General features: G+C 67.5%; 105 protein-coding genes and 3 tRNA genes (1 of these 108 running past the window's edge). 47 read left to right on the plus strand and 61 right to left on the minus strand.

Annotation, left to right across the window (positions count from 1 at the left end):
- The first annotated feature begins 169 nt into the window (after positions 1-169).
- From WJU27_RS00005 to WJU27_RS00040, 8 genes are all read left to right on the plus strand, one after another.
- Positions 170-454, plus strand: a complete 285-nt coding sequence (locus WJU27_RS00005; protein ID WP_332308862.1) for a ThiF family adenylyltransferase — start codon at positions 170-172, stop codon at positions 452-454.
- Between the two features lie 72 nt (positions 455-526).
- Entirely contained in the window at positions 527-1,828 is a 1,302-nt protein-coding gene (gene tig / locus WJU27_RS00010; RefSeq protein WP_341420747.1) for a trigger factor, read from the plus strand.
- An 81-nt stretch (positions 1,829-1,909) separates the two neighbouring features.
- Positions 1,910-2,527, plus strand: a complete 618-nt coding sequence (clpP, locus tag WJU27_RS00015; RefSeq protein WP_019917133.1) for an ATP-dependent Clp endopeptidase proteolytic subunit ClpP — start codon at positions 1,910-1,912, stop codon at positions 2,525-2,527.
- Between the two features lie 53 nt (positions 2,528-2,580).
- Positions 2,581-3,846 carry an ATP-dependent Clp protease ATP-binding subunit ClpX gene (gene clpX / locus WJU27_RS00020; RefSeq protein WP_019917134.1) on the plus strand — a complete coding sequence of 422 codons (1,266 nt, stop codon included), beginning with the start codon at positions 2,581-2,583 and terminating at the stop codon, positions 3,844-3,846.
- Positions 3,847-3,951: 105 nt separating this feature from the next.
- The gene (gene lon, locus WJU27_RS00025; RefSeq protein WP_020165582.1) at positions 3,952-6,363 is read left to right on the plus strand and encodes an endopeptidase La; all 2,412 of its coding nucleotides are present in this window, start codon (positions 3,952-3,954) and stop codon (positions 6,361-6,363) included.
- 80 nt (positions 6,364-6,443) lie between these two features.
- Positions 6,444-6,519, plus strand: a tRNA-Val gene (locus tag WJU27_RS00030).
- Positions 6,520-6,546: 27 nt separating this feature from the next.
- Positions 6,547-6,623, plus strand: a tRNA-Asp gene (locus WJU27_RS00035).
- Positions 6,624-6,701: 78 nt separating this feature from the next.
- A complete protein-coding gene (locus tag WJU27_RS00040) occupies positions 6,702-8,606 on the plus strand; it encodes a SurA N-terminal domain-containing protein (RefSeq protein WP_296812973.1) in 1,905 nt (634 codons plus the stop codon).
- Positions 8,607-8,678: 72 nt separating this feature from the next.
- On the opposite strand, the gene WJU27_RS00045 is transcribed toward WJU27_RS00040, so the two are convergent.
- Both WJU27_RS00045 and WJU27_RS00050 read right to left on the minus strand, forming a co-directional pair.
- Positions 8,679-9,314 carry a TetR family transcriptional regulator gene (locus WJU27_RS00045; protein WP_020165580.1) on the minus strand — a complete coding sequence of 212 codons (636 nt, stop codon included), beginning with the start codon at positions 9,312-9,314 and terminating at the stop codon, positions 8,679-8,681.
- Positions 9,315-9,532: 218 nt separating this feature from the next.
- Positions 9,533-9,607 (minus strand) — tRNA-Val (locus WJU27_RS00050).
- Between the two features lie 104 nt (positions 9,608-9,711).
- On the opposite strand from WJU27_RS00050, the gene gltX reads away from it, so the two are divergent.
- The 5 genes from gltX to WJU27_RS00075 all read left to right on the plus strand — a co-directional run bounded on the left by gltX (position 9,712) and on the right by WJU27_RS00075 (position 20,495).
- A complete protein-coding gene (gltX, locus tag WJU27_RS00055; RefSeq protein WP_341420750.1) occupies positions 9,712-11,109 on the plus strand; it encodes a glutamate--tRNA ligase in 1,398 nt (465 codons plus the stop codon).
- Between the two features lie 190 nt (positions 11,110-11,299).
- Complete coding sequence (locus WJU27_RS00060) at positions 11,300-12,367, plus strand: toll/interleukin-1 receptor domain-containing protein (protein ID WP_341420751.1); 1,068 nt, start codon at positions 11,300-11,302, stop codon at positions 12,365-12,367.
- A gap of 16 nt (positions 12,368-12,383) precedes the next feature.
- On the plus strand, positions 12,384-17,798 hold the full coding sequence (locus tag WJU27_RS00065; protein ID WP_341420752.1) for a CHAT domain-containing protein: 5,415 nt from the start codon (positions 12,384-12,386) through the stop codon (positions 17,796-17,798).
- A 20-nt stretch (positions 17,799-17,818) separates the two neighbouring features.
- On the plus strand, positions 17,819-18,964 hold the full coding sequence (locus WJU27_RS00070) for a hypothetical protein (RefSeq protein ID WP_341420753.1): 1,146 nt from the start codon (positions 17,819-17,821) through the stop codon (positions 18,962-18,964).
- Positions 18,965-19,061: 97 nt separating this feature from the next.
- Positions 19,062-20,495 carry a mannose-1-phosphate guanylyltransferase/mannose-6-phosphate isomerase gene (locus tag WJU27_RS00075; RefSeq protein ID WP_341420754.1) on the plus strand — a complete coding sequence of 478 codons (1,434 nt, stop codon included), beginning with the start codon at positions 19,062-19,064 and terminating at the stop codon, positions 20,493-20,495.
- A 36-nt stretch (positions 20,496-20,531) separates the two neighbouring features.
- Here the strand turns inward: WJU27_RS00075 and WJU27_RS00080 are convergent, their stop codons facing one another.
- The 3 genes from WJU27_RS00080 to WJU27_RS00090 form a co-directional block, all read right to left on the minus strand.
- Positions 20,532-22,184 (minus strand): methyl-accepting chemotaxis protein, encoded by a 1,653-nt coding sequence (locus tag WJU27_RS00080; protein WP_341420755.1) that lies wholly within the window; start codon positions 22,182-22,184, stop codon positions 20,532-20,534.
- A 74-nt stretch (positions 22,185-22,258) separates the two neighbouring features.
- Entirely contained in the window at positions 22,259-22,414 is a 156-nt protein-coding gene (locus tag WJU27_RS00085; protein WP_019917143.1) for a LiaI-LiaF-like domain-containing protein, read from the minus strand.
- Entirely contained in the window at positions 22,411-24,372 is a 1,962-nt protein-coding gene (locus tag WJU27_RS00090) for a CHASE domain-containing protein (RefSeq protein ID WP_296812961.1), read from the minus strand. Before WJU27_RS00090 ends, WJU27_RS00085 begins: the two co-directional genes overlap by 4 nt.
- Before the next feature lie 457 nt (positions 24,373-24,829).
- On the opposite strand from WJU27_RS00090, the gene ettA reads away from it, so the two are divergent.
- Complete coding sequence (ettA, locus tag WJU27_RS00095) at positions 24,830-26,494, plus strand: energy-dependent translational throttle protein EttA (protein ID WP_020165573.1); 1,665 nt, start codon at positions 24,830-24,832, stop codon at positions 26,492-26,494.
- Here the strand turns inward: ettA and WJU27_RS00100 are convergent.
- Positions 26,484-27,641, minus strand: a complete 1,158-nt coding sequence (locus WJU27_RS00100) for a GGDEF domain-containing protein (protein ID WP_341420756.1) — start codon at positions 27,639-27,641, stop codon at positions 26,484-26,486. The two genes, ettA and WJU27_RS00100, sit on opposite strands and share 11 nt — an antisense overlap.
- A 283-nt stretch (positions 27,642-27,924) precedes the next feature.
- Between WJU27_RS00100 and WJU27_RS00105 the strand changes: the two genes are divergently transcribed.
- The 4 genes from WJU27_RS00105 (at position 27,925) to WJU27_RS00120 (ending at position 33,308) form a co-directional block, all read left to right on the plus strand.
- Positions 27,925-28,872, plus strand: a complete 948-nt coding sequence (locus WJU27_RS00105) for a PEP-CTERM sorting domain-containing protein (protein WP_341420757.1) — start codon at positions 27,925-27,927, stop codon at positions 28,870-28,872.
- 99 nt (positions 28,873-28,971) lie between these two features.
- Positions 28,972-30,498, plus strand: coding sequence for a sensor domain-containing diguanylate cyclase (locus WJU27_RS00110; RefSeq protein ID WP_341420758.1), 1,527 nt, complete (start codon positions 28,972-28,974; stop codon positions 30,496-30,498).
- Positions 30,499-30,544: 46 nt separating this feature from the next.
- Positions 30,545-32,485 (plus strand): peptidase U32 family protein, encoded by a 1,941-nt coding sequence (locus WJU27_RS00115; protein ID WP_341420759.1) that lies wholly within the window; start codon positions 30,545-30,547, stop codon positions 32,483-32,485.
- A 94-nt stretch (positions 32,486-32,579) separates the two neighbouring features.
- Entirely contained in the window at positions 32,580-33,308 is a 729-nt protein-coding gene (locus WJU27_RS00120; protein WP_020165568.1) for a TFIIB-type zinc ribbon-containing protein, read from the plus strand.
- 12 nt (positions 33,309-33,320) lie between these two features.
- Here WJU27_RS00120 and WJU27_RS00125 read toward each other — a convergent pair whose 3' ends face one another.
- From WJU27_RS00125 to WJU27_RS00150, 6 genes are all read right to left on the minus strand, one after another.
- A complete protein-coding gene (locus WJU27_RS00125; protein ID WP_019917152.1) occupies positions 33,321-33,491 on the minus strand; it encodes a DUF3149 domain-containing protein in 171 nt (56 codons plus the stop codon).
- 67 nt (positions 33,492-33,558) lie between these two features.
- A complete protein-coding gene (locus WJU27_RS00130) occupies positions 33,559-34,155 on the minus strand; it encodes a DUF4126 domain-containing protein (protein WP_019917153.1) in 597 nt (198 codons plus the stop codon).
- Between the two features lie 107 nt (positions 34,156-34,262).
- Positions 34,263-34,607, minus strand: coding sequence for a hypothetical protein (locus tag WJU27_RS00135; protein WP_341420760.1), 345 nt, complete (start codon positions 34,605-34,607; stop codon positions 34,263-34,265).
- Positions 34,604-35,326, minus strand: a complete 723-nt coding sequence (locus tag WJU27_RS00140; RefSeq protein WP_341420761.1) for a hypothetical protein — start codon at positions 35,324-35,326, stop codon at positions 34,604-34,606. The genes WJU27_RS00135 and WJU27_RS00140 overlap by 4 nt, the downstream gene beginning before the upstream one ends.
- Positions 35,319-36,440 (minus strand): PepSY-associated TM helix domain-containing protein, encoded by a 1,122-nt coding sequence (locus WJU27_RS00145; protein ID WP_341420762.1) that lies wholly within the window; start codon positions 36,438-36,440, stop codon positions 35,319-35,321. The genes WJU27_RS00140 and WJU27_RS00145 overlap by 8 nt, the downstream gene beginning before the upstream one ends.
- Positions 36,441-36,442: 2 nt before the next feature.
- Positions 36,443-38,554 (minus strand): TonB-dependent siderophore receptor, encoded by a 2,112-nt coding sequence (locus WJU27_RS00150; RefSeq protein ID WP_341420763.1) that lies wholly within the window; start codon positions 38,552-38,554, stop codon positions 36,443-36,445.
- A 155-nt stretch (positions 38,555-38,709) separates the two neighbouring features.
- Here WJU27_RS00150 and WJU27_RS00155 point away from each other — a divergent pair, with 155 nt between their 5' ends.
- From WJU27_RS00155 to WJU27_RS00170, 4 genes are all read left to right on the plus strand, one after another.
- The gene (locus WJU27_RS00155; RefSeq protein WP_296812944.1) at positions 38,710-39,213 is read left to right on the plus strand and encodes a MarR family winged helix-turn-helix transcriptional regulator; all 504 of its coding nucleotides are present in this window, start codon (positions 38,710-38,712) and stop codon (positions 39,211-39,213) included.
- Between the two features lie 67 nt (positions 39,214-39,280).
- The gene (locus tag WJU27_RS00160) at positions 39,281-39,661 is read left to right on the plus strand and encodes a YybH family protein (RefSeq protein ID WP_341420764.1); all 381 of its coding nucleotides are present in this window, start codon (positions 39,281-39,283) and stop codon (positions 39,659-39,661) included.
- 11 nt (positions 39,662-39,672) lie between these two features.
- Entirely contained in the window at positions 39,673-40,608 is a 936-nt protein-coding gene (locus WJU27_RS00165; protein WP_296812940.1) for a DMT family transporter, read from the plus strand.
- A gap of 85 nt (positions 40,609-40,693) precedes the next feature.
- Positions 40,694-41,245 (plus strand): cytochrome P460 family protein, encoded by a 552-nt coding sequence (locus WJU27_RS00170; RefSeq protein ID WP_020165559.1) that lies wholly within the window; start codon positions 40,694-40,696, stop codon positions 41,243-41,245.
- Positions 41,246-41,260: 15 nt separating this feature from the next.
- On the opposite strand, the gene WJU27_RS00175 is transcribed toward WJU27_RS00170, so the two are convergent.
- The gene (locus tag WJU27_RS00175; protein ID WP_341420765.1) at positions 41,261-41,827 is read right to left on the minus strand and encodes a histidine phosphatase family protein; all 567 of its coding nucleotides are present in this window, start codon (positions 41,825-41,827) and stop codon (positions 41,261-41,263) included.
- Positions 41,828-41,947: 120 nt separating this feature from the next.
- Between WJU27_RS00175 and WJU27_RS00180 the strand changes: the two genes are divergently transcribed.
- Positions 41,948-42,514 carry a hypothetical protein gene (locus tag WJU27_RS00180; RefSeq protein WP_304001897.1) on the plus strand — a complete coding sequence of 189 codons (567 nt, stop codon included), beginning with the start codon at positions 41,948-41,950 and terminating at the stop codon, positions 42,512-42,514.
- A gap of 98 nt (positions 42,515-42,612) precedes the next feature.
- Positions 42,613-44,760 (plus strand): putative bifunctional diguanylate cyclase/phosphodiesterase, encoded by a 2,148-nt coding sequence (locus WJU27_RS00185; protein WP_341420767.1) that lies wholly within the window; start codon positions 42,613-42,615, stop codon positions 44,758-44,760.
- 17 nt (positions 44,761-44,777) lie between these two features.
- On the opposite strand, the gene WJU27_RS00190 is transcribed toward WJU27_RS00185, so the two are convergent.
- From WJU27_RS00190 to WJU27_RS00235, 10 genes are all read right to left on the minus strand, one after another.
- A complete protein-coding gene (locus tag WJU27_RS00190) occupies positions 44,778-46,280 on the minus strand; it encodes a CoA-acylating methylmalonate-semialdehyde dehydrogenase (RefSeq protein ID WP_341420768.1) in 1,503 nt (500 codons plus the stop codon).
- 97 nt (positions 46,281-46,377) lie between these two features.
- On the minus strand, positions 46,378-46,695 hold the full coding sequence (locus WJU27_RS00195; RefSeq protein WP_020165552.1) for a PepSY domain-containing protein: 318 nt from the start codon (positions 46,693-46,695) through the stop codon (positions 46,378-46,380).
- Positions 46,692-48,062 carry an ATP-binding protein gene (locus WJU27_RS00200; RefSeq protein WP_341420769.1) on the minus strand — a complete coding sequence of 457 codons (1,371 nt, stop codon included), beginning with the start codon at positions 48,060-48,062 and terminating at the stop codon, positions 46,692-46,694. Before WJU27_RS00200 ends, WJU27_RS00195 begins: the two co-directional genes overlap by 4 nt.
- Positions 48,059-48,733 (minus strand): response regulator transcription factor, encoded by a 675-nt coding sequence (locus tag WJU27_RS00205; RefSeq protein WP_341420770.1) that lies wholly within the window; start codon positions 48,731-48,733, stop codon positions 48,059-48,061. The genes WJU27_RS00200 and WJU27_RS00205 overlap by 4 nt, the downstream gene beginning before the upstream one ends.
- Position 48,734: 1 nt before the next feature.
- A complete protein-coding gene (locus WJU27_RS00210; RefSeq protein ID WP_341420771.1) occupies positions 48,735-49,070 on the minus strand; it encodes a PepSY domain-containing protein in 336 nt (111 codons plus the stop codon).
- Between the two features lie 44 nt (positions 49,071-49,114).
- A complete protein-coding gene (gene clsB, locus WJU27_RS00215; protein WP_020165548.1) occupies positions 49,115-50,290 on the minus strand; it encodes a cardiolipin synthase ClsB in 1,176 nt (391 codons plus the stop codon).
- Positions 50,287-51,039 carry an endonuclease/exonuclease/phosphatase family protein gene (locus WJU27_RS00220; protein WP_020165547.1) on the minus strand — a complete coding sequence of 251 codons (753 nt, stop codon included), beginning with the start codon at positions 51,037-51,039 and terminating at the stop codon, positions 50,287-50,289. The genes clsB and WJU27_RS00220 overlap by 4 nt, the downstream gene beginning before the upstream one ends.
- A complete protein-coding gene (locus tag WJU27_RS00225; RefSeq protein WP_019917177.1) occupies positions 51,036-51,521 on the minus strand; it encodes a hypothetical protein in 486 nt (161 codons plus the stop codon). The genes WJU27_RS00220 and WJU27_RS00225 overlap by 4 nt, the downstream gene beginning before the upstream one ends.
- A 10-nt stretch (positions 51,522-51,531) precedes the next feature.
- Complete coding sequence (gene nadA / locus WJU27_RS00230; RefSeq protein ID WP_020165546.1) at positions 51,532-52,638, minus strand: quinolinate synthase NadA; 1,107 nt, start codon at positions 52,636-52,638, stop codon at positions 51,532-51,534.
- A gap of 20 nt (positions 52,639-52,658) precedes the next feature.
- Complete coding sequence (locus WJU27_RS00235) at positions 52,659-53,108, minus strand: rhodanese-like domain-containing protein (protein ID WP_020165545.1); 450 nt, start codon at positions 53,106-53,108, stop codon at positions 52,659-52,661.
- A 353-nt stretch (positions 53,109-53,461) separates the two neighbouring features.
- Here WJU27_RS00235 and glnA point away from each other — a divergent pair, with 353 nt between their 5' ends.
- The 10 genes from glnA (at position 53,462) to WJU27_RS00285 (ending at position 62,028) form a co-directional block, all read left to right on the plus strand.
- Positions 53,462-54,874 carry a type I glutamate--ammonia ligase gene (gene glnA / locus WJU27_RS00240; protein ID WP_020165543.1) on the plus strand — a complete coding sequence of 471 codons (1,413 nt, stop codon included), beginning with the start codon at positions 53,462-53,464 and terminating at the stop codon, positions 54,872-54,874.
- A 178-nt stretch (positions 54,875-55,052) separates the two neighbouring features.
- A complete protein-coding gene (locus WJU27_RS00245; RefSeq protein WP_020165542.1) occupies positions 55,053-55,532 on the plus strand; it encodes a DUF4124 domain-containing protein in 480 nt (159 codons plus the stop codon).
- A 57-nt stretch (positions 55,533-55,589) separates the two neighbouring features.
- The gene (gene glnL / locus WJU27_RS00250; RefSeq protein WP_020165541.1) at positions 55,590-56,681 is read left to right on the plus strand and encodes a nitrogen regulation protein NR(II); all 1,092 of its coding nucleotides are present in this window, start codon (positions 55,590-55,592) and stop codon (positions 56,679-56,681) included.
- Complete coding sequence (gene ntrC, locus WJU27_RS00255) at positions 56,678-58,093, plus strand: nitrogen regulation protein NR(I) (protein WP_019917186.1); 1,416 nt, start codon at positions 56,678-56,680, stop codon at positions 58,091-58,093. Before glnL ends, ntrC begins: the two co-directional genes overlap by 4 nt.
- Before the next feature lie 46 nt (positions 58,094-58,139).
- Positions 58,140-58,943: a biotin--[acetyl-CoA-carboxylase] ligase gene (locus WJU27_RS00260; RefSeq protein WP_341420772.1), complete on the plus strand. Its 804-nt coding sequence runs from the start codon at positions 58,140-58,142 to the stop codon at positions 58,941-58,943.
- A gap of 4 nt (positions 58,944-58,947) precedes the next feature.
- Positions 58,948-59,661 carry a type III pantothenate kinase gene (locus tag WJU27_RS00265; RefSeq protein ID WP_341420773.1) on the plus strand — a complete coding sequence of 238 codons (714 nt, stop codon included), beginning with the start codon at positions 58,948-58,950 and terminating at the stop codon, positions 59,659-59,661.
- A 43-nt stretch (positions 59,662-59,704) separates the two neighbouring features.
- The gene (locus tag WJU27_RS00270; RefSeq protein WP_020165538.1) at positions 59,705-60,391 is read left to right on the plus strand and encodes an SPOR domain-containing protein; all 687 of its coding nucleotides are present in this window, start codon (positions 59,705-59,707) and stop codon (positions 60,389-60,391) included.
- On the plus strand, positions 60,388-61,011 hold the full coding sequence (gene coaE, locus WJU27_RS00275; protein WP_341420774.1) for a dephospho-CoA kinase: 624 nt from the start codon (positions 60,388-60,390) through the stop codon (positions 61,009-61,011). The genes WJU27_RS00270 and coaE overlap by 4 nt, the downstream gene beginning before the upstream one ends.
- 61 nt (positions 61,012-61,072) lie before the next feature.
- The gene (zapD, locus tag WJU27_RS00280; protein ID WP_020165536.1) at positions 61,073-61,828 is read left to right on the plus strand and encodes a cell division protein ZapD; all 756 of its coding nucleotides are present in this window, start codon (positions 61,073-61,075) and stop codon (positions 61,826-61,828) included.
- Positions 61,829-61,857: 29 nt separating this feature from the next.
- Positions 61,858-62,028, plus strand: coding sequence for a DNA gyrase inhibitor YacG (locus WJU27_RS00285; protein WP_020165535.1), 171 nt, complete (start codon positions 61,858-61,860; stop codon positions 62,026-62,028).
- A 256-nt stretch (positions 62,029-62,284) separates the two neighbouring features.
- On the opposite strand, the gene WJU27_RS00290 is transcribed toward WJU27_RS00285, so the two are convergent.
- The gene (locus WJU27_RS00290) at positions 62,285-62,815 is read right to left on the minus strand and encodes an energy transducer TonB (protein ID WP_341420775.1); all 531 of its coding nucleotides are present in this window, start codon (positions 62,813-62,815) and stop codon (positions 62,285-62,287) included.
- 83 nt (positions 62,816-62,898) lie between these two features.
- Here WJU27_RS00290 and WJU27_RS00295 point away from each other — a divergent pair, with 83 nt between their 5' ends.
- Positions 62,899-63,975, plus strand: a complete 1,077-nt coding sequence (locus WJU27_RS00295; protein WP_341420776.1) for an ankyrin repeat domain-containing protein — start codon at positions 62,899-62,901, stop codon at positions 63,973-63,975.
- Here the strand turns inward: WJU27_RS00295 and WJU27_RS00300 are convergent.
- Positions 63,935-65,734 (minus strand): SulP family inorganic anion transporter, encoded by a 1,800-nt coding sequence (locus tag WJU27_RS00300; RefSeq protein ID WP_341420777.1) that lies wholly within the window; start codon positions 65,732-65,734, stop codon positions 63,935-63,937. The genes WJU27_RS00295 and WJU27_RS00300 overlap by 41 nt on opposite strands.
- A 34-nt stretch (positions 65,735-65,768) precedes the next feature.
- A complete protein-coding gene (locus WJU27_RS00305; protein ID WP_341420778.1) occupies positions 65,769-66,638 on the minus strand; it encodes an MBL fold metallo-hydrolase in 870 nt (289 codons plus the stop codon).
- Between the two features lie 291 nt (positions 66,639-66,929).
- Here WJU27_RS00305 and WJU27_RS00310 point away from each other — a divergent pair, with 291 nt between their 5' ends.
- Positions 66,930-70,952, plus strand: coding sequence for a response regulator (locus WJU27_RS00310; RefSeq protein WP_341420779.1), 4,023 nt, complete (start codon positions 66,930-66,932; stop codon positions 70,950-70,952).
- A gap of 4 nt (positions 70,953-70,956) precedes the next feature.
- On the opposite strand, the gene WJU27_RS00315 is transcribed toward WJU27_RS00310, so the two are convergent.
- From WJU27_RS00315 to WJU27_RS00340, 6 genes are all read right to left on the minus strand, one after another.
- Positions 70,957-72,084 (minus strand): HD-GYP domain-containing protein, encoded by a 1,128-nt coding sequence (locus tag WJU27_RS00315; RefSeq protein WP_341420780.1) that lies wholly within the window; start codon positions 72,082-72,084, stop codon positions 70,957-70,959.
- A gap of 217 nt (positions 72,085-72,301) precedes the next feature.
- A complete protein-coding gene (pqqA, locus tag WJU27_RS00320; protein WP_008060153.1) occupies positions 72,302-72,376 on the minus strand; it encodes a pyrroloquinoline quinone precursor peptide PqqA in 75 nt (24 codons plus the stop codon).
- A gap of 137 nt (positions 72,377-72,513) precedes the next feature.
- Positions 72,514-73,071, minus strand: coding sequence for a lipopolysaccharide transport periplasmic protein LptA (gene lptA / locus WJU27_RS00325; RefSeq protein ID WP_020165527.1), 558 nt, complete (start codon positions 73,069-73,071; stop codon positions 72,514-72,516).
- A complete protein-coding gene (lptC, locus tag WJU27_RS00330) occupies positions 73,068-73,649 on the minus strand; it encodes an LPS export ABC transporter periplasmic protein LptC (protein WP_296812897.1) in 582 nt (193 codons plus the stop codon). The genes lptA and lptC overlap by 4 nt, the downstream gene beginning before the upstream one ends.
- Entirely contained in the window at positions 73,646-74,176 is a 531-nt protein-coding gene (locus WJU27_RS00335) for a KdsC family phosphatase (protein WP_020165525.1), read from the minus strand. Before WJU27_RS00335 ends, lptC begins: the two co-directional genes overlap by 4 nt.
- Positions 74,173-75,162 carry a KpsF/GutQ family sugar-phosphate isomerase gene (locus WJU27_RS00340; protein WP_341420782.1) on the minus strand — a complete coding sequence of 330 codons (990 nt, stop codon included), beginning with the start codon at positions 75,160-75,162 and terminating at the stop codon, positions 74,173-74,175. Before WJU27_RS00340 ends, WJU27_RS00335 begins: the two co-directional genes overlap by 4 nt.
- Positions 75,163-75,305: 143 nt before the next feature.
- Here WJU27_RS00340 and WJU27_RS00345 point away from each other — a divergent pair, with 143 nt between their 5' ends.
- The gene (locus WJU27_RS00345) at positions 75,306-77,276 is read left to right on the plus strand and encodes a cation:proton antiporter domain-containing protein (protein ID WP_341420783.1); all 1,971 of its coding nucleotides are present in this window, start codon (positions 75,306-75,308) and stop codon (positions 77,274-77,276) included.
- Between the two features lie 43 nt (positions 77,277-77,319).
- Here WJU27_RS00345 and WJU27_RS00350 read toward each other — a convergent pair whose 3' ends face one another.
- Entirely contained in the window at positions 77,320-78,036 is a 717-nt protein-coding gene (locus WJU27_RS00350) for a prepilin-type N-terminal cleavage/methylation domain-containing protein (protein ID WP_341420784.1), read from the minus strand.
- Positions 78,037-78,281: 245 nt separating this feature from the next.
- Between WJU27_RS00350 and WJU27_RS00355 the strand changes: the two genes are divergently transcribed.
- Positions 78,282-80,021: a sensor histidine kinase gene (locus tag WJU27_RS00355; RefSeq protein ID WP_341420785.1), complete on the plus strand. Its 1,740-nt coding sequence runs from the start codon at positions 78,282-78,284 to the stop codon at positions 80,019-80,021.
- On the opposite strand, the gene WJU27_RS00360 is transcribed toward WJU27_RS00355, so the two are convergent.
- From WJU27_RS00360 to WJU27_RS00380, 5 genes are all read right to left on the minus strand, one after another.
- The gene (locus WJU27_RS00360) at positions 80,005-80,415 is read right to left on the minus strand and encodes a DUF1499 domain-containing protein (protein ID WP_341420786.1); all 411 of its coding nucleotides are present in this window, start codon (positions 80,413-80,415) and stop codon (positions 80,005-80,007) included. The genes WJU27_RS00355 and WJU27_RS00360 overlap by 17 nt on opposite strands.
- Positions 80,412-80,978, minus strand: a complete 567-nt coding sequence (locus WJU27_RS00365) for a peroxiredoxin (protein WP_341420787.1) — start codon at positions 80,976-80,978, stop codon at positions 80,412-80,414. The genes WJU27_RS00360 and WJU27_RS00365 overlap by 4 nt, the downstream gene beginning before the upstream one ends.
- Complete coding sequence (locus tag WJU27_RS00370) at positions 80,975-81,397, minus strand: VOC family protein (RefSeq protein ID WP_341420788.1); 423 nt, start codon at positions 81,395-81,397, stop codon at positions 80,975-80,977. The genes WJU27_RS00365 and WJU27_RS00370 overlap by 4 nt, the downstream gene beginning before the upstream one ends.
- On the minus strand, positions 81,394-81,753 hold the full coding sequence (locus WJU27_RS00375; protein ID WP_020165517.1) for a GFA family protein: 360 nt from the start codon (positions 81,751-81,753) through the stop codon (positions 81,394-81,396). The genes WJU27_RS00370 and WJU27_RS00375 overlap by 4 nt, the downstream gene beginning before the upstream one ends.
- A gap of 74 nt (positions 81,754-81,827) precedes the next feature.
- Positions 81,828-82,211, minus strand: a complete 384-nt coding sequence (locus tag WJU27_RS00380; RefSeq protein ID WP_341420789.1) for a DUF3597 domain-containing protein — start codon at positions 82,209-82,211, stop codon at positions 81,828-81,830.
- Between the two features lie 358 nt (positions 82,212-82,569).
- Here WJU27_RS00380 and WJU27_RS00385 point away from each other — a divergent pair, with 358 nt between their 5' ends.
- On the plus strand, positions 82,570-83,022 hold the full coding sequence (locus tag WJU27_RS00385) for a hypothetical protein (RefSeq protein ID WP_341420790.1): 453 nt from the start codon (positions 82,570-82,572) through the stop codon (positions 83,020-83,022).
- Positions 83,023-83,421: 399 nt separating this feature from the next.
- Here WJU27_RS00385 and WJU27_RS00390 read toward each other — a convergent pair whose 3' ends face one another.
- From WJU27_RS00390 to dctP, 20 genes are all read right to left on the minus strand, one after another.
- Positions 83,422-84,225 carry an alpha/beta fold hydrolase gene (locus tag WJU27_RS00390; protein ID WP_341420791.1) on the minus strand — a complete coding sequence of 268 codons (804 nt, stop codon included), beginning with the start codon at positions 84,223-84,225 and terminating at the stop codon, positions 83,422-83,424.
- Positions 84,226-84,256: 31 nt separating this feature from the next.
- Positions 84,257-84,892: an FMN-dependent NADH-azoreductase gene (locus WJU27_RS00395; protein ID WP_341420792.1), complete on the minus strand. Its 636-nt coding sequence runs from the start codon at positions 84,890-84,892 to the stop codon at positions 84,257-84,259.
- Between the two features lie 25 nt (positions 84,893-84,917).
- On the minus strand, positions 84,918-85,403 hold the full coding sequence (locus WJU27_RS00400) for a DUF2127 domain-containing protein (RefSeq protein ID WP_341420793.1): 486 nt from the start codon (positions 85,401-85,403) through the stop codon (positions 84,918-84,920).
- A 10-nt stretch (positions 85,404-85,413) separates the two neighbouring features.
- Positions 85,414-85,620, minus strand: a complete 207-nt coding sequence (locus tag WJU27_RS00405) for a hypothetical protein (protein ID WP_341420794.1) — start codon at positions 85,618-85,620, stop codon at positions 85,414-85,416.
- An 8-nt stretch (positions 85,621-85,628) separates the two neighbouring features.
- The gene (locus tag WJU27_RS00410) at positions 85,629-86,378 is read right to left on the minus strand and encodes a hypothetical protein (RefSeq protein ID WP_341420795.1); all 750 of its coding nucleotides are present in this window, start codon (positions 86,376-86,378) and stop codon (positions 85,629-85,631) included.
- 109 nt (positions 86,379-86,487) lie between these two features.
- A complete protein-coding gene (locus WJU27_RS00415) occupies positions 86,488-86,640 on the minus strand; it encodes a hypothetical protein (protein WP_341420796.1) in 153 nt (50 codons plus the stop codon).
- Between the two features lie 460 nt (positions 86,641-87,100).
- The gene (locus tag WJU27_RS00420) at positions 87,101-87,664 is read right to left on the minus strand and encodes a hypothetical protein (RefSeq protein WP_341420797.1); all 564 of its coding nucleotides are present in this window, start codon (positions 87,662-87,664) and stop codon (positions 87,101-87,103) included.
- A gap of 366 nt (positions 87,665-88,030) precedes the next feature.
- A complete protein-coding gene (locus tag WJU27_RS00425; RefSeq protein ID WP_341420798.1) occupies positions 88,031-91,357 on the minus strand; it encodes a DEAD/DEAH box helicase in 3,327 nt (1,108 codons plus the stop codon).
- A 79-nt stretch (positions 91,358-91,436) separates the two neighbouring features.
- Complete coding sequence (locus WJU27_RS00430) at positions 91,437-92,201, minus strand: DUF3379 family protein (protein WP_020165507.1); 765 nt, start codon at positions 92,199-92,201, stop codon at positions 91,437-91,439.
- On the minus strand, positions 92,198-92,707 hold the full coding sequence (locus WJU27_RS00435) for a sigma-70 family RNA polymerase sigma factor (RefSeq protein WP_019917232.1): 510 nt from the start codon (positions 92,705-92,707) through the stop codon (positions 92,198-92,200). The genes WJU27_RS00430 and WJU27_RS00435 overlap by 4 nt, the downstream gene beginning before the upstream one ends.
- 215 nt (positions 92,708-92,922) lie before the next feature.
- Positions 92,923-93,810, minus strand: coding sequence for an acyltransferase domain-containing protein (locus tag WJU27_RS00440; RefSeq protein ID WP_341420799.1), 888 nt, complete (start codon positions 93,808-93,810; stop codon positions 92,923-92,925).
- Positions 93,801-94,682: a triphosphoribosyl-dephospho-CoA synthase MdcB gene (mdcB, locus tag WJU27_RS00445; RefSeq protein ID WP_341420800.1), complete on the minus strand. Its 882-nt coding sequence runs from the start codon at positions 94,680-94,682 to the stop codon at positions 93,801-93,803. The genes WJU27_RS00440 and mdcB overlap by 10 nt, the downstream gene beginning before the upstream one ends.
- The gene (gene mdcG, locus WJU27_RS00450; protein ID WP_341420801.1) at positions 94,679-95,338 is read right to left on the minus strand and encodes a malonate decarboxylase holo-[acyl-carrier-protein] synthase; all 660 of its coding nucleotides are present in this window, start codon (positions 95,336-95,338) and stop codon (positions 94,679-94,681) included. Before mdcG ends, mdcB begins: the two co-directional genes overlap by 4 nt.
- Before the next feature lie 2 nt (positions 95,339-95,340).
- Positions 95,341-96,063, minus strand: coding sequence for a biotin-independent malonate decarboxylase subunit gamma (gene mdcE, locus WJU27_RS00455; RefSeq protein ID WP_341420802.1), 723 nt, complete (start codon positions 96,061-96,063; stop codon positions 95,341-95,343).
- Complete coding sequence (locus WJU27_RS00460; protein ID WP_341420803.1) at positions 96,060-96,965, minus strand: biotin-independent malonate decarboxylase subunit beta; 906 nt, start codon at positions 96,963-96,965, stop codon at positions 96,060-96,062. The genes mdcE and WJU27_RS00460 overlap by 4 nt, the downstream gene beginning before the upstream one ends.
- Positions 96,962-97,276: a malonate decarboxylase acyl carrier protein gene (gene mdcC / locus WJU27_RS00465; protein WP_296812857.1), complete on the minus strand. Its 315-nt coding sequence runs from the start codon at positions 97,274-97,276 to the stop codon at positions 96,962-96,964. Before mdcC ends, WJU27_RS00460 begins: the two co-directional genes overlap by 4 nt.
- 13 nt (positions 97,277-97,289) lie before the next feature.
- Positions 97,290-98,933: a malonate decarboxylase subunit alpha gene (gene mdcA / locus WJU27_RS00470; protein WP_341420804.1), complete on the minus strand. Its 1,644-nt coding sequence runs from the start codon at positions 98,931-98,933 to the stop codon at positions 97,290-97,292.
- Between the two features lie 2 nt (positions 98,934-98,935).
- Positions 98,936-100,285: a TRAP transporter large permease gene (locus WJU27_RS00475; protein ID WP_020165499.1), complete on the minus strand. Its 1,350-nt coding sequence runs from the start codon at positions 100,283-100,285 to the stop codon at positions 98,936-98,938.
- A gap of 1 nt (position 100,286) precedes the next feature.
- A complete protein-coding gene (locus tag WJU27_RS00480) occupies positions 100,287-100,769 on the minus strand; it encodes a TRAP transporter small permease (protein WP_296812853.1) in 483 nt (160 codons plus the stop codon).
- A 27-nt stretch (positions 100,770-100,796) separates the two neighbouring features.
- On the minus strand, positions 100,797-101,837 hold the full coding sequence (dctP, locus tag WJU27_RS00485; protein WP_341420805.1) for a TRAP transporter substrate-binding protein DctP: 1,041 nt from the start codon (positions 101,835-101,837) through the stop codon (positions 100,797-100,799).
- Between the two features lie 197 nt (positions 101,838-102,034).
- On the opposite strand from dctP, the gene WJU27_RS00490 reads away from it, so the two are divergent.
- The 5 genes from WJU27_RS00490 to trpC all read left to right on the plus strand — a co-directional run bounded on the left by WJU27_RS00490 (position 102,035) and on the right by trpC (position 107,017).
- Positions 102,035-102,718 (plus strand): GntR family transcriptional regulator, encoded by a 684-nt coding sequence (locus WJU27_RS00490; protein WP_020165496.1) that lies wholly within the window; start codon positions 102,035-102,037, stop codon positions 102,716-102,718.
- A gap of 119 nt (positions 102,719-102,837) precedes the next feature.
- Positions 102,838-104,301: an ATP-binding protein gene (locus tag WJU27_RS00495; protein WP_341420806.1), complete on the plus strand. Its 1,464-nt coding sequence runs from the start codon at positions 102,838-102,840 to the stop codon at positions 104,299-104,301.
- A 264-nt stretch (positions 104,302-104,565) separates the two neighbouring features.
- Positions 104,566-105,144 (plus strand): aminodeoxychorismate/anthranilate synthase component II, encoded by a 579-nt coding sequence (locus tag WJU27_RS00500; RefSeq protein ID WP_019917246.1) that lies wholly within the window; start codon positions 104,566-104,568, stop codon positions 105,142-105,144.
- Positions 105,141-106,172 carry an anthranilate phosphoribosyltransferase gene (trpD, locus tag WJU27_RS00505; RefSeq protein WP_341420807.1) on the plus strand — a complete coding sequence of 344 codons (1,032 nt, stop codon included), beginning with the start codon at positions 105,141-105,143 and terminating at the stop codon, positions 106,170-106,172. The genes WJU27_RS00500 and trpD overlap by 4 nt, the downstream gene beginning before the upstream one ends.
- Before the next feature lie 8 nt (positions 106,173-106,180).
- A complete protein-coding gene (trpC, locus tag WJU27_RS00510; RefSeq protein ID WP_341420808.1) occupies positions 106,181-107,017 on the plus strand; it encodes an indole-3-glycerol phosphate synthase TrpC in 837 nt (278 codons plus the stop codon).
- A gap of 6 nt (positions 107,018-107,023) precedes the next feature.
- Here trpC and WJU27_RS00515 read toward each other — a convergent pair whose 3' ends face one another.
- Positions 107,024-107,596 (minus strand): Spy/CpxP family protein refolding chaperone, encoded by a 573-nt coding sequence (locus WJU27_RS00515; RefSeq protein ID WP_341420809.1) that lies wholly within the window; start codon positions 107,594-107,596, stop codon positions 107,024-107,026.
- Between the two features lie 324 nt (positions 107,597-107,920).
- Between WJU27_RS00515 and WJU27_RS00520 the strand changes: the two genes are divergently transcribed.
- Complete coding sequence (locus tag WJU27_RS00520; protein WP_341420810.1) at positions 107,921-110,038, plus strand: HDOD domain-containing protein; 2,118 nt, start codon at positions 107,921-107,923, stop codon at positions 110,036-110,038.
- A 3-nt stretch (positions 110,039-110,041) separates the two neighbouring features.
- Here WJU27_RS00520 and WJU27_RS00525 read toward each other — a convergent pair whose 3' ends face one another.
- A complete protein-coding gene (locus tag WJU27_RS00525) occupies positions 110,042-110,623 on the minus strand; it encodes an HNH endonuclease (protein WP_020165490.1) in 582 nt (193 codons plus the stop codon).
- Between the two features lie 202 nt (positions 110,624-110,825).
- On the opposite strand from WJU27_RS00525, the gene WJU27_RS00530 reads away from it, so the two are divergent.
- On the plus strand, positions 110,826-111,407 hold the full coding sequence (locus tag WJU27_RS00530; protein ID WP_341420811.1) for a hypothetical protein: 582 nt from the start codon (positions 110,826-110,828) through the stop codon (positions 111,405-111,407).
- A 13-nt stretch (positions 111,408-111,420) separates the two neighbouring features.
- Here WJU27_RS00530 and WJU27_RS00535 read toward each other — a convergent pair whose 3' ends face one another.
- A complete protein-coding gene (locus WJU27_RS00535; RefSeq protein ID WP_020165488.1) occupies positions 111,421-112,119 on the minus strand; it encodes a hypothetical protein in 699 nt (232 codons plus the stop codon).
- Positions 112,120-112,205: 86 nt separating this feature from the next.
- On the opposite strand from WJU27_RS00535, the gene WJU27_RS00540 reads away from it, so the two are divergent.
- Positions 112,206-113,945, plus strand: partial view of an MASE1 domain-containing protein gene (locus tag WJU27_RS00540; RefSeq protein WP_341420812.1) — the 5' portion only. Its footprint extends 753 nt past the window's final position; 1,740 of the gene's 2,493 nt are visible here — the first part of the coding sequence; it begins with the start codon at positions 112,206-112,208; its stop codon lies beyond the right edge, outside the window.

A 113,945-nucleotide genomic window follows, 5' to 3' on the forward strand; every position in this document is an offset into this window, starting at 1 on the left:
CGCGCCAATGATAGTGAGCACCTCGCTCGCGAAAGTAGGTCAGCGCCAGGCTACCCCACAACACAACGCCCGATCACACCCCTGTGATCGGGCGTTTGTGCGTCCACACCCCGCTCCACCACAGCTCACCAACCCCGCAAACGACCAAAACCGGACCACAATCCGTCCCATGGCCGATCAAAACACCCCACGCGCCTTCTCCGGCATCGATCGCCTCTACGGCAACGGCGCTTACGCAAAACTCCACAACGCATCCGTCACCATCGTCGGCATCGGCGGCGTCGGATCATGGGCCGCCGAAGCAATCTCCAGACACGCTATACAAAATATCAACATCATCGCGGTGGGACAAACGTGGGCGCCGGCTCGCCGGTACAAGCTCGAATTAGCCCCGACCTGGTCGATCGGAGCACCAGCCACGAGGCTCAGAGCGTCGCCTGCTGTGTTATCCTAGAAAGCTATCCGCAACGGCGGAATCTCATACAACCACGCCTAATTTTTCCCTACGATTCAAGGACATTCGCTAATGGCGCAGAACACCTCACCCGTGAACACACTCGAGCGGAAGATCAACATGTCGGTGGTCGCCGCGGATGTCGAAAAGAACGTTGCGGTTCGCCTCGCGCGGATGGCTCGCACGGTCAAGATGCCCGGCTTCCGTCCGGGCAAGGTGCCGATGAAGATCGTCGAGCAGCAATACTCGGCCCAGGCTCGCTCCGAGGCATTCACCGAAGCCGTTCAACAAGCCTTCGGCGCAGCAGTACGTGAGCAGAACCTCCGCGTTGCGGGTTTCCCGAAGATCGAGCCCGCCGAATCCACCGAGCCTGGCAAGGTCTTCTTCAGTGCAACCTTCGAGGTGTACCCGGAGATCGTTGCAGCCGACCTCAGCGGCAAGACGCTCGAGCGCTCGGTACTGACCGTTGGCGATGCAGAGGTCGAGAAGACGCTTGAAGTTCTGCGCAAGCAGCGTGTCAGCTACGTTGCGGCGGATAAGGCTGCTGCCAAGGATGATCGAATTGTCATGGACTTCCGCGGTACGCGAGAAGGAGAAGCTTTCGACGGTGGTACCGCGGAGGACTTTCCTGTCGTTCTTGGCGCAGGCGCACTGCTGCCCGAGTTCGAGAGCAATGTCGAAGGCCTGAAGGCGGGCGATTCCAAGACGTTTTCGCTGACCTTCCCCGAGGACTATCAGGCGAAGGATCTGGCTGGTACGACGGTTCAGTTCGAGGTCAAGATCAAGTCGGTGGAGGCTCCGGTGCTGCCTGAGCTTTCCGCCGATTTCGCGAAGTCACTCGGTGTTCCGTCCGGCGACGTCGAACAGCTCAAGGCGGACGTCAAATCCAACCTCGAACGTGAAGTCAAGAAGCGCCTGCAGGCGCGCGTCAAGAACGAGGTCATGAACCTGCTGCTCGAAACGCATGAGTTTGACGTGCCGAGCGCGCTCGTCGAGCAGGAATCGCAGCGCATGGCGGAAGAAGCGCGTGCAAATCTTGCCTCACGTGGCATGAACGTGAAGGACATCCCAGTCGAGCCGGCATGGTTTGCCGACCAAGCTGTGCGCCGTGTCCGTCTCGGCCTTGTTGTTGCCGAGATCGTCAAGAAGAACGAGCTGTATGCCAAGCCGGAACAAATCCGCGCCGTGGTGGAAGAGCAGGCTCAAAGTTACGAAGATCCGGCCGATGTCGTTCGTTGGTACTACAGCGATACGCAGCGTCTGGCACAAGTCGAAGCGCTCGTTGTCGAAGACAACGTGGTTGACTGGGTGCTGGGCGTCGCAAAAGTGTCGGACAAGGCTGTCGAGTTTGACGAACTGATGGCAACGAACTGATCGATACGACGTGTCGGGTCCGATGCTTGCTTGTATGAATACGAGAGGCCGCACGGGCGGCCTCGTCCGGGAGAGTGTCGAATGATGTCGGAAACTGTCGGTCTGGGCATGGTGCCCATGGTCATCGAGCAAAGTGGTCGGGGCGAGCGCGCTTACGACATTTACTCGCGTCTGCTGCGCGAACGCGTGGTGTTCCTGGTCGGTCCCGTGAATGACACGACGGCCAACCTGATCGTTGCGCAGTTGCTGTTTCTTGAGTCGGAAAACCCGGACAAGGACATCTTCTTCTACATCAACTCGCCGGGTGGCTCGGTCACTGCGGGTTTGTCGATCTACGACACGATGCAGTTCATCAAGCCGGATGTGTCCACGCTGTGCATCGGTCAGGCCGCCAGCATGGGTGCCTTCCTGCTGTCGGCCGGCGCGAAGGGCAAGCGCTTCTGCCTGCCGAATTCGCGTGTGATGATTCATCAACCGATGGGCGGTTTTCAGGGGCAGGCGTCGGACATCGAGATCCACGCCCGGGAAATCCTGACGCTGCGGGCCAAGCTGAACAACATCATGGCGCACCACACCGGTCAGCCGATCGAAACAATCGAACGCGACACGGATCGCGACAATTTCCTTTCGGCGGAACAGGCGCGCGAGTACGGCATTATTGATAAGGTACTGACAACGCGGGCGGAGAGTGCCGCCTGAGTGCGGGTGTCCGCATGCAACGCAGGTGTACCTGTCAAGTTTGGAGTTGAGTCATGACCGACAAGAAATCGGGTTCCGAAAAGCTGCTCTACTGCTCGTTCTGCGGGAAGAGTCAGCATGAAGTGAAGAAGCTCATCGCCGGGCCGTCGGTCTTCATCTGCGACGAATGTATCGACCTTTGCAACGACATCATTCGAGACGAAATCAGCAGCGAGCAGGCGGGAAAGAGTGCGCGCGGTGATCTGCCGTCGCCGAAGGAAATCTGCGAGATTCTCGATCAGTACGTGATCGGGCAGTCTCCGGCCAAGCGCATCCTTGCGGTTGCCGTCTACAACCATTACAAGCGCCTGCGCCACATGTCGCGCAAGGACGAGGTCGAACTGTCGAAGAGCAACATCCTGCTCGTCGGTCCGACCGGGTCGGGCAAGACACTGCTTGCGCAGACGCTCGCGCGCCTGCTCAACGTGCCCTTCGTGATGGCTGACGCCACGACGCTGACCGAAGCGGGTTACGTCGGCGAAGACGTTGAGAACATCATCCAGAAGCTGCTGCAGAAGTGCGACTACGAAGTCGAGCGTGCACAGCAGGGCATCGTCTATATCGACGAAATCGACAAGATTTCGCGCAAATCCGACAACCCGTCGATCACTCGCGACGTATCCGGCGAAGGCGTGCAGCAGGCGCTGCTCAAGCTGATCGAGGGCACGGTCGCCAGCGTGCCGCCGCAAGGCGGGCGCAAGCACCCGAACCAGGACTTCGTACAGGTCGATACGACCAACATCCTGTTCATCTGCGGCGGCGCGTTCGATGGTCTGGAGAAGGTCATTCGCAATCGCACCGAGCAAGTGGGTATCGGCTTCGGTGCCGAGGTGAAAAGCCGCGATAACCGCAGCACCGGCGAGGCGCTGCGCAATGTCGAGCCTGAGGATCTGATCAAGTTCGGCCTGATTCCCGAGTTCGTCGGCCGTCTGCCGGTCGTCGCAACGTTGCAGGAGCTCGACGAGGAAGCGCTGATCCAGATCCTGATCGAACCCAAGAACGCGCTGATCAAGCAGTACCAGAAGCTGTTCCAGATGGAAGGCGTCGAGCTCGAGGTGCGCCCGGGTGCGCTGCAGGCGATCGCACGCAAGGCACTGAAGCGCAAGACCGGGGCACGTGGTCTGCGCAGCATCATCGAGTCTGCACTGCTGGACACGATGTACGAACTGCCGGGCATCGAGAATGTCGCAAAGGTGGTGATCGACGAGGGCGTGATCGATGGCGAGACCAAGCCGATCATGCTGTTCGCCGATCAGCCCAAGGTGTCCGGTTCGAACTGATACCCGCGCGTCGGTTTGCGCGCTGCGCGGGTGCCGGAGCCGGGGCGGCTTGATTCGGGAAGTGCCGCCCCAATCTGTCTGACACTGTCGCGTTAAGGAATAGCAATGTCCAGCCTCCAAACCGTTCCCGAGCAACTCGAACTGCCGCTTCTGCCACTGCGGGACGTCGTCGTCTTCCCGCACATGGTGATCCCGCTGTTCGTCGGTCGCCCGAAATCCATCAAGGCGCTCGAGTCGGCCATGGAAGCCGGCAAGAGCATCCTGCTGGTGGCACAGAAGTCCGCCGCCAAGGATGAGCCGAATCCCGAAGATCTCTACCGTATTGGCTGCGTTGCCAACATCCTGCAGATGCTCAAGCTGCCGGACGGCACCGTGAAGGTGCTTGTCGAAGGCACGCAGCGTGCGACGGTCGAGGACATCGTCGATATCAAGACGCTGTTCATGGCCCAGGTCACCACGGTGCCTGCCGTCGAGCAGACCTCGCACGAGATCGAGGCGATGCGGCGCGCGCTGATCAGCCAGTTCGATCAGTACGTCAAGCTGAACAAGAAGATTCCGCCGGAAATCCTGACCTCGTTGTCCAGCATCGAGGAAGCGGGCCGACTGGCGGACACGGTGGCGGCGCACCTGCCGCTCAAGCTCGAGCAGAAGCAGGACATCCTCGAACTGTTCGGCACCGCCGAGCGCATCGAGCGCCTGCTGTCGCAACTGGAAACCGAACTCGACATCCTGCAGGTCGAGAAGCGCATCCGTGGCCGCGTGAAGCGGCAGATGGAGAAGAGCCAGCGCGAGTACTACCTGAACGAGCAGGTCAAGGCCATCCAGAAGGAACTGGGCGAGGGCGAGGACGGCGCCGATCTCGAGGAAATCGAGAAGAAGATCAAGGCTGCCGGCATGACCAAGGAAGCCATCGCCAAGGCGCAGTCCGAACTGAAAAAGCTCAAGCTGATGTCGCCGATGTCGGCCGAGGCGACCGTCGTGCGCAATTTCATCGAGACGCTGGTCGGTCTGCCGTGGCGCAAGAAGTCGCGTATTTCGAAGGATCTGGCGGAAGCCGAGAAGATTCTCGACAAGGACCACTACGGTCTGGAGAAGGTGAAGGAACGCATTCTCGAGTACTTGGCGGTACAGCAGCGCGTCGACAAGCTGAAGGCACCGATCCTGTGCCTGGTCGGCCCTCCGGGCGTCGGCAAGACTTCGCTCGGCCAGTCGATCGCGAAGGCCACCAACCGCAAGTTCGTGCGCATGGCGCTGGGCGGTGTGCGTGACGAAGCCGAGATCCGCGGCCACCGTCGCACGTATATCGGTTCGATGCCGGGCAAGATCCTGCAGAACATGACCAAGGTCGCGGTGAAGAATCCGCTCTTCCTGCTCGACGAAGTCGACAAGATGGGCCAGGACTTCCGTGGCGATCCGTCGTCGGCGCTGCTCGAAGTGCTCGATCCGGAGCAGAACTCGACTTTCGTCGACCACTACGTCGAGGTCGAGTACGACCTCTCGGACGTGATGTTCGTGGCGACCGCGAACTCGCTGAACATTCCTGCGCCGCTGCTCGACCGGATGGAAGTGATCCGGCTGTCCGGCTACACGGAAGAAGAGAAGGTCAACATCTGCCAGCGCTATCTCGTGCCGAAGCAGATGAAGAACAACGGTCTGAAGAAGGAAGAGCTGTCGGTTACCGAAGACGCGCTGCGCGACATCGTGCGCTACTACACCCGCGAAGCCGGCGTACGTGCGCTTGAACGTGAAGTGTCCAAGATCTGCCGCAAGGTGGTGAAGGGCCTGGTGATGCGCAAGCGTTCGTCCAAGGTGATCGTCAACGCAAAGAACCTCGACAAGTTCCTTGGCGTTCGTCGCTATACCTTCGGCATCGCCGAGAAGGACAACCAGATTGGTCAGGTGACCGGCTTGGCCTGGACCGAAGTCGGTGGCGAACTGCTGACGATCGAAGTCGCGACCATGCCGGGCAAGGGCGCCGTGCAGCGCACGGGTTCGCTCGGCGACGTGATGAAGGAATCGGTCGAGGCCGCGCGCTCCGTGGTGCGTTCGCGCGCACGTCGCCTTGGCATCAAGGACGAAGTGTTCGAGAAGTCCGATCTGCACGTGCACTTCCCGGAGGGCGCGACGCCCAAGGACGGTCCGTCGGCGGGTATCGCGATCACCACGGCTTTGGTGTCTGCGCTGACCGGCATTCCGGTCCGTGCCGACGTCGCGATGACCGGCGAAATCACGCTGCGTGGCGAGGTGCTGGGTATTGGCGGCCTGAAGGAAAAACTGCTTGCAGCAGTGCGTGGCGGTATCCGCACGGCGCTGATTCCGCAGGAGAACGTGAAGGATCTGGCCGACATGCCGGACACGCTGAAGAACTCGATCGAGATCGTGGCGGTGAAGTGGATCGATGAGGTGCTGGAGCGCGCGCTCGAGCGCAAGCCCGACGCACTGCCCGAGGCCGATCCGGCAGCCGTAGTCGCCAAGGTCGAGGAACCCGCAGCGGCCGGCTCGGTCGTTACGCACTGATCGCTGCCTGACAACAGCCCGCGAACCACCTCTTGTGAGGTATCATCGCGGGCTGTTTTTTGCAGCGACCTTCAGGCAGCGGGTGCTTAGCTCAGTTGGTAGAGCGTCGCCCTTACAAGGCGAATGTCGGCGGTTCGAGCCCGTCAGCACCCACCATTCCCTGCCTCGTTGCCCCGCAAAACTGGAGTGGTAGTTCAGTTGGTTAGAATACCGGCCTGTCACGCCGGGGGTCGCGGGTTCGAGTCCCGTCCACTCCGCCAAAACTGACAGCGGGCGAACGGATGTTCGCCTTTTTCATTTCCTGCGCCCGAAAAGCCCGGGCTCCGCGAAAGGTTCCTATGTTCGATGCAGTCCGCAACAACAAGCGCGTGGTCCAGGTCGTCCTGTTGCTGATGGTGTTGCCCTTCGCCTTCTTCGGCGTCGAGTCCTACATGAACAACGACGCGGTGCGCGAGGACGCGGCGGTCGTTGGCAAGCTGAAGATCGCTCCGGAAGAGTTCGAGCAGGCGCTGCGAGATCAGACCGATCGCTTGCGCGACATGGCGGGTGAACAGTTCGACCCGAAGATGATGGAGACGCCGCAGGCGCGTGCGCAGACGCTCGACGGCCTGGTGAGCCAGCGCATCCTGCTGCAGGAGGCACAGCGTCAGCACATGACGGTCTCCGATGCGCGCATGAGCCAGATCATCGCCGGCGTTCCCGGTTTCCAGATCGACGGCAAGTTCTCCGAAGCACGCTTCGACCAGGTTGCCCAGACGCAGGGCTACAGTCGCGACGGCCTGCTGGCCCGCATCCGTCAGGATCTGGTGATCCGCCAGCTGTACACCGGTGTCGCCGGCAGTTCCTTCGTGCCCGCCTCGCTTGCCCGTCGCTGGGCGCAGATGCAGCAGGAAGAGCGCGAGGTGAGCGAAGCCATCATCACCCCCTTCGAGTTCATCGAGCAGTTCAAGATCACGCCGGAGCAGGTGCGCAAGTACTACGACGACAATCAGAAGGAGTTCTCGGTCCCGGAGCAGGTCAAGGTCGAGTATCTGGTGCTCAGCGAAGCCGCGCTTGCCGCGACACAGGAGGTCAGCGAGGAAGAGGTGCGCAAGACCTTCGAAGCCAACCAGTCGCGCTACATGCAGGGCGAGGAGCGCAAGGCTCGTCATATCCTGCTGACCGTCGACGCGGGCGCCAGCGCCGAGGATCGCAAGGCGGTCAAGGCCAAGGCCGAGGCCCTGCAGAAGACGGTCAAGGCCGATCCGTCGAAGTTCGCGGAGCTGGCCAAGGCCAACTCCGAAGATCCGGGCTCGAAGGACAACGGTGGTGATCTGGGCTTCTTTGGCCGCGGCACCATGGTGAAGCCGTTCGAGGAAGCCGCCTTCGCATTGAAGAAGGGCGAAGTCAGCGCTGTCGTCGAAACCGATTTCGGTTACCACATCATCCAGGTCGAGGACGTCCGCGGTGGTCAGGGCAAGACGCTGGAAGAGGCGCGTGCCGAAATCACCGACGATCTGAAGAAGCAGGCGGCCCGTCGGCGCTTTGCCGAACTTGCGGAAACCTTCAGCAATACCGTCTATGAACAGGCCGACAGTCTGGCGCCGGCCGCCGAGAAGCTTGGTCTGCAGGTGAAGATCAGTCCGCTGATCCCCAAGGGGCTGCTGATGCCGGCGCCGTTCGACAACGAGAAGCTGCGTGAGGCGATTTTCTCGGAAGACGCGGTCAAGAACCGTCGCAATACGCAGGCGATCGAGACGGCGTCGAACACCCTCGTGTCGGCACGCGTGATCGAGCAACTGCCGCCGTCCATCAAACCCTTCGAAACCGTGCAGGCCGACATCGAAAAGAAGCTGGGCTTCGAAGCGGGCCGCAAGATGGCGCTGGAGCGGGGCGAAGCGTCGCTCGCCAAGTTGCGTGCCGGCGAAGAGGCGCCGCTGAACTGGTCGCCGCCGCAGGACATCTCGCGCGCCCAGGCGCAGGGTCCGGCCGCCACCATGGTGCGCGCCATCTTCAATGCACCGGCCAACAAGCTGCCGGCCTATCTGGGCTTCCCGATGGATAACGGTGGTTTTGCGATCTTCCGCATCACCGCCGTCAAGCAGCCGAAGGAAGCGCTCGATCCGGCGCGCGTTGAAGCGATCAAGGCGCAACTCGAACAGACCGTGTCGCAGGACGATTTCGCCGCCTATCTTGCTTCCTTGCGCAAGGAGTATCCGGTGACCGTCAATCGCAAACTGATCGACAACGTCAAGCAGCCCTGAGCGCGGGCAGCTGGAACAAGAAGGCCACCTCGAAGGTGGCCTTTTTTTCGTCGCTGAGGTTCAGGCCTGTGTTCAGGCGTAGGCGGCGGGGTCCGGTGCGTTGCGCAGACCGGTAAGGAAGGTGTCGACCAGCCAGGGCGCCCGGGCGCGCAGATCGAAATCGCGGCGTTCTATCCAGCTGCGCATCAGCCCGCCGATGAATGCGTGCATTGCCTCGGCGGTTTCCTTCGGCGGCAGGTGCGCCGGCAACTGGCCCTGGCGCACGGCCGCCGCGAAGACCACTTCCAGCATGGACAGGCAGCGCGTGTGCGTCTCCAGTTCGCGCGAGCGCAGGCGATCAAAGTCGGGGCCGCCATCGAGCTTGCAGAACTTGATCTCGAACACCGACTGCACGCGTTCGCACTCGGCCAGCATGCGCAGCACGTGGATCGCATCGTTGCGCAGATAGCCTAGCGGGTCGTTGCCGGGGTCGGCAGCCAGATCGCTGAGCATGGCCTGCATCGGCGTGCTCACGCGTTCGCATACAGCTTCGAAAATGTCGGCCTTGTTCTCGAAATGCCAATACACGGCGCCGCGCGTATGACCGGCGCTCTTGGCGATGTCGTCCAGCGTGGTGCTGGCGACCCCCTTTTCGCGGAAGCAGCGCTCCGCCGCGTCGAGCAACTGAATGCGCGTCGCTTCGGCTTCTTCCTTGGTGCGTCTGACCATATGAGCTGTAAGGGATTTATACAAACAGACGTGAATGTATATTTTCTTCGCGCCCGCGTCAAAGTGGTGCAACAAGCTGCGAGGCGCGCAGCGTAACAGCGGCCATCGCGGCGTGCATGGCAAAAAGCTTGAAACGACGTGCTGTCGGCGCCGCCTAGGGCAGCGTGGCGTCGGGACAAAAGAAAAGGGCCCAGACCGTGAGGTCTGAGCCCTGAATGTGGTGGGCAGTAGTGGGATCGAACCACTGACCCCCGCCGTGTGAAGGCGGTGCTCTACCGCTGAGCTAACTGCCCTGTATTCGTGACAGGGCGCGAATACTAGCCGGTGAACGTCGGCGCGTCAAATGCTGTTGTGCGACGCGCTACAATCGCGCGCTCACTTTTACGTGTTTCCAGCCATGTCCCAGGTCGTTCGTACCCGCTTCGCCCCCAGCCCCACCGGTTATCTGCACATCGGCGGTGCCCGCACTGCGCTGTTCTCCTGGGCCTATGCGCGCCGGCATGGCGGCCAGTTCATCCTGCGCATCGAAGATACCGACGTTGCCCGCTCGACCCCGGAGGCGGTGCAGGCGATTCTCGACGGCATGAAGTGGCTGGAGCTGGGCCACGACGAGGGCCCGTTCTACCAGATGCAGCGCATGGACCGTTACAAGGCGGTGATCGCGCAGATGCTGGAGCAGGGCCACGCCTACCGCTGCTACACCACGCCCGAGGAACTCGATGCGCTGCGCGAACGCCAGCGCGCCAACAACGAGAAGCCGCGTTACGACGGTCGCTGGCGCCCGGCGCCCGGCAAGACGCTGCCGGCACCGCCGGCTGGCGTACAGCCGGTCATCCGCTTCTGCAATCCAGTGGACGGCGTCGTCGCCTGGGATGATCAGGTGAAGGGCCGCATCGCCATCGCCAATGAAGAGCTGGATGACCTCATCATTGCTCGCGCCGACGGTACACCCACCTACAACTTCTGCGTCTGCGTCGACGACTGGGACATGGGCATCACCCACGTCATCCGCGGCGACGATCACGTGAACAACACGCCGCGCCAGATCAACATCCTGCGCGCATTGGGTGCAACGGTGCCGCAGTACGCGCACCTGTCGATGATCCTCGGCGATGACGGGCAGAAGCTGTCCAAGCGTCATGGCGCGGTCAGCGTGATGCAGTACGATGAGGACGGCTACCTGCAGGAGGCGGTGATCAACTATCTGGCGCGTCTGGGCTGGAGCCACGGCGACGACGAAATCTTCTCGCGCGAGCAGTTCGTGCAGTGGTTCGATCTCGACCACATCACGCCATCGGCGGCCCAGTTCAACACCGAAAAGCTGCGCTGGCTCAACGCCCATTACATGAAGCAGGCGGACAACGCGTGGCTGGCCGCCGACGTTGCCAGCCGGCTGGCGCGCCGCGGTGTCGACCCGGAAGCCGGGCCCGCGCTGGAGCCGCTGATCGCGTTGTACAAGGATCGCGTGGCTACGCTGGTCGAACTGGCCGATGCGCTCGAAGCGTTCTACATCGACCTGCACGTGGCGCCCGAACTGCTCGCCCAGCATCTGACCGACCCCGCGCGAGAGGCCCTGCGCAAGCTGTCCGCCCGTCTCGAAGCGGCCGCCTGGGACAAGGCCGCGCTGTCCGCCGCGATCAAGGAAACCTGTACCGAGTGCGGCCTGAAGATGCCGCAGGTCGCGATTCCGCTGCGGGTGGCGCTGCTCGGCCAGCCGCAGACGCCGTCGATCGACGCAGTGCTCGAAGCATTCGGCCGCGAGCGCGTGCTTGCCCGGCTGAGCCGCGTGCTCTGATCCGTTCACCGTGCGCGGAACATCTGCGCACGGACATTCCCGATGAGTGGCGCCGGCAGGTCCTGAACGGCCCGGCGCATCGTCCATCGGTCGGGGTGGTTCTCGTCTTGCATCGGGCATAGACTGAAGACGGATCCGCGGCTTCGAGGCTGAAGCGCGGACAGTCTGATGTCACAGTCCGGTACGGGCCATGAACCGCATCTTCATCAGCTACCGCAGTGCCGATGGGGCCAAGGACGCCAGCCGGCTGGCCGACGACCTCGGTCGCGTTTTCGGCGCCGACCATGTGTTCCTCGACCGGCAGGATCTGCGCGGCGGCAGCAGCTGGCGGCAGGAGATCGAGCGCGCCATCGGCCACCGGCCCATCGTGCTGCTGCTGGTGACGCCCGGTTTCGCCGGCGCGCGTCACGCTGACGGGCGGCTGCGCATCGACGACCCCGACGATCCCGTGCGCATGGAAATCCAGTCGGCCATCGACGCCGGCGCAGTGCTGATGCCACTGCGCGTCGATGGCACGCCGATGCCGTCGGCCGCCAGCCTGCCTGAACCCCTGCGCGTCATCACCGAGCGCCACGCGCTGCCGCTGCGCACCGACGACTGGACCCGCCTCGATCTGCCGCGCATCGTCGCCGACATCGAGCGGCTGGGCGTGCCGCGCAGCGGCGCCACTGTGGCGGAGGGCGTGCGGCCGGTGCGCAGCAATGCACGTCGCTGGGCGCTTGCCGCCGTGGGCGTGCTGGCGATCACCGCGCTCGTCCGCCTTGCCGTCGAGGACGACGCCGAGCTGCCGCTGCCGCCCACCGCGGCCGGCGTCGACACCGTCGCGCCGTCGCCGCCGGCGGACGCCACGCAGCCGGTGGCTGCACTCGCCACCGACCGGCCATCGCTTGAAGGCCGCTGGCTGCTCACCACGCAGAACGGCGAGCGCATTCCGCTGCACCTGCGTCACCGTGACGATCGGCTGTCGCTGCGCTCCGAGCCGGTGCGCGTCGACAACGACCCGGAATGGCGCGACTACATCGCGTCGCTTGCCGCGATGGAGGGACCGCCGCTCACCCATATCGTGTTTACCGCCGAGGGCGCCGTATTCGGCGACCTCGCCGATCTGGCCGTGCGTGTCGTCAGCGCCGACGGCAGTTTTCTGGTCGACAGCGGCAATCTCACGCTGCGCATCGGCCCGGAGCGCCGCGTGCTGGCCGGCAAGGTCGAACTGAACAGTGGCGAACAGAATACGGTCGTGCTGTCGCGCCGACCCTGAACCGAGGAGACGGAACATGAGTGCAGCCCGATACCGCATACGCGGCACCGTCAGCGACGCGGCCACGCCGGACGCCGGCGCCGGTGTCGCGGTGCTGCACGGCCGCCGGCTGATTCCCGGCCGCGCCCGCGACGGCGTGACCGGCGAGCTGGAGGTGGCAGCCGACGAGGTCGTGCGTATCGAACTCGACAACGGCTTCGTGCTGTGGAGCCGCGCCGACGACCTGGTGCGCGAACACGGCCATCGTTCGGTATCGCGCGACGGCGACAGCGCCTGGGAATTCGACGCGCTCGACACCGCGGCGACCGCGCCGGCTTCGCGCGGTCTGCTCGGGTTGGGCATTCGCGTGCTCGACTTCTTCGGAATCGATCTGAAGAAGAAGTCGGCCGCGGCGCTTGGCAAGTGGTTCGAGGAAAAGCGGCTCAGCCGCGCGCCCGGCTTCTATCACTGCACGCTCGACGCCTTCGCGCTGACGCCGCTGGCCGCGCGCGCAGCCATCGCCGCCGACGCCGGTCCGCTGCTGGTTTTCCTGCATGGCACCGGTTCGAGCTGCGAAGGCAGCTTCGGCGGACTGTGGGACGCCGCCAATCGCGAGGGCGCCGCGCTGCGTCGCCGGCTGACTGCGCGTTACGGCGAGCGCGTGTTCGCGCTCGAACACCGTTCGCTGACCGAGAGCCCGATCAGCAATGCGCTGGCGCTTGCCAAGCGCCTGCCCAAGGGGGCGGAGCTGCATCTGGTCAGTCATTCGCGCGGTGGCATGGTGGGCGAACTGATGTGCCTCGGCGAATGCCGCGGGCTGGACGCTGTCATTGGCCGCCTCGACGAACTGTTCGCCGCCGACCGCACGCTGGCCGAGCAGATCGGCCTCGGCGCGCTCGACGATGCCGCCGAGGCGGCGCGCCACGCGGCCTATCAGGCCGATCGCGCGAATCTGGCGGCGCTGCTGGCGGAACTGAAGACCAAGCAGTTCCGCGTCAGCCGCTTCGTCCGCGTCGCCTGCCCCGCGCGCGGTACCACGCTGGCGTCGGGCCGCCTCGACCGCTGGCTGTCGGTGCTCGACTTCGTCTCCGGCAAGGCGCTGTTCGGCGACGCCGTCGACTTCCTGCTCACCGTGGTGAAGGAGCGCACGGACCCGCGCACGCTGCCGGGCGCAGAGGCGATGATGCCCGGCTCGGCGCTGACCCGGCTGCTCAATCACGCCGAGCTCGAAACCGTCGCCGACCTCACGGTGATCGCCGGCGACGTCGAGGGCGAATCGCTGTGGCAGAAGATCAAGCTGGTCGCTACCGACTGGTTCTACGGCGCCGACCACGATCTGGTGGTGAATACCGGCTCGATGAGCGGCGGGCTGCGTCGCCCGACGAACGGCGCGCGCTTCGGTCGCGACGAGGGCGCGCAGGTCAATCACTTCCGCTACTTCGTCAATGAGAAGAGCGTGCGCTGGCTGGCCGCCGGCCTGCTGCGCGCCGACGGTGACGACGCCGGCTTCCAGCCGATCGCCGAGGCGCCGCACGATCCGCCGCGCTGGCGCAGCGCGCTGGCGCGCAGCCAGAGCGCTGCCGAGCCGCGGCCGCTGGCGGTCGTGCTGCCGGGCACCATGGGCAGCGAACTGAGCGTCGATGGCGAGCGCGTCTGGCTGGACTATCTCGCGCTGTTCAAGGGCGGGCTCAGGCGTCTGCACATGGCGGCGGCGCAGGTCGAGCCCGGCGGTCTGGTCGATCAGTTCTACGGGCCGCTGCTCGAATTCCTTGCGCGCAGTCACCGCGTCGAATTCTTCGCCTACGACTGGCGGCAGTCGGTGCGCGCAGCGGCGGCGCGGCTGGCCGAACGCCTGGAGGCCGTGGTCGCGCGCGCCGAGGCCGAGCAGCAACCGGTGCACATCGTCGCCCACTCGATGGGCGGGTTGGTGGTGCGCGCGCTGATGAGCGACGGCGGTCGCGGTGCTGCCGTGTGGGCGCGCATCACCCGCCTGCCGGGCAGCCGCTTCCTGATGCTCGGTACACCGAACGCCGGCTCGCACGAGGCGGTGCGCTGGCTCACCGGCCACAACCCGACGCAGGCGCGCCTGGCGCTGCTTGACTTCACGCAGAGCACCACCGAAATCATCGATCTGGTGCGCACCTACCCGGGCCTGCTCGAACTGCTGCCGTTCGCCGACAGCGATCCGGACTTCGCCGACGCGGCGCGCTGGGAAGCACTGCGCAAGCAGCTTGGCGCGCGCTGGAAGCCGGCAGACGCGAAGACGCTGAAATGGGCGCGCGATACCTGGACGCAGCTGAAGTCGACAGCGGTCGACGCGCGCTTCGTCCGCTACGTGGCCGGTTGCCAGCCGGCCACCGTGATCGACTACCGGGTCGAGGACGCCGACGACCCGTGGCCGCTGGGCCGCAAGCGCATCGATTTTGTTGCCACCGCGCGCGGCGACGGCACCGTCAGCTGGGCCTCCGGCACGCTGCCGGGCGTGCCCATGTGGTACGCCGAAGACACTGCGCATGACTTCCTGTGCGCGCAAACGCGCGCCTTCGACGGCTACCTCGACATCCTGACCAACGGCAGCACGACCCGGCTGCCGTCGGCGCCGCCGGCCGGCGCGCGTGCCGCCGGCGCCGGCGAGGAGCTGTTCGTGCTGAAGCCGCTGCCACCGGCCGACGGCATTCCGCAGGCAGCCGACATCGCTACCTTCGGCTTCGGCGGCGGTACGCCTCCGCGTCGGGTCGAGCGCAGCACGCGCACGCCGATCACCGTGCGCGTACGCCACTGCGAACTGAGCTATGCGCGCCACCCGGTCATGGTCGGACACTATGCCGGCGACACCATCGTCAGTGCCGAGGCGAGCATGGACCGACGCATGAACGGTGCGCTGTCGCGCAGCCTGCAGCTGGGACGCTATCCGGGTGCGGCAGGCACCCACGGCATCTTCATTCCGCGCGAGATGCACCAGCACCCGCAGGGCGCCATCGTGGTCGGCCTGGGCGAGGTGGGGGAGCTGAGCCCGGGGCTGCTGCAGGATGGCGTGCGCCGCGCGCTGCTCGATCTTGCACTGCAGGTGATCGAGTGGCCGGACGAGCGCTTCGGCCCGGCCGATGCCCTGCGCACCATCTGCGTATCGACCCTGCTGGTCGGCACCGGCGCTGGCGGCATGCGCACGCGCGATTCGGTCGAATCCATCCTGCGCGGCACCGGCGACGCCCAGCGCGCGCTGCGCGAAGGTGCGCTCGCCGGTCGCGTCGTCATCGGCGAGGTCGAATTCATCGAGCTGTACGAGGACATCGCCATCCAGGCCGCCGGCGCATTGCGCGAGGTGGTCGATGGTCCGCTGGCGGGCGAGTTCGTGTGGCCGGAACAGGTGCTCGGTCAGGGACACGGCGGGCGCCGTCGCGTCTGTTTCGACGAGGACGCGAGCTGGTGGCACCGGCTGGAGATATCCCACGACGCGCGTCGCGACGAACTGCGTTTCATCGCGCTGACCGACCGCGCCCGTGCCGAAATCAGTCTGGTCGGCGGCCAGCTGCAGCAGGTCGATGCCTTCGTAAGCCAGGCCTGCCGCTCCTGCGCCGCCGATGCCGACACTTCGCGCACGCTGTTCGAAATGCTGCTGCCGCACCGGATGAAGCAGCTGGCACCGGAGCGGCGCAGCGTGGTGCTGCTGGTCGACGAGGTGTCCGGCCGCTTCCCGTGGGAACTGCTGGAGGACCGCTGGCAGGCCGGTCAGCGTCCGCCGGCCGTGGCCTCCGGCATGCTGCGCCAGCTGCGCACGTCGCAGTATCGCGAGCGGCCGTTGGGTGCGACACGGGCCAGCGCACTGGTGATCGGCGATCCGGCACCGCTCGGTCGCGGGTTTTCCGCACTGCCGGACGCCGCCGCCGAAGCGCGTGCGGTGGCCGGCGTACTGTCCGCCGGTGGGTGCGGAGTGACCGAGCTGATCCACGCCGAGGGCCGCGCCATCATGGCGGCGCTGCATCAGGATGCCTGGCGCATCCTGCATCTGGCCGGCCACGGCGTGCATGAGTACGTGGTGCCCACCACGACGCCAGCGGACGGCGGCAGCGGCACGCGCAAGGTGTCCGGCATGGTGATCGGCGACGGCTGGTTCCTGACGCCCGGCGACGTCGAGCAGATGCGCTACGTGCCGGAGCTGGTGTTCATCAACTGCTGCCATCTCGGCAACACCGGCGGTAACGATGCCGCCGGCTCCCCCGATCTCAATCGACTGGCCGCGAATCTGGCGACGCAGTTCATCCGCATGGGCGTGCGCGCCGTCGTTGCTGCAGGCTGGGCGGTCGATGACGCCGCCGCGCGCTGTTTCGCCGAAACCCTGTACGGCAGTCTGCTCGACGGCCGCGGCTTCGGTGACGCGGTACGTCTCGCGCGCGAGGCGACCTGGACCCGTCACCCGAAGGTGAATACCTGGGGCGCCTACCAGTGCTACGGCGACCCCGATTACCGGCTCGACCCGACCGGTCCGGCGCGCCGCGACAGCGCGCCGCCGCCGTTCACGACGCCGTCCGAACTGGTGGTGGCGATCGACAACCGCAGCAGCGCGCTGATGAGCGGAGGTGCTGCGGCGAACGGTGGCGATGCCGATCCGTCGGCCTGGCTCGACAGCTACACCGCGCGCGTGCCGGCTGCCGCACGTGCCGCCTGGCTGGCGCGTGCCGACGTGGCCGCGGCGATCGGCCTGTGTTTCGGCGAGTCCGGTCATTACACGCTGGCGGCGCAGTGGCTGGACCGCGCGCGCGAGGCCGACGACGGCGACTGTCCGCTGCGCGTGCTCGAACAGTCGGCCAATTTCAGGGTCCGTGCCGCCGACGACGAGTGGGCGCTGATGCGCGAGAAGCGCGGCGACGCCACCGACCTGATTACCGGCATCCGGCGCGCCATCGCCGACCTTGAGCTGCTGACGCCGTCGGCCAAGCGTTGCGCCTTGCTCGGCAGTGCGCACAAGCGGCTGGCCTGGATGCTGGACGGCGACGCGCGGCTGGCGGCGCTGGCCGACATGGCGCAGCACTACGGGCGGGCGTTCGAGCTGGCCGCGCGCAACGAGGGGCAGACCGTGGACAGCTATGCCTTCGTCAATCTGTGGACGGCGCGACTGCTGCATGCGCGGCTGAGTGGTGCCGAACTGCCGGCGGATGCCGCGCGCACCGTCCGCGACGGATGCGAGCGCGTGCAACGGGATGCCGCCGCCCACCCGCATCCGGACTTCTGGAGCACGGCCGTGGTCGGTGACTGCGAACTGTTGTGCGCCTTGCTCGACGGGCGACTGGCTGCCGCCGAACAGGCGAGCATCGTCGGCGCCTATCGGGCAGCGTTCGCCCGTGGTGGCAGCGCACGAGAACGCGCGTCGGTGCTCGATCAGGTCGATTTCCTGATCGATCTGGGCGTGCTGCGCAGCGGTCTGAAGAAGGTGCGTGAGGCGCTCGGCGCCTGACGAGGACTCAAGGAGGGCACATGGCCAGTGGACTGAAGTACGACGACGACTACCTGATAGGCGGCCCGGCGCGCGCCCGCGTCACGCCCAACTTCCAGCTTTCGGAGTACGCGCGCGCCGACGGCACGGTGCGCGTGCATCGTGAGCTGCTGGCAGCGGTGCAACGGGTACGCGAAGAGCTCGGGACGGGCGTCAGCATTGCCGGCGTTGTGCCGCGCGGTGGTCTGGGCGCAGGGATCGAAGGGCGCTTCGTCTGGCTGAAAGCGGCCGATCCGGCCGCACTGGCCGACGCCGCCCGCCGTGTCGCGCGTGACGGCTGGCTGGCGCGAGTCGAACCGCGCGGCGAGCAGGTCTATGTCGAGATGCACGACCCGTCCAAGCTGCCGGCGCTGGCCGCCGAGCGCGCGCTCGACCTGGCGATCGCGGTGACGGCGGCATTCGAGACCAGCGGCGATCCCTATCTGCAGGTGACCGGCAATTTCGACGGCGCCGGTCTGTCCTTCGGGCCGCTGCAGGTCAATCTGGGCACCGGCACGCTGCAGGAGCTGTTCCGTCGCTTCGCGGCGCGCGACGAGGCGACGCTGCGCGCCTGCTTCGGCGCGCTGTGGGACGAATGGCAGCGCATGCTACGCCTGCCGTCGCGCGCGGCGCAGGTACGCTGGGCCGATGCGCTGAGCCGCGGTCCGCGCAAGGCCGCTTTCGATCCGGCGTGGACGAAGGCGCTGCAGGCGGTCGGCCGGCAGCCGGTGTTCCGCGCCGAATGGCTGCGCTACGCCTACGACACCTACGGTCGCAAGCTGGTCGTCGCGCTGGCCTGGCTTAAAGGCGTGCGGCCGATACCGATACGCAATTTCCGCTGCCTGGCCGCGCTGTACGACCTCTGCGTGCAGCAGGGCAGTCTGGACAAGGCGCACGCCGCCATCCGCCGGCGCATCGAGCGGGAGAACCCGCAGGACGAGTTTGCGCTGACCCGGATCGCGGTCGAGGAGCGCGGCCGGACCGCCAATGCGCAGTGGCGCGCCGACTGCATCAGCCGCCGGCTGTGCATACTGGAGCGCGAGCCGGTCAGGGTGATCGAATCCGGCCAGAGCGCACAGCGCGACAATCCGCAGCTCCATCTGCTGCGCAACGCGCCGGTGCACCAGATGGAGCGCTGGCTCGCCTGAACTGCGGCCTGCACACCGGCTGTAACGGATTTATCGCAGACGGCGCGCAGGCGTCGCTTAAACTCGGGCGCTTCCGACATCCTTTCAGGTTTCCGTCATGTCCCTGCAGCCCGTCATCCTGTGCGGTGGTTCCGGCACCCGCCTGTGGCCCCTTTCGCGCGAACGCTATCCGAAACAGCTGCTGCCGCTCGATGGTGACAACACGCTGCTGCAGGACACCGCGCTGCGCGCTGGCGCACCCGGCATCGAACTGGCGCCGCCGCTGGTCGTCTGCAACGAGGAATACCGCTTCCTGACGGCCGAACAGCTGCGTCAGATCGGCGTGCATCCGGCCGCGCTGCTGCTCGAACCGGTCGGCCGCAATACCGCGCCCGCGCTGGCACTGGCCGCGCTGGCCGCAGCCGGCCCCGACACCGTGCTGCTGGTGATGCCGTCCGACCACGTGATCCGCGACACCCCGGCCTTCCGCGATGCGGTGGCCATCGGCGCGGCGCAGGCGGAGCAGGGCGCGGTGGTCACCTTCGGCATCACGCCGGACCGCCCGGAGACGGGCTATGGCTACATCAAGGTCGGTGCCGCCCTGGCCGGCAGCCCGGCGCGCACGCTGGACCGCTTCGTCGAGAAGCCGGACGCGCCGACCGCGCAGTCCTACCTGGAAAGCGGCAACTATCTGTGGAACGCCGGCATCTTCATGATGAAGGCCAGCGTGGCGCTCGATCTGCTGAAGCGTTTCCGCCCGGACATCGAGGCGGCCAGCCGCGCCGCCTACGAGGGCGGCGCCGCCGATCGCGACTTCTACCGTGTCGACAAGGTCGCCTTCGCCGCCTGCCCGTCCGATTCGATCGACTACGCCATCATGGAACCGCTGGCCGCCGGCGAACCGCGCGTGGCGCCGGCGGTGGTGGTGCCGCTGGATGCCGGCTGGTCCGACGTCGGTGCGTGGGATGCGCTGTGGCAGGTGGCCGACAAGGACGCCGATGGCAATGTGGCGCGCGGCGACGTGCTGCTGCAGGACACCTCGGACAGTCTGGTGTTCGCCGAAACCCGCATGGTGAGCTGCCTCGGCCTGAAGGACGTGGTCGTGGTCGAAACCAGCGACGCGGTCATGGTGGCGGCCAAGGACCGCACGCAGGACGTCAAGCGCATCGTGACCGAGCTGAAGGCGCGCAAGCGCCCTGAGGCGGAAAACCACCGCAAGGTGTATCGCCCGTGGGGCTATTACGATTCGATCGACGCCGGCCCGCGCTTCCAGGTCAAGCGCATCGTCGTCAATCCGGGCGCTTCGCTGTCGCTGCAGATGCACCACCACCGCGCCGAACACTGGATTGTCGTGAGCGGCACCGCGCGCGTGACCTGCGGCGACAACGTGCTGCTGCTGTCGGAGAACCAGTCCACCTACATTCCGCTGGGCACCACGCACCGGCTGGAGAACCCGGGCAAGCTGCCGCTGGAAATGATCGAGGTGCAGTCCGGCAGCTATCTGGGCGAGGACGACATCGTCCGCTTCGAGGACACCTACGGTCGCAAGTGAGGGCGACGGCCCGCGCGAGCGGGCCGTGTCGCCGGATCAGACGACGAAGGTTTCCAGCCGCTGCCGCATCGACTGCGACAGCGCGTTCATCGCGTCGGCCGCGTGACTGACCTGACGTACCGCCGCGCTGTTGTGCTCGCTCATGCCGGCGATGCGCTCGACCTGCTGCGCGATGCTCTCACTGGCGCTGGTCTGTTCGCGCAGCGCGCGTGAAATCTCGTCGGTGGCACCGACCGCGTTGCGCGATTCGCTCTTGATGTCGTCCATCGCCTGCGCTGCCTGCTGCGTCGAACTGCCGATTTGATCGAACTGCGACACCAGCTCCTGCATGCTGGTACGCGTCTGTTCGGTCACCGACTGCACGTTGCCGACCACGCTGTCGATCTGTTTGGTCGCTTCGGTCGTGCGCTCGGCCAGTTTGCGCACCTCGTCGGCCACCACCGCGAAACCGCGGCCCTGTTCGCCGGCGCGTGCCGCCTCGATTGCGGCATTGAGCGCCAGCAGATTGGTCTGGTCGGCGATGCCCTTGATGGTGCCGGCGATCTCGCCGATCTGTTCCACCTGGCGGCTCAGTTCCTCCATGCCGCCAGCGGCCGCCTGTACGTCTACCGCGGCGTCGCGCATCGACGACGCGGTGGTCTCGATCACGTTGCCGCCGAAGTCGGCGCGCTCGAGCGAACTGCGCGACACGTCGCGCGCGTGACCGGCGCTTTCGCTGACGTGGGCAACGCTGACGGCGAGCTGTTCGGCCGCCGCGGCCATGCTCGAGGTCGAATCGTTCTGCTGTGCGACGGCGTCGGCCAGCGTGTCGACCGAGCCGTGCAGCGACGAGGAGTGGCTGGCGACCTGCTGCGCGTTGTCGCGCATCGATTTCAGGGTTGATTGCAGCTCGGCGAACAGCGCATTGATCGACGCGCCGGCCGCCGACAGCTCGTCGCCACGGCTGTCGGGCGCGCGTACCGTAAGGTCCATCCGCGCCCGGGCCTGCCCCAGCGCACCCTGCAGCGACGAAAGACTGGTGGTCAGACGGCGCAGCGTCAGCACGATGCCGACGATCAGCAGCAGCGACAGCACGGCGATGGCGACGCTCAGCGTGATCAGGCCGGTGCGGTAGAGCGCGCTGGTGCGAGCACGCGTTTCATCACCCAGCGCCTTCACGTCCTGTTCGATCAGCCGCGTCAGTGCGGTCATCGCTTCGGTCGCGCTGCGGTCTATGCCCTTCACCGCGCGGTCGACCTTCTTGCCGGATTCGGGATCGGCGGCGTCGAAGTCCTTCAGTGCGGTGACGTAACGCTCGTGCATCGCAGCGTGCGCGGCGGCAAGGGCTTTCACCTCGGCGACGCGCGGCGATCCTTCCGCCTGCAGTCGGCCGGCGATGTCCTGCAGGCGCGACGACACGTCCTGCGCATGCTTACCGAAGCTCTTGCTGTAGCGCTGGAACTGCTCGACGTCGTTGCCGCGGATCAGGATGTTCTTCCATTCCTGCACCTGGGTCTTGAAATCGATGCTCGCGTTCTGCACGTCGAGGCCAATGGCGACCGTGCGCTGCAGACGCGCCAGATCGTCGCCGACGCCGCGGTCGAGGCGGTAGAGCTGGAGCAGGCCGAAGCCGCCGGCGGCCAGCAGTCCGGCGAGGGCGACGAAGCCGAGGGCCAGCAGGCGGCCGCGCAGTGTTTTCAGTCCGTTCATGTCGGGCACTCCAGAGGCAAGTGCCTGAATATCGGGAGAAAACGTGGAATCTTTAACGGTTGGCGCCGGACGGCCTACTTGCGCTTGATCAGGCCGGCGACGCCGGCGGCGATCAGCAGGGCCGGCCACCAGGTGCCGAACAGTTCGGCCAGCTCGCGCAGCGAAAAGAGGTTGAGGTTGGAAGCCAGCAGCAGTGCGCCGATGACGATGAGGCCGATCGATCCGATCATTGCTTGTCCTTGTTGTCCGGGGCGGTCCAGACCGCGATGGTATTCCGTCCGGCTGCCTTTGCTGCGTACATCGCCTGATCGGCACGGGCGACCAGGGTGTCGAAGTCGTCGCCGTGGTCCGGGCACATCACGACGCCCAGGCTGGCGGAGATCTGCGCCTGCCCCTGTTCGAGCGTGAAGGGCTCGCCGAGACGCAAGCGTATTTTTTCCGCCACCGCGCAGGCGGCCTCGATCGAACCGGTTTCCGGCAGCAGGGCGACGAATTCGTCGCCGCCGTGACGGGCCAGCGTATCGGCTGCGCGCAGGCAGGCGAGCATGCGGCGGCTCGCTTCGATCAGCACCTCATCGCCGGCGTGATGCCCCATCCGGTCGTTCACCTCCTTGAAGTGGTCGAGGTCGATGAACAGCAGGCAGAAACGTCGCCGGTAGCGCTGCGCTGACGTCAGCGTCCGGTTCAGCCGCTCCACCAGCAGCGAGCGGTTGGGCAGACCGGTCAGGCTGTCGTGCGTGGCCAGCCAGGCGATCCTCGCCTCGTCGGCCTTGCGTTCGCTGATGTCGGCCATGACGATGATGGCGCCGGTGACGCGGCCGGCGCCGTCGGTGCGCGGCACACCGGAGGCGAGCACGGCGACTTCGCCGCGGTCGCGGCTCTGCAGCGTCAGTTCCATGCGCACGGTGTCGCCGCCGAGCAGTGCGTCCGCCATCGACTGCAGCGCATGCCGGTTGCCGTCGAAGGCCAGTTCGCCGAGCGAGCGGCCGCTGACGTCGCGCGCGTCGAGGTTGAGCATCCGGTGCAGGCCTGGGTTGGCATATTCGATGCGGCCCCGTGCGTCGAGCGCGAGGATGCTTTCGCCGGACAGATTGACCAGGGTCGAGTACAGCGCTTCGCTGCGCGCCAGCGAAGCGCCCAACTCGGCCAGCCGAGCGGCCCGGCGGCGGGCCAGTCCGAGGCTGGCGGTCAGTGCCACCACGAGTACGCCGAACAGCACGACCAGCGCCAGTTCGGTGTGCCAGCGATCGACGTCGGCCGCCGCCTCCTGCCGCTGCTCGAACACCAGCAGCCAGCGCCGTCCGTCGATGTCGCGCGAAATGGAATGCGTCGGCGCATCGAAGCGGACCGGGTCGGTCGGGTGGCTGTCGAACAGTTGCGCTTCGGGTTCGGCGGAGCTGCCGTCGTAGATGCGCAGGCGCAAGGAGGGTTGCATGCGACCCAGTGTGCCGGCCATCAGGTCGAGCATGCGGAAGGGGCTGTACACCCATCCGCTGAGCGCCGCCGCGCGTTCCGTCTCGGTGCCGGTGGGCAGGCCGCGGCGGTAGGCGGGCAGATAGAGCAGTACGCCGGTCTGGATGTCGCGGTCGGCCTCCTGGATCAGCCTGACCTTGCCGGTCAGCGCCGCTTCGCCGGTCAGTCGGGCACGCTGCATCGCCTCGCGGCGTACCGGCTCGGACAGCATGTCGAAGGAGATGGCGCGCTGATTGCGCCAGTCCTGCGGTTCGAGATAGACGATGCTGCTGTACTCCGGGCGTTTGCCCGGCGGACGGATGCTGTAATCGGCCTGGCCGCGGGCGCGCATCGACGCGATGTGGCTGTCCAGATCGTCCGCTTTCACGTAGGCGGAGAAGCCGACGCCCTGTATGCCGGGAAAGTCCTCCTGCAGCGACAGTGCGCCGACATAGGTTTTCCAGTCCTCGTGCGTGACCTCGTCCGACGCGTCGAACAGCGCGCGTGCGCCGCGCAGCACCTGACGGTAGGCGCGCATCCGTTGTTCGACCTGCTGCGTGATGTCGCGCGCCTCGAAGGCCAGACGTTCGTCGACGCGCTCGCGGTGCCGGCGATCCATCTCGTTCCACACCAGATAGACGGCCAGCGTCGCGCCGAGCGTGGCGAGCAGCACGGGCAGACCGATCTGCCAGACAGAACGGTCGGTTGAAGCTCGCGTGTCGGGCGCTGCGCTCATGTCGGCTATTGAACCTGCATTTTCCGGGCATGTCACCACGGTCTGGGCGGCGGGCTAGGGTCTGTTGCCATTGAATCGCGGGCCGCGCGCGAATTCCGATGCGTCCGGATCAAGGCGGGCCGACGCCGGCTGACTGGCCGTCAGGCCAGGAGGCCCAACGCGGAGCTGGGCGCATCGGGACTCGCGCCCTCCGGGTTTGCAGCGTGCGAGGCACGGACTGCGTTGCGCTTCTTGTCGAGACGGCCAGTCTCGACTTCGTCGCACGCCTTGCCCGTGTCTCGCGCGCTGCAAACGCGGTTCGCGATTCAATGGCAACAGACCCTAGGGCCGCAGTGACCTCTCTGGTGCGTCAAGGACTTATCGACCGCCGGCGGCCGGTCTTGACCCCGCCACGCCGCTGAATGGGGGTGCTGCGGCTTATACTTGCGCCCTTTCCCTGTCGGTGCAGTTGCAGAAAATGGCCCAATACGTGATGTCCATGCTCCGCGTGAGCAAGGTGGTTCCCCCGAAGCGCACGATCATCAAGGACATATCGCTGTCCTTCTTTCCCGGCGCCAAGATCGGCCTGCTCGGCCTGAACGGCTCGGGCAAGTCGACGGTGCTGCGCATCATGGCCAACGCCGACCGCGAGTACGACGGCGAGGTGCAGCACCAGCCCGGCGTGCGCATCGGCTATCTGCCGCAGGAGCCGGAACTAGACGCGGACAAGACGGTGAAGGAAGAGGTCGAATCCGGCCTCGGCGAAATCGTCGAGGCGCGCCAGAAGCTGGAGCAGATCTACGCCGCCTACGCCGAACCGGACGCCGATTTCGACAAGCTGGCGGAAGAGCAGGCGAAGTACGAGGCGGTGCTGGCGGCAGCCGGTTCGGACGTCGAGACGCAGATGGAGATCGCCGCCGACGCGCTGCGCCTGCCGCCGTGGGACGCGAAGATCGGCCCGCTGTCCGGCGGCGAGAAGCGCCGCGTTGCGCTGTGCAAGCTGCTGCTGTCCAAGCCGGACATGCTGCTGCTGGACGAACCGACCAACCACCTGGACGCCGAATCGGTGGACTGGCTGGAACAGTTCCTGGTGCGCTTCCCGGGCACCGTGGTGGCGGTGACGCACGACCGCTACTTCCTCGACAACGCGGCCGAGTGGATTCTCGAACTGGACCGCGGCCACGGCATTCCGTGGAAGGGCAATTACTCCAGCTGGCTGGACCAGAAGGGCGAGCGCCTGCGGCAGGAAGAGTCGCAGGAATCTGCGCGGCAGAAGGCGCTGGCGACCGAACTGGAGTGGGTGCGTGGCAATCCGAAGGCGCGCCAGGCCAAGAGCAAAGCACGGCTGGCCCGCTACGAGGAGATGAGCAGCGTCGAGTACCAGAAGCGCAACGAAACGCACGAAATCTTCATCCCGCCGGGCGAGCGTCTGGGCGACAAGGTGATCGAGTTCCACAATGTTTCGAAGGGTTTCGGCGACCGCCTGCTGATCGACAACCTGAGCTTCAGCATTCCGCCCGGCGCCATCGTCGGCGTCATCGGCCCGAACGGCGCCGGCAAGTCGACGCTGTTCCGGATGATTCAGGGCAAGGACACGCCGGACTCGGGCGAAATCGTGGTCGGCCCGACCGTCAAGATCGCTGCCGTCGACCAGACCCGCGACGGGCTGGATGGCTCGAAGACAGTGTTCGAGGCGGTGTCCGACGGCGCGGACATCCTGACTGTCGGCCGCTTCGAAATGCCCAGCCGCGCCTACATCGGCCGCTTCAACTTCAAGGGTGGCGACCAGCAGAAGATCGTCGGCAACCTGTCGGGCGGTGAGCGCGGCCGGCTGCACCTTGCCAAGACGCTGATTTCCGGTGGCAATGTGCTGCTGCTCGACGAACCGTCGAACGACCTCGACGTGGAAACGCTGCGCGCACTCGAGGACGCGCTGCTCGAGTTCTCCGGCTGCGTGCTCGTCACCTCGCACGACCGCTGGTTCCTCGACCGCATCGCCACCCACATCCTGGCGGCCGAGGGGGACTCGCAATGGACCTTCTTCAACGGTAACTACCAGGAATACGAAGCCGACAAGAAGAAGCGCCTCGGCGAAGAGGGCGCCAAACCGAAGCGCATCCGCTACAAGCCCATCAGTCGCTGATCACGCAGCGGTCGCGCCCTGCGGACTTCGCGCGATAGAGCGCGAAGTCCGCCCGCTCGACCGCGTGTTCGATCGACTCTCCCGGGCGGAACTGAGCCAGTCCTGCCGAGAATGTCACCTTGGCGGCGTCACTGGCGGCGACCAGCCTTATCTGCGCCAGTGCAGCGCGCACCCGCGTCATCGATTGATCGGCCTTCTGCGCCGGCGTGTCGGGCAGCAGCACCAGGAATTCCTCGCCGCCCCAGCGCGCCAGCACGTCCGACTCGCGCAGCGCGCCGGTCGCGGTGTCGGCGAAGCGCTGCAGCACGATGTCACCCGCCTTGTGTCCGTAGCTGTCGTTGATTCGTTTGAAGTGGTCGAGGTCGATCAGGCAGACGGTGAGCGGCGAGCCGGTCCGTTCCGCGCCCCTGGCCATCTGCGCGAACAGGTCGGTGATGTGGCGGCGGTTGGGCAGTCCGGTCAGGGCGTCGCGCGTGGCCAGTTCCTGTATGCGCGTCAGCGCCGCCTCGAGTTCGTTGCGCTGGGTGCGCAGGCGCGCCCGGATCGCCAGCAGCTGTTCGCTCAGCCGGCCCATGACCGCGAGGACCGCCGTCGTCAGCACGAAGTGCACCATTTCCACCTCGGCCGGGAAGTCGTCATGGCGCAGCGCGGACAGCGTGAACATCGTCAGTCCGGTGCCGACGACGACGCACCCGTTGTAGATGCGGCGTCTCTTGCGGTCGAGATTGAAGATGCTGAACACGAGAGTGAGCGCGAGCAGCATCAGCAGCGCACCGCGGACCGGTGCGAACACGATGTAGGCGGCGGTGATCCAGGCGCCTGCCGCCATGATCTGCAGGAAGGTGAGCGAAGGATCGCGAAACCGCAGGTTCAGCCCGCTGCGCAGCGTGGCGTAGACGATGACCATCCAGACGATCATGCCGCCCTGCAGCAGGCGGGTGGCGACCGGGTCGGCCATGCCGTGCGCCACCGCGTACTCGGCCAGCCCAATGCATATCACGTACACCAGCATGGACGTAAAAGCGCGGGAGATGCGCAGGCGCTGCCGCGGCTCGTCGTCCAGCACCAGAGTCAGCCAACGCGCGTGCGCGTGCCCCGGCGGGGGCGCGTCGAACGGCGGCTCAGGGCTGTCCTTTTTCGTGTCCATCCGTTCCTCGTCCGCAATGCCCGGCCGGCGTTGGCATCGGGCAGGCGGTGTGCACACCGCACTCATCTCGGGAACCAGCGTAGCGCCGCACAAAGTCTTTCTCGCTGCGCAAGGTCAATCTTCCCGATTTCGCAAGGTGTCTGTCTGTGAATTGGTGCCGCCGGTCAGGCGCTGCAGCTGCCGGTGCGCCGGCGGATCTCGCACGCTTCAGTTTGCGACGGCGAGGGCGTACGCTTCGCGCTTCCATGCGCCGCGCCTTGTGCGGCCGTAACCGGGAGCCGGGATGATGATGCGGACTTTTCTTGCTGCGGCACTCGCAAGCCTGTGCCTGAGCGCGCCTGTGCGGGCGGTCGAGGTGGTGTTCGACTACCGCTACGACAGCGGTGGCTTCTTCACCGACGACCGACGTGCCGTGCTCGACGATGTGGCGCGCCTGTTCAGCAGCAATCTCGACGACACGCTGGCGGCCATTGCGCCCACCGGCGACGACGTGTTCCAGGCCCGCATCTTCGATCCGGTCGATCCGTTGAACAGCACGGTGGTGGTGCCCGGGCTGACCGTGGCCGCCGACGAGATCCGCATCTTCGTCGGCGCGCGCGCCTTTTCCGGACAGACGCTGGGGGTGGGCGGGCCGGGTTTTCACGTGGCGAGCGGCAGCGGCGACTTCGTTGCGCTGGCCGACGGGCGTGGCGAGCCGGGGGCACTGACGTCGCCGCCCACCGACTTCGCGCCCTGGGGCGGCACCATCACCTTCGGCACCAACGTCGGCTGGTACGCCGACGACGATGTCGGCACCGTCGAGAACTTCGCCGGACTGTTCGACCTGTATACGGTGGCGGCGCACGAAACGGCGCACGTGCTGGGCATAGGTACCGCCGACAGCTGGTTCGCCCTGGTCAGCGACCGCAACTTCATCGGCGCCAGCGCGACCGCGATCAACGACGGTGTCGCGCCGCTGCTGCGCAACGACGGCAGCGACGCGCATTTCGATACCTCCTTGCGGGCGGCCGCGAACGGCGTCGATCAGGTGCCGCTGCTGTCGCCGGTCATTCCAGCCGGCGCGCGCCGCTACATGACCGAACTCGACTGGGCGGCGCTGCGCGACATCGGGTGGGAGGTGGCCAGCCTGCAGGCGACCGTGCCGGCGCCGATACCCGAGCCGGCGACCTGGGGCCTGATGGCGGGCGGCCTGTTGCTGGTGGGCGCCTCCGCCCGACGCCGTGCGGCCTGATGCCACGGCGCGCCCGCTGCACACGGCGGTAAAGTCCGGCGCCGGATTGCCGAAAACAGGGGACGTCAATCTCCTGTGCGCGGCCTCATGTCCGAAACGATGAAGATTCAGGCAGAGGCCACGGTGGTCCCTGCCGGCACCGACCCGGCGGCCGTCGTGCCGGGCGCCGAGGTGCGCGCCTCGCTTGGCGTGACCGGCCGCCGCCGTCTGGTGCTGATGCTTGGCATGCTGCTCGCGCTCGGCTTTCTGGCCAACACGCTGCTGAGCTACTCGGTGTCGAAGCGAGAGATCCAGCGCTCCATCGTCGAGAACGAACTGCCGCTGACCTCCGACACCATCTACTCGGAAATCCAGAAGGACCTGATCCGGCCGGTGTTCGTGTCGTCGGTGATGGCCGGCGACACCTTCGTCCGCGACTGGGTGCTGCAGGGCGAACGCGACGTGCCGGCGATGACCAAGTTTCTCGGCGAAATCCGCACGCGCTACGGCACCTTCACCAGCTTTTTCGTATCGGAAGCGACCCGCAACTACTATCACCCGGACGGCGTGCTGCGCCGGGTGGAGCAGGGCAGCGAGCGCGATGCCTGGTATTTCCGTTCGCGCGACCTCGACGCGCCGTACGAAATCAACGTCGATTCCGACACCGCTTCGCCCGACACGCTGACCGTGTTCGTCAATTACCGCGTGTTCGACTACGCCGGCAAGACGGTGGGTGTCACCGGCGTCGGCCTCACCGTCGACACGGTGCGGCGGCTGCTGTCCGGCTACCAGCAGCGTTATCACCGCGGCGTCTATTTCGTCGATCGCAGCGGCAACATCGTGCTGTACGGCGACCAGCCGTCGCACGGCACGCTGCGGATTGCCGACGTCGAAGGCCTGGGCGACATCGCGCACGAGGTGCTGGCCCGCGACAGCGGTTCCTACCAGTACCGCGAGGGCGGCAAGGACTTCCTGCTGAACGTGCGCTACGTGCCGGAGCTGGACTGGTACCTGTTCGTCGAGAAGGTCGAGAACGAGGCGCTGGCCGACATCCGCCGCACGCTGTACATCAACCTGCTCATCTGCGCGCTGGTGACCGCGGCGGTGCTTTGGCTGAGCAGCCTGACGCTTGGTGGCTATCAGCGCCGGCTGGAGCAGATGGCCACTACCGACCGGCTGACCGGCCTGCTCAACCGCCACGCCTTCGAAATCATGCTCGAACACGCGGTGGCGGAAGTGCAGCGGAGCCGCCGGCCGTCGGCCGTGCTGCTGATCGACATCGATCACTTCAAGTCCCTGAACGACCGCTACGGCCATCTGGCTGGCGACCGCATGATCGAGCATGTCGGGGCGCTGATACGCAGCGGCCTGCGCGCATCCGACATGGCCTGCCGCTGGGGTGGCGAGGAATTCCTGGTGGTGCTGAAGGACTGCGCGGCCGACGACGCCCGGCAGCGGGCGGAAACCCTGCGTGCGCTGATCGGCGCCAGCCCGCTGAGCATAAGCGGCGCTGCGGTGACGGCGATGGTCAGTGTCGGCGTCACCGCCTTCGCCACCGACGACACGCCGGTGCGACTGGTCGACCGTGCCGACCGCGCGCTGTACGCGGCCAAGGGGGCCGGCCGTGATCGCGTGGAGATGGCCTGAGGCGCAGGATCGGGGATAATCCCGCCTTTCCCGCAGGCCCTGCATCATGACCGCCGACCGTCGCATCCTCGAACTGCTTGCACCCGCGAAGAACGCCGATTTCGGCATCGAGGCGATCAACCATGGCGCCGACGCCGTCTACATCGGCGGCCCGTCCTTCGGTGCGCGCAAGGGCGCCGACAACGACATCGCCGACATCGCCCGCCTCTGTACGCACGCGCACCGCTACCACGCGCGCGTGCTGACCGCCTTCAACACGATACTGCGCGACGACGAGCTCGAACCTGCCCGCCGCGCGATCTGGCAGCTGTACGACGCCGGCGTCGACGCGCTCATCGTGCAGGACATGGCGCTGCTCGAAATGGACCTGCCGCCGATCCAGCTGCACGCCAGCACGCAGACCGACATCCGCGACGCGGCCAAGGCGCGCTTCCTGCAGGACGTCGGCTTCACGCAGATCGTGCTGGCGCGCGAAATGACGCTGGAGGACGTGCGCAAGGTGGCGGCGAACACCTCCTGCACGCTTGAGTACTTCGTGCACGGCGCGCTGTGCGTGGCCTTCAGCGGCCAGTGCTTCATCAGTCACGCCCACACCGGCCGCAGCGCCAACCGCGGCGAGTGCTCGCAGGCCTGTCGTCTGTCCTACACGCTGACCGACGCGCAGGGCCGGGTGGTGGCGCACGACAAGCACCTGCTGTCGATGAAGGACAACGACCAGTCGGCCAATATGCGTGCGCTGATCGATGCCGGCGTGTCCTCGTTCAAGATCGAGGGCCGGCTGAAGGACCTCGGCTACGTGAAGAACATCACCGCCCACTACAGCACGCTGCTGAACGGACTGCTGGCCGACCTGCCGGGCTACCGCCGCGCCTCCAGCGGCCGCTGCACCTACACCTTCGAGCCGCAGCCGGAAAAGACCTTCAACCGCGGCTCGACCGACTACTTCGCGAACGGCCGCCAGCACGGCATCGAGGCGTTCGAATCGCCGAGCTTCGTCGGCGAGGAAGCGGCGACGATCAGCAAGGTGGCGGCTGACCACATCGAGGTCGAGGCCGAGGTCGACATCCACAACGGCGACGGCCTGAGCTACTACGACAGCCACCGCGAACTGATGGGCCTGCGCATCAACGTCGCGCAGGGGCGCAAGCTCTACCCGAACGCGATGCCGGACGATCTGAAGCCGGGCATGACGCTGTACCGCAACCGCGACCAGGCTTTCGAACGCGCGCTGGAGAAGAAGTCGGCCGACCGCCGCATCCGCGCCGACCTGCGCTTCGAGGAAACCGCGGACGGCTTCGCACTGACGATGACCGACGAGGATGGCGTCAGCGCCCGGGTCGAGCTGGTGCACGACAAGCAGCCGGCGCGTGACGCCGAACGGGCGCTGTCCGGCATCCGCGACAGCCTGGGCAAGCTGGGCAACACGCTGTTCGAAGCCGGCGACATCGCGATCGATCTGCCGGAGGCGCGCTTCCTGCCGGCGTCGGCCCTGAACGGCCTGCGCCGCGACGCGGTGGCGCTGCTGGAGACGAAGCGCATCGCCGCTCATCAGCGACCACAGCCCGGTGTGCCGGTCGAACCGCCGGTGCGTTTCACCGACACCGAACTGTCCTATCTGGCCAATGTGTACAACGAGAAGGCGCGCGCCTTCTACCGCAAGCATGGCGTGGAACTGATCGCCGACGCCTACGAGGCGAATCAGGAACTGGGCGAGGTGTCGCTGATGATCACCAAGCACTGCCTGCGCTTCAGCCACAACCTGTGCCCGAAGGAACTGAAGGACTACGACCTGCGCGGCATGGTGAAGGCCGAACCGATGACGCTGATGAACGGCAACGACAGGCTCACGCTGCGTTTCGACTGCAAGAAGTGCGAAATGCACGTGGTCGGCCGCATCCGCAAGAACGTGCTGAAGGCGCAGGCGGTACCGGTCACCTTCCATCGCAGTGCGCCGGAAGGCGTCAAGGTGACACGTTCGGCGCGCTGATCGCCCTCAACCTTGCGCGCCCGCATGCCGCTGACAACACCATGCGGGCGCTGCCCGCGCCGATAGATCGACAGCCGACGTCATACCGACCGCCATGCAGAATTCCGTGCCGCACTGCCCGTCCTGCCGCGTGCCGATGAAGGTGCACCGCTTCAAGAATCACGGCGGCGAGGACATGGAGCTCGACATCTGCTGGCACTGCCAGGGTATCTGGTTCGACACTTTCGAGAACCTGCAGCTGTCGCCGGGCTCGGTCAACGAACTGTTCAAGCAACTGCACGCGCACCGCGACGAAATGCAGCATCCGGTCGCCAACGTGATGGCCTGCCCGCGCTGCAGCCGCAAGCTCGACAAGGGCTACGACCTGGTGCGCAGCGGGCGTTACATGACCTACCGCTGCCCGGAGAAGCACGGTCGCTACAGCAGCTTTTCGTCCTTCATGGTCGAGAAGGGCTTCGTGCGGCAGATGACGATGGCCGAAATCGCCGACCTGGCGAAGCGGGTCGGCGCCATCTACTGCACCGGCTGCGGGGCGCCGGTCGACATCCGCAAGGACCACGCCTGCCCGCACTGCCGCTCGGCCTTTTCGCTGCTCGATCCGGATGCCGTCGAAAATGCGCTGAAGGGCTACCACCAGGCGGAAGTGAAGCGCACCACGCGCGACCCGGTGTCGATGGCCGACGCCATTGTCGAGAGCGAGCGCACACGCGCCCGCGCCGACCGGCAGCGCCAGATCGAAGGCGCTCGCGATGCCGGCGGCCTGGACGTGGCCGATCTGCTGGTGGCCGGCGTCGGCCTCGTGTGGAAGGTGCTTACCCGCTGAACGCGGGCGCGCTCACGGCGCCGGTCGGCCGGATTGTTCGGCCTTGGCCGCCGCGGCCGCATCCTCGTCCATGTGCCGCTTGAAGAAGCGGCCGAACCAGATGCTCATGAAGATGACGATGGCGATCACCACCAGGCTCATCAGCCCGTAGTCGGTCGACAGCAGATCGGACAGCGCTTTCATGATTCCCTCCCTTTCGACGTGTTTTCGTCATTGAAGCGCCGGCCGGGTCATGACGGGCTGATGCAGGTCAACCGGGCGCCTGCTTGCCCGCCACCCAGGACAGCAATCCGGTCAGGAAGCGCCACACGCGCGGCAGCAGCCACAGCATGAGCAGCACGAAGAAGGCGAGCAGCACCAGGAAGAACACCGGGTAGGCGAAGGCCAGCCACAGCCCGCCGACCGCGAGGCCGTCCTCGCTGGTCGAGGCGAGCACGTTGCTGACCGGCTCCGGCGAGGCATTGATCGCCACCCGGCTCCCGGCCTTGGTCAGGTGAGTGGCGCCGGTCAGCGTACCGCCGAGCAGCGCGCCAGCCAGCACCACCGGTGTGCTCTGATCGGCCAGTGCCCAGGCGGCAAGCAGTGCGCCGGCCGGAATGCGGATGAAGGTGTGCAGCCCGTCCCACAGGCTGTCCAGCGCCGGCACCTTGTCGGCGAAGAACTCGACGCACAGCATGAAACCGGCGGCGGCCAGCACCAGCGGGTGTTCCAGCACGTCCAGCTCGCCGGGCAGTTCGACCCATTCCATCCGCCCCGCCAGACCGGCGAGAAAGATGACGGCGTACAGCCGCAGGCCGCTGGCCCAGGCGAGGCCGGCGGCGGCGGCAATGGCTTCGGTCAGGTCCATGGCGTGGGCATCGCTTCGGTTATCGGGCGTCGCGCTCGCATGCCCGACCGGCATGCGGCACTCGATCTTCATGCTAGCCGAAGCGCGCGGGGCCGAACAGCGCCGCCTCAGCCGAGCGCACCCGTCAGCGCCATCAACGCGCCGGCAGCGGCCAGCGCTGCCGAGGACCTGAGCGTGACCGCAGGCCACGCATTCACCAGGGGAACGAACAGGCTGCCGCCGACCATCCAGGCCGTCAGCACCAGCACGCTGCCGGCCATCGGGCCACTGCTCGCCATCGCCAGCAGCAGTTGCACCAGTGCGCTCGCCAGCGCCAGTTGCCGACCGTGTTCGATCAGCCAGCGCGGCGGCGCAGCGTCGGCGGCGGCGCGTGCGTTGCCGGCGGCGAACAGTGCGGCCACCGGTACCGCGCCGGTCAGCGCGAGTCCGCATTCGGTCAAGCCGGCGATCATGTGGCCGCGCCTGTCGAGGGCAGTGTCCGTCCGCCCAAGGGGCGCGCGCACAGCAGCGCCGTCAGCGCCAGCGCGGCCAGCACCGGGCGATCGACGGCGAGTGCGAGCCAGCCGAGCAGGGCGCTGCCGATCAACCACGCGATCCGGGCCGGGCCGCGGAACCAGGTGACCAGGGACAGCGCCGGCAGCAGCACGAAGAAGGCGAGGAGCATGCCGGTGTGACCGGCACCGCGGCCGTCGCCGCCGGTCTGGGCAATGTGGAAGCTTTCGACGAAACAGGCTGCGAGCACCCACCAGGGCAGGCCGTTCATGCAGCGACGCAGCAGGGTGGTGCGGTGTGCTCTGGCGGGCGCGCGCGCGGATGCAGTACCCGCGCGGGGCAGCAGCATTGCGCCAGCGGAGCAGGCCAGTGCCGTTGCGGCACAGGCAGCGGCCATGGCGCCGGCCTGCGGCGCATGCTGCAGCAGGCCGCTCAGTGCGACCGTCGCGCTGCCGACGGCGTTGCCGTACAGGCCGCGCCGCCAGACCGCAACGGGCTGTGTGGCCCGCGCAGTCAGCGTCGTCAGCAGCAGCCAGAACAGGATGAACAGCCATGGGCCCAGGCCCTGATTGCCTGGCAGCAGTTCGAGACGGCGGCCGAGCCACAGGCTGGTCGCGGCACAGAGCAGCAGCGCAGTCGGTGCGGCGGTCAGCAGTGCCGCCATGATGCGGTCAAACAAGGCGTTCTCCGGTCATGGTCGGACTGCGGGCGGCGTCGCCCGAGCGGTGCTGCTGACGACGTCGGTCGGCCCAGATCACGGTACCGCTGATGGCCAGGCCGGCAGCGCTCAGACCGAGCACGCAATACAGCGCCTTCAGCATGAGGCCGCCGAAATCGCCGAAGTGCAGCGGCTCCATCCAGCCGTCGAAGCGGCTCCAGAATCCGCGCTGGCGCGGGTCACGCAGATCCAGCGTGCGGCCGTCGGCACCGGCGTAGCTGACGCGGGCGCTGCTGATCAGATGCTGTGGCAGGTCGCCGGAGATGGTGACGATGGCGTCGGCGCGCTGAACGTTGCGCAGCGAGATCGTTTCCGGATCCAGACCGGGCAGGTCTCGACGCGCCTGCAGCAGCAGGGTATCCAGCGACTGCATGGGCTGCTTGCGCGCGTCCTTCGGCAGCGCGACTGCGGGGTCGGCGCCGCCGCTGAGGTAACGCCAGCTCTGTTCGAACACCGGTGCGAGGCCGAGCCAGCAACCGGTGAAAGCGATGAGCAGATGGAAGGCGAGGCCCCAGATGGCGGACGCCTTGTGCAGGTCGGACGCCGCCAGCCGGCTGCTGCGGCGCCAGCGCACCGTGAACAGCTCGCGCATGATCTTGCGGTGGATCACGATGCCGCTCAGTGCCAGCACCAGCATGACGGCACCGAGAAAGCCGACGATCCAGCGCGGCGCAAAGAACAGGAACACGTGCAGCATGCGCACGAACTGTCCCAGTTCGCTGTCCACCGGGCCGATGACGGCGGCGCTGCCGGCATCGACAGCGATCTTGCTGCGCAGACCGTCGTCGTGTCGCACCTGCGCGAAGTAGGCCGGACTGGTGGCGGTCGGCAGCACGATGTTCTCGACCTTGCTGCCGGGCAACGCGCTCTGCACGGCCGCCAAGACGGCCTGCGGCCCGACCGGCGACTGCGCGTGCTCGAGGTTGCGCAGCGACGGATTGCCCCACAGGTCGATCTCGTGCTTGAACACTGCCAGCGCGCCGGACATGCAGATCACGAACAGCAGTACGCCGGTGACGATGCCGGCCCACGAGTGCACCGCAAACAGCAGGGTGAGCGTGCGTTGCGAAGCCACACTCAGAAGTCCAGCGTGACCGACGCCAGCACGCGGCGCGGGTCGCCGAGCGGAATGACGTTGTTGTTGAGGCCGCCGGCGAAGTAGTCGCGGTCGAACAGGTTCTTCGCGATCACGCTCAGCCGGTAACCCTGGCCGATATAGCTCACGCTTGCGTCGAACACGGTGTAGTCGGGAATCGTGTAGGCGAAGCTGTAACCCTGCTTTTCGCTCTCGTAGCGCAGCCCGGCACCGAGGCCGAGGCCGGTCAGTGCGCCGCTGCGCACGCGGTACTGTGCCCACAGCGAGGCGCTGTGCCGCGGCACGTTGTCGAGCGGCTTGCCGACGTTGGCAGCAATGACGTCACGCACCACTTCGCCATCGGTGTTGGCGTAGGCGGCCGACAGGTTCCAGCCGTTGCGCAGGTCGGCCAGCAGTTCGAGTTCGTAGCCGCGCGTGCGCTGCTCGCCGATCAGGATGTAGAAGCCCGGGTTCGAGGCGTCGCTCGCGCGCACGTCCTGTCGTTCAAGATCGAAGTGGGCGACGGTCGCCTGGATGCGCCCCTGCGCGAAGCTGAACTTGACGCCGACTTCGGTCTGTTTGCCGCTTTCCGGCTTCACCGCCTGCCCGCTCACCGAATACCCGCCCTGCGGCAGGAAGGATTCGGCGTAGCTCACGTACGGCGATACGCCGTCGATCACTTCCCAGATCAGGCCGGCACTGCCGGTGGTGGTTGCGTAGTTCTCGTCGGTGATCGAGGTGCCGGTGAGCACATTGGTCGAATCGACCGAGGCCCAGTCACGGCGCAGCGTGACCGACGCATTCAGCCTGTCGGTCAGGCGTACCTGGTCGCGCAGGTAGAAGCCGGTGTAGCGGATGGTTTCGTCGAGATCGGTCAGCGGCGTGCTGCCGCAATTGACTGTCGCGCCATAGACCGGTGTATAGACGTTCAGCGCGGCGACGGTGCACCGGGTCGTCGTCTCGCGTTTGGCGTGACGGTTGGTGTCCACGCCAGCCAATAAGGTATGGCGCGTGGCGCCGATGTCGAAGGCGCGTGTCAGGTGCGTGTCGAGGCCGTAGCCATGGCCGCGGAAATCCTGCAGCGTGCCCTGGCGGTTCAGCAGCCGATTGTTCGCCTGCAGACCCGATCCGGCGACGGCGACCAGGCGCCCGTCCATGTCGTAGTCCTGCCAGCGGAAGTTCTGGCGCAGCGTCCAGCCGCTGTCGAATCGGTGTTCCAGCGAGTAGCCGATGCGCGCCTGGCTTGCTTCATAGGGCCCGAAGCCCGGTTCGCCGATGAACAGGCTGCGGTCCACGCGGCCGTTCGGGTTCGGCAGTACCGAGCCGCGCACCGGCAGCCCCTGCTGCCGGACGTACTCGCGCGTCTGGAAGCTGGTCAGTATCGTGAAGTCGGTGCGCGTGCCGAGGTCGAGCGACATCGACGGCGCGATCCAGCGGTTCTTGTAATAGACGAAGTCTGTCGGGTCGTCGCTGTTGAGCATCAGGCCGTTGATGCGCAGTGCGCTGCGGCCGGTGTCGGACAGCGGGCGCCCGAAGTCGAAAGTGAACTGGCGGAAGTTGTCGCTGCCGCCGGTGACGGCGACCTCGGTGAATGCCTCCGCCCGCGGCCGCTTGCTCACCATGTTGACCATGCCGCCCGGCTGCACCAGACCGAAGTTCACCGAGGCCGGGCCCTTCAGCACCTCGATGCGCTCAGCGCCGAAGGTTTCCTGTGCGACCCGTGCATCCATCTCCACCCTGAGGCCATCAACGTAGACCGATTCGGTCGCGCGCTGGCCGCGGATGATGAAGTCGTCCCAGCCGCGGCGCCCGTAGTAGCCGGACACCACGCCGGCCACGCCCTGCAGCGCGTCGGTCAGCGACTGCACGCCGCGTGCGTCCATCTGTTCGCGTGTCACGACGGTGACCGACTGTGCGGTCTCGTTCAGCGGCAAGTCGGACTTCAAGGTGCTGCTGCTTGCCTTGCGCGCCGTGAAGCCGACGTCGCCAGCGGCGTCGACGCGTACGGCAGGCAGTGTTGCGACCGCCTCGTCGGCAGAGGCGAGCGGGGGGAGCAGCGCGGCGATCGCAGCGGCAAGCAGGTGGAGGCGCTGAGGATGGGTTCGGGCAGTCATGGCTATTTGTTTTAATGAGTTCGAGAATGATTCTCGTTAATTATCACGAAAATGCTGCCGCGAAGTGAACTCTTTTGTCCCGTGCTGTCATCGCACCGGGTTTCCCGACTTGCGCGTGTTGCTATGGTTAGGAGGCTTATGATATTGTTCCGTACATGCTTCAGGTACGCGATCTTCCGACCCCCGACATCCTGCGTCGCTTCGCGCAGCGCTATCCGGACGCCGATGTCAGCGCCGTCACCGGCTTTCTGACGCTGCTGCGTACGGCGACCGAGCTGTCGCAGGCGCTCGATGCCTTCCTTGCGCGGCACGGGCTGCTGCAGGGGCGCTGGTGGGTGCTCATCCTGCTGTTCCGCGAGGAAACGCTGGAATCGTCGCCGTCGGTGCTGGCGGAAAAGGCTGGCGTGACGCGGGCGACGATGACCGGTCTGATCGACGGACTGGAGCGCGACGGGCTCGTGCAACGGGTGTTCGACACCGCCGACCGGCGGCGCACCACGGTGCGGCTGACGCCGGCGGGGCAGGGCGTGCTGGATACCGTGATGCCGGATTACTACCGGCGGGTGCGCACGCTGATGGCCGGGCTGGACGAGAACCAGCGCGTGCTGCTGCAGTCGATGCTGGGTGCCGTGCATGCCGGACTCGATGCATTCGCCTGAGCTGCGAAAAAAATTTGCCTGAATAGTTAGCCTCCGTATCAACCCTGCGAACCGAAAGGATATTGAAATGACCCAGAGCGCACTTCAGAACGCCATCACCGACATCAACACCCGCTGGGACGCCGCCTTCAACCGCGGCGACGCCGCAGCCGTCGCCGCGCTGTACGACGCCGAAGCGGCCGTGCTGCCGGCCGGCGGCGATGCGGCCATCGGCCCGGCGGCCATCCAGGCGCTGTTTGCCGGTGCCATCGCAAGTGGCATCCACAATCACCGCATCGAACTGCACGCGGTGGCCGGCGACGACGCGCTCGCGACCCAGCGCGGCCGCTGGAGCGCGCAGGCGAAGAACGCCGACGGCGAATTGCAGACCTTCTCCGGCCACATCACCGTGGTCTATCGCCGCCAGCCGGATGGCAACTGGCGCGCGCTGACCCATACCTGGAACTGAGGAGTACCGGCATGAACACACGCTCGCCGTCGCTGCGCGCGGTCGCCGCCCTGCTGCTGCTGGCGGTGATCTGGGGCTACAACTGGGTGGTCATGAAGATCGCGCTGGTCGACATGGACGCCTTCCAGTTCGGCGCCTGGCGCACCTTCGGTGGCGCGCTGAGCCTGTTCGCGTTGATGGTGGTGCTGCGCCGGCCCTTCCGGCCGCAGCACCTGCCCTGGGTGGCGACGATGGGTGTGCTGCAGACCACCGGCTTCACCGGGCTGATCATCCTCGCGCTGGTCAGTGGCGGCGCCGGCAAGACGGCGGTGCTCACCTACACCATGCCCTTCTGGGTCATGGTGTTCGCCTGGCCGCTGCTGGGCGAGCGGCTGCATGGCTGGCAGTGGCCGTCGGCGGTCGCCACGCTGGCCGGCCTGCTGTTCATCCTCGATCCGGCGCACCTGGGTGGTGACCTGACCAGCATGGCGCTGGCCACCTGTGCCGGCGCGCTGTGGGCGCTGGCGGTCATCGTCGCCAAGCGTCTGCAGATCCGTGCGCCGGACATCGACCTGCTGTCGATGACCGCCTGGCAGATGCTGTTCGGTTCGCTGCCGCTGGTCGCCGTCGCGCTGTTCTGGCCGGCGCGCGAAGCGAACTGGACACCGTCGCTGATCGGCGCGCTCGGCTTCAACATCGTGCTGGCGAACGCACTGGCCTGGCTGCTGTGGTTGTACGCGCTGCGCCGGCTGTCGGCCGGCACCACCAGCATGGTGTCACTGCTGACGCCGGTGATCGGCGTGCTGGCGGCGGCGCTGCAGCTGGGCGAGCGGCCACTGGCGAACGAACTGACCGGCATGCTGCTGATCGGCGTCGGCCTGCTGCTGCTGTCGGTCGAAGGCCTGCGTCGACGTCGTGCGCAGATTTCCCCGACCTCGACTGCATCCGGAAACGCCTCCCGCGCGTAGACAGGGCACGCAGGGTGCCGACGCTGCAGATGCGATGCAGCGCGGGCACCCGTTCAACCACCCGTGCCATGCGAGGAGTTATCCGATGAAGAAGAATCTGCTGTCCGCAATCGTTTTCGGGACGCTGGTCGCCGGCTGCAGCCAGATGGGCAGCACGCCGGTCGCCCGGCTCGACGACGGCCAGCTGCCGCTGCCCGCCGACTACAAGTCCTGGCCCGCTTTCCTGACCGCCGTGCAGCGCGAGGACGTCAAACAGATACGCGACATCTACATGAACGCGGATGCGAAGAAGGGCAGCGCCGAGAAGGGCTTCCCGGACGGGTCGGTGTTCGTGATGGAGAACTGGTCGATCAAGCTCGATGCTGACGGCAAGGCGGTCAAGGGCGCCGACGGCAAGCTGGTGAAGGACAAGCTGGCCGCCGTGTTCGTCATGGGCAAGAACGCCGGCTGGGGCGTCGACGTGCCGGAGGCGCAGCGCAACGGCAACTGGATCTATTCCGCGTTCAAGGGCAATGGCGAGCTGAATGGCGACGCGAAGTACGACACCTGTCGCGGCTGCCATGCGCCACTGAAGGACAAGGATTTCGTGTTCCGCTATGACGAACACTTCGCCGCGGTGAAGGCCGGAAAGTACTGATCCGCCGCCCGCGCCTCACAGTGCCAGCCGGCCGGCGGTGCGCACGCCGCCACGGCGGTCCGGCTGCACGACAATGGCCTCGCCCATCGCGAGGTTGTCGCCGGTCAGCGCCAGCACGTTCACCTGATGCGTCACCAGCGCCACCCGCAGTCCGTCGTCGAGCGCCGCGATCCACTGGCGCAGCGCCGCCGTCTGCCGCTCGCGGTCGCCCTGGCCTGCGAAGAAGGAATTCAGCGCCGGCAACACCTCCACCTGCAGTTCCGGAAACATCTCCTTCGCGGTATCGATGCAGCGGCACCAAGCGCTGCTGTACACCGCGTCCATCTTCACGTCGCGCGCCCGTAGCGCCTCGCCTGCCGCGCGAGCCTGCGCTCGGCCGCCTGCGGACAGGTTGCGCTGCGTGCTGCAGTCATCGAGGCGAAAGCCCTGCGGATCGCCTATGCCGGGTTCCGTCAGCGCATGACGCAGCAGCAGGGCGCCGCCCGAGCGCAGCGCGTCCAGCGCGATTCCGTTGCCGGCGCGCGCGCCGGTCGGTCGCAGCATCAGGCAGCCGAGCGCCTGGAGGGCGTGACGTCTGTTCATGGGCGGCGAGCCAAAGTAAGGACTTGGGCTGTCGACCGGTCATACTCGTGGCAGTTTCCGGCCGGCCGCGAGGCACCACGGGTGAGCCGAACTGAAACCTCCTGACGACGAGAGGCAAAGATGAAATCGAGCAAAGCGGTGATTGCGACGGTGCTGTGCGCGCTGATGAGTGCGCTGCCCGCGCAGGCCGATCCCTTGTCCGGCGTTAGATCCATCGTGCTCACCAATGCCAGCGGAGGGCGCGAAGTGATCGGTCAGGTGGTGTTTGCACCGTTGGGCGACGGCCGCTCCTCCTTCAAGGTGACGCTGGACTCGCGGCTGGAAGAGTACTTCCTCGCGATGCGACCCTTCCGCTGTCTGACCGGGCCGACACAGCGCCTGTGCAGCTTTCCGGTCGAACGTGAGCCGCAGGTGGTCAGCGCGGGCGATCTGGTGCCGCTGGAATACGCGCTGATGTTCATGCGCACCGCGCCGGCCTCGCTGCACATCGATCCGTTCAACGGTGTGTACTATCGTATGAAGGTGGTTGGCGAGCGCATCGAAGGTCGGGTGCACGACGTCGATATGGACCCCTTCATCACACCGGACAGCGTGCCGGCGGAACGGCGTACGCGGCCGCTGCGTGACGCCGACCTGAGCGCGGGTGACCCGAGGTCGCACTGGTTGCCGACGCTGCTGATCGAGTAGGGCGGTGTAGCCCACCCACCCGTGCGTCGTTCAGTCAGGGTTCAAGCAAGGACACTGTCCGCCGTTAACGGACCATTGTCGAACCAAGGCTGGCATCGATGCCCCCCTTGCATGGCCGTGATGTTGAGTATCCACCGTCTCGCGACGCAGGCGTCATCGCGAGACGGCTGCGCGCGCTCATCGTCGAGGACAACCCGGTCGACGAACTGCTGGTGCTGGCCAAGCTTCGCGCCGCGGGCTTTGCCGTCGAACACTGCCGCGTAGACAGCGTGGCCGCGCTCGAAGCGGCGCTGCGCGAGCGGCACTGGGACATCGTGATTTCCGACTACGTGCTGCCGGACTGCGACGGTCTGGACGTGCTGGCCGTGGTCCGGCGCATGCAGCCTGACCTGCCCTTCATCCTGGTGTCGGGCGGCATCGGCGAGGCGGTCGCCGTCGACGCCATGCGCGCCGGCGCGCAGGACTATCTGCTCAAACAGAACCTGCTGCGCCTCGGCGCCGTGGTGGACCGTGAGCTCACCAAGTCGGCCACCGCTCGTGCGCTGCGCGCGGAACGGCAGAAGCTGCGCGAGAGCGAACTGCGGCTGCACAGCATATTGGCCACGCTGGAAGACATCATCTGGTCGATCGAGCTGCCGTCGCAGAAGCTGGTCTACCTGAACCCGTCGGCCGAAACCATCTACGGCGTGAGCGCCGAGGCCTTCCTCCGCAGTGAGGTCGACTGGCTGGACATGGTTCACCCGGACGACCGCGAACGCATGCTGCGCTCGCTGAAGGAGGCGACCACCAGCGGCAGCCTGACCACCGAATACCGCGTCGTCCGGCCTGACGGCGAAGTGCGCTGGATACTTGATCGCGCGCGCGTGGTGTTCAACGAGCACGGCGCCCGCATCCGCCTCGACGGCATCGCCCGCGACGTGACGCAGCAGCGCAGCAGCGAAGCCAAGCTGCGCCAGGCGGCCCACTTCGACGTGCTGACCGGCCTGCCCAACCGCATCCTGCTGAACGAGCGGCTGCAGAAGGCGATCGACGCCGCGATCGACACGGAGGCGATGATGGCGGTCGTGTTCATCGACCTCGACCGCTTCAAGATCGTCAACGACAGCATGGGGCACGACGCCGGCGACGAACTGCTGCGCGTGCTGTCGCGGCGCCTGTCGCAGCGGGTGCGCGCCAGCGACACGGTGGCCCGCCTGGGCGGCGACGAGTTCGTCGTGCTGCTGCCGGAGATCCGCCAGGCGCAGGACGCACAGGCCGTGTGCGAACAGATGCTGGGCGCGCTGGCGCCGCCGGTGTCGATACGGAATCACGACATCCATTGCACCGCCAGCATGGGTGTGGCGGTGTTTCCGCGCGACGGCCGTGACGTCGCGACGCTGTTGCGTCATGCCGACGCCGCGATGTACCGGGCCAAGCAGGCGGGGCGGAACACGATCCGTTTTCACGAGCCGGACCAGAACGCCGCCTCCGGTGTGCTGCGCCTCGAAGCCGATCTGCATACGGCGCTGGCGCAGCAGCAGTTCGAACTGCATTTCCAGCCGCAGGTCGATCTGCTGAACGGGCGCCGCGTCATCGGCTTCGAGGCCCTGGTGCGCTGGCGCCATCCGGAACGCGGGCTGGTATCGCCACTCGACTTCATACCGCTGGCCGAGGAAACAGGCCTCATCGTGCCACTCGGACAGTGGGTGCTGCGCCGAGCCTGCGAGCAGGGCAAGCTGTGGGCGGAACGCTTCGACCCGGAACTGCGGGTCGCGGTCAATGTGTCGGCGCGGCAGTTCGTCGGCAGCGACATCGTGCGCACCGTGTCGCGCGAACTCGAGCGCAGCGGCCTGTCGCCGCGCAATCTCGAACTGGAACTGACCGAATCGATGCTGATGCACAACATCGGCCAGACGGTGAAGCTGCTCGGTGACCTCAAGCGGCTGGGCGTCGCGGTCGCCATCGACGATTTCGGCACCGGCTATTCCAGCCTCGCCTACCTCAGGCGCTTTCCGATCGACGTGCTGAAGATAGACGCGTCCTTCGTGCGCGACATCGGCCACGACGCCGATGACGCCGCCATCTGCGCCTGCATACTCGCGATGGCCGGTTCCTTGCGCATCGAGGCCGTCGCCGAGGGCGTCGAAACCGAAGACCAGCTGGCCTTCCTGCGCGAACAGGGCTGCCGCATCGGTCAGGGCTATCTGTTCGGCAAACCGATGCCAGCGGACGAGGCGACCGCGCTGCTGGCGCGCGGCGCCGCCTGACGCGCCGGCCTGAGCGCTCAGTTCACCGGCATCACGAATTCCGGCCCCTTCGAGCCACTGTCCGGCCAGCGCTGCATGATGCTCTTGTAGCGGGTGTAGAAGCGCACGCCTTCTTCGCCGTAGGCGTGCAGGTCGCCGAACAGGCTCTGCTTCCAGCCGCCGAAGGAATGCCAGGCCATCGGCACCGGGATCGGGACGTTGATGCCTACCATGCCCGCTTCGATGCGCTGGCCGAATTCGCGTGCGGCGGCGCCGTCGCGCGTGTAGAGCGACACGCCGTTGCCATACTCGTGACTGTTCACCAGCGCGATCGCATCAGCCAGGTTTGCGGCGCGGACGACGCACAGCACCGGGCCGAAGATCTCTTCCTTCCAGATGCGCATCGCCGGCGTGACGCGATCGAACAGCGTGGCGCCGAGGAAGTATCCCTGTTCGCGGCCGGCCACCGTGTGACGGCGACCGTCGAGCACCAGCTGCGCGCCCTCGGCCACGCCGGCGTCGATCAGCGACACGATGCGTTCTCGGTGGGCGGCGGTCACCACCGGACCCATGTCGGTGCCGTCGGCTTCGCCGTCGCCGATGTTCAGCTTCTGCGCGCGCGTGCGCACTGCCTCGACCAGAGCGTCGGCGATGTCGCCGACCGCGACCGCGACCGAGATCGCCATGCAGCGTTCGCCAGCGGAGCCGTAGGCGGCACCGATCAGCGCGTCGGCCGCCTGGTCGAGGTCGGCATCCGGCATCACCACCATATGGTTCTTGGCGCCACCCAGCGCCTGTGCGCGCTTGCCGTGCCTCGCTGCGGTTTCAAAGATGTGGCGGGCGATCGGGGTTGAGCCGACGAAACTCACCGCGCGCACGTCCGGGTGCGCGAGCAGCGCATCGACCGCGACGCGGTCGCCCTGCAGCACGTTGAACACGCCGTCCGGCAGGCCGGCGTCGCGGAACAGTTCGGCGGTCAGCAGCGACGGCGACGGGTCGCGTTCCGACGGCTTCAGGATGAAGCTGTTGCCGCAGGCCAGCGCCACCGGCGCCATCCACATCGGCACCATGAAGGGGAAGTTGAACGGCGTGATGCCGGCGACCACACCGAGCGGCATGCGCTGGCTCCAGTTGGCGATGCCGCCGCCGACGTGATCGGAGTATTGCCCCTTGAGCAACTGCGGAATGCCGCAGGCGAATTCGATCACTTCCAGCCCGCGCTGCACCTCGCCCTGCGCGTCCGGGAAGGTCTTGCCGTGCTCGCGTGTGATCAGTCGCGCGATGTCGGCGCTGTGCCGCTCGACCAGTTCCTTCATCCGGAACAGCACGCGTGCCCGTCGTTGCGGTGCCAGTGCGCCCCAGGCCGGTTGGGCGGCAGCGGCACTGGCGACTGCACGGCCGACGTCGGCGTCCGAGGCCAGCAGCACCTGCCGCGCCACCCGCCCGTGCGCCGGGTCAAACACGTCGGCGCTGCGCGTGCTGTCCAGCGCGCTGCGCTGGCCGTCTATCCAGTGGGTGAGGGTATCGGTGGGCGCGTTCATCGGTTTCGGAGCCTGCGTTGAAAACCGGTATTGTGCGCCAGCGCATACGGCCGGTCAGCGTGCACTGCGGCAGGACGTCCGCCCGCCGGTCGAGCGCTCAGTCGAACCAGTCGCGCCGCATCGAGCGCACCGAACCGTCGCGTGCGTTGATGTGCACGTCCCATTCCTTGCCCGCGGTGTCTATCAGTTCGAACTCGTAGTCGTAGTCGTCGCTCATGAAGCGGCGTTCGAGGTCGGCTTCGATCACCGTGCCCGGCTTGGCGGCGAGCGCCTTGGCGGTCGCCTCCTCCAGCGAAATCAGCTTCATCGCCTCGGCGATGGCACGCATCTTCGGCAGATCGTCGTCGTCGGCGAAGACCGGCGGCGTGAGCAGGGCGGCGAGCAGGGTGGTTGTCGCGATCAGGGCTTTCTTCATGTCCGTTCTCCTTCGGTTGAGGGCGCATCAAGCGCCATGCGTGCCGGCAGATGCACGGTGACGCGCAGTCCGCCGAGGACCGGTGACGGTCCGAACTCGAGTGCGCCGCCATAGCTGTCGACCAGGTCGCGCACGATGGACAGGCCGAGGCCGTGGCCCGGTTTCGTCTCGTCGGCGCGGAAGCCGCGCGCGCTGAGCGATTCGAGTTGTTCGGGCGCGCAGCCCGGGCCGTCGTCCTCGATCACCAGCTTGAGGTCGGCGCCACGTTCGACCGACAGTCGCACGCGGCTGCGGCACCAGGCGCAGGCGTTGTCCATCAGGTTGCCGAGCAGCTCCATCAGGTCTTCCGCGTCCATCGCCAGCGTGATGTCGGTGGCCATGTCGAGCGCAATGTCCGGCGACCGTTCGCCGTGCAGGATGGCCAGCGTGGCCGCCAGCCGTCCGGCGGCATCGCGCAGGTCGCTGCGCCGGGCCGGGTGGGTGCCGCCCATCAGCCGGGCGCGCCGCAGCTCGCGCTCGATGGCGCGGCGCATCAGTTCGGTGCTGTCGGTCATGCGCTGCTGCAGTTCGGGGTGGGCCGCCATCGCCGGCGACTCGGCGACCTGCAGCAGTACCGCCAGGCGCGTTTTCAGCGCGTGCGCCAGGTTGCCGAGCGCGTCGCGCGAGCGCTGCGAGCGGCGCAGCAGCATGCCGAGCAGCGTGTTGAACTGATCGACCAGCGGCGCGATCTCGTCCGGCAGCGCGACGTCGAGGCGCTCGCGCTCGCCGCGTTCGAGCGCCTGCATCTGGGCGCGCAGCGTATCGAGCGGCGCCAGCGAACGGCGCACCACCCACTGCTGCACGGCCAGCACGAGCGCGACCACAGCGAGCGTCAGCACGCCATAAAGAAGATGCCACTCGCGCAGCCCGGCGCGCAGCGCCGACAGGTCTTCGGCCACCAGTATGCGTACCGACTGGCCGCGCTTTTCGTAGCGCGCCGACAGCAGCCACAGCGATTGCCCCTGCGGGCCGGCGGCCTCGCTCTGCGCGATGCGTTCGCTGCCGGCGGCCGGCAGGGCCAGCGTGTCGTCCCACAGCGAGCGCGACGAAATGTCGTCACCGCCGTCGATCACGATGCGGAAGTAATGACCGGAGAAGGGCTGTCGGTATTCGCCGCCCACGCGCGCGTCGTCGAGCTGCAGCGGTGCGCCGGCTTCGCCGTCGAGTGCGGCCAGCAGGTTCTCGGCGTCGCGCTCCAGTCGCTGCGCCAGCTGCGCCTTGAGCAGGCGTTCGATGGCGATGCCGGCGAGCAGCCACTGCAGGCCGGCCAGCATGACGAAACTGATCGCCAGGCCGGCGGCAAGACGGGTGCGCAGCGCGTACTTCACTGCGCCTCCGGAGCGTCGAACACATAGCCCTGACCGCGCCGCGTCTGTATCCAGTCGCGGCCTATCTTGCGGCGCAAGCGCGTGATGTGGGCCTCGATCACATTGCTGTCGTGATCGGTGGCGTGGTCGTACAGATGTTCGTTCAGGCGCTGTTGCGACAGCACCTGGCCGGCGTGCAGCATGAAGCAGCGCAACAGGCGGAACTCGATGCTGCTCAGTTCTATCAGCGCGCCGCCATCGAGTGCGGCGCTCTGCGTCGCTTCATCGAGCCGCAGTGGGCCGCGCACGAGCGGGCCCGGCGTGCGGCGCGCCGCGCTGCGCTTCAGCACGGCGGCGATGCGCGCCAGCAGTTCCTCGCTGTGAAAGGGCTTGCAGACATAGTCGTCGGCGCCGGCGTTGAGCACCTCGACCTTTTCCTGCCAGGTGTCGCGCGCGGTCAGCACCACCACCGGCATCGCGCGCCGCGCGTCGCGCCACTGGCGCAGCACGTCGACACCGTTGCGCCGCGGCAGACCGAGATCGAGTATCACGAGGTCGTAGTCGATGGCTTCCGCCGACAGCTGCGCGAACACGCCGTCGGTCGCGACGTCGACCGCGTAGCCGGCGCGTTCGAGCAGCGGCTTCAGTCCGGCAACCAGTGTTTCGTCGTCTTCGGCCAGCAACAGGCGCATGTCAGTCGTCCTGCTCCATTTCCAGCAGTGCGCCGGTGCGTGCATCCAGCTTCAGTTCCCACACGCGACCGGCGTCGTCGAGTATCTCGGCTTCATACACCCAGATGCCCTTCTTCTGTTCGAGTTCGATATCGATCAGCTTGCCCGGCTTTTCCGCGCGGGCGCGTTCGGCGATCTTCTCCAGCGGCAGGATGTCGCCGCGCTGGCTCAGTGCGCGCGCCTTGAGGTGGTCTTCGCCGGCCAGCGTGTCGGGCGCGTGCAGCAGCGCGATACCGGCGGCGGATACGACGGCGGTGACGGGCAGCAGTACGAACAGTGCGATGCGTTTCAGGTTCATGTCCCCAGTGTAGGGAACGAAGCTGAAATCATGCTGAAAGCGCGCTATTTCTTGCGCAGCATGTGCCGGCTCACCCGTTCGCCGGCCAGACCGATCATCAGCCGCACCATGCCGTAGGCGATCCAGCGCAGCAGCCGCTCGTGCAGCGGGCGGGTCTTCCATTGGCGATGCCGCAGTTCGCGCCCGCCGTGGCGGGCGGCGGCACGCAGGCTCTGCCGCAGTTCGTTGGCGAAGCCGATGTCGTGCACGACGATATTGGCTTCGCGCGCCAGCATCAGGCTGAAGGGGTCGATGTTGCTGGAGCCGACGGTTGCCCAGTGCTGGTCGACCACCGCCGCCTTGGCGTGCAGGAAGCTGCGCCGGTACTCGAAAATGCGTATGCCCTGCGACAGCAGCGAGCCATACAGCGCCTGCGAGGCGTAATGCAGCAGCGCGTACTCGACACGCCCCTGCAGGATGAGCGTCACCTTGACGCCGCGCGCGGCGGCGGCGATCAAGGCCTGACGGAAGCGGCGACCGGGCAGGAAGTAGGCGTTGGCGATCAGCACCTCCTCGAAGGCGCCGTCTATCGCCTGCAGGTAGGCGTTCTCGATGTCGTGCCGGTGGCGCAGGTTGTCGCGCACCAGCAGCGCCGCACGCATCTTCCCGGTGTGACGGTTGGCGTAGCGGCTGGTGCGCGGCAGGCGTGGCCGGAACTGCAGCGTCGCCCAGGCGACGCGCTCCCACAGCTTCTGGCATTCGAGATGCATGCGCGCCACCAGCGGCCCGCGCACGCGCACCGCGTAATCGAAGCGCGGCGGCGTGTGACCGGGCGTGTGCATGTCGTCGATGATGTTGATGCCGCCGACGAAACCGGTCTGCGCGTCGACCACCACCATCTTGCGGTGCATGCGGCGCAGTCGGTTGCGGCGGAAGCTCATGCGGCCGACCTCCGGGCGGAACATCAGCACATGCACGCCAGCGGCTTCGAGCGCGCTCTGATGCGTGTCCTCGAAGTCGCGCGCGCCGAATCCGTCGACCAGTACGCGAACCCGCACGCCCCGTCGTGCCGCGCGTGCCAGTGCCGTGGCGATGCGGCGCCCGGTGTCGTCGTCGTCGAAGATGTAGGTTTCGAGGAAGATCTCGCTGTGCGCGCGGTCGATCGCCTCTTCCAGCGCCGGGAAGTACTGCATGCCGCAGACCAGCAGCTGGATGTCGTTGCCAGGCAGCAGACGGGTCATCGCGCCGGCAGGACCAGACGTGCGGTCAGCGCGGCGTGATCGGATACGCGCGACCAGGGCGGACCGGAGTGCAGCTTCACCTCGCGTACGTCGACGCCGCGCACATAGATGCGGTCCAGCCGCAGCAGCGGAAAGGCGGCGGGAAAGCTGCGCGCGGGGCGGCCGTGTATCACGCTGTGCGCTTCATGCAGACCGAGTGCACGCGACCATTGCTCTTCGGCCCGGTTGTACCAGTCGTTGAAGTCGCCGGCGACGATGAGGCCGTCCTCGGCCGGGATGGTGCGACGGATGTGCTCGGCCAGCATCGCGTACTGCTGGCGTCGCCCGCGCGCGGTCAGGCCGAGGTGTACGCACAGCGCGTGCACGCGGTGGGCACCGTCCGGTTCGATCACGCAGTGCAGCAGGCCGCGCTGTTCGAAGCGATGCGCCGACACGTCGACGTTGCCGCTCTGCGATATCGGGTGTCGCGACAGGATGGCGTTGCCGTGGTGGCCGTGGTCATAGACCGCGTTGCGGCCGTAGGCGGTGGCCGGCCACATCTGGTCGGCGAGGAATTCGTACTGCGGCTCGGTCGGCCAGTCCGCGTGGCGCTCGGCGTGACCGTGGTGCTGACCCTGCACCTCCTGCAGGAACACCAGATCGGCGCCGAACGCGTGCAGGCGCTCGCGCAGTTCGTGGATCACCATGCGGCGATTGAACTGCGAAAAACCCTTGTGGATGTTCCAGGTGCAGATGCGCAGTTCGGTCATGAGGTGAGCGGGTGGCCGCGCACTTCGTCGGCCAGCTTCAACATGTGGCGGCAGAATGCCGGGTCCTCGCCGCGCAGCAGCATCAGCAGTTCGGCATGGAAGGCGTCGCGCGCCAGCCACTCGCGCATATAGTCGTCCCACGAGGCCCAGCGCCGAGCAGCCAGCCCGTCGGGCTCGTCGGTCCAGGCGACCAGATAGGCGCGCTCGAACAGCGAAATGAGCATCTGGTGGATGGTCTGCATGCGCCGGCGCTGCTCTTCGCTGAGCTGTTCTGGCGCATGGTTCTCGCGCAGCGGCAGGTCGGGGTTGGCGAGCACGATCTTCAGGAAGTCGATGTAGGCGTCAGACAGCATCTGGTACGCCTCTTCGTCTTCGTTGTCGCGCTCGCGCCGCTGCTGATAGATGAAGGTGATGACGGCAAGCGGCAGGCCCAGTGTCGTCACGACATAGCTGGCAAGTTCCCAGGCCTGCATCCAGTCCATGAGGAAGACCTTATGGCGAGGCGGCCAGCATGCGGTCCATCGCGAGCTTGGCGGGCACGGCTTCGTGCGCCGGCACGCTGATGCGATTCACGACATTGCCCTCGACCAGGTTTTCCAGCGTCCACGCCAGATGCTGCGGGTCGATACGCTGCATGGTCGAGCACATGCACACGGTGGGCGCCATGAACTGCACCGTCTTGCCCTCGTGCTTCACCTCGTCGGCGAGACGGTTCACCAGATTCAGTTCGGTGCCGACCAGCCACTTGGTGCCGGGCGCGCCGGCCTTCACCGTCTTCAAGATGTATTCGGTCGAGCCGACGAAATCCGACTGGCGGCACACCTCGAAAGCGCTTTCCGGGTGGGAGATGACGATGCCGTCCGGATTCTGGTTGCGCCAGCGCAGGATGTGCGAGGGCTGGAACATCTGGTGCACCGAACAGTGACCCTTCCACAGCAGGATCTTCGCCTTCGCCACCTGTTCGGCGGTGAGGCCGCCGTTCTCCAGGTCGGGGTCCCACACCAGCATGTCCTCAAGCGGAATGCCCATGTTGTAGCCAGTCCAGCGGCCCAGATGCTGGTCGGGGAAGAACAGCACCTTCTCGCGCCGCGCCAGCGACCATTCGAGAATGCTGCCGCAGTTCGACGAGGTGCACACGATGCCGCCGTGCTCGCCGCAGAAGGCCTTCAGATCGGCCGCCGAGTTGATGTAGGTGACCGGCGTGAAGGTGTTGTCCGGGTCGTCGCCGAGCAGGCCGCGCAGTTCGCGCCAGCAGCGTTCGACCTTGGCGAGGTTGGCCATGTCGGCCATCGAACAGCCGGCGGCGAGGTCGGGCAGGATGGCGATCTGCTCCGGCTTGGACATGATGTCCGCCACCTCGGCCATGAAGTGCACGCCGCAGAACACGATGTATTCGGCGTCGGTCTGGCTGGCCAGACGCGACAGCTTGAGCGAGTCGCCGGTCAGATCGGCGTGGCGATACACATCCTCGCGCTGGTAGTGGTGACCGAGGATGACCGCGCGCTTGCCCAGCTTTTCGCGCGCGGCGAGGATGCGCGCCTGCGCCTGTTCGTCGGCAAGTGTGTTGAAGCGGTCGAAACTGATGGTGGCGACTTGCATGGGGTGTCCTTGAACTGCGTTCAGCCCTGGTGCCAGGGCAGTCCGGCCTTGCGCCAGCCGCCGACCGTATTGCGGTGGCCGTTGGCGTCGGCGTCACCCTCGAAGCCTTCGAGGATGTTGTAGGCGTTGCTGTAACCGGCTTCGGCGGCGGCCGCGGCCGCGCCGTGCGAACGTCCGCCGCTGCGGCACAGGAACATGACCAGCGCCTCCGGATCGACCTGGTGCTTCAGCTGGGTCAGGAAATCGGGATTGCGCTGACCGTTGGACATATTCCATTCGATCTGCACCGAATCCGGCACCTCGCCCACCCATTGCCATTCGGCCGACGTGCGCACGTCAACGATGCGGGCGCCGGGGGCCAGTTTCAACAGTTCGTATGCTTCGGCCGGTGTGACCGCGCCTGCATAGGGCAGTTGCAGCTGCTGCGCGCGCTCGCGCGCGAGTCCGAGGATTTGTCCGAGTGTTGCCATGGCGTGCGCCCATCTATTGAATGGGCAGAAGTATATAGCGCGCCTTTCCCGTGGGCAGGCAAGCACCGAAGTGGTGCGCTGCGTTTGTCGATATCCCCGTATTGGTGCATTGCTGCGCCTGTTTTGTGCATGTCACCGGCCGCAAGCCCGCATGTGGCACAATCACAAGGTTGAAATGATCGCGTGGCACGGGTTCTGCTTCAGGCCGCGCAGCAGGAAAAGTCGCAGCCAGGGCGTACCCTCGACAGGGTCGTTTGCCGTGGCTGCGCCGGAGCTGTCGCCAGACACCGGTGGCGGCTCGTCGTGACCCTTCAAGCCGACTGTTGCACATACATACCTCGTAGGAGAGATTCATGACCACCGCGAAGCAGGTTCTCGACATCATCAAGGAAAAGGAAGTCAAGTTCGTCGACTTCCGTTTCACCGACACCCGTGGCAAGGAACAGCACGTCGGCGTGCCCATCAGCGCGTTCGGCGAAGACAAGTTCACCGAAGGTCACGCGTTTGATGGTTCGTCGATCGCCGGCTGGAAGGGCATCCAGGCTTCCGACATGCTGCTGATGCCGGATCCGGAAACCGCCTTCATCGACCCGTTCTTCGACGAAACCACGCTGGTCATCAGCTGCGACGTGGTCGAGCCGTCGGACGGCAAGGGCTACGACCGTGACCCGCGCTCGATCGCCAAGCGCGCCGAGGCCTACCTGAAGTCCTCCGGCCTGGGCGACACCGCCTACTTTGGTCCGGAACCCGAATTCTTCATCTTCGACAGCGTCGAGTGGAACATCGACATGTCGGGCTGCCGTGTTCAGATCTTCTCGGAAGAAGCCGCCTGGTCGTCGGGCGAGAAGTTCGAGAGCGGCAACACCGGTCACCGTCCGGCCGTGAAGGGCGGCTACTTCCCGGTTCCGCCGGTCGATTCGCACAACGACATCCGTGCCGCCATGGTGCTGGCACTGGAAGCCGTCGGCATCCCGGTCGAAGTGCATCACCACGAAGTGGCGACCGCCGGCCAGAACGAGATCGGCACCAAGTTCAACACGCTGGTCCGCCGCGCCGACTGGACGCAGACGCTGAAGTACATCGTGCACAACGTCGCCCACAGCTACGGCAAGACCGCGACCTTCATGCCCAAGCCCATCGTTGGTGACAACGGTTCGGGCATGCACGTTCACCAGTCGATCTGGAAGGACGGCAAGAACCTGTTCGCGGGCAACGGCTACGCCGGCCTGTCCGAGTTCGCGCTGTACTACATCGGCGGCATCATCAAGCACGCCAAGGCGCTGAACGCGATCACCAACCCGGGTACCAACTCGTACAAGCGTCTGGTTCCGCACTACGAAGCACCGGTCAAGCTGGCCTACTCGGCACGCAACCGTTCGGCTTCGATCCGTATCCCGCACGTCGCGTCGGACAAGGCCCGTCGCATCGAAACCCGCTTCCCGGATCCGCTGGCCAACCCCTACCTGTGCTTCGCAGCACTGATGATGGCGGGTCTGGACGGCGTGCAGAACAAGATCCACCCGGGCGACCCGGCCGACAAGAACCTGTACGACCTGCCGCCGGAAGAGGACAAGCTCATCCCGACCGTCTGCGCCAGCCTGGACGAAGCCCTGGCCGCGCTGGAAGCCGATCACGCCTTCCTGACCAAGGGTGGCGTGTTCTCGGAAGACTTCATCGCTGCCTACATCGAGCTGAAGATGGGCGAAGTCAACCGCACCCGCATGACGACCCACCCGGTCGAGTTCGACATGTACTACAGCCTCTGATCCGGTTTTCCGGAACGCGTGTCGGCGCAAGCCGCACGCGTGGCGTTGAAGGTCGGGACGGCATGTGCGTTCCGGCCCGAGAAAAAGGACGGCAACTTGCCGTCCTTTTTCATTGTCACTGCGCGGGCGGGCGTCCTACACTCGCCCGGCAATGACCCGATCCGTTCTGGTGACCCACATGTTCCGAGGTTTCAACCGCATCCTGATTGCCACCGCGGCCGCGCTTGCGGCGCTGCCGGCATCGGCTGACGTCTACAAGTGCGTCGATGCCGATGGTCACGTCACCTATACCAACGACAAGTCGCGTGCGCGCGGCTGCAAGCTGCTGTCCAGCGAAATGCCCGTCAGTTCGGTGCCCGGGCCGGCGGCGACTACGCCCAAGCCGGCAGCCCCGTCAGGCGGCTTCCCGAGCGTCAGCGGCGACCAGCAGAAGGCGCGCGACAGCGAACGCCGGCGCATACTCGAAGCCGAGCTCGACACCGAAACGAAGAATCTCGAAGCGGCGCGCAAGGCGCTCACCGAGGGCGAAGCGGTGCGACTGGGCGATGAGCGCAACTACCAGAAGTATCTCGATCGCATCCAGGGGCTCAAGGACAATGTCGCTCTGCACGAACGCAACGTCGACGCGCTGCGCAAGGAGATTTCCAAACTGCCCTGAGCGTCCTGTACGCTCCGGCGCATCGGCCCTGGCGCGCTTCTTGCGTAATCTGGCGCCATGAGCCTTCCCTCGCCCCGTACCCCCACCCGCGTCTGGCCCGACCGCTTCAACGGGCTCGAACTTCTCGCCAGTGCGGTCGCGCTGCTCGACGCGGAACGCAACATCGTCTATCTGAATCCGGCCGCGGAAAACCTGTTCGCGGTCAGTTCGTCCAAGCTGGTCGGCAAGCACTGCGAACGCCTGATCGGCCCCGAGCACGGCCTGGACACGGCGCTGGACAATGCGCTGGCCAAGGACTGGAGCTATACCGGCCACAACCTCACGGTGCAGCGTCTGCTCGGCGGTCCGCTGCAGCTCGACTGCACGGTGTCGCCGGTACATGCCGATGCCGCTCGCATCCTGCTCGAGTTCCGGCCTATCGACCAGCAACTGCGCGTTGCGCGCGAGGAACAGCTGCTGCAGCAGCAACAGGCCAACCGTGAGCTGATCCGCAACCTCGCGCATGAAATCAAGAATCCGCTGGGCGGTATCCGCGGTGCCGCACAGCTGCTCGAGGGCGAACTGGAGCGGCCCGACCAGCGCGAGTACACGCAGGTCATCATCAAGGAATCGGACCGCCTGCAGGATCTGATGAACCGGCTGCTGCATTCGCACCGCGCGATGCAGGTCAGTTCGGTCAGCGTGCATGAGGTACTCGAGCGTGTGCGCCTGCTGATCGGTGCCGAATTCCCGAAGGTGACGGTGCAGCGCGACTATGACACCAGCCTGCCCGATCTGGTGGCCGACCGCGAACAGCTGATCCAGGTGGTACTCAACATCGCCCGCAACGCGGCGCAGGCCATGCAGGGCGACGGCGTGATCCGGCTGCGTACGCGCGCCTACCGTCAGGCCACGCTGGTGAAGCGGCGCCACAAGCTGGCACTCGAATTGCAAGTGATCGACAACGGCCCCGGCATCCCGGAGGAACTGCTCGATCGCATCTTCTATCCGCTGGTGTCCGGCCGCGATGGCGGCACCGGCCTCGGGCTGACGCTGGCGCAGAGCTTCGTGCACCAGCACCACGGCACCATCGAGGTGCAGAGCCGGCCCGGCCACACAGTTTTCACAATACTTCTGCCCTTCAAGCAGGGCACGACGGAGAAACCATGAATCCGGTCTGGATCGTCGATGACGACCGCTCGATACGATGGGTGCTGGAAAAGGCCCTTGCACGCGAGTCCATTCCCTTTGAAGCCTATTCCACCGCGCAGGAGGCGCTCGACGCGCTCGATGCCGGCGGCCAGCCGCAGGTGCTGGTTTCCGACATCCGCATGCCGGGCGAGTCCGGATTGTCCCTGCTGGAGAAAGTGAAGGCGCGTCACCCCAGTCTGCCGGTCATCATCATGACGGCGTATTCGGATCTCGACAGCGCGGTCGCCGCCTTCCAGGGCGGGGCCTTCGAATACCTGCCCAAGCCTTTCGACGTCGATCACGCGATCGAACTCGTCCGGCGTGCAATCGAAGAAAGCATGCACCAGGGTGGGGCGCCGGCCGAAGCCGACATGGCGCCGGAAATCCTCGGCAAGGCGGCGTCGATGCAGGACGTGTTTCGCGCCATCGGACGGCTCGCGCAGAGTCACGCCACCGTGCTGATCAACGGCGAATCGGGCACCGGCAAGGAACTGGTGGCGCGCGCGCTGCACCGGCACAGTCCGCGCCGCGAAGCGCCCTTCATCGCGATCAACACCGCGGCCATTCCGCGCGACCTGCTCGAATCAGAACTGTTCGGCCACGAGCGCGGCGCCTTCACCGGCGCTACCGCAACCCGACGCGGCCGCTTCGAACAGGCCGACGGCGGCACGCTCTTCCTCGACGAAATCGGCGACATGCCGCCGGAACTGCAGACCCGCCTGCTGCGCGTGCTGTCCGACGGCCACTTCTACCGCGTCGGCGGCCATTCGCCGATCAAGTCGAATGTGCGCGTGATTGCGGCTACCCACCAGAACCTCGAAGACCGGGTGAAGCAGGGGCTGTTCCGCGAGGATCTGTTCCACCGGCTGAACGTGATCCGGCTGCGCATTCCGCCGCTGCGCGAGCGGCGCGAGGACATCGTGCTGCTGGCCCAGCACTTCATGACGAAGAGCGCGCAGGAACTGGGCGTCGATGCCAAGCGCCTGTCCGAGCCGGCGATGCGCTACCTGCAGGGGCTGGATTTCCCCGGCAACGTGCGCCAGCTGGAGAACCTGTGCCACTGGCTCACCGTCATGGCGCCCGGCCAGACGGTGGACGTGAAGGATCTGCCGGCCGAACTGCGCGCCCAGCCGGCGCGCGAAGTGACTGGCGACTGGGTCGCTTCGCTCGCTGCCGAGGTCGATCGCTTGATCGCGCTGAAGCAGCCGGCGCTGTTCGACCATCTGGTGCAGGAGTTCGAGCGCACGCTGATCCGCCGCGCGCTGGCCAGTACCGGCGGCCGCCGCATCGAGTCGGCGCAGCTGCTGGGCATCGGTCGCAACACCATCACGCGCAAGATCCAGGAGCTGAACATCGAAGGCGGGCGCGACGCCGACGGCGACAGCGAGTGAGGACGCAGCCGGGCGTCGGCCCGGCGGCGCGGCTACAATCCGCCGCATGACTGCCGACGACGCCTCCACTCTCGCCGAAGCACTGCGCGATCGCGCACCCTCCGTACCTGCCGACTGGCGCGTCGATGTCTGTGCGCGCACCGGAAGCACCAACAGCGACCTGCTGGAGCGCCGCGACGGCGCACCGTGCGCACTGTTTGCGCTGGCACAGACCGGTGGCCGCGGCCGCCGCGGCCGCAGCTGGACGGCGCAGCCCGGCGACAGCCTCACCTTCTCGCTGCGCGTTCGCTTCGACGGCCGCGCCGACCGGCTGTCCGGCCTCAGCCTGGCGGTCGGCGTCGCGCTGGCCGAGGCGCTGACGGCGCAGGGTTTCGATGGGCTGGCACTGAAGTGGCCGAACGACCTGATGCGCGCAAACGGGCAAGGCGCCGGCAAGCTGGGCGGCGTGCTGATCGAACTGGCGTCGGCGGCAACACACACCGACGCGGTCATCGGCGTCGGAATCAATCTGGCGCCGCCGCCCCCCGGCCACTATGCGCTGCCACCGGCCGCGCTGTTCGACGGCACACCGCCGCAGCAGGACTGGCTGCGCATCGCCGCCGCCGCACTCGACGCGCTGGCCGCAGCGCTGCCGGTATTCGCCGCGCAGGGCTTCTCTGCCTTCGTCGAACGCTGGAACCGACTCAATCTGCATGCCGGCTGCGCGGTCGAGGTCGAGGGTGAAATGCGCGCGCTGGGCGGCTTGTGTGTCGGTGCCGATGCCGACGGCGCACTGCTGCTCGACTGTGGTGACCGCATCGAGCGCGTGCTGGCGGGCGATGTGTCGCTGCGCGCACCGGTCCGGAACTGAGTCCATGGTGCTGCTGATCGACGCCGGCAACAGCCGGATCAAATGGGCGTGGTTGCAGGGCGACGCACCGGGTAGCGAATCGGGCATCGACGTCGCCGATATCGACGGCGCGCCGCTCGCCTCGGCCTGGCGTAACGCGACGGCCGCGGTCTATACCTGCGTCGCCGGTGACGCGGTCGATGCCGCGCTGCGCGCCGCACTGCCGCAAGGTTGTGTGGCGCATCGCGTGCAGTCGCAGTCGGCCGCCTGCGGCATCACCAATATGTATGCGACCCCGTCGCGCCTCGGCGCCGACCGCTGGGCGGCGCTGATCGGCGCGCGCACGCTGGCGGCCGGTCCGCTCGTGGTGGCGACCGCGGGTACCGCCACCACGGTCGACGTGCTCGACGCCGACGACCGCTTTCTCGGTGGTTACATCCTGCCTGGCTTGCACCTGATGCTCGAGTCGCTGGCGCGCAACACGGCCGGTCTGCCGCACGCACAGGGTGCGCCGGTCGAGTGGCCGCGCAATACCGATGACGCCATCCACAACGGCTGCGCCGGCGCCCAGGCGGCGTTGATCGAGCGCGTGCAGGCGCGGCTGGGCGCCGATGCCACCATCCTGCTGTCGGGTGGCGGTGCCGAGGCGCTGTCGCCCTATCTGGCCTGCGCCCATCGCCGCGTCGACAATCTGGTGCTGCGCGGGCTGGCCCGCGTTGCGGCGGATGTGATGAAATGACGGATCACTGCTTCGCGCTGCGTCCGTCATTGCACTGATACCGATGCGTCTCGCCTTCCTCCTCCTGCTATTGATCAATATCGCGCTGTGGCCCTTTGCGTCCGGCATGCTGGCGCTGGGCAATGACGGCGCCGAGCCCTTGCGCCTGACCAGCCAGATCGATCCCGAGCGCATCCGCATCGTCCCGGTCGGTGGTGGCGCAGCGGCGCCGGTGGTGGCCATTGCGCCGGTCGTCGCGAGCGAGCCGGCCACAGACGCCGAAGCGACGCCGGCCGCCGTCTGTCGCGTGCTGGCCGGCTTCACCCGCGAGCAGGCCGACCCGTTCGTCGCCCGCGCGCGCGAGGCCTATCCGGCGGTGCAAGTCACTGAAAGCGAGCAGCCGGGCAGCCCGTCGTGGTGGGTGCATATACCCGATCTCGCGACACGCCAGCTGGCCGATCGCAAGCAGGCTGAACTGCGCGCGCTGGGCGTGCGCGAGATGGCGCTGATGCCGGACGCCGACGGTCAGAAGTTCGCCATCTCGCTTGGGCTGTTCAAGACCGAGACGGCGGCGAAGGAACTGATGTCCAGCCTGAACGGGCAGGGGGTGCGCAGCGCGCGCATCGCGATGCGCGAGGGCAAGGCCGGACGCCTGCGCGTGGAACTGCGCGGCAGCGACACCGAATTGACGGCATTGCTGGCCGAGCCGCAGGCGACCGTCGAGGGCGTCGAGGCGGCGGACTGCCCATGACCTTCGTGGTGGGTCTGACCGGTGGCATCGGCAGCGGCAAGTCGACGGTGGCCGATCTGTTCGTCGCGCATGGCGCCGGACTGGTCGATACCGATGCCATCGCGCACGCGCTGACCGCACCGGGCGGCGCTGCGATCGAGCCGCTGCGCGCGAGCTTCGGCGACGACTTCATCGCTGCCGACGGCGCGCTCGACCGTGCCCGCATGCGTGCCCATGTATTCGCCGACCCGTCGGCACGCAGCCGGCTCGAAGCGCTGCTGCATCCGCTGATCCGCGCCGAATCCCGCCGACGGGTCGAGGCCAGCGGCGCACCTTACGTCGTGCTGGCGGTGCCACTGCTGGTCGAGGCCGGCAACTGGCGCGAACGCTGCGACCGCGTACTGGTGGTCGATTGCCCGGTCGAGCAGCAGCGCGCGCGCGCGATGGCGCGCAGCGGCCTGACCGCCGAGGAGGCGGACCGCATCATCGCCGCCCAGGCGACGCGGGCGCAGCGGCTGGCGGCGGCCGACGACGTGATCGACAACATCGGTCCGGCGCAGGCGCTGCCGGCCCGCGTCGAGGCGCTGCACCGCCGCTATCTGGCACTGGCTGCAGCAGAAAAGCCCGCCGGAGCGTTGTGACTGTGCGGCTTTTCGGTCAGAATCATCAGAATTTGCTTGAACTTGTGCCGGACAAGCCCCTGTGATCACTTACGAATATCCTCTGAACGAGCGCATACGCACGCTGTTGCGCCTGGAGGATCTGTTCGAGCGCACGCAGCACTTCATGCGCAGCGACGGGGCGCACGAACACCATGTCGCGCTGGTGAGCCTGTTCGAAATCCTCGAAGTCGCGTCGCGGGCCGATCTGAAGGTCGATCTGGTGCAGGAGCTCGAGCGCCAGCGCCAGACGCTGATGTCCTTCCGCAACAACCCCGACATTTCCGAAGAGGCGCTGTCCGGCGCGCTGTACGAGATCGAGCAGGCCAGTGCCGCACTGCTCGCGATGGCTGGCAAGATCGGTCAGTACCTGCGCGAGAACGAGTGGCTGATGAGCATCAAGAGCCGCGCCGCGATTCCGGGCGGGCTGTGCGAATTCGATCTGCCGTCCTACCACTACTGGCGGCATCGCGAGGCGTCAGCGCGGCAGGCCGACCTGGCGAGCTGGCTGAACCCGATGCTGCCCATCCGTGACGGCCTCACCATCGTGCTGCGCCTGCTGCGCGCCAGCGGCCGGCCGGAGCGGCAGATCGCCGGCAATGGCGCCTTCCAGATGATGATGGGCGGCAAGTCGGCACAGATGCTGCGCCTGCGCGTGCCGCTGAACGAGCCCTTCACACCCGAGATCAGCGCCAACAAGTACGCGCTGAACATCCGCTTCATCGCGCACGGCGGCCACGCCCGTCCGCGCGTCACCGACACCGACGTCGGCTTCGAACTGACCTTCTGCAATCTGTGAGCACGTCCGCAACACCCCCCGCCGGCCGCATGGTGGTCTGCCCGCGCTGTGGCGAACCGGCGCTGTACGCGCCCTCCAACCCGGCGCGGCCCTTCTGCAGCATGCGCTGCAAGCAGATCGACCTCGGTGCCTGGGCGAATGAGGAATACCGCGTCCCCGACACCACGCCCGAACTGCCGCAGGACGACGACCCGGCCTGAGCCAGGTTCCTGTGCGAGGGTCTTCTGACCCCGACAGCGGCCTGAATCGACGCCGGCGGACCGTAGCGGTCCTGTCGCGGCCAAGGCCGCTCCCACGGGGGCTGAGCCAGACTTGCGGCCGGAGTTTGGGCGGGGTTCTGTGGGAGGGGTCTTCTGACCCCGACAGCTGCCTGAATCGCAGCCTGCGGACGGCAACGGCCGGGTCGCGGCCAAGGCAGTGTCCACAGAAGCACGCTCGATTCGCCGTCGATACGGGCTACTCCAGCCTGAACACCACCGGCAGCAGCAGTTCTCGCGCGCCGCCAGCGTCGATACGGCCGATCTGGCGGGCGGCGTCGAGGGCGGCGCGGTCGAGCAGAGGGTGGCCGCTGCCGGCCAGCACGGCGGCGTCGATCACGCGGCCCGAGCCGTCGAGCAGCAGACGCAGTTTCACTTCGCCTTCGAGGCCGCGGTCTATCGCTTCCTGCGGATAGAACACATGCCTGTTCAGCTGCCGTTGCGCGCGTTCGCGCGCCCGTGCGGTGGCGACCGGAGCCGCGCGCGGCGCGGGCACGACGGCCGGCGCCGGCGGCGCCTCGTCGGCGCGCTCGCTGCGCGTGTCCTTCAGCAGCGGTGTGGCGACCGGTACGTCCGGCTGCGTTTCGGCCGGACGCGGCGCGAGCAGGCGCGCTTGCAGCCGCTCGACCGCCGGCGCGGCCGGGGCGTCGGACGTGCGGGGCCAGAACAGCAGAGCGGCGTGCAGCAGTGCGGACAGTGCAAGTGCGAAAGGAAGTTTCAGGCGGGACAAACCGTAAGGTGGGGTCGGTAAACTCCTCCCCATTTTGCCGCAGCCGCGCCGGCGCGACGGCGGCTCTCACAAGGACTCACGATTTGAATGCGGCCGCACGCGCGCTGATCACCGTCAGCGCAGCCTTCTTCATGGCATCGGCACAGGCCGAACTGCCCGATCCTTCACGCTTCGGACGGGCGATGGAAATGGGCGACATCCGTTCCGCGTCCCGCTGGCTGGACGAAGGGCTGCCGCCCGATTTCGAGGCCGACGTCACCGGCAGCGGACTGATGATCGCTGCGGCCGAAGGCAATATCCGGCTGATGGAGCTGTTCGTCGAGCGCGGCGCCAATATCGACTACGTCAGCCGCATCGGCGAGCAGGCGATCGCGCTGGCGGCGTGGAAGGGCCACCAGCGGGCGGTCGAGTGGCTGATCGAGCGCGGCGCGTCGCTCAATCCGCCGGACAAGACCTGGAGCGCGCTGCATTACGCCGCTTTCGCCGGCAAGACGCGCATCGTCGATCTGCTGCTGCGCAATGGCGCGAAGCTCGACGCACGGGCGCCGAATCTGGCGACGCCGCTGATGATGGCGGTGCGCGAGGGCAACGAGGGCATCGTGAAAGCGCTGGTCGACGCTGGCGCCAGCACCACCGCGGTGTCCGACCGTGGCGAGAACGCGCTGGCCTGGGCGCTGCGCTACAACCGGCTGAAGATCGCGACGCTGGTCGCCCCGCCGGAGAACGTGGCCGAGGCGGTCAGCGCACCGCCGGTGGCCGCACCGCCGCCGCCGCCGCAGGCATCGATCCCGGCGCCGCCCGAAGTGAGCGAGCTGCTGAACAAGCTGCGTCAGGCCGAGGCCCAGGGCAAGCCGACCGAGGCCTTGCGTCGCCAGTTCATGGCGGCGGTCGAGCGCCATCGCAAGACGTCGGCGAAGCAGACGGTGAAGGCGGCGCCGTCGGCGCTGGTCATTTCGGCCAAGCGCGGCAAGGCTGGTGCCGAGCGCGCCGAACTGGTTGCCGGTGCGGCCACGCCAGCGGTGCAGACCCTGGCCGAGGACGCCGGCGCGGTCGACATCCTGCGCGCCATCCAGGCGGCGCAGGCGAAAGGTCAGCCGACCGAAGAACTGCGCCGCCGCTTCAGGGCCGAGGTGGACAAGCTCCGGCAGTCAGCGCAGTAACCGCCGCGTGATGTGACAGGAATACCTGGCCGCCCAGATGGGGCAGCAGATCGGTGCGTTCCAGCTTGTCCATCACCGGGCCCTTCACTTCGGACAGGTGCAGCAGCACCCCCATGTCCTTCAGACGGTGCACCACGCTCTCCAGCATTTCGAGCGCGCTGGCATCGATGTCGTTGACCGCCGAACACATCAGCACCACGTTGCGCACCGACGGTTGCGCGGCGACCAGCGCCAGGATGCGGTCCTCCACCTGGCGGGCGTTCATGAAGTTCAGACCTTCGTCGACGCGCAGGCCGATCAGCGACGGATCGGTATCGACCGCGTGGCGCTCGACGTTACGGTAGTGCTCGGTACCGGGCACCCGACCGACCACCGCCATGTGCGGACGGCTGGCATGCCACAGGTGATTCAGCAACGTCAGCACGACGCCGGCGCTGACGCCGGCTTCGACGCCGAACAGCAGGGTGACGACCAGCGTCGTGGCGGCAGCCAGGAAGTCGGGCGGCGAACTGCGCCAGGTGCGGCGCAGCGTGTCGGTATCGACCAGCGTCAGGATGGCGACCACGATGGTGGCGGCCAGCGTGGCCTGCGGCAGGTAGTGCAACGCCGGCGTCAGCGTCAGCGATGCCAGCGCGATGCCGACCGCGGTGAAGGCGCCGGCTGCCGGTGTTGCTGCACCGGCGTCGAAATTGACCACCGAACGCGACAGCCCGCCGGTCACCGGATAGCCGCCGGTTGCCGCTGCTGCCAGGTTGGCCGCGCCAAGGCCGATCAGCTCCTGGTCGGGTTCGATGCGCAGCCGGCGCTTGGCGGCGAAGGTCTGCGCCACCGACACCGATTCGACGAAACCGATGATGCTGATCAGCAGCGCCGGCAGTGCCAGCTGCGACAGCAGTGCCGGATCGAGTGAGGGCAGGGTCAGCGGCGGCAAGCCGGCCGGAATGTCGCCCACCTTGCGCACACCCGCTTCGTCCAGTCGCAGCGCCCACATCAGCAATGTGCTGCCGAGCACGGCCAGCACCGGCCCGGCCTTGGCACAGGTGTCGGCGGTGCGCGCGCCAGCGCCGAGCCGGACCAGCAGCGGCTTGAGGCGGGTGCGCGTCCAGTACAGGAACACCAGTACGCCGGTGCCGAGTGCGGCGGTCGGCAGGTGGATGGCGGGCAGCCCGGCGAGCAGAGGCGGCAGCAGTTCCGGCAGCGTGTCGCCGTCGGCGCGTATGCCCAGCAGGTGCTTGAGCTGGCTCAGCGTGATCAGCAGCGCCGACGCGGTGAGGAAGCCTGACACCACCGGGTGGCTCAGGAAGCTGGCGAGAAAGCCCAGCCGCAGCACGCCCATCACGACGAGCATGAGGCCGGACAGCGCGGCCAGCGTCAGCGCCGCCTGCAGCCGCGCCGCCTCGTCGGCGATGCCCAGCCCGCCAACGGCGGCCGCCGTCATCAGCGACACCACCGCGACCGGGCCGACCGACAGCGCGTGGCTGCTGCCGAACAGCGCATAGGCGAACAGCGGTGCGATGCTCGCGTACAGACCGATGTGCGGCGGCAGGCCGGCGAGCTGGGCGTAGGCCAGACTCTGCGGGATCAGCATCAGCGTCACGATGAGCGAAGCCATCAGGTCGGCGCCGAAGGCCGGGCGGTCGTAGCGCGGTGCCCAGTCGAGCACCGGCAGCCAGCGCGCCAGACCGCGGACGCGGCGGGCCGGTGCGTGTGCGCTGTTCCGGGTGGCCTGGCCGTCGGTGTGCGAAGTTCCGGTGTTCACGGCGTCGATTGTGCCGCGCCCGGTGGCCTTCGCGTCAGAGCGCATCGAGCGGAATCTTCAGATAACGCGTGCCATTGTCCTCGGGCGGAGGCAGATGGCCGGCGCGCATGTTCACCTGCACCGACGGCAGGATGAGCACCGGCATGTCCAGCGTCGCGTCGCGCGCGGTGCGCATGGCGACGAAGTCTTCCTCCGATATGCCGTCGTGCACGTGGATGTTGTGTGCGCGCTCGTCGGCCACCGTCGTTTCCCAGCACGGCGCGCGGCCGTCCGGCATGTAGTCGTGACACATGAACAGCCGGGTTTCCGGCGGCAGCGCCAGCAGCGTGCGGATGGAGCGATACAGCGTGCGCGCATCCCCGCCCGGGAAGTCGCAGCGCGCGGTGCCGTAGTCGGGCATGAACAGCGTGTCGCCGACGAAGGCGGCGTCCTCGATCAGATAGGACATGCAGGCCGGCGTGTGCCCCGGCGTATGCAGGGCGTGCGCCTGCAGGCTGCCTATCGTGAAGGTTTCACCATCGCGGAACACATGGTCGAACTGGCTGCCGTCGCGCTCGAACTCGGTGCCGGCGTTGAACAGCGTGCCGAACACCTGCTGCACGGTGACGATGTGCTCGCCGATGCCCAGCCGGCCGCCCAGCTGCTGCTTGATCCACGGTGCGGCCGACAGGTGATCGGCATGGACGTGGGTTTCCAGTATCCATTCCAGTCGCGCGCCCAGTTCGCGTACGCGGGCGATGATGCGATCGGCCGACGCAGTCGACGTGCGCCCCGATTTGGGGTCGTAGTCGAGCACGCTGTCGACCACGGCGCAGGCGTGGGTTGAGCGATCGAACACGATATAGCTCACCGTGTTGGTCGCTTCGTCGAAGAAGCTTTCGATCTGCAGGCTGTCTCGGGTCATGGGTCCGTTCTTCCAAAAGTGCGGCCGGAATGCCGTACGGCGCTGCGCTGCGCCGGCGTTACGGGACGATGTATAGCCCGCCTGCGGCCTTGCGATCGGTAACCTAGGTCACCCTGGACCGCGCCACAGGGGCCATCGTGCCCCGGAGAGGACGCTGAAGGCGTAGGCTGTGCCCCGGTCAAGATGTGCGGTCGGCGGCCGATAACGATGGGTCACCGGTGCGCACGCGGGAGGCCCATCCGATCGACGGATCCGACACCGGAAGCCCCCGCGCCAAAGAGAATACAGCCGATGCAGGAACCACCGTTCGAACAGGACACCGTTGCCTTCCAGCGCCGCTTCGTCGCGCTGGTCGCGATCTGGCTCGTCCTTTGCGCGCTGGTTACGCTGTTCGCGGCGCGCAACGCCAGCGACGAATACCTACTCGACGCGCAGGCGCGCAGCGCGCTGCGCCTGGACAGCCTGAACGAATCGCTATCGTCCACCTTCCGTCAGCTGGCCGCATTGCCGGTGACCCTGGCGCGGCAGGACGCGTTGCAGAAGTATCTGGCGGCGCAGGCGGGCGAGCAGGCGATCCGCGCGCTGCCGCCCGGTCCGGCGCTCAGGCAGTATCTGATGGAACGGCGCGACGCGCTCGGCATGAGCAGCCTGCTCAACGCCGTCGCACAGGATTTCAATCTCGGGCTGGTCTATCTGCTGGACGCCGACGGCAATGCCATCGCCGACAGCGGATTCCACCTGCCGTACGCGGTGCTCGGGTTGAATTACGCCGATCGCGAGTATTTCCGTCAGGCGGTCGATGGCGGGATTGGCCTGCAGTACCTGATGGGGCGCACGACGAATGTGCCCGGCTTCTACTTCTCGGCGCGGGTGGACGTGGTTGGGCGCCCGCCCGGTGTACTCGTGCTGAAGCAGGACGCCGAGACGATGCGCCATCTGTTCGGCGGCTACGACCAGTTCGCACTGATGGCCGACAACAACGGCGTGATCGTGCTGGCGTCGCCGCCCGAACTGGTGCTCAAGCGCTTCGCGCCGGCGATCGACGATCCGATCGACGATGCCACCCTGAAGGCGCGCTTCGGCGTGGTACCGCCGGTGCTGCCGTGGCGCGGCGACGAAACCCGGCTCGGCGACGGCACGACGGCACATCTGCAGGTGGTGGACGGCCTGCGCCACCTGGTGCTCGGACGCGCGATGGACGACTCGCCCTACACCGTCTGGGTGCTGCTCCCGCTGCGCGAGGAGGCGGCCCTGTGGCGGCGCCACATCGCCGGTGGCCTCGTGGTCGGCCTGCTCGGGCTGGCGCTGATCGCGCTGTGGTTCCGGCGCGAGCGGCAGAACATCGATACCCATCGCGCACGCCGCGAACTGCTCGAACTGGCCAATGCGCTGCCGCTCACCGTATTCCGCTTCCACCGCCCGCTCGGCCGCAGCGGTCGCTTCGCCTTCCTCGGCCATGGCGTCGAGGCACTGTTCGGGCGGACGGCGGAGCAGGTTGCTGAAGACCCGGGCGCGCTGTGGCGCGCCTGCGGCATCGACGACTACAGCCCGCCGGTGCGTTCGACCGAACTGCAGGTGCGCACGCCGTCCGGCCCGCGCTGGCTGCGCGTGGACAGCACGCCTATGCCCGACGGCCGCGGCGGTACGATCTACAACGGCTACTGGCTCGACATCACCGAGCGCAAGCTCGGCGAAGCCAAGTTCCGCGCGCTGTTCGAGCACTCCTTCGACAGCTATTTCTTCTACGACGAGGACGATGGCGTCATCAGCTGCAACCCGGCCACGCTGGCGCTGTTCGGCCTGCCGTCGGAAGAGGCGCTGCGTGGCCGCGTGCCGTGGAACACGCCGCTGTCGCCGGAGCGCCAGCCTGACGGCGAATCGAGCGCCGTCGCCGCGCGCCGTCTGCTGTCGGACGCCAGCGAGGCGGGGCGGCCGCAGATGCGCGAATGGCAGTTTGCCGGCGCCGGCGAGCGCGCCTTTACGGTCGAACTGGCCGTCATCCCTATCCAGCAGGGCGCGCGCCGCCTGTACTGCCTGATTGCGCACGACGTGACACTGAAGAAGGAAGCCGAGGCGGCGATGCTGCGCGCGCGAGATGCCGCCGAGGCGGCGGCGCAGCTGAAGTCCAGCTTCCTCGCCAACATGTCGCACGAAATCCGCACGCCGATGAATGCCATCCTCGGCATGACGCATCTGGCGCTGCGCGACGACATGTCGCCGCGCCAGCGCAACTACATCGAGAAGGCTCACCGCTCGGCGCACGGTCTGCTGGCCATCCTGAACGACATCCTCGACCTGTCGAAGATCGAGTCCGGCCGCCTCGACATCGAGCACATCGACTTCCGGCTCGACACGGTGATCAACCACATGGTGGATGTGATCGGCGTCAGGGCGGAGGAGAAGGGGCTGGAGCTGCTGTTCAGCGCCGAACCCGGGCTGCCCACGGCGCTGATCGGCGACCCGGTGCGACTCGGTCAGGTGCTGATCAATCTCGGCAGCAACGCGATCAAGTTCACCGAGCACGGCGACGTGATCATCGGCGTCGAACTGAGGGCGCGCGACGAACGCGCGGTCGAACTGCACTTCACGGTGCGCGATTCCGGCATCGGCATGGACGAGGCGCAGATTGCGCGCCTGTTCCAGCCCTTCACCCAGGCCGACAGCTCGATCACCCGCCGTTACGGCGGCACCGGACTGGGCCTCACCATTTCGCGCCAGCTGGTCGAACTGATGGGCGGCCGCATCTGGGTGGACAGCGAACCCGGCCGCGGCTCGACCTTCCACTTCACCGCCCGCTTCGGCCTGCAGGCCGGCGCCGACGTCGTACCCGAGCGCCTGCCCGGTACGGTGCCCGGTTCGCGCGTGCTGGTGGTCGATGACCACCCGGGCGCACGCGAGGTGCTGGCGGCACTCTGTCGCGGCATCGGCCTCGACGTCGACACCGCCGCCGGTGGCGACGAGGCGCTGGACATGCTGGCCGCCGACGAAGGACGGCACGGTCTCATGCTGATCGACTGGAAGATGCCGGGCATGGACGGCGTACGCCTTGCCGAGGAACTGCGTCGCCGCTGGCCGCAGCGCAGCATGCGGCTCATCCTGGTCACCGCGCTGGGCCGCGACGACGTCGCCACGCAGTCGGCCGGCCGCCATTTCGAGGCGGTGCTGCATAAGCCGGTCACCCCGTCGGCGTTGCTCGACGCGGTGTCGCAGGCCTACGGCCGGCGCGCCGACGCACACGCCCCGACGCCCGGCGACGAACGGCTGGAAGCCAGCATGGCGGCGGTGGCCGGTGCCCGCGTGCTGCTGGTCGAGGACAACGAACTGAACCAGGAACTGGCGCACGACCTGCTCGAGCGCGCCGGCGTCGAGGTGGTGATCGCCGGCGACGGTCAGCAGGCGGTAGACCTGCTAGCGGGCGGCAGCCGTTTCGATGCGGTGCTGATGGATTGCCAGATGCCGGCGATGGACGGCTATACCGCCACCCGTACGCTGCGCGGCCTGCCCGGACTGCAGAACCTGCCGGTGATCGCGATGACGGCCAGCGTGCTGGAGGCGGACCGCGCGCGCATGTACGACTGCGGCATGAACGACTGCATTCCCAAGCCGCTCGACGTGCCGCAGATGTTCGCCACGCTGGCGCGCTGGGTCCATCCGCAGCCCGGTACCGACAGGCAGTCTGGCGCGGCGGCCCCGGCGACGCCCGACGACGTGGTGCCCGCGCTGCCCGGCATCGATACCGCGGCCGGGCTGGCGCATTGCATGGGCAAGCCGCAGCTGTACCGGCGCGTGTTGCGCGCCTTCCTGCGCGGTCAGCGCGATTTCGCCGCGCAGTTCGACGAGGCGCGCCGCGGACCGGACGCGCAGGCGGCGGCGCGGCTGGCGCACACGCTGCGCGGCCTGGCCGGCACCGTGGGCGCACACACGCTGCACGGTCTTGCGTCGGAACTGGAAGGACTGCTGACGCGCGAGTCGGCCGAGGCCGACATCGACGTCGCGGCGACGGCGCTCACGCGCGAGCTCGATGCGCTGATCGGCTCACTGCTGTCGCATCCCTGGGTGGCCGACGAGGTCGTCGCCGACGGTGCCCCCCCGGACCCTCGTCAGCTGGCTGAACCCCTGCGCGCACTGGCGCAACTGATCGCCGACAGCGACGCCGAAGCGGTGGCGCGTGCGCTCGAACTGCAGCACATGCTCGCCGGATCGTCGCTGGAGTCGCTGGCCGCCTCGCTCGGCGATGCATTGAAGCGCTACGACTTCGAACAGGCGAACGCCTGGCTGACCGCGCTGTACGAGCGCGCCGGCGTCCAGCCCTGAGGCCTCAGGCCGGCAGGGCGGCGCCCTCGCCGCTGTCGCCCGGTTCGGCCACCGGCACGTCGACGTCGGTCATCGGGCCGTGCGTGTCGGCGTAGGTGGCATTGATGCGCAGCATGTCCGGCAGTACCGACGGCAGCACCTCCATCAGGGCCGGGTCGAAATGCAGGCCGGTGTTGCGGCCCATCACCTGCAGCGTTTCGTCGATCGGCATCGCCGGCTTGTACGGTCGCGCGGTCATCAGCGCGTCGAACACATCGGCGATGGCGACGATGCGGCCGAACAGCGGAATGTCCTCACCGATCAGGCCGCGCGGGTAACCGCTGCCGTCGAAGCGCTCGTGGTGGGTGAGGGCGATGGTGCGCGCGGTCTGCAGCAGTTCGTCGTCGTGCTCGCCGATGATCTCGGCGCCGATCTCGGGGTGCTGTCGCATCACCGCCCACTCCGCCTTGCTCAGCGGGCCCGGCTTCAGCAGCACGGCGTCGGGAATGCCGATCTTGCCGATGTCGTGCATCGATGCCGTGTTGAACAGCAGTTCGGTCGCCTCCGGCCCGAGGCCGATGGCCTGCGCGATCAGCCGCGCGTAATAGCTCATGCGGATGACGTGATTGCCGGTTTCGTTGTCGCGGAATTCGGCGGCGCGGCCGAGGCGGCGGATGATCTGCTGGCGCGAGGCGAACAGTTCCGCTGTGCGCTCGCGTACGCGGTCTTCCAGTACCCGCGTCTGGTCATACAGCGCCAGATGGGTGCGCACGCGGGCGCTGACGATGGGCGGACTGATCGGCTTGGTGATGTAGTCGACCGCACCGACCTCCAGCCCGAGTCGCTCGTCCTCGATCGAGGTCATCGCGGTGACGAAGATGATGGGAATGCCGCGACGGTCAGGGTTGGCCTTGATGCGACGGCAGACGTCGTAACCGTTCATGCCGGGCATCATGATGTCGAGCAGGATGAGGTCGGGCGGCTCGGTCGAATTGACAATGGCCAGCGCCTTCTCGCCGCTGGTGGCCACCTTGACCCGGTAGTCCTGGCGCAGCAGGGCGCTCAGCAGGTCGATGTTTTCCGGCGTGTCGTCGGCAACCAGTATGGTCTGTCTGGTCGTCCGCCCCGCGCCCTGGTCTGCGTCCGTCACCATCGTCTCCTGTGATCAGGCCCCAAGGTCTGTTGCCATTGAATCACGGGCCGCGCGCGATTCCCGATTCAATGGCAACAAGCCCTAAGCCTTCGGCATGTTAATCACGGTTCGCTGATATCGGAACACCTGCGGACGATGCAGTTCCCGCCCCGCACGGGATGTACGGGCGAAAAAAAACGGCGGGAACGCCGCCGTTTTTTCCTGTTGCAGCCGCGTATCAGCGGTTGGCAACGTACATCGTGATTTCGAAGCCGAAACGCAGGTCGGTGGCCTTCGGGGTTTCCCAGTTCATATCTCTCTCCGTCATGTTGTACTTCTTGAAAAACACAGCGGTTGCCGTGTCTGGATCAGAGTATGGACAGGGAGCGAAGGTGCGACCTCCAGCCGCCGCTGAAAACCGGGTCATGATTTTCATGACCCGGCGGCGCCTCACTCCTTCGGCGCCGACTTCGGCTGGATGATGGCACGCACTCGCTTGGACTGGTCGCCGGCCGACGGCACCGACTTGGCATCGCCCGAATTGGTAACCGTGTAGTTCTCGCTGATCGAGTTGTACTCGATGTACTGGCCGCGCACTTCGTCGCCGCCGCTCTTCACGTGGGCGCGCACGAAGAAGCGGGTGATTTCGGTCTTGGCGTCGTGCTCGATGCGCTCCGCCTCGCCCTCCATCCACAGGTCCTGGCCCTCGCGCTTCTGGCGGAAGCGGGCGAGGCCGCCTTCGCCGCCAGTGGCCACACCCTTCTGGTAGCCGGTGGCGTCCTGGGTCACCACGACGCGGTTGGCCTTGATGGTCAGCGTGCCCTGCGTGAACACGACATTGCCTTCGAAGGTGTGCGTGCGGGTGCGGTCATCGACCGTCACCTTGTCCGCTTCGAGGTTGACCGGCTTGTCGCGGTCGGCACGCTCGGCGCGGGCGGGCGTGCTCAGGCCGGCGGCCAGCACGAGGTTGAGCAGGATCAGGCCGGTAAGGGCAGGGCGCAGAGTCATGGGCGGCGGGTTCTTTCGAGGGTGGCTTTGACGCGCGATTCGAGTATGTAGGTCTGTTTGACGCGGTCGGCGACCATGCCGACACCGTGTGCCACCGATTTGCCCTGCGTCAGCTTCACCGGCTTGTCGGTACGGGCAATCTCGTCGTCCGGGTAGACGTTCAGCACGCTGGTCTCCAGCGTCATTTCCGGGTTGCCGGGACTGGCTTCGCGCAGCACGCGCACATTGTCGCGCAGGATGGCTTCCTTGCCATCCTTCAGCAACTGCGCGCGGTCGGCGCTGATGCGGGTCGGCGACTGCTTGCCGCGGTAGAGCAGCAAGGGCTGGTCCAGTTCGGTGCTGTCGTCGTCCGGGTAGTGACGCAGCTGCTGCGCGGTCAGCGTGTGCTGCACCTGGCCGCTGGGGTCGAAGCGGCGCACGGTGAAGTTGTCGACGATCACGTCAGGGTCGTGCCTGAGCTTGCCCGAGGACGGGCGGTCATCGACGCGCGTGGCGCGCTCCAGCCACATGGTCAGGCCGACCAGCAGGATCAGGATCAGCAGCGGCAGTGCCTGCTGGACGTTGCGCTGAAGGTTCAACGCAGGCAGTCCTGCAGCAGCGCGTCGAGCGCGCCGCGGGCGTCGAGCAGGTATTCGCAGACTTCGCGCACGGCGCCGCGGCCGCCGTCGGCTTCAGCCACCCAGGCGACGTGCTGGCGCACGAAGAAGTGGGCGTTGGCCGGTGCGGCCGAGAAGCCGCAGGCGCGCAGCACCGGCAGGTCGACGATGTCGTCGCCCATGTAGCCGCAGTGTTCCATCGCGATGCCGCGTTCGGCGGCCAGTTCGCGCATCGCCTCGCGCTTGTTCTCGACGCCGAGCAGCGCGGTGGTGATGCCGAGGTTGGCGGCGCGGTGACGCACCGCGGGCGACGAACGGCCGGAAATGATGACCACCTCGACGCCGGCGCCGGCCAGCATCTTCAGGCCGTGACCGTCCAGCGTGTTGAAGCCCTTCAGCGAATCGCCGTCCGGGCCGAACCAGATGGTGCCGTCGGTCATCACGCCGTCGACGTCGAAGCCCATCAGGCGAACGTTGCGGGCGGCATCGAGTACGGAGGTTTCGCTCATATCACCTTGGCCTGCATCAGGTCGTGCATGGTCAGCGCGCCGGCCAGCGCGCCGTGTTCGTCGAGCACCAGCAGCTGGTTCACGCGCTGCGTCTCCATCAGGTCGGCCGCTTCGGCCGCCAGCCGGCCAGCCGGAATGGTGCGCGGGTGGCGGCTCATCACGTCGGCCACCGGCACGGTGCGCACGTCGCCCAGGCGGTCGATGGCGCGACGCAGGTCACCGTCGGTGAACACGCCGGCGACGGCGCCAGCGTCGTCGAGCACCACGGTCATGCCCATGCCGCCGCGGGTCACCTGCAGCAGCGCTTCGGTGACGGTGGCGCCGACACCGACGCTGGGCACCGCGTCGCGGGCGCGCATCACGTCGCGCACATGGGTGAGCAGGCGGCGGCCGAGCGCACCGCCCGGGTGGCTGCGCGCGAAATCGTCCTCGCGGAAGCCGCGTGCCTCCAGCAGCGCGACAGCCAGTGCGTCGCCCAGCGCCAGCGCGCAGGTGGTGCTGGCGGTCGGGGCGAGATTGAGCGGACAGGCTTCGATCGCCACGCCAGCGTCCAGATGCACGTCAGCCAGTGTGGCCAGCGTCGATGCGGGCTTGCCGGTCATCGCGATCGTGCGGCCGCCCTGGCGGCGCACCAGCGGCACGATGGCCAGCAGTTCGGCGGTTTCGCCGGAATTGGACAGCGCGATCAGCACGTCGTCGCGGTGGATCATGCCGAGGTCGCCGTGCAGCGCTTCCGCCGCATGGACGAAGTAGGCCGGCGTACCTGTACTGGCCATCGTGGCGGCGATCTTGCGTGCGATGTGGCCGGACTTGCCGAGGCCGCTGACGATGACGCGCCCCGGGCTGTCGAGAATCAGGCGCACCGCCGTCGCGAATTCGTCGCCGAGGCGCGCCGACAGCGCTTCGAGCGCGCTGCCTTCGATGGCGAGCACGCGGCGCGCGCAGGCCAGGATGTCTTCGTTCTTCGGTGGGGCAGGCTGTGTCATGCGCGGGGCGGGGTGGGCGAAGGCGTGTAATCGCCCGTACTACGGGCGCAGGAACGATCGGTTATGATCGGCGCGGATTATAACAACCTGCTCCGACAGGCGGCCGCTCCCGGAAAGCGCTGACGGCCGAACACATCGCCACCATGTCTGCCCTCGAGCTGGTTCTTCTGCTGCTCACCGCTTCGGTGCTGGTGGTCGGCCTCTTCCGCAGTATCGGCCTGCCGCCGATACTGGGCTATCTGCTGGTGGGGGCGCTGGCCGGCCCGCACGCACTGGCTTTAATTCCCGATACCGACGAAGCGCGCCACTTTGCCGAGTACGGCATCGTCTTCCTGATGTTCTCGATCGGGCTCGAATTCTCGCTGCCCAAGCTGTTCTCGATGAAGCGGCTGGTGTTCGGCCTGGGCGCTGCCCAGGTCGCGTTCAGCGTGCTCGGCGTGGTCAGCTTCGCCTGGCTGTTCGGTCTCGGATTCAAGGGTGCGATCGCGGTCGGCGGCGCCATCGCGATGTCGTCGACGGCGGTGCTGATCAAGCTGCTGGTCGAGCGGCTGGAGCTGGATTCGACGCACGGCCGGCAGGTGGTCGGCGTGCTGCTGTTCCAGGATCTGGCGGTGGTGCCCTTCCTGGTGGTCATTCCGGTGCTGGCGCTGGGCGCCGAGGAAAGCGTCGAGGCGCTGGGGCTGGCCGCGGTGAAAGCGGCGGTCGCGCTCACGCTCATCCTCTATCTCGGCCCGCGGCTGATGCAGCGCTGGTTCCACATCGTCGCGATGCGCAAGTCGCCCGAGCTGTTCATGCTCAATGTGCTGCTGGTGACGCTGGGCATGGCCTTCGCCACCGAGGTGGCCGGCCTGTCGCTGGCGCTGGGCGCCTTTCTCGCCGGCATGCTGATTTCGGAAACGCAGTACCGCTACCAGGTGGAGGAGGACATCAAGCCCTTCCGCGACGTGCTGCTCGGGCTGTTCTTCGTCACCATCGGCATGAAGCTCAACCTCGCGCTGGTGTTTTCCGAGCTGTTCTTCGTGCTGGTGACGGTGCTGTTCATCCTGGTCGGCAAGTTCGCGGTGGCGGCCGCGGCGTCGCGCTTCTTCGGCTCGTCGCCCGGCAACGCGCTGCGCGTCGGACTGTGGCTGTGCGCTGGTGGTGAATTCGGCTTCGTGCTGATGGCGCTGGCCGATTCCGCCCACCTGATTCCCGACCGCATCCTGCAGATCGTGCTCGCCTCGCTGCTGCTGACGCTGCTCGTCGCGCCGATACTGGCCCACTACGCCGACCGCATCGTGCTGCGGCTGGTGCCGTCCGAGTGGCTGCTGCGCTCGATGCAGCTCACCTCGATCGCCGCCCAGTCGCTGGCCACCGACGGCCACGCCATCGTCTGCGGCTACGGCCGCAACGGCCAGTACCTCGGCCGCTTCCTCGAAAACGAAGGCATTTCCTTCATCGCACTCGACCTCGACCCGGAGCGCGTGCGCGAGGCGGCGGCGGCCGGCGAGACGGTGGTGTTCGGTGACGCCGGCCGGCGCGAAACGCTGATCGCCGCCGGTATCGCGCGCGCGTCCATCGTCGTCGTCACCTTCGTCGATACCGACGCGGCGATGCGGGTGATCCGTCTGGCCAACGAGTTGCGCGCCGACGTGCCGGTGGTGGTGCGCACCTTCGACGAGCGCGACTACGACAAGCTGTCGGCCGCTGGCGCCACCGAAGTGGTGCCGGAATCGCTGGAGTCGTCACTGATGCTGGCCACACACGCGCTGGTGCTGCTGGGCGTGCCGCTGGCGCGGGTGCTCAAGCGTATCCGCCAGTTGCGTGGTGACCGCTATCACCTGCTGCGCGGCCTGTATCGCGGTGCCGAGCATCTGGCCGAAGAGGCGGTCAGCGAGGCGCAGCACAAGCGGCTGCACTCGGTCGCGCTGGCGCCCGGTGCCTGGGCCATCGGCCACCGCATCGACGAATTCCATTTCGAGGATGTGCGGGTCGAGGTGAGCGCAATACGCCGGCGCGGCATCCGCGCGCTCGAACCGAGTTCGGATCTGGCCTTCGAGAACGGCGACGTGGTGGTGCTGCTCGGTGAGCCGGCCGAACTGGCGCGGGCGGAATCGAAGCTGCTGAAGGGGTAGAGTCGGGCGGGAAACGGGCGGCGGACGCCGCCCGGCGGGACGGTCAGTAGGCGACGCAGACCGTGTACAGATCGCTGCTGGTGCGTTCGAGGTCCGGCGTGATTTCGATCGCGGTACCGGTGGCCGCCCCAGCGCCACTGACCTGGGCCATCGCGCGCACATTGCCGGTGTTGGTGGCGCCGTCGTCCATGGTCGAGTCGACCTGGCGGGCAAGTCGGGCGGAAATGCCGTCCGAGCAGATGAAGAAGGCGCCGGTCATTACTACCGAGGCGGAACTGGAGGAGGTCGCCGAGGTGGTGCCGACGGCGATGGGCACGGCGCCGGTGATGCCGATGCGGCCGTTGTCGGCGTTTCTCGGGTAGTAATTGCTGGTGGCACTGGTATCGCTGGTGTCGCTGGTGCCGGTCAGCAGATTGGCCCTGCGCAGGTGCTGCCAGACGAGGAAGGATTCGTCGGTCGCGGTGGTCGAGTTCCAGTTGCCGCCGATGCGGCCGTTGCCGCGGGCCTCGCCGGACGGGCTGCTGGCGTTCGCGCCGGCAACGTGCTGAGTGGCGGCCGGGTCGTCGCCCGGCATGAAGCGGAAGCGGTCCTGGTAGGCGTACACGGCGGTCGATATCGTGCGGAAATCATTGACCAGGCTTTTCGCCTTGGCGCTGTTGATCAGTTCCTGACCCTTGAGCACGCCGCCGAGCAGCAGACCGATAATGACCAGAACGATGGCGATTTCGACCAGTGTGAAACCGTTTTGCGTGGATCTCATGAAAGTCCTCCTTGATAGCCACACCACTGCACGATCCGTGCCCATTGCCGCCTTTCTGCTGCGGCGGTGTGCATCATGCTGAATCCGATACAGTTTTTTTCCTTGTCGGGGCGAACGGGCCGCGCAGACAAGCCAACCGAACCCGCGCGGCCGTTCCGAACTGACCGCTTCTCGACAGTTCCGTCACGTTCCGGTCACTTGCGTGGCGGCCCGGCCGGGCGCCGTCGCGCGGGCAGGGCGCAGCGGTGAGTCCGCGCGAAGCGGCGCCGCAGACGCCACGCCTGCTCGACTGGCTGACGCGCGTACGGCCCTGGCTGCTGCTGTGCGTGCTGGCCAGCCTGCACGGCCTGCTGTGGATAGGCGACGACGTGATGCTGGGGCGCGTCGCGCTGCTGTCGCATATCGGCCTGCTGCTGATGTGGCAGCCGCTGGTCGGCGCGCAGAGCAGGCTGAACGCCCGCGCGCTCATCCTGCTCGCGGTCGCGGTGCTGGCGATGGTCGTGTTCTACGGGCCGGCGGTGCTCAGCCTGTGGATGCTGCTGCTGGCCGGCTTGGTCGGCGGCAAGGTGTTCTTTTCGACCTCGCGCGGGCCGCGCATCTATTACCTCGGCGCGCTCGCCTACCTGATCACTGCGCTGTTTACCGTGGCCTTGCCGCGCGCGCTGCCGCCCGGGCTGTCGCTGCCGACCGGCATCGACACGCTGGGCCTGTGGCTGTCGCCGCTGGCGCTGACCGTCATGCTCGGTGTGCCCGGCCACGAACGCGCCGACCGCGACCGCGAAGTGCTGGATTTCGTGTCCGGCCTGTTCGTGCTGCTGCTGTTGGCGGTACTGGCGCTGGGCACGCTGGCCGCCATGCTGATCGCTGGCGTCGACTATCTGCGCGCCTTGCTCGGCACGCTGACCGTACTGGCCGCGATGCTGATGCTGCTCAGCTGGGCGTGGAATCCGCGCGGCGGTTTCGGCGGCCTGGGCGTGGCCTTCACCCGCTACGTGCTGTCGCTGGCGCTGCCCTATGAACGATGGCTGGAGAGCCTGGCCGCGCTGGCGGAGGAGGACGGCCGACCGGAGGATTTCGTCGCCCGTGCCGCCAATCGCCTGTCGGCACTGCCGCTGGTTGCCGGCGGCGAGTGGCGCACGCGCGGCGGCGGCCGTGTGCATGAAGGTCAGTTCGGTCGACGCGGTGCCCAGCGCTACGACTTCGAGCACCCGCTGCTCGAACTGGCCATCTTCACGCAGCGGCCGCTGTCCGGCGGGCTGGTGTGGCATTTCAATCTGCTGGTGCAACTGCTCGGCCAGTTCTATCAGGCCCGCCTGCGCGCCGAGGAACTGCGCCGCCTGAGCTACCTGTCGGCCATCCATGACACCGGTGCGCGCCTTACGCACGACGTGAAGAACCTGCTGCAGTCGCTGAACACGCTGTGCTACGCCGCGCGTGAAGCCGACGGCCCGGACGCGGCGGAGCGCGCCAACGCGCTGCTGGCGCGCCAGTTGCCGGTGATCACCGCGCGGCTCGAAGCGACGCTAGAGAAGCTGCGTCGGCCACAGCCGGCCGACGGCGAATGGATGCCGGCGCCGGAGTGGCTGCAGTCGATGTCGGCCCGTTTCGCCGGCGACGGCGTGGCGGTCGAGGGCGCGACCGAGCCCGATCTGTGGCTGCCCGGCGCGCTGTACACGACGGTTGCCGAAAACCTTATCGCCAACGCGCTGCACAAGCGGCAGACCGAGCCGGGCATCGCCATCGTGATGCGGCTGGGTGGCGAGCGCCTGTCGGTCGAGGACAGCGGCAGCGTGATTGCGCCGGCGCTCGCCGATTCGCTGCTGCGCGAGCCAGTGAGCTCGGCCGCCGGCCTGGGCGTCGGGCTCTACCAGGCGGCGAAGCAGGCGCAGGCGGCCGGCTTTGCGCTGCGGCTTGCGCTCAACCGTGACGGCTGCGTGTGCTTCACGCTCGAACCGGCGCCGCGCCGGCTCAGCGCGGCGGGCTGAGCGCGGCGCGCAGCGCGTCCATCCGCTCGCGGTTCACGCCGAAGTCGTAATGGCCGCTGCGTGCCCCGCTGCGATAGCGGATGACGCGCGCATCGGCATCGATGACGAATTCCGCGGCGTCGACGAAGCCGAACACGCGCGAGCGGAACTCGGCGGCGACGAAGCCCGGCTCGTCGCGCGTGATCGTGCTGCGCGGCTGTGCGGCGATCGCACGGCGCAGTGCGTCCTGTGCTTCGGCCACCGTGCCGGAAAACGGTATCGGTGCCATCTGCGCCTTGCCGGACGCCTCTGTCGACACGCAGTTCGGCTTGTCGGGGCAGGGCGTCAGCGCGGGTGGCGCGGCGAGCGCCGTGGCCGAAAGCAGCGCGAACACCAGGGCGGGCGTGACCTTCATGGCAGCCGCCGCGCGCGCAGCCAAGCAATCACCTCGGCCGCATTGCGGTCCGGCGGAAACACCGGGTAGAACACCTTGACGATGCGCGCCGCGTCGGCGATCAGCGTGAGCCGGCGGTACAGCAGGCGACCGTCGACCTCGAACACCGGCAGCGACAGTGCGTCGCGCAGCGCGAGGTCGCTGTCGCTGAGCAGCGGGAAGGGCAGATGCAGACGCGTGGCCGCCTCGCGCTGATAGTCGCTGTCCTGCGTGCTCAGGCCGAACACGCCGGCGCCGAGTGCGGCCAGTTCCGCGTGGTGATCGCGGAAGGCGCAGGACTGCGGCGTGCAGCCGCGTGCACCCGGAATCGCGTCCCAGCCCTCGGGCAGCGGCACGCCGGGGCGGCCGGTCATCGGGTAGATGTAGATCACCTGCAGGCCGGGCAGCGTCGACAGCTGCACCGTGCTGCCGTCGGTTGCCGGCAGCGCGAGCGCCGGCAGGTGCCGGCCTTCGAGGTGGGCCGCAGCGCCGTCATCGGTCGGCACCGGCAGGTCGGCGGGCAGTGTCGTCAGCGGGGCGGTCATTCCGGCAGTTCCCAGTGCGGGTTCCAGGCCACCTCCCACAGATGACCGTCGGGATCGGCGAAGTAACCCGCGTAGCCGCCCCAGAAGGTGTCGCGGGCCGGCTTGACGATGCGGCCACCGGCGGCCTTCGCTTCGGTCATCAGCACATCGACCTCGGCTTTCGATGCGACGTTGTGCGCCAGCGAAAAGCCGGCCGGGTCGGCTGCACTGGCGGTGATGCCGGCGTCGTGAGCGAGGCTGGTGCGCGGCCACAGCGCGAGCTTCAGCCCGGGCTGCAGCTCGAAGAAGGCCACCGCGCCGTGTTCGTGCTCGGCGCCGACGATGCCTTCGGTGGGCCAGCCCAAACCGTCGCGGTAAAAGGCGACGGCGCGCGTCAGGTCGTCGGTGCCCAGCGTGATCAGCGTGATGCGCGGCTTCACAGCGCGCGGCCGTCGAAATGCCTGACCGGCAGCGACTCGATGTCGACGTCGTCGAGACAGCGCACATTGATTGCCGCGCTCTCGACGCCGTCCGGCCGCCTGCCCTCGCCGAACGGGTGGATGCCGCAATGCGGACAGAAGCGGTGCTTGATCACGTGCTTGTTGAAGGTGTAGCTCGCCATGTCGGACGCAGGCGTCCTGAGCCTCAGCGCCGCGCGCGGCACGAACCACATCAGCGCGCCCTTGCGCCGGCAGATCGAACAGTTGCAGGCGACGGCGCCCGTCAGTTCGCCAGCGAGTTCGCCATCGACCTCGAAGGCGATCCGCCCGCAGTGGCAGCTTCCGGTGTAGTTCATGCAGATCTCCTCGCGGTGCGGCCCGGTCTTCGCGACGGAAGCGCCGGGCCGATGAGCCTGAATGCCAGCAGACCTCAGAGCAATTCCTTCGGGATATTTCCGCCGTTCTCCGCCAGCTTCTGCAGCACGGTCTTGTGCAGCCACATATTCATCTGTGCCGAGTCGCCCATCTTGTCCTGCGGGCAACCGAGCTCGGTCGCCAGCGTCTTGCGCGCGTCGAGGCTGCTGTCCAGGCCGAGCAGCTTCATCAGGTCGACGATGGACACCTTCCAGTTCAGCTTCTGCGTACTGGCCGCGGCCAGCGCCTCCAGCTTCGATACGACATCGACCTGCGAAATGGCGACCGGTGCGGCGGGCGCACTTACGGGTGCCGGTGCGGGTGCGGGTGCAGCCGCCGCAGGTGCATCGTCCTTCTTGCCGAAACCGAGCTTTTCCAGAATGGTGTTGAACAGGCCCATGGCGGACTCCTCTCTTTGCGGGTGAGTGAGGCCCCCGGGGATGCACGTGAAACCCGGGCGAGAGCCCGGTGCTGCGCGTGGGGGCGGGCGATGCATCCGGCGTGAAGCCGGGTCAGGCGACTTCATGCTAACAGCCTTGCGCGTCGACCGTCACCCTGCGGCGCGCCGATGTTCTCCGGATTGGCGACGGCGACGCTGCACTGCTTCTCCGCCGGGCCATACTCCCCGCCAGTGCTGTGCAGTGTCGAAGCGGGGCCTGGTCGATGCTGGCGTACGAAGTTGTCATGACACAGGCAGTGCGGTCGGGCGCGCCCACGTCGCGTGCACCGTATCGCCCGCTGCACCAAGGGAGCGGACCGTGGATACACAGGACGATGTACTGATCGCCAATCGCGCGATGCTGGTGCATTTCGACAGCTACAGCGCGGCGCTGGTGTTCGCGAAGTGGGGTGACACCTTGCTGGCGCCGGCCCCGCTGCCTCCGTCGGCAGCCGCGCTTGCTCCAACCGGCGGGACGGCCGCGATCAAGGATGGCGATGCGGTAAAGGCGGCGCTTGTCGCCCGCCTTGGCTTGAACCCGGCCGAGCTGGAACTTGCCGTCGACTTCGATCACCAGGTATCGACCGACTCCGGTCCGGTCCGCGTGCATCTGCTGCGCTTCACCACCTTCGAGGCACCGAAGGCAGCACTCGAAGCTCACGGCGGCGTGTTCCGCCCGATCAGTGCCCTGCGCGGCGGCGCGCCGGTGGAACTGCTGCTGGCGCGCGAGGTGTTCAATCTGATCATTGGTGCGGGCGGCGGCAGGGCCTGAGCGGCGGTGAGAACGGCGACGCGACGACGACATCGCGATCGGCTGCACCCCGGTCCGGGCGCTCACGATGGCGACGGAGCGGGTTCTCTGTGGGAGCGGCCTTGGCCGCGACAGGGCCGATGCCGTCCGCCGGCTTCGCTGCAGGCCGCTGTCGGGGTCAGAAGACCCCTCCCACAGAATCCCGGCCCAGGCGCCGGGCGTGACTTGGGCGTCTTCCCTGTGGGAGCGGCCTTGGCCGCGACAGGGCCGATGCCGTCCGCCGGCTTCGCTGCAGGCCGCTGTCGGGGTCAAGACCCCTCCCACAGAACCCCGCCCTGACTCCAGTCACGAATCAGGCGCGATCCCTGTGGGAGCGGTCTTCTGACCGCGACGCGGCCGTGCTACCGCGAGAAGCCACCATCATGGCGCCATCGCCGCAACGAAGCGCACGATTTCCGCATTGACGACGTCCGGATGCGTCACCGGCGCCATATGCCCCAGCCCGGCGAACGCGACCACCTCCACCTTCGGCAGCCGCGGGGTCAGCACACGCGCCACCGCGTGCACCGACTCAGGCGACGAGGCGCCGAGCATGTAGAGCACCGGCATATCCAGCGCGGCGAAGGCCTCAAGCGGTGTCGGCTCGGTGGTCAGCGCGTGCGCCCAGCGTCGCATATTGCGCATCGATTCGGCGACCGGCTGTTGGCGCTGCTCGGGCATCGCCGCAAGGCTGCCGTCGCCCATCCAGTAGTCGATGAAATGGCGGGCCGCCTCGTGCAGGTCGCCGGCTTCCAGCGCAGCCACCGAAGCCGCTACTGCAGCGTGTATGCCCTCGGTGCCGTTCGGCTGCGGTTGCTGCGCGTCGACCACGGCGAACAGCGTGGGCTCGTAGATCGCCAGCGCGCGGACGCGCTCGGGGCAGGTCAGGGCGGCGATCAGCGCCACCGCGGCGCCGTAGGAGTGGCCGACCAGCACGAAGGATTCGCCCGCCTGATCGAACACCGGCGCGAGGAAATCGACTTCGTCGCGCAGCGCGATCCGGCTGTCCGAAGGCCAGTCCGGACTGCGGCCGGCGCCATACAGGTCCGGCGCGAGCACCCGGTGACGGGCGGACAGCGCGTCGCCCAGGTCGCGCCACTGCGACGACGTGCTCGCGTTCGCATGCAGGCAGATCACCGCCGGACCGGTGCCGGTCGTGCGGACATGCGGGGTGGCCGTGGTCATTGCGCGCTCCGCCGGGGGATCGCAGCCGTGGCTAGAAGGTCGCCGCCATCGCCCGGGCCCGTGCTGCTGCCTCGGCGCGCGAACCGGCGTCGACCTCCGGGCCGTACAGCGTCTTCTGCACGACGATGTGGCCGACCTCGGTGATGCCGACCATGCGCAGCCACAGGTCGAGATACTGGCGCTGCAGATCCCACTCCGACGACTTCAACGCATCCGGCGCATCACCCACCTCCACGCCGCGCGCCAGCACCAGCATCGCCTTGCAGTGGCCGAGCGTACCGAGCTGGCCGCGTTCGTCGAAGGTGAACAGCAGGTCTTTCTGCGACACCACGTCGATCAGCTGCTTCAGCTTGTACGGAATCGAGTAGTTCCACATCGGTGCGCTGATGACCAGCCGGTCCGCCTTCTGGAAGCGCGCCGCCAACGCCCGGATCTGCGCCCAGGCCGTTGCCTGTTCGTCGGTCAGCTCCGTACCGGTGAGGCCCGCGTACTTCGCATCCAGCGCGGCGCCGTCGAACTCCGGCATCGGCTCGGACCACACGTCCAGCACATCCACCGTGCCGTCGGGGTGCGTCACCTGCCAGGAGTCGATGAAGGCGCGGGCGACTTCGATGGACGCTGAGCGCTGCTTGCGCGGGGACGATTCGATGTGGAGGAGGTGGGGCATGCGGGGCTCCAGTGATGGATCGGGTTCAGCCGGCATTCTCGGCCGCGTGACGCCGGCGGCGCAACAGTGCGGCCACCATGATCGCCACGACTATAAGGTTGAGCGCCAGCGCGCCGACGCCGAGCGCATTCACGCCGTGCCACAGGCCGACGATCTCGAACGGGACGTAGATTGCGCCGCTGACGGCGGCCAGCACTTCGGCCCACGCCGCGTGGCGATAGAGACCCCAGGCCTCAGCGAAGCGCAGGGCGGCATAGCCCGCCGCACCGACCGCAAGCAGCGTGAGGTTCGTGTTGTCGAGATGGGTGGCCGCGTCGACGAAGATGTGCGGATAGGTGGAGGCCGGATTCAGGTGCAGATGCGCCAGAAGACGGAGGGCGGCGTCGTGCAGGCTCGCGTGGACCCACAGCAGCAGGCCCGACGCGCCGATCAGCGCCAGTACGCCCTTCAGGGCCTCGAAGGTGGCGACGACCGCGAGCGCCCGCCGGTCTCGCGAGGAGGGTGGGTGCATCGAGCCCGACTTACCCGGGCTGATGGCTGACGATACGGAACGTGATGCCATCGCGGTTACGGAAAGGCGCGCCGTCGCGGTGAGCGGGTTTCTCCGGGCGCAGGCCAGGCGGGACGTCGCCGCGGCTGCCCTGGCGCAGCGAATCGGTGACCGGTCGGTGGAAGATCATCGCTCGCTCGAAGTCGGACGTGCCGACCATGACATGGGAAAGCATCACGTCGCGCCTCAGCCGCCGCTGATCACCGCGTCCGGAATCCGGTAGTGCTCGTAGTCATTCACGTCGATCAGCCATGCATCGTCCTCCCTGCCGGTCTGCACGCGGGGGGCATCGCCGTCGGCGCTCACCGTGCCACCGACGAAGCGGAGCACGCGCCGGAAGCCGCCGGACGGTGTCACGTGCACTTCGGCGTTGCCGGGCGCGCCGCGGATCACGCCGAAGTCGCACTGGGCGGACGCGGCGGGCGCCGCGCCCATCGAACAGGGAAGCTGACCGGTGGCATGGTAGGGCGTGCCGGCGACCCGAGCATCGCTCGCTGGCGCACGGCCCAGCGAAGCTGCGCTCTGTCCGCTGACGGTGATGCCGACAGTCAGCGCGTAGCGTGCCGTCTCGTTGCGGCGCGCGGCACTGCGCATCAGATAGACCCGCACCGTGTACTCGCCATCGGACGCCAGCTGCCCGGTCCATTCCGTGCCTTGGGTGGAGCCGATGAAGATCGCCTCGTCGCGCGAACCCGGTGGCAGCACATTGAAGTAGTTCGCCGTGTGGCCGGTCTCGAGCCTGACGCTCAGCGTCTGTCCGGCGCGGGCCCGCAGGCGGTAGTCGACGATGCGGTCACCCTTGAGCGTTCCGGTCAGCGTGGCTGACGACGCACCCTTCGCGAAACGCACCGGAATGGATTCGATGGTGTCCGCAGCCCAGGCGCTGGCCGGGAGCAGGGCGCAGGCCATCACGAAGCGGACGAACAGACTCCACATCGCAAATTTCCTCCTCACTGCTGGAAATCGGACTGACCGGAACGGACACGAGGCGCTGACGGATGGACCGCCGCGACACCGATGAGCGCGCCGCAGCCGGTACGACGCGTCAGCAGTTGCCCTTCTTCGCCTGACCCGGCGGACAGAAGCCGCCGCCCGAGTCGCTGCGACCCGGATCGACGATGACGGCACCCGACGGCGTGTAGACCGCGCAGCCGACGAGGGACGACGTGAGCGCAAACAGGACGATCAGTGACTTCATGTGTTCAGTCTTTCGGGGTGTCGATGCGCGCCAGTGTAGCCGCGACGGGCAGTGCGCAGACGTCGGGTAGGAGGCGCCTGACACGGTGCCGTTCCAGGGCTGCCATCACTCCGGTTCGGTTTGTGAGAGGGTGACTGATCGCAGGCTAGCCGCCGCTTCGATCACCGGAAAGCGGCCGCGCATGAGCGCGTGAGCGCGGCCAGGATTCAGGGCGAGAAGGGAAACACGAGGCAACAAGAGATTGAGACGCCTGGAACGCGCATCTCGCGGAACGAAAGCGTGGTCCGTCCCCATATCTACAAATTGCGTAGAGCCATACGAAGTGCCGTCTGTCCCCTTCCATTTCAGTCAATAGGGGAACCCGAGTACGGCTGCTCCAGGAAGCGCTGGCCGCCGCCCTTTCCAGATGAAGCGGCATACCGCTTCGTCCAGAACAGGCAGGCCATTTGCCGGATTGGGGCTAGATCCGGCGCTGGCGTGAAGCGAGACGCGCGGCGATGACCAACAGGCCCGCAGTTCCGAGTACGAATGGCGCGGGCTCCGGAACCGGCGCTGCCGCGATCAGGTAGCCCGCCGTCAGCCTGCGTGATTTGCCCGGAGCAATGTCTTCACTCGCTGCTGTCCAGCATGACTCGTTCATGCAGAAGCTCTCGGCGCTGGCTGGAAACCACTGTGTGGAGATGGTCCCTGGGGACGCGTTGAAGTGAACGTAGATATCCATTCGGAACCAGCCTGCGTCCGTGAAATCCGGCCCTGTGCTGTCGCTGAAAGCCAAGGTTCCCTGGGGCGCATGCATGCCCCAGGTGCCTGCAGTGGACACATAGTGACGCCCTGCCTGTGTCGGGCCATCGGTCGTACGGATGTCGATGTCGTGAAAGGTTTCCGTGTCGCTGTCGTATGTGAACGACCCGTAGGCGGTAGCCGCGTCACTGAACTGGAAATCCACGAGTTCCCACCTGACCGGTGCTGCGCTCGCGCTGGATGAGGCCAGGAACAGGAGAGCGGCATAGAGGGCCTTTTTCATTCTCAATCCTTTCTGGGGCGTGACAGGAGGATGCTTGCGCCCGAACATCAAGGCGCGATGGAACGGATCAGGACTTCCGGATTCCTGCATCCGCACAAAGATCGTTCGGCAGGTATGCCGTATGAATCGCGCCGCATAATCGGCTATCGACAGGGCTGCCGCAATCAGCCATTTGTCGTGGTTGCAATGCTCAAGGCATCTATGCAGGTGTGGTCCGGCGCGGATGTCTGTGTGACCTCCAGGGCTGCCTGGAAGCCCGGCCCGCGCTTCCTGTGCTTCATGGGATGGGCGCCGCCTCCTGTCCCCGTCGGTCGTGCCCTGTGCGCATGGTCCGGGAGGTCGCGGAGTTGAACGTCCGGAGGCGGCTTACTCCGCCAGCGGCTCCAGCAGCGCCGCCAGATCGTTCTCGCCGAATTTCTCCAGCGCCGCTTCGTCGTTGCCGAGGATGCCTTCGGCCAGGGCGGCCTTCTTTTCCTGCAGCGCGACGATGCGTTCTTCGATGCTGCCGGCGACGATGAGCTTGTAGACGAAGACCGGCTTGTCCTGGCCGATGCGGTGGGCGCGGTCGCTGGCCTGGTTTTCGGCGGCGGGATTCCACCAGGGGTCGTAGTGGATCACCGTGTCGGCGGCGGTGAGGTTGAGGCCGACGCCGCCGGCTTTCAGGCTGATCAGGAAGACCGGCACGGTGCCTTCCTGGAAACGGCGGACGACCGCTTCGCGGTTCTGCGTGTCGCCGGTCAGCATGACGCAGCCGATGCCGGCTTCGACCAGCTGTTCGTGGATCAGGTCGAGCATGCCGGTGAATTGCGAGAACACCAGCACTTTGCGACCTTCGGCCAGCAGGTTTTCCAGCATGTCCATCAGCAGGTCGAGCTTGGCCCGCTCTTTCACGCGCGCGGCGGCGTCGGTCTTCAGCAGGCGCGGGTCGCAGCACACCTGGCGCAGCTTGAGCAGCGCGTCGAGGATGACGATGCGCGCGCGGGCGAAACCGCGGCTGGCGATCTCGTCGCGCACCCGCTTGTCCATCGCCACCCGCACGGTTTCGTAGAGGTCGCGCTGGCGACCGGTCAGTTCGACCGTGCGCAGCACTTCGGTTTTCGGCGGCAGGTCGGCGGCGACGTCGTCCTTGCGCCGGCGCAGGATGAAGGGCGCCACGCGGCGCGCCAGCAGTTCGCGGCGGATCGGGTCGCCGTGCTTCTCGATCGGCGTGCGCCAGGTGCGCGTGAAGTCCTTCTGTTCGCCGAGGAAGCCGGGCAGCAGAAAGTCGAACTGAGCCCACAGTTCGCCCAGATGGTTTTCCAGCGGCGTGCCGGTCAGGCACAGCCGGTGCCGCGCACGCAGCAGGCGCACAGCCTTCGCCGCCTGGCTGCCGGCGTTCTTCACCGTCTGCGCCTCGTCGAGGATGAGCAGGTGGTAGTCGTGCTCGGCCAGCTTTTCGTGGTCGCGCCACAGCAGCGGGTAGGTGGTGAGGCAGACGTCGTGCTCGGGCACCTGGGCGAAGCGTTCGCCGCGGTCCGGGCCGTGCAGCTTGAGCACGCGCAGTTCGGGTGCGAAACGGGCGGCTTCGCGTTGCCAGTTGAACACCAGCGAGGTCGGCAGCACGACCAGCGCCGGGCGGTCGAGCCGGCCGGCGCGCTTCTCCAGCAGCAGGTGGGCCAGCGTCTGCGCGGTTTTGCCCAGGCCCATGTCGTCGGCGAGGATGCCGCCGAGATCGTGCGCGCGCAGGTGCTGCAGCCAGGCCAGACCTTCGCGCTGGTAGGGGCGCAGTTCGATGCCGAAGCCCTCCGGCGCGTCGACCGGCGCGACGCCGTGCATGCCGCGCAGGCGTTCGACCCACTGTTCGAGCGACTTGAAGCCTTCGCGCGTCCACTTCGCATCGAGCGCTTCGGCCAGCCGCGGCGCGTCCATGCGCGACACCTGCAGCGCGCCGCCGGCCGGGCTGTCGAACAGATCGACCAGCGTGCGCGCCAGCGGCTTGATGCGGCCGGCTGGCACGATGATGCGTTCGCCTTCGGCGGTGAACAGATCGGTCGTGTCCTCGTCGCGCATGCGGTCGAGCGCGATCGGGTCCAACCAGCGGCCGTCGCGCTTGAACAGCGCGTGCAGCAGCGGCGCGAGGTCGAGCCGGCGGCCACCGACGTCGATGCCGAGCGACAGTTCGAGCCAGCCGTTCTCGTTCTCGTCCAGCTCGGCGTGCCACTCATCGACCACCAGCACGCGGTGGCGGAAGTCCGGCGGGCACTCGATCTGCCAGCCGGCGCGGGTGAGGCGGCCGGCGGCGTCGCCGAAGAAGCGCGCCCAGGCTTCTTCGCTCTCCAGGCCGAGCGCGCCGACCGGCAGCGATTCGTACATCTGCAGCCAGCGCGCCTGCACCGGCGCGAAACCGACTTCGCCGAGCAAGGCCAGCGCCGCCTGTTCGGCCGCGCTGTCGCGCTTCACGCGTACCGCGCGGCCGTTGGGCAGCGTCGCCAGGTCAGAACTGTCGGTGGCGGCGAACTTCGCCTGGCCGTAGCTGAGCGCGACGGTGGCGATGTCGTACAGCGCGTGGCCGAGCGCCTTGTCGTAGCGGCGGTGCGGCTTCACGTGCCACACCGGCAGGCTGGCGAACTTCAGCACCGGGCGCAGCGCCTCTTCGATCAGCGGCAGGCTGGCTGCGTCGCGCCCCAGCGGCGACGGCAGCGCGGGCGCGGCCTGGGCCAGCGCGTCGGCCACCAGCGGCAGTTCGGCGGTGGTGAGCAGCGGCAGTTCGAGCACCGCCTGCACCGCTTCGCGCGCCGGGTGGGTGATTTCGCCGGCCCGTCCGCGGGCGACGTCGAGATACCAGGGCGGGTCGGTCGGCAGCGTCCAGTCGGCCGGTGGCGTGCAGGCGAGCAGGGCGCGCACGCCGAGCTTTTCGGTCTGCCATTCGAGCTGACCGGCGCGCGCTTCACCCGGTTTCAGCGCGCGCGCGTCGTCGCTGCCCTCGTCGGCGCGCACGAAGCAGCGACCGGTGTCGAGCGCGGCGCGCAGCACGGCGAGGCCGTCGGCGCCGCGCAGTTCGAAGGGCACGAACACGCTGGTCGCGCGTTTGCGTATCGCGTCGCGCAGCGTGCGGAACACCGGCAGGTCGTTGTCCTGCACGAAGGAAGGCGGCTTCAGCAGCGCCTGCTCGAAGTTGAACCAGGGCTGACTGTCGGCGCCCGGCGTGCTGTCGCGGCCGGCGCGGTCAGTAAGTCTGGCCTTCAGCAGGCGCAGGTCGGCCGGCTGGCTGCCGCGCGGCGTGATCAGGTAGGCGATCGATTCCTTGGGTGCGGCGCGCTTGCGCGCGGCGCCCGTCGGTTCTTCGCTCAGGCGCTTCTGCAGCGTCTGCGCCCAGCGCAGCACCTCGGCGCGCGGGCGCTCGATGAGTTCGCCCTGCTTCTTCGCCGCCAGCAGCAGGCCGACCGCGTGCTTGCAGCGGTTGCCGACCGGGCAGGAACAGCGGGTGGCGATTTCCAGCGTGCGCTCGCCGAAGTACTCGCGCCGTTCCAGCCGCACCGTCACCTGGTAGGGCTGCGGCCGGGTGCCGCGCACCAGCGCGCGCAGCGTCGGTCCCTGCACGTCGATGTCGCCGACCCGCGTCACGTACTGGCTGCCGCGCACGATGGTGTCTTCGGAGAACATTTCTCCGAGCATCCGGTTGTCGAGCTGGGACAGCAGGCGGGTCAGTTCCATCGCGGGCGAGGCACGGCAGCCAAAAAAATGGACGCAGGATTGTAAACCCTGCGCCCCGTCGTGCCATGAAACTGCGGTGTCAGCTGCGCGGCCGGACACCCCGCTCATTCACCGTCAGCGCCGCGGAAGGCGCCCAGCTCACGTGCTGGTGCAGCATGCCGGCCGCCTCGCGCGCGAGGTCGGTGTCGCCGGCCACCACGGCGACCATGCCCTGGCCGCCTGCTTCGACATGCACCCCCATGCCGCGGTGGCTGGCGGTGATGGTGCGCACGCGCTCGTCCTTCTGCGGCAGCAGCAGCAGCGTGGCCGGGCCCTTAGGCGTGTCGAACACGATGTGCCAGCCGGTGCCGCCGGGCACCGGGCACAGCTTCACGTAGCGCACGGCGGTCATCGGCACCTTCACTTCGGCACCGAAACTTTCGAGCACCTGCGACACGCGCTGCGGCTCGATCAGCCGCGTGCTCATCAGTGCCTCCGGTTCGTGCATCACGTGCTCGACCGCCAGCGCGACGCGCTCGCGGTCGGGTGCGGTGTGCCAGTACTGCACGCCCAGCCCGAGGCTGAGCACCATGCTGGCGGCCAGCGCCCACAGCTTGAGCGGCGAGCGGGTGCGCGCCCGGCTGCCGACCAGGATGCGCTCGGCCAGACCGTCCGGCACGTCGATCGCCACCGTCTGCTGCAGCATGCGTTCGCCGGCGTTCACGCGGCGCGAGAAGGCCTGGCACGCGGGGCAGGCGATCAGGTGTTCCTCGGCCGCCTCGGTCAGGCGGCGCGGGTCGGCCAGCTTTTCGCGGCGGAAGTCGATGCAGTTGAAAGTCATGGTCTTGTCGTCGAGGCTGCTCACGATTCGGCCCTCCGCGCCGGCTGGCCGGTCAGTGCGCTGCGCAGTGCCTGACGGGCGCGGGTCAGGCGGGTCATCACCGCGCCTTCGGTGGTGTCCAGCATGTCGGCGATCTCTGCGCACGAAAAGCCGCCCAGCGCCTGCAGCACCAGCGGTTCGCGCAGCGTCAGCGGCAGGCTGCCGAGCAGGTTTTCCATTTCGAAGAGCTCTATCGGTTCGTGGTCGGCGGCGATCTGCAGGTCTTCCAGTTCGACGTCGACGTAGTCGAACTGCTTGCGCTCGTACAGCCGCGCGTGTTCGCGGCGCACGATGGTGATGAGCCAGCTCTTGGTGGCGGCGGAATCCTTGATGTCGTCCCACGATTTCCAGGCGCGGGCGAAGGTTTCCTGCACCAGGTCTTCGGCGACGAACTTGTCGCGACACAGCCACCAGGCGAAGCGGTACAGATCCGGGCTGAAGGCCCGCACCGCCTGTTCGAAGCTCTTGCGTTTGCTGAATCCGAGTATCACGACATCGTCCGTGTGTGCGCTGACAACCCTGAAGACCGGGAGGCAGGGGGCAACCTTACATGGCTTACAAAGGAATCGCGCGCGGTCGGTCGCGGGGGCGGGGTTTGTGGGAGGGGTCTTGACCCCGACAGGGGCGGTGGGCAGTACGCGGCGCCGGGATTCTGTGGGAGGGGTCTTCTGACCCCGACGGCGGCGGTGGTTGGCGCGTGGCGCGCCTATCCGGCCATCCGCTCCAGCCAGTCGACCACCGCGGTGTCGCCGCTGAAGTCGTCGACCGCGCGCACCGGCAACTCCGGCGCACGCTCGGCCAGCATGCGGGCGAGGGCGTTGCAGGGGCCGATCTCGAGCACGGCGTCGGGTGCGTATTCGAGCACGGTGTCCATGCAGGTGGACCAGTCTATGGTCTGTGCGACCTGGGCAGTCAGCGCGCGGACCGCATCGGCAGCGTCGCGCTGCGCGCGGCCGTCGATGCCAGCGATGACTGGCACGGACAGGCGACCGCTTGCCCACGGCGCCAGTGCTTCGGCCAGCGGCGCCTGCGCGGCGGCGAGCAGCGGTGTGTGCGACGGCGTGTGCACCGCGAGACGCACGCAGCGACGGGCGCCGCGCGTGGGCAGAGTGTGTTCCAGCTCGATCAGCGCAGTGCTTGCGCCGCCGACGACGAAGTGGGCGTCGCCGTTGCGGATGGCGATGCTGCAGCCGCTGCCGTCGAGCGCAGCGCGCAGTACTGCTTCGGTCAGGCCCTGCACGGCGAGCAGGCCGGACGGCTGCGCCGTGGCGGCGTCCATCAATGCGGCGCGCCGTGCAGCCAGTGCGAGCCAGTCCTTCAGCGGCAGACCGCGCGCCAGTGCAAACGCGCTCAACTCGCCCAGCGAGTAGCCGGCGAACAGCAGCGGGCGCGGCAGCCGCGGCGCGAGGCGGCGCCAGCGCAGCGCGTGCAGCGCGCTGATCAAGACCTGTGCGGTGACGTTGCTGGCCAGATCGTTGCTACGCAGCGCGTCGAGAGCCGGCAGCCAGGCGCGCGTCTCGGCGTCGGCACGCAGTTCGGACAGATGCTCTTCCGTCTGCCCACCCTGTCCGCTGAACAGCACGATCAGCCGCACGTCGCACCCTCCAGTTCGTGCAGGAACAGCGTCACCGCCAGCAGATCGGCCGCGCCGCCCGGACTGAGCCGGCGGGCGACGAAGGCCTCGTGCGTGGCCTGCGCCTGCGCCGCCCAGTCGTCGGCGAACACGCCGCCCGCCGCGATGAAGCTGCGCGCCGTGCCCTGCGCGTAGTCGAGACCGATGCGGCCGCCGCGCCACAGCAGATTGCTGTCGTCCAGCCGCGCGATCAGCACGAACAGCGCCTGCACCGCGGCGCGGTTCTGGCGGTCGTCACCGGGCGCGGCGAGTACCGCGCGCAGCGCCGGCAGTGCCGCGTCGACCACATCGGGAAAGCCGGCGGCCGCCTGTTCGCGCGCACCGCCGGTACCGTGGCGGCGGGCGACGCGCAGGCCGTGGCTGTCCGCATGTGGTGTGCCATCGGCGGGTCGTGCGGCGACGATGTCGGCGCCCCAGCAGGTGGCGACGGTGCGTGCGACGTGCGCGGCGTCGGCCGTTCCGCTCTGCGCCGCGACACGTCCGGCGGCGGCGCACAGCAGGCCGAGGTTGAAGATGGCACCGCGGTGCGTGTTGATGCCGCCGGTGGCGGCCAGCATCTGCGCTTCGGCGGCCAGTCCGAGCGACTGCAGCGTGGCGAAGCCGGCGCCGTCGGCACCGGCGCGGGCGATGTCGCGGAAATAGTGGCGCAGCGCGAACAGGCTGCGGAAGAAGGTCGACATGTCCATGTCGTCGTGGCTGCCGTTGTCGATCGGGTTGACCAGCCCCGGCTTGGGCGCCAGCGCGACCTCGCGGTAGAGGCTGCGCACGGCGAGCTGGCCGATGCGTTCGCAGTCGGCGACCGGGGCCGGAGTGATCCGGGCGGGCGCGTTCATGCGGCGCAGCTCCGTGCCGGCCACAGATCGCCGACGTCGATCAGCACGATGCCATCATCGGATTTCGCCAGCACGCGACGCGGGCTGCTGCCGTCGAGTGCAGCCGCCAGTTCGCGCCAGGCCACCGCGTGCACACCGCAGCGGATTTCGCCGTCGAGGCGCAGCGCGCCGTCGGCGTGCCGCAGCAGCGCGAGCAGCGCGGGCAGCGGTGCGGGGTCTTCGAGGTCGAACAGCAGGTCGAGGTCGCTGTCGTCACGCAGACAGGGTTTGCCGCTGAGCGACTGCCACAGCAGCGAACCGTAGACGCGCGGCGTGATGCCAAGCGCGGTGCAGCGCTCGGCGAACGCATGCAGCGACGGCCGGTGAGCGGCCGGCAGTGCGTCGAGCAACGACGCGAGCGGTGGCGGTGGCGTGCTGCGTTCGACGTCGGCGCGCGCCGCGGTCAGCGATACGCGACGGCGCACCCCAGTGCCGGGCAAGGTGAGACCGAGGCGCACGCGCTCGGTCGGCAGGGCGTCACTGCGTGCACAGACAAGCGGCCGGCCGGCCCTGCGCCAGGCTTCGACATCGGCGGCAGCTGCTGCGCTGCAGGCGGCGAGAGTCACCGCCGCGCCGGCGCGCAGCCAGACCAGGTCGTGACGGCGCAGGCGGCGCATGGTCAGGCGTCGAGCGGTACGCCGGCCACGCGTTCGGCCACCGGCTGCGCCAGCGTGCGGCCGCCGCGTTCGCGGCCGAGTGCGGCGCGGCGGTCCTCGCCGCCGGCTTCGGCGATGGCCTGCTGCAGCGCCTGCGGCCAGTCGTCGGTGTCGGACCACAGCGCGTGGATGGCGCCCATGCGCGCGTAGTTGCTGGCGCCCGGCGCGAACACCGGCGAGCTCTGCGCCAGCGCTTCCAGTCGCTCGGGCGCGATCTTGGTCACGCGCGCCATCGCACGCAGATCCATCACCTTCACCTGGGCATCCGGCAGCGCGCAGATGCGGTCGGCCAGCAGGCCGAAGGCAAGGAAGCCGCCGCTGACCGCTTCGCCGTGGATCAGCGTCACCAGCCGGTGACCGCTGCGGCGGGCGAGGTCGACGCAGCGCGCCATGTGGGCGAAATAGCCGTTCAGGCCCAGCAGTTCCTCATGGCGCGACAGTGCCTGGCCCTGGGTCGATGCGATGAACACGATGGGGCGCGGGTCGCCGCTCACGTGATCGGCGCGCACCGCGTCGAGCACTGCCTGCGACAGTTTCAGCGCCATGTCGGTGGTGAGCGCTGCGCGGTCGCGGGTGCCGATCACGTGCACGCGGCCGACTGCGGATTCGGCGTGGCCGGCGAGGTTGTGCCCGTCGAAGGCGACCGTGTGGCCGGCCGGGAACAGGCGGTCGAGCAGGGCGTTCATGCGGCCTCCGTCGGCGAAAGAGGAGCGAGCAGGCGGTTGAAATCGGCGGCGTCCAGCATCGGGATGACCGCGGGATCGGGCAGGCCGAGCGCGCGCCAGATATCCAGGCCGTCGCGCGCATCGGCGTGGCGTGCGGCGCGCAGCGTCAGCGCCCGCTGGTCGGCGTCGAGCGCGGCGAGGTCGCGCGTCGGCACCGGCCGCGCGAGCAGCGCGCGCGCGGCGTCGCGGAAGGCGGCGATGTCGTCGTCCACCAGCAGGGCGGCGTCGCCGAGGCTGCGCCTGAGCTTGCCGCCGGTTACCCGCCACACGAGAGCGCGGTCCTTCGAATCGAATTCATCGACGCCCTTCACCGTCTCGATCACCTCGGGGCCGGACAGGCCGAGACGGCCCTCTTCCGACATGACGAGCGCGTCGCACAGCCGGGCGACGATGCCCATGCCGCCGAAGGCGCCGCACGATCCGCCGATCAGGCCGTAGACCGGGATGCCGTCGGCGCGTGCGGCGAGCAGCGCGCGCATCAGTTCTGAAATCGCGATCAACCCGGCATTGGCTTCGTGCAGTCGCACGCCACCGGAGTCGATGGCCAGCAGCACTGCCGCCGGCCGTGTGTGGCGAGCGCGCTCGAACAGGCCGCGCAGCTTGGCACCGTGGATTTCGCCGACGGCGCCGCCGTTGAACTCGCCCTGCTGGGCGCCGACCAGCACCGGCCGGCCGTCGAGCATGGCTTCGCCGACCACGACGCCGTCGTCGAAGGCGACCGGCAGGTCGAGCGCCGCCAGATGCGGGCTGGTGAGCCTTTCGTGCGGACCGCACAGCTCGCGGAAGCTGCCGGCGTCGACCAGGCCGGCGATGCGGGCGCGGGCGTCGGCTTCGAACCAGGAATGTCGTTGCAGGCGGCTCATGCGCGGTCCTCCAGCGCTTCCAGCGCCTGGTCGAGGCGCAGGCTCACGACGGCCGGTGTCGCGCCGGCGTCGTTGATCGCGAGCGCGAGGCCGCCGGCGGCGTGACGGGCGACCGCGTCGGCGAGCACCGCCTCCCAGGTGTCGCGGAAGCCGTGCGCAGAGGTGTTCACTTCGATGTCGCAGCGGTCGGCCATGCTGCCGCGGTCGACCAGGATTTCCAGATTGCCGGAGGACACGACGCCGCACAGCGCGGCGGCCGCGTCGGCGCGCGCGCAGGGCGTGCTCGGCAGCGAGAGGGTGAAGCGTTCCATGTCGGGTCTCCGGTCACCAGTTGCGGAAGCGGCGCGGCGGGTCGTACAGGCCGCCGGAGGCGCGCACCAGATCCTTGATGCTGCGTGCGGCGAGCAGGTCGCGTGTGGCGTCGCGCTTGTCGATGCCGATGTCTTCGGGGCGGCGGATGACGCCGCGGTCGCGCAGGTTCTCGACCATGCGCGCATCGCGCGCGCGGCCCACCGGCGTGTAGCCGGCCACACCGCGTATCGCCTGTTCGCGTTCGGCGGCGCTGCGGCACAGCAGCAGGTTGGCGATGCCTTCTTCGGTCACGATGTGGGTCACGTCGTCGCCGTGGATCATGATGGGCGGCAGGTCCATGCCCATGTCCTCCATCAGCTGCCAGGCGTCCAGCCTGTCTACGAAGGCCGGCGCCATGTGTTCGCGGAAGGTTTCGACCGTCTGCACCACCAGCTTCTGGCCGCGCGTGGCGATGGCGTCGCCGGCGCGTTCGCGGCCGGCGCGCAGCCAGGCCGGACTGGCGTGGCGCCGCCCGCGTGCATCCGAACCCATGTTCGGCGCGCCGCCGAAGCCGGCGATGCGGCCCAGCGTGGCGGTCGAACTGTTGCCGGCGAGGTCGATCTGCAGCGTCGAGCCGATGAACATGTCGCAGGCGTAGAGGCCGGCGGTCTGGCAGAAGGCGCGGTTGGACCGCATGCTGCCGTCACGGCCGGTGAAGAACACGTCGGAGCGGGCGGCGACGTAGTTCTCCATGCCGACTTCGGAGCCGAAGCTGTGCACCGATTCGACGAAGCCCGCCTCGATCGCCGGGATCAGCGTCGGGTGCGGGTTCAGTGCCCAGTGGCTGCAGATCCTGCCGCGCAGGCCCAGCGATTCGGCGTAGGTGGGCAGCAGCAGTTCGATCGCCGCGGTGTCGAAGCCGATGCCGTGATTCAGGCGCTGCACGCCGTACTCGGCGTAGATGCCCTTGATCGCCATCATCGCCATCAGCACCTGGATTTCGGTGATCTGTGCCGGGTCGCGGGTGAACAGCGGCTCGATGTAGTTGGGCCGCGGCGCGACGACGAAGGCGTCGGTCCAGTCGGCCGGGATGTCGACGCGCGGCAGGCGATCCAGCTTTTCGTTCACCTGCGCGATGACGAGGCCGTGGCGGAAGGCGGTCGCCTCGACGATGGCCGGCGTGTCCTCGGTGTTCGGGCCGAGGTAGAGGTTGCCGTCGGCGTCCGCCGCCTGCGCGGCGATCAGGCACACGTCGGGGGTGAGATCGACGAAGTAGCGGCCGAACAGTTCGAGGTAGGTGTGGATGGCGCCGATGGCGATGCGCCGTTCCTCGACCAGCCGCGCCAGCCTGTTCGCCTGCGGGCCGGAGAACGAGAAGTCGAGCCGGTTGGCGATGCCGCGCTCGAATACGTCGATGTGCGCCGGCAGCGCCAGCACCGACTGCACCATGTGCAGATCGTGCAGGCGCTCGGGCGAGCAGTCGGCCAGCGATTCGGCGAGGAAGTCGGCCTGTTTCTGGTTGTTGCCTTCGAGGCAGACGCGGTCGCCCGGCTCGATCGCCGCTTCCAGCGCGGCGACGATGTCGGCCGCGGCGATCTGGCGGCCGCGGGTGAGCGGCGCCAGCCGTTCGAGCCGGCGCGCCCGGCGCGCCGCACGTTGATTCCAGGGCGCGCCCATCTTCAGCTCCCCTGGTAGTGGTCGGGCAGCCACATCGCGATGCCCGGCATCAGGCACAGCAGCAGCACCGCCAGCAGCATGAGCCAGATGAAGGGCAGCACGCCCTTCATGATGGCCTTGAGCGGGATATCGGGTGCGATGCCGTTGATGACGAACAGGTTGAGCCCGACCGGCGGCGTGACCAGACCGGCTTCCAGCATGATGGTCATGATGACGCCGAACCAGATCAGGTCGAAGCCGTGCGTATTCAGCGCCGGCAGGATGATGGGCGTCACCATCAGTATGATGGCCACCGGCGGCAGGAAAAAGCCGAGCACCAGCAGCAGCACGCACACCGCGAGGAAGAAGCCCCACTTGCCTATCGGCAGCGTCACCAGCCACTGTGCTGCTTCCTGGGTAATGTTCAGATTGCTCATCACCCAGGTGTAGAGGAAGGACATGCCGATGATCATCATGATCATGCAGCTTTCCTTCACCGTGCCGTTCAGGATGACCTTCAGGTCGGCCCAGCGGTAGCACTTGTAGATGGTCATCACCATCAGCAGCGAGAAGAAGGCGCCGATACCGGCCACTTCCGACGGCGTCGCCCAGCCGCCGTAGAGCGCGATCATGACGATGGCGATGACGGCGAGGAAGGGCGCGAAGCGCGGCAGCGATTCCAGACGTTCCGCCCAGCTGTAATGCTCCTCCTGCAGCAGCGCGTGCGAACCGTCGCCACCAGCGTCGGCCGACGCGCGCGCCTGCGCCTTTTCCTTCTTGTAGCGCCACATGACGTAGAGCGCGAATAGCAGCGTCAGCAGCAGGCCCGGGCCGACACCGGCCATGAACAGCTTGCCGATAGACTGTTCGGTGGCCAGGCCGTACAGGATGAGCGTCAGGCTGGGCGGGATCAGGATGCCCAGCGTGCCGCCGGCGGCGATCAGGCCGGTGGACAGGCCATCCGAGTAGCCGCGGCTGCGCATCTGCGGAATGCCCGAGCTGCCGATGGCCGAGCAGGTCGCCGGGCTGGAGCCGCACATCGCCGAGAACACCGAACAGGCCAGCGTGTTGGCGACACCGAGGCCGCCCGGTACGCGGTAGAGCCAGCGGTTCAGCGATGCGTAGAGGTCTTCGCCGGCGCGCGACTTGCCGATCGCCGCGCCCATCAGCACGAACAGCGGGATGGTGAGCAGCGTGAAGTTGTCGAGTTCGGCGTAGATGGTTTCGGTCACCAGCGCCAGCGACGACAGCGGCATGAAGAACAGCATGAACAGCAGGGCCACGCCACCGAGCGCGAAGGCGATCGGCATGCCCGAGAACAGGCCGACGAAGGTGGCGACGGCGAACAGCAGAGACAGCGTGAGCATGTCCATGTCAGGCCTCCTTGCGGCGCAGCGTCTGCAGCGCCAGTTCGAGTGTCAGCGTGGTCATGCCGAGCGCGACGAAGAGATACGGAATCCACAGCTTCGGGCCCCACAGCGAGGGACTGGTCTTGCCGTCGGCCCAGGCTTCGTGGAAGAACTCCCAGGCGTTGAAGGCAACGAAGCCGCAGAAGGCGAAGGTGAGTACGTCGGCCAGCTTCTGCCGCAGCCGGTTGATGCCGGCGGGCAGCATGGTGTCGAGCAGGTCGATCGCCACGTGGCCGCGTTCGGCCTGGGTGTGGGCCGCACTCATGAAGGTGGAAATGATGAGCAGCATGACGCACAGCTCGATTTCCCAGTCTGTGGGCCACTTGAGCCAGTAGCGCACCGCGACCTGCCACACCAGGATGCCGGCCGCCACGATGATGACGGCGCCCGACAGATAGGCGGCAAGCCGGTTGAACCGGCGCAGCGCGCCGGCAATCAGCGAGAACATGATGGAACCCTCCCCAGGCCGGTCGCGTTACTTGACCGAAGTGGCCATGTCCATCCAGGTCTTGCCGTCCTTCACTTTCTCGGCAAAGTCCTTCCACGAGGTCTTCTGGGCGAGCGCGCGCCACTGGTTGAACGCCGCCTCGTCCATGTCCACCACCTTGATGCCGGCCTTGGCGAACACTTCGGCGGCGCGCTCGTCGTCCTTCTTCGCCTCTTCCATCGCGAACTTCTCCAGGCTCAGGCCGACCTCGACCAGCACCTTCTGCTGTTCGGGCGTGAGCTTGTTGAAGGTGTTCATCGAAATGAGCAGCGGCTCGAACATGTACCAGAAGCTGTGGTCACGGCCGGTGGTGAAGGACTTCGACGTTTCGTACAGGCGGAAGCTGATGTGCGAGGTGGAGGAGGTCAGAGCGGCGTCGAGCACCTTGGACTGCATGCCGCTGTAGATCTCGTTCGACGGCACGTTGGTGATTGCGGCGCCGGCTTCCTTCAGCATCACGTCCATTTCGCGGCTGCCGCCACGGAACTTGCTGCCCTTCACGTCGGCCGGGGTGACCATGGGCTGGCCGGCCGAGGCGATGCCGCCGGCCTGCCACACCCAGGTCAGGATCTTCATGCCCTTCTCTTCCAGATGCTTTTCGAGCCGCTGGCCGATGGGCGAGGTGCGCCAGCGCAGGCCCTGCTCGTAGGAGGTGATCAGCGCCGGCATCAGCGTCAGGTTCACTTCCGGCACTTCGCCGCCGCCGTAGGCCAGCGGCAGCACCGACATGTCCAGCACGCCCTTGCGCAGCGCGCCGAACTGGGTGTTGGTCTTCATTAGCGAATTGCCGGGATAGACGGTGATCTTGACCTGACCCTGGGTGCGCTTCTCGACTTCGGCGGCAAACTGCTTGGCGAGCCGGTCGCGGAAGTCACCGTCGGGTGTGGTGGCGGCAGGGAACTGGTGCGACAGCTTCAGGGTGGTCTGGGCAAGCACAGGCTGGGCTGCGCCCAGGCCGACGGCCAGCAGGGATGCGGAAAGGGTGGTCGCGACAAAGCCGCGCAGGACGGAACGGCGCTGGGATTTCATGCAAGTCTCCTCCAGTCGATTGGATGCATGGTGGTGATGCCGCACCCCCTTGTTCTGTTCGCTGGGGGCTCATTCGCGGCGGATACGTCAGATCAGTTCATGTATGTAGAAAAGTCAAACGTGTATACACGATAGGATTCAGTGTATTCAGAGTCAAGCTTTGTCTATACTTTTTTGTAATGAGCAAGGAGCCCCACATGGATCACGCCCCGGCGCCACTGCGCCTGTCCGAACAGCTGTGCGAAAAGATCGAGGAACAGATCGTCACTGGCGCGCTGCGTCCCGGCGCCCGGCTCGACGAGCAGGAGCTGGCGGCGGAGTTCGGCGTGTCGCGCACGCCGATACGTGAGGCGCTGATCCAGCTGGCGTCGGCCGGGCTGGTCGACACGCGCCCGCGGCGCGGCGCCGTGGTGGCGGAGATCGAGCCACACCGCCTGTGCGAAATGTTCGACGTGATGGCCGAACTGGAAGCGATGTGCGCCCGGCTGGCGGCGCGCCGCATCACCGAGGACGAGATCGCGTCGCTGCGCGCGGCGCACCAGGCCTGCGAGGCGGCGCGCGACGCCGACAATCCGGACGCCTACTACTGGCTCAACGAGCAGTTCCACCGCAATATATATATGGCGAGCCACAACGGCTTCCTCGCCGAACAGGCGATCAGCCTGCACCGCCGGCTGCGTCCCTACCGCCGACTGCAGCTGCGCGTGCGCAACCGGATGAAGGTTTCCTATTCGGAGCACCAGTCCATCGTCGACGCCATCGTCGCCGGCGATGGCGACCTGGCCGCCGACCGCATCCGTGGTCACATCCAGGTGCAGGGCGAGCGCTTCACCGACCTGGTGGCGTCGGTCAGGCAGCTGGCGGCACAACCGGTGCAGTGAAACAGGGTGAGGCGGGCGTTTGTGTTTATGCGAATTCCGAGTTCGTTCAATAAAACAAGGGGTTGAATTGCATCTTCCGTTAAGGTAAAAACTTTTATATTAAGTTTTCGACCTTGGACATGAGCGTTCAGACGGCATGGTCGTTTTACGGGCGTCGAGCCGAGCTGCAGCAGATGCAGAGCATTCTCGAACGCCGCCGCTGGTTCTTCCTGCAGATTTCAGGGCGTCGTCGCATCGGCAAGACGGCTCTGATACAGGAAGCCTTGCGCGCCGCTGGCGTCGCACGGACGCTGTACATCCAGATTCCCGACTCGGACCCGGCTGGCGTGGTGGCCGCGTGCAACGGCTATCTCGAAACCTTCGGCATCGAAGGGCGGGTGACCAGCCTTGGCGAACTGGCCCTGCTGATCGGACGACTTGCGGAAGAGGGTTTCGTCGTCGCTCTCGACGAGTTTCAGTATTTCCATCGCAAGCAGCTCGCCGACCTCTGCTCGCTGCTGCAGGCTGAGGTCGACCGCCTGGCCGCGAAAGCGGCCGATGTGCCCGGCGGCCTGATCGTGCTCGGCTCCCTGCACGCAGAAATGACGGCCCTGCTCGAGGACAGGGACGCGCCCTTATTCAACCGGACGACGGACACACTGGAACTGGGGCACCTCGATATTGCATCGGTGCTGGAAATCCTGCGTGCACATGCCGATGACGACCCCTGGCGCCTGCTCTTCCTGTGGAATCTGTTCGAGGGCGTGCCGAAGTTCTATCGCGATGCGTTCGAGCAGGGCGTGCTGGGAGCGGACCGGAGGACAGTGCTGCGCAGCCTGTTCTTTTCCAGTTCATCGCCGTTGCGCAACGAGGCCGACAACTGGTTCCTGCGCGAGCTGCGCGGCCGTTACGACATGGTGCTGCAGTTCCTGGCGAAGCACCCCGGATGCACCAACGCCGACATCGAGGCGGCGATGGCGGATCTGTCCGGCCCCGGCGAGGTGCGTCAGGTCGGCGGCTATCTGAAGATACTGTCCGAGCGCTATCGCATGATAGAGCGGCGTCTGCCCATATTCGCCCCGCCGAGGGCGCGAAGCGGCCGCTACTACATCCGCGACAATTTCCTTCGCGCCTGGCTGTCGGCCCTGCAGCGCCCGGTGTCTGCCGTCGCATTCCGACCGGTCGAGGGCCTGATCGATCAGGCCGACGAGCGGCTCGCGGAGGTCGAAGGCCATGCGCTCGAAGATCTGGTCGGTCAGATATACGAAGAACGCAGCCGTCGTGGCATGGGCGATTTCCCGCTGAGCGAGCGTATCCAGGGCTACTGGGACCGATCGGACGTCGAAATCGATCTGGTCGCGATCAACGAGGATGAATGCCGTATCCGTTTTGGCTCGTGCAAACGCAACCCGCTACGCTTGCTCGCCTCGGTCGAGGGGCTACGGACCAGCGCCGGGCGGTTTCTGCAGGCGCACCCGCGTTTCGCTGGCTGGACGGTCGAGTACGTGGCGATCGCTCCCGAGGTCGATCCGGTGCTGAGCGCCAATCTGCAGGTTGCAGGCGTGACGGTCCAGAGCTTGCGCGATCTGACGGCGGACATGTAGGCGGGCGAAGCTGTGGCGCCGCCTTGTACAAGGCCACGCCGCACGCCATAATCCGCGGCATGCGCCCGACGATCATCATTCCTGCTCCGTATTCCGGCCTGCGCTGGCGCAAGCCTGCCGCCTGAACCGCCCTCCCGGCACGCCCTGCGTGCGCCCCAGCCCTCCCTTCACCATCCGCCCGTCGTCGCCGGCCGTGTCTGTCCGTGCGCCGGATGCCCCGAAGGTTGAGAATGCTCCGAAACACGGCCATCGGAAGAAGCCACCATGCTGTTGATGATCGACAATTACGACTCCTTCACCTACAACCTCGTGCAGTACTTCGGCGAACTCGGTGAGGACGTCCGCGTGTTCCGCAATGACGAGATCACGCTGGAACAGATAGACGCGCTGAAGCCGGACCACATCGTGGTGTCGCCCGGCCCTTGTTCGCCTAACGAGGCGGGGGTGTCGGTGCCACTGATCAAGGCCTTTGCCGGCAAGTACCCCATCCTCGGCGTCTGCCTCGGCCACCAGAGCATAGGCGCGGCCTTCGGCGGCGACGTGGTGCACGCCAAGGTGGTGATGCACGGCAAGACCGCCGCCATCCACCATCTGGACAAGGGCATGTTCCGCGGCCTGCCCAACCCCTTCACCGCCATCCGCTACCACTCGCTGGCGGTGTCGCGCGACACGCTGCCGGACTGCCTGGAAGTGACCGCCTGGACCGACGACGGCGAAATCATGGGCATGCGGCACAAGACGCTGGCGATCGAGGGCGTGCAGTTCCATCCGGAATCCATCCTGACCGAGCACGGTCACCAGATGCTGAAGAACTTCCTCGACGAGTGGAGGGCCGGCGCATGACGTTCACCCCGAAACAGGCGCTCGAACGCGTGATCGAGCACCGCGAAATCTTCCGCGACGAAATGACCGCGCTGATGCACCAGATCATGACCGGCGAGGTGTCGCCGACGCTAATCGCCGCCATCCTGATCGGTCTGCGCGTGAAGAAGGAAACGGTGGGCGAGATCGCTGCCGCGGCGATGGTGATGCGCGAACTGTCGATGAAGGTGCCGGTGGACAACACCCAGACTCTGGTCGACACCTGCGGCACCGGCGGCGACGGTGCGCACACCTTCAACATTTCCACCGCGTCGATGTTCGTCGCCGCAGCGGCCGGCGTACGCGTGGCCAAGCACGGCGGACGCGCCAGTTCGTCGCAGAGCGGTTCGGCCGACGTGCTGGAGGCTCTGGGCGTCAATCTGAACCTGACGCCGGCCCAGGTTTCGACCTGCATCGAACAGGTGGGCGTCGGTTTCATGTTCGCGCCCAACCACCACAGCGCGATGAAGCACGCCGCACCGGTGCGGCGCGAGCTGGGCGTGCGCACCATGTTCAACATCCTCGGTCCGCTGACCAATCCGGCCGGCGCGGCCAACCAGGTGATGGGCGTGTTCCACGCCGACCTGGTCGGCATCCTGGCGCGCGTGCTGAAGGAGCTGGGCTCGCGCAACGTGATGGTGGTGCATGGCCGCGACGGGCTGGACGAACTGTCGATCAGCGGCGACACCTTCGTCGGCGAACTGCGCGACGGCGAGGTGAAGGAATACACCGTGCATCCGTCGGACTTCGGGCTGGCGGTGCACGCGCTCGACACGCTGCGCGTAGCCGATGTGCAGGCCTCGCGCGACATGCTGCTGGCCGCACTTGATGGCACGCTCCCGCCGGCGCGCGACATCGTGCTGCTCAATGCCGGCGCGAGCCTCTACGTGTCGGGCGTGGCGGACAGCCTGCGCAACGGCGTCGATCGGGCGCGCGAAGCCATTGAATCCGGCGCGGCGCGGCAGCGTCTCGACAAGCTGGTCGAGCTGTCGCGCTCGTTCGCGAACTGAGGTCGCTGATGTCAGACATCCTGCAGAAGATCCTCGCCACCAAGCGCGAGGAAATCGCCGCCGGTCTTGCCACGGAAACGATGGCAGCGCTGCGCGCGCGCGCCGACGCTCAGGCACCGACGCGCGATTTCGTCGCGGCGCTGAACACGCGCGTGGCGGCAAAGAAGCCGGCGGTGATCGCCGAAGTGAAGAAGGCCAGCCCGTCCAAGGGCGTGCTGCGCGCCGACTTCCGGCCGGCCGACATCGCCCGGTCTTACGAGTCAGGCGGCGCGGCCTGCCTGTCGGTGCTGACCGACCGTCAGTACTTTCAGGGCAGTCCGGACTATCTGGTCGAGGCGCGTGCCGCCTGCAGCCTGCCGGTGCTGCGCAAGGATTTCATCATCGACCCGTATCAGGTGGTCGAGGCGCGGGCGATGGGCGCGGACTGCATCCTGCTCATCGTCGCCGCCTTCCTGCCGCCCTCGGGCGAAGCCGACGCGGCGCAGCGGGCCCGTGCGGTCGCCGACATGCGCGCACTCGAGTCGCTGGCGAAGGAACTGGGCATGGCGGTGCTGGTGGAAAGCCACGACGCCGGCGAGCTGGACCTCGCGCTGCAGCTCGATACGCCGCTGATGGGCATCAACAACCGCAGCCTGCGCACCTTCGAAGTGTCGCTGGATTTCACGCTGTCGCAGCTTGAGCGCATTCCGGCCGACCGCGTGGTCATCACCGAAAGCGGCATTCTCGCAACGGAACACGTCGCGGCCATGCGGGCCCGCGACGTGCACGCCTTCCTGGTCGGCGAAGCCTTCATGCGCGCCGCCGACCCGGGGGCCGAGCTGGCGCGCCTGTTCGGCACCGCCTGAGCGGACTTAGCCGCGCGTTGTTTCCGGCGGGCGCGGACCGTCGCCGTGGCGGTGCTTGCCGTGGTGGCCGTGGCGGCCGCCCATGGCGGCCAGCGACTTGGCTGCCTCCTTGCGTTGTGCCGGCGTCAGCACTTCGGCCAGATCGGCCATCGTGCGCGTCATCACCTTCGATGCTTCATCCATCTGCGCATGGCGGGCGGCGCGTTGCTGCTCGATCTGGCCGCGATCTATCGTGTCGGCCGACAGCAGTGCCAGCATCTGCTGACGGTCGTCGGCGCGGCCAGCGTGCAGCTTCTTCATTTCCTCGCCTGACGCCTTGACGATGTCACGGGCGCGCGCCTTCTGTTCCTCGCTGGCGCCGACCTTCGTGAACACGCGCTCAACCATCTGTTCCATCCGCTTGCCCATCGCTTCCGGGCCGTGGTGGCGCTCGCCGTGCTTGACCGGGTGGGCGCCGCCGTCGGCGCCCGGGTGCGCCTGTGCCGGCACATTCAAGGCAATCAATCCGGCCAGCGCACCGGCGCTGGCAAGACCGGCAAACCAGCGGCCGCGGACAGATGATTTTTCAGGGGTTTTCATGTTCGGTATCTCCATTCGCCGGAACGCTCCGGCATCGAAGCCAGCTTGTGCCGCTGCTGTGAACCCTGATTTCGAGTGGCGTAACCATTTGTAAAGGTTGACGCCCCGAACGCGATTCCGGCACCGGCGTTCGAGTTGCGGGCGAAATGGGCGACGTTGCTCTGCAACGACGCCGTGACCCACGCCGCATCCCAGTATTGGCGCGGGTTTCCGTCGATTCGCTGCGGTATGATCAATCGCAGATACCGTCTCAAGAACGGCCGATAAACCAAAGAGGTCAGCGCCGGGCTCAGGCCCGGCGTCCAATAACATCGTCCAGTCCGCATGACAGCCCCCGCCGCCCGCGCGATCGACTGTGCCATGCTGTCCGGTCTGCCTTCGCTGCCGCTTCTTGCGGACGTGGCACTCGGACTGCGTGCGCTGCCGGCCGGCGTTCCGTCCCTCAATGCGCTGCTGCGTCTCGATCCGGCCTGGGTGCTGCGTCTGCTGCGCGCGTCGCAGCTGATCGCCACGCCCGCCGGCGACGGCGGCGCAGGGCGGCGCATCGACGCGGTGATCGACGCCTGCGGAAATGCGCTGATACAGGTGGCGCTACTCGACGCGCGCGGGCGCGTTCAGCGCAGCGGTGTCGATCTTGCCGGGCATCACGCCTTCTGGGCGCACTCCATACTGAGCGCCGAAATCGCCCGTGAACTTGCTGCTGCGGGCGGTCGCTGCGACCCGGACGAGAGCTTCATCGCCGGCCTGCTGCTCGACGTCGCACTGCCGCTGCTGGCGGCGGCACCCGGTGGTGGCGAGCGGCACGCGCAGCGGCCGACCGAACACGAACTGGCCACGCTCGAGACCGCCTATGGTGGCGAACATCACGGCGAGGTCGGCGCAGCGCTGCTGTCTGCCGACTGGTCGGCCGGACTGGCCGATGCTCTGCGTTTCTCCCACGCCGACGGCGCGCTCTTCGTCGATGCGCCTGAGCATCTGCGCCTGGCGCGCGCTGTCGAAGAACTGGCCGGTGGCGGTGCTGCCGACACGACGCAGCAACGGGCGCTCGCACAACGCCTGACCGGGCTGTCGGCCGATGCGCTCGACAGCGCGCTGCAGGCGGCGCACAGCCGCGCACTCGAGCGCTGCCGGCTGATCGAGGTGGACGCTGCCGACACGCTGTTCCCGGCCGGTGCGCCCTATCGTCCGGTCTTCGGCGTCGCCGACGCGCAGCCGGACGACAGCGCCGCGCTGACCGGCTTTGCACGCGCCGGGCTGTTCGGTCAGGTGTATGCGCGCGGCGACGAATCCGCACTGTGGACCATGCTGAAGCTGGCGTCGGCATTGCTGCTCGACCTGCCGGCGCCGCAGATCTTGCGAGCCGGGCAGGGCGGCAGCGCCTTCGTGCCCATCGCGGAGCAGGGCGAAAACGCACCGTACATCGACCTCGCGCAGCCGGGGCTCGAGGGCGTCTGGCGCCAGCTTTCGTCGGGCGCGGCCTGGCTGTGCAGCGACGCGCGCGAGGCCGCTGCGCTGCCGGTCAGCCTGCAGCGCCTGCTGCGTGTGTCGCCCGGGCAGACCGGCCTGATCCAGCCGCTGCGCAGCGAAGCGGGTGTCGAGGCGCTCGCGCTCTACCACTTCCCGGCCAGTTTCACGCCCGCGCTGATGCGCCGCAGCGACGAACTGCACGCGCTGGCCGAAGGCGCGGCTCGCGCCCTGCACCAGCAGCAGCTGCGTCTGCGCGAACTGGGTGAACTGCGACAGGGTATGGTCGAGCAGTACGCCGTGCATGCGCGCCAGTTGCGCGGCGACCTGCATACGCCGCTCGGCCTGATGCGGCATCAGATCAAGTCGATGCGCCTGAAGATGGGTGCCGATGCGATGGTCGATTCCGAACTGACGGTGTTCGGCGACCAGATCGATCGCATCGACACCGTGCTGCGTCAGTTCGAGGGCCGTCCGCCCGACGTGTCGGCCGACGCCCAGCGCATCGACCTCAACCAGCTGATGGAACAGACGGTGGCCGAGGTCGAGGAGCGCGTGCTGCGCGCCCGCTCGATCTCGACCGAGCTGCATCTCGACGCGGCGCTGCCGCCGCTGCATCTGCCGCTGCGCGAACTGCGCGAACTGCTGCACGCGCTGCTGGCGATCAGCGCCGAACAGGTCGGCACCTCCGGTCGCATCGCGGTCAGCACGGCAGAGGGCCTCAACCTCAATGGCTCGCTGTTCGTCGAGGTCCGGGTGCGCGATTTCGGCCGCGGCATGGATGCCGCACGTGTGTCGGCGCTGTTTGCGCCGGATGGCAGTGGTGTCAACCGGGCGACGCCGGCGCACGCGCTGGCGCTGGCCCGCTCGCTCGGCGGTTCGCTGTCGTGCAAGAGCGCGGTCGGTCAGGGCACCGTGTTCCAGCTGCTGCTGCCGCGCACCACCCGTCGTCCGGCAGCGGCGGCGGTTCAGCTCTGACCGTCAGGCCGCCTTCCAGCGGCTGTTGGCGTTCACATGCTGGGCGAGGAAATCCATCTGGTCGGCCAGGATGTTGCGGTTGCTGAGGATGAGGTACTCGGCCTTGTTCGGCACGTAGGGCGCGTACATCAGCTGCATCCGCGCCTGCTCGGGCGTGCGGCCGCTCTTGCGCTGGTTGCAGGGCCGGCAGCAGGTCACGACGTTCATCCACAGGTCGCGCCCACCTTGCGACACCGGCACGATGTGGTCGCGCGTCAGCTTCTGGTATGAGAACTCGCCGCCGCAGTAGCCGCAGATCGAGCGGTCGCGGTGGAACAGCTCGCGGTTGTTCAGCGGCGGTACCGCCGTCTGCAGCTTGTGCGCGTGGCTGCGACCCTTGATCGCGATGATGCTGTTGGTGCGGATGAAGGACTGCTCGCCGGTGACGCGATTGATGCCGCCGCGGATCTCGAACTCGTGGCTGCCGGCCACCCAGGCCACCAGGTCCTTGGAGTGATAGAAAACGGCATGCTGCCAGCTGACCCAGCGGTGCGGTACGCCGTTGGCGTCGAGGGTCAGTATCCACGGGTGCGACGGGCGTCGCACTTCGTAAACTATGCTCCGGGGTGGGTGCTCCAGCATGATCGTCTTACGCGTCCTCGGTCTGAAATCGGTCAGTCGAAGTGAAACGTGTGTCGTCACGCATCCGCCCGGCGACGCGGGAAACGTTGCCGCGCAAGATGCTCGGACACTTTAGCAAAGGAAGATGAATTTGCAACCGCGTCAATCATTTGCGAAGCATCGTCCCATGGGCTGCGCACTGGCGCTGTCGGCCCTGCTGCATCTGCTGATTTTCTGGCCGCTGCCGTCCGTGGCACCGCAGCCCAGCCAGAGCGTGCTCCGGCTCGCACTGAAGCCGCACGACCGGAGCGCCGTGCCAGCGCAGGACAGCGCGACCGGGGGCCCGGGCGTGGTGGTGGGCGAACCGCGCCCGGCGCCGGTTTCGGCGACCGGAACGACCGTTGCGGCTGCACCGACGCCGCCTGCCGCCGCCGAGCCGGCGCTGCCGGCGCCGGGCGAGGACGCGCTGCGGGCGCTGCGCTATGCGCTGGCGCGGGTGGTCGTCGCCGATGGATGGGCGACCGATGGGCGCGCCGCGTCGATGTCGGTGCAGCTGCATGTGCTGGCGCGGCGGGTAGTCGGTGTCGACCTCGCGCGCAGCAGCGGCCGTGACGAGGTCGACGCGGCGGTGCTGGCCGCCTTCAAGGCAGCGGCCGGGCGGGCCGTAATACCGACGTCGCTTCCGGCGCACGGGTTTACCGTAGAACTCGAGCTGGAAGCGGGAGATGCCGCCCGTTCCGATGATGCCGAGCCACCGCTACCCGGTTGAACCCTCGACACCGTCAGCAGCGCACCTGCTGGCGGCAGAAGCTGTCCATCGCGACCACCCGCGTGGTTGCGCCGACCGGCTTCATCGCGCGGTCGCCACCGTGATCCAGTGCCAGCCGGAAGCCGAAGCTCTGGAAGAAGCGGTCGAATACGTCGGCGCCCAGCGTGGCGACGGCCACCAGTTCGTCGCGTTCGGCCATGTATTCGAGCACGATGCCGGCCAGCGGCTGCGGTGCCGGGCCTTCGAGTACGCGCGCGCCGGCGGCCGGATCGAACTGGCTGTGTTCGGAACAGCAGTGGATCACCCGCGCGCGGCGGCTGTGTGCAGTCGCTTCGTCACGGTAGGAGATGAAACTGATGTCCCGTGTCGGATGCGTGAGCTTGTGCGAGCATATGGCCGAGTAGGCGACGATGGACTGGGCGCGGCCGACGCCACCGGGCCAGTCGTACTGTCGCCCGTCAGCGGTACGCAGTTTCGTCGTGCCTTCGACCTTCCTGCCCAGATCCAGCAGGAAACAGGGCGTGGCCGGATACGGCCACTGGAATACATAATTGACGCCCGGCTTGAGCGAGGACGCCTTCAGCGGGCGACCTTCGCCGTCGGTCAGCACGCTGCGCGGGTATTCCCTCGCCACGGCGGCGCGTGCGGGCAGGTTCAGTCCGGCCAGTCCGCATGCTGCGCTGCACGCGGCGATAAAGCTGCGTCTTTCCATCATCACGCTCCACAGGAAACATTCGTGCGGCAGTCGTTGAAAACTAGAAAGTGCCGCCGCGGTAGTCAAGCCGGCCGGAGACAGAATTGAGCACGCCGCCGCAGTCGCTGCAGGCGCCGTCGGAGCAGGCTGATCCGTCGGCCGGGCGCGCCCGCGCGCCGGGCCAGGGTGTGGTCATCAATCTGCTGATCGCCGTCGCGTACTGCCTGCTTGCCGCACTCAGCTTCCGGCTGCGCGACGTCGTGTCGGGTCAGATGCCGATGTGGGCGCCGATGGGGCTCGCGCTGTTCGCGCTGCTGCAGGGCGGCACGCGCTGGCTGCCCGGCGTGGTCGTTGGCGTGCTTGCGTCGGCGGTGCTGGCGCGTCAGGGTGCGGCGATGATCGTGCTGTTCTCCGCCGGCCAGATCCTTGCGCCGTGGGCCGGTGCGGCGCTGTTGCGGCGCCTGACCGCGCGACCGACCGATCTGCTCGAACGCACCGACGGCGCGCTCAAGCTGATCGCCGTGATCTACCTGATGGCGGTGCCCAGCGCCGTGGCGACGCTGGCAGGCAGTGTGCTGGCGCACGGTGTTCCGCCCGATCGCTGGCTGGAGATCGGCTCCACCGCCTGGCTCGGTGACGCGCTCGGCGCCATCGTCACCGTGCTGCCGCTGCTGGCCTGGGGCGCGCGCCGGCCGCTGCAGCAGCTCAAGCGCCGCCTGCCAGAGCAGATCGTTGTTGTCGGTGCGCTGATGGGTCTGCTCAGCGTCACTTTCGCCGGCGTCGCGCTGCTGCCGGACCCGATGCTGCAGCTCTACGTCGCGCTGCCGCTGGTGGTGTGGGTGGCGCTGCGCTTCCCGCCGCGCGTCGGCTGGACCGCCTTCCTGATCACGTCGATGATGGCGCTGGCCGGCACCGCCAACGGCACGTCGCCGTTCAGTCCGCATCCGATGCAGGTGCAGCTGCTGGTGCTGCACGGCCTGATCATGCTGACCGCCGCCACGGCGCTGTTCATCGGCGCCGCGATGTCGGAGAAGCAGGCGGCGCGGCGCGCGCTGCGCGAGCGCGAATCGCATTTCCGCGCGCTGACCCTGCTGTCTGCCGACTGGCACTGGGAACTGGACGCCGAACTGCGCTACCACCGGCTGCCGGACGAACTGACCGGCGCGCACTTCGGCGATACCGAACTGGACGGCTGCGCGCCGTGGGAAATTCCCGGCGAGGAGGCGCTGACCCAGCCCTGGGGCCTGCTGCGGCAGACGCTGGAGAGGCACGAAGCCTTCCGCGATTTCCTGTCGCGTCGCCGCGACGGTTCGCGCTGGCGCTATCTCGCCTCGTCCGGTGAACCGGTATTCGATGCGTCCGGCGCATTCTCGGGCTATCGCGGCGTCAGCCGCGACATCACCGCCGAAATGCAGGCGCGCGAGGCGCTGCGCGAAGAGGAGTTCCGTCTGCGCGCGCTGGTCGATGCGCTGCCCGATCTCATCGTGCTGAAGGACAGGCACCTGCGCTGGCGCCTCGCCAACCGCGCGCTGCTCGATACGCGCTGCCTGAAGAAGACCGCCTGGCTGGGCGCGACCAGCGAGGAACTGGCGGCGCATCTGCCTTCGCTGTCCGAGGTGCTGCTGCACAACCATGCCATCGCGCAGGAGGTCGCCCGCACCTGCAAGCCGCACTTCGAGGAGCAGGTGGTCGACCTGGCGGGCAACGATCCGCGCGTCTACGACGTCTCCATCATTCCGCTGGTCGATGACGACGGCGCCTTCAATGGTCTGGTGTCGGTACGCCGCGACGTGACCGCGCAGCGCGAGGCGGCGCGCATACAGGCCGAACACGTGCAGAGCGTG

The sequence above is a fragment of the Methyloversatilis sp. NSM2 genome (assembly GCF_038066675.1).
Taxonomy (GTDB): Bacteria; Pseudomonadota; Gammaproteobacteria; order Burkholderiales; family Rhodocyclaceae; genus Methyloversatilis; species Methyloversatilis discipulorum_A.

Coding starts and splice junctions, on each gene's coding strand:
- WJU27_RS00285 (WP_020165535.1), top strand. CDS start 61,858: ATGGTGGTCTGCCCGCGCTGTGGCGAACCGGCGCTGTACGCGCCCTCC.
- WJU27_RS00375 (WP_020165517.1), bottom strand. CDS start 81,753: ATGAACTACACCGGAAGCTGCCACTGCGGGCGGATCGCCTTCGAGGTC.
- WJU27_RS00360 (WP_341420786.1), bottom strand. CDS start 80,415: ATGAAGGTCACGCCCGCCCTGGTGTTCGCGCTGCTTTCGGCCACGGCG.
- WJU27_RS00135 (WP_341420760.1), bottom strand. CDS start 34,607: ATGATCGCCGGCTTGACCGAATGCGGACTCGCGCTGACCGGCGCGGTA.
- WJU27_RS00090 (WP_296812961.1), bottom strand. CDS start 24,372: ATGAGCGCAGCGCCCGACACGCGAGCTTCAACCGACCGTTCTGTCTGG.
- WJU27_RS00425 (WP_341420798.1), bottom strand. CDS start 91,357: ATGGAACTGACCCGCCTGCTGTCCCAGCTCGACAACCGGATGCTCGGA.
- WJU27_RS00400 (WP_341420793.1), bottom strand. CDS start 85,403: ATGCACCCACCCTCCTCGCGAGACCGGCGGGCGCTCGCGGTCGTCGCC.
- WJU27_RS00100 (WP_341420756.1), bottom strand. CDS start 27,641: ATGGACACGAAAAAGGACAGCCCTGAGCCGCCGTTCGACGCGCCCCCG.
- tig (WP_341420747.1), top strand. CDS start 527: ATGGCGCAGAACACCTCACCCGTGAACACACTCGAGCGGAAGATCAAC.
- WJU27_RS00195 (WP_020165552.1), bottom strand. CDS start 46,695: ATGAAGAAAGCCCTGATCGCGACAACCACCCTGCTCGCCGCCCTGCTC.
- WJU27_RS00110 (WP_341420758.1), top strand. CDS start 28,972: ATGAAGATTCAGGCAGAGGCCACGGTGGTCCCTGCCGGCACCGACCCG.
- clpX (WP_019917134.1), top strand. CDS start 2,581: ATGACCGACAAGAAATCGGGTTCCGAAAAGCTGCTCTACTGCTCGTTC.
- WJU27_RS00395 (WP_341420792.1), bottom strand. CDS start 84,892: ATGCCCCACCTCCTCCACATCGAATCGTCCCCGCGCAAGCAGCGCTCA.
- WJU27_RS00310 (WP_341420779.1), top strand. CDS start 66,930: ATGCAGGAACCACCGTTCGAACAGGACACCGTTGCCTTCCAGCGCCGC.
- WJU27_RS00270 (WP_020165538.1), top strand. CDS start 59,705: ATGCGTCTCGCCTTCCTCCTCCTGCTATTGATCAATATCGCGCTGTGG.
- WJU27_RS00185 (WP_341420767.1), top strand. CDS start 42,613: ATGCCCCCCTTGCATGGCCGTGATGTTGAGTATCCACCGTCTCGCGAC.
- mdcC (WP_296812857.1), bottom strand. CDS start 97,276: ATGGAACGCTTCACCCTCTCGCTGCCGAGCACGCCCTGCGCGCGCGCC.
- WJU27_RS00245 (WP_020165542.1), top strand. CDS start 55,053: ATGTTCCGAGGTTTCAACCGCATCCTGATTGCCACCGCGGCCGCGCTT.
- WJU27_RS00105 (WP_341420757.1), top strand. CDS start 27,925: ATGATGATGCGGACTTTTCTTGCTGCGGCACTCGCAAGCCTGTGCCTG.
- WJU27_RS00315 (WP_341420780.1), bottom strand. CDS start 72,084: ATGGTGACGGACGCAGACCAGGGCGCGGGGCGGACGACCAGACAGACC.
- clsB (WP_020165548.1), bottom strand. CDS start 50,290: ATGACCCGTCTGCTGCCTGGCAACGACATCCAGCTGCTGGTCTGCGGC.
- trpD (WP_341420807.1), top strand. CDS start 105,141: ATGACGTTCACCCCGAAACAGGCGCTCGAACGCGTGATCGAGCACCGC.
- WJU27_RS00220 (WP_020165547.1), bottom strand. CDS start 51,039: ATGACCGAACTGCGCATCTGCACCTGGAACATCCACAAGGGTTTTTCG.
- trpC (WP_341420808.1), top strand. CDS start 106,181: ATGTCAGACATCCTGCAGAAGATCCTCGCCACCAAGCGCGAGGAAATC.
- WJU27_RS00040 (WP_296812973.1), top strand. CDS start 6,702: ATGTTCGATGCAGTCCGCAACAACAAGCGCGTGGTCCAGGTCGTCCTG.
- WJU27_RS00380 (WP_341420789.1), bottom strand. CDS start 82,211: ATGGGCCTGTTCAACACCATTCTGGAAAAGCTCGGTTTCGGCAAGAAG.
- WJU27_RS00125 (WP_019917152.1), bottom strand. CDS start 33,491: ATGAAAGCGCTGTCCGATCTGCTGTCGACCGACTACGGGCTGATGAGC.
- WJU27_RS00475 (WP_020165499.1), bottom strand. CDS start 100,285: ATGGACATGCTCACGCTGTCTCTGCTGTTCGCCGTCGCCACCTTCGTC.
- glnA (WP_020165543.1), top strand. CDS start 53,462: ATGACCACCGCGAAGCAGGTTCTCGACATCATCAAGGAAAAGGAAGTC.
- WJU27_RS00060 (WP_341420751.1), top strand. CDS start 11,300: ATGAACCGCATCTTCATCAGCTACCGCAGTGCCGATGGGGCCAAGGAC.
- ettA (WP_020165573.1), top strand. CDS start 24,830: ATGGCCCAATACGTGATGTCCATGCTCCGCGTGAGCAAGGTGGTTCCC.
- WJU27_RS00165 (WP_296812940.1), top strand. CDS start 39,673: ATGAACACACGCTCGCCGTCGCTGCGCGCGGTCGCCGCCCTGCTGCTG.
- WJU27_RS00415 (WP_341420796.1), bottom strand. CDS start 86,640: ATGAAGTCACTGATCGTCCTGTTTGCGCTCACGTCGTCCCTCGTCGGC.
- WJU27_RS00210 (WP_341420771.1), bottom strand. CDS start 49,070: ATGAACCTGAAACGCATCGCACTGTTCGTACTGCTGCCCGTCACCGCC.
- WJU27_RS00490 (WP_020165496.1), top strand. CDS start 102,035: ATGGATCACGCCCCGGCGCCACTGCGCCTGTCCGAACAGCTGTGCGAA.
- WJU27_RS00130 (WP_019917153.1), bottom strand. CDS start 34,155: ATGGACCTGACCGAAGCCATTGCCGCCGCCGCCGGCCTCGCCTGGGCC.
- WJU27_RS00515 (WP_341420809.1), bottom strand. CDS start 107,596: ATGAAAACCCCTGAAAAATCATCTGTCCGCGGCCGCTGGTTTGCCGGT.
- WJU27_RS00335 (WP_020165525.1), bottom strand. CDS start 74,176: ATGAGCGAAACCTCCGTACTCGATGCCGCCCGCAACGTTCGCCTGATG.
- WJU27_RS00045 (WP_020165580.1), bottom strand. CDS start 9,314: ATGGTCAGACGCACCAAGGAAGAAGCCGAAGCGACGCGCATTCAGTTG.
- WJU27_RS00265 (WP_341420773.1), top strand. CDS start 58,948: ATGGTGCTGCTGATCGACGCCGGCAACAGCCGGATCAAATGGGCGTGG.
- WJU27_RS00500 (WP_019917246.1), top strand. CDS start 104,566: ATGCTGTTGATGATCGACAATTACGACTCCTTCACCTACAACCTCGTG.
- WJU27_RS00085 (WP_019917143.1), bottom strand. CDS start 22,414: ATGATCGGATCGATCGGCCTCATCGTCATCGGCGCACTGCTGCTGGCT.
- WJU27_RS00235 (WP_020165545.1), bottom strand. CDS start 53,108: ATGGCAACACTCGGACAAATCCTCGGACTCGCGCGCGAGCGCGCGCAG.
- WJU27_RS00460 (WP_341420803.1), bottom strand. CDS start 96,965: ATGAGCCGCCTGCAACGACATTCCTGGTTCGAAGCCGACGCCCGCGCC.
- WJU27_RS00150 (WP_341420763.1), bottom strand. CDS start 38,554: ATGACTGCCCGAACCCATCCTCAGCGCCTCCACCTGCTTGCCGCTGCG.
- WJU27_RS00065 (WP_341420752.1), top strand. CDS start 12,384: ATGAGTGCAGCCCGATACCGCATACGCGGCACCGTCAGCGACGCGGCC.
- lon (WP_020165582.1), top strand. CDS start 3,952: ATGTCCAGCCTCCAAACCGTTCCCGAGCAACTCGAACTGCCGCTTCTG.
- WJU27_RS00120 (WP_020165568.1), top strand. CDS start 32,580: ATGCAGAATTCCGTGCCGCACTGCCCGTCCTGCCGCGTGCCGATGAAG.
- coaE (WP_341420774.1), top strand. CDS start 60,388: ATGACCTTCGTGGTGGGTCTGACCGGTGGCATCGGCAGCGGCAAGTCG.
- nadA (WP_020165546.1), bottom strand. CDS start 52,638: ATGCAAGTCGCCACCATCAGTTTCGACCGCTTCAACACACTTGCCGAC.
- dctP (WP_341420805.1), bottom strand. CDS start 101,837: ATGAAATCCCAGCGCCGTTCCGTCCTGCGCGGCTTTGTCGCGACCACC.
- mdcB (WP_341420800.1), bottom strand. CDS start 94,682: ATGAACGCGCCCGCCCGGATCACTCCGGCCCCGGTCGCCGACTGCGAA.
- lptA (WP_020165527.1), bottom strand. CDS start 73,071: ATGACTCTGCGCCCTGCCCTTACCGGCCTGATCCTGCTCAACCTCGTG.
- glnL (WP_020165541.1), top strand. CDS start 55,590: ATGAGCCTTCCCTCGCCCCGTACCCCCACCCGCGTCTGGCCCGACCGC.
- ntrC (WP_019917186.1), top strand. CDS start 56,678: ATGAATCCGGTCTGGATCGTCGATGACGACCGCTCGATACGATGGGTG.
- WJU27_RS00530 (WP_341420811.1), top strand. CDS start 110,826: ATGGGCTGCGCACTGGCGCTGTCGGCCCTGCTGCATCTGCTGATTTTC.
- WJU27_RS00205 (WP_341420770.1), bottom strand. CDS start 48,733: ATGCGCCTGTTGCTGGCCGAAGACGACGAAACACTGGTTGCCGGACTG.
- WJU27_RS00420 (WP_341420797.1), bottom strand. CDS start 87,664: ATGAAAAAGGCCCTCTATGCCGCTCTCCTGTTCCTGGCCTCATCCAGC.
- mdcE (WP_341420802.1), bottom strand. CDS start 96,063: ATGAACGCCCTGCTCGACCGCCTGTTCCCGGCCGGCCACACGGTCGCC.
- WJU27_RS00495 (WP_341420806.1), top strand. CDS start 102,838: ATGAGCGTTCAGACGGCATGGTCGTTTTACGGGCGTCGAGCCGAGCTG.
- mdcA (WP_341420804.1), bottom strand. CDS start 98,933: ATGGGCGCGCCCTGGAATCAACGTGCGGCGCGCCGGGCGCGCCGGCTC.
- WJU27_RS00075 (WP_341420754.1), top strand. CDS start 19,062: ATGTCCCTGCAGCCCGTCATCCTGTGCGGTGGTTCCGGCACCCGCCTG.
- WJU27_RS00410 (WP_341420795.1), bottom strand. CDS start 86,378: ATGTGGAGTCTGTTCGTCCGCTTCGTGATGGCCTGCGCCCTGCTCCCG.
- WJU27_RS00080 (WP_341420755.1), bottom strand. CDS start 22,184: ATGAACGGACTGAAAACACTGCGCGGCCGCCTGCTGGCCCTCGGCTTC.
- WJU27_RS00225 (WP_019917177.1), bottom strand. CDS start 51,521: ATGGACTGGATGCAGGCCTGGGAACTTGCCAGCTATGTCGTGACGACA.
- WJU27_RS00345 (WP_341420783.1), top strand. CDS start 75,306: ATGTCTGCCCTCGAGCTGGTTCTTCTGCTGCTCACCGCTTCGGTGCTG.
- WJU27_RS00155 (WP_296812944.1), top strand. CDS start 38,710: ATGCTTCAGGTACGCGATCTTCCGACCCCCGACATCCTGCGTCGCTTC.
- WJU27_RS00005 (WP_332308862.1), top strand. CDS start 170: ATGGCCGATCAAAACACCCCACGCGCCTTCTCCGGCATCGATCGCCTC.
- gltX (WP_341420750.1), top strand. CDS start 9,712: ATGTCCCAGGTCGTTCGTACCCGCTTCGCCCCCAGCCCCACCGGTTAT.
- WJU27_RS00175 (WP_341420765.1), bottom strand. CDS start 41,827: ATGAACAGACGTCACGCCCTCCAGGCGCTCGGCTGCCTGATGCTGCGA.
- mdcG (WP_341420801.1), bottom strand. CDS start 95,338: ATGCGCCGCCTGCGCCGTCACGACCTGGTCTGGCTGCGCGCCGGCGCG.
- WJU27_RS00535 (WP_020165488.1), bottom strand. CDS start 112,119: ATGGAAAGACGCAGCTTTATCGCCGCGTGCAGCGCAGCATGCGGACTG.
- clpP (WP_019917133.1), top strand. CDS start 1,910: ATGATGTCGGAAACTGTCGGTCTGGGCATGGTGCCCATGGTCATCGAG.
- WJU27_RS00340 (WP_341420782.1), bottom strand. CDS start 75,162: ATGACACAGCCTGCCCCACCGAAGAACGAAGACATCCTGGCCTGCGCG.
- WJU27_RS00480 (WP_296812853.1), bottom strand. CDS start 100,769: ATGTTCTCGCTGATTGCCGGCGCGCTGCGCCGGTTCAACCGGCTTGCC.
- WJU27_RS00350 (WP_341420784.1), bottom strand. CDS start 78,036: ATGAGATCCACGCAAAACGGTTTCACACTGGTCGAAATCGCCATCGTT.
- WJU27_RS00180 (WP_304001897.1), top strand. CDS start 41,948: ATGAAATCGAGCAAAGCGGTGATTGCGACGGTGCTGTGCGCGCTGATG.
- WJU27_RS00260 (WP_341420772.1), top strand. CDS start 58,140: ATGACTGCCGACGACGCCTCCACTCTCGCCGAAGCACTGCGCGATCGC.
- WJU27_RS00190 (WP_341420768.1), bottom strand. CDS start 46,280: ATGAACGCGCCCACCGATACCCTCACCCACTGGATAGACGGCCAGCGC.
- WJU27_RS00115 (WP_341420759.1), top strand. CDS start 30,545: ATGACCGCCGACCGTCGCATCCTCGAACTGCTTGCACCCGCGAAGAAC.
- WJU27_RS00070 (WP_341420753.1), top strand. CDS start 17,819: ATGGCCAGTGGACTGAAGTACGACGACGACTACCTGATAGGCGGCCCG.
- WJU27_RS00365 (WP_341420787.1), bottom strand. CDS start 80,978: ATGACCGCCCCGCTGACGACACTGCCCGCCGACCTGCCGGTGCCGACC.
- WJU27_RS00520 (WP_341420810.1), top strand. CDS start 107,921: ATGACAGCCCCCGCCGCCCGCGCGATCGACTGTGCCATGCTGTCCGGT.
- WJU27_RS00170 (WP_020165559.1), top strand. CDS start 40,694: ATGAAGAAGAATCTGCTGTCCGCAATCGTTTTCGGGACGCTGGTCGCC.
- WJU27_RS00160 (WP_341420764.1), top strand. CDS start 39,281: ATGACCCAGAGCGCACTTCAGAACGCCATCACCGACATCAACACCCGC.
- WJU27_RS00390 (WP_341420791.1), bottom strand. CDS start 84,225: ATGACCACGGCCACCCCGCATGTCCGCACGACCGGCACCGGTCCGGCG.
- WJU27_RS00305 (WP_341420778.1), bottom strand. CDS start 66,638: ATGACCCGAGACAGCCTGCAGATCGAAAGCTTCTTCGACGAAGCGACC.